At 34.7% G+C, this 115343-nt stretch carries 106 protein-coding genes, 1 tRNA gene and 1 riboswitch (2 of these 108 only partly in view); of the genes, 62 read left to right on the forward strand and 45 right to left on the reverse strand.

What is annotated here, in order from left to right; all coding sequences use genetic code 11:
• Positions 1-684, forward strand: the 3' portion of a protein-coding gene (gene namA, locus ACFOWA_RS12635; protein ID WP_378985661.1) for an NADPH dehydrogenase NamA. Its footprint begins 396 nt before the window's first position; only the last 684 of its 1080 coding nucleotides appear in the window; the start codon falls outside the window, past its left edge; the stop codon is at positions 682-684.
• Positions 685-789: 105 nt separating this feature from the next.
• On the opposite strand, the gene ACFOWA_RS12640 is transcribed toward namA, so the two are convergent.
• Together ACFOWA_RS12640 and ACFOWA_RS12645 are read right to left on the reverse strand one after the other, a co-directional pair.
• Entirely contained in the window at positions 790-3105 is a 2316-nt protein-coding gene (locus ACFOWA_RS12640) for a TonB-dependent receptor (RefSeq protein ID WP_378985663.1), read from the reverse strand.
• Between the two features lie 119 nt (positions 3106-3224).
• Positions 3225-3557 carry a hypothetical protein gene (locus ACFOWA_RS12645; protein WP_378985665.1) on the reverse strand — a complete coding sequence of 111 codons (333 nt, stop codon included), beginning with the start codon at positions 3555-3557 and terminating at the stop codon, positions 3225-3227.
• Between the two features lie 96 nt (positions 3558-3653).
• Between ACFOWA_RS12645 and ACFOWA_RS12650 the strand changes: the two genes are divergently transcribed.
• The 3 genes from ACFOWA_RS12650 (at position 3654) to ACFOWA_RS12660 (ending at position 6324) form a co-directional block, all read left to right on the forward strand.
• Complete coding sequence (locus ACFOWA_RS12650) at positions 3654-4226, forward strand: TlpA family protein disulfide reductase (protein ID WP_378985667.1); 573 nt, start codon at positions 3654-3656, stop codon at positions 4224-4226.
• A gap of 64 nt (positions 4227-4290) precedes the next feature.
• Positions 4291-5349 (forward strand): nucleoid-associated protein, encoded by a 1059-nt coding sequence (locus ACFOWA_RS12655; protein ID WP_378985669.1) that lies wholly within the window; start codon positions 4291-4293, stop codon positions 5347-5349.
• Between the two features lie 408 nt (positions 5350-5757).
• Entirely contained in the window at positions 5758-6324 is a 567-nt protein-coding gene (locus ACFOWA_RS12660; RefSeq protein WP_378985671.1) for a transposase, read from the forward strand.
• A 101-nt stretch (positions 6325-6425) separates the two neighbouring features.
• On the opposite strand, the gene ACFOWA_RS12665 is transcribed toward ACFOWA_RS12660, so the two are convergent.
• The 6 genes from ACFOWA_RS12665 to ACFOWA_RS12690 are packed head-to-tail and all read right to left on the reverse strand — an operon-like array spanning position 6426 to position 12533.
• A complete protein-coding gene (locus tag ACFOWA_RS12665; RefSeq protein WP_378985673.1) occupies positions 6426-7772 on the reverse strand; it encodes a DUF58 domain-containing protein in 1347 nt (448 codons plus the stop codon).
• 41 nt (positions 7773-7813) lie between these two features.
• Positions 7814-8797, reverse strand: coding sequence for an AAA family ATPase (locus ACFOWA_RS12670; protein ID WP_378985674.1), 984 nt, complete (start codon positions 8795-8797; stop codon positions 7814-7816).
• Complete coding sequence (locus ACFOWA_RS12675) at positions 8772-9971, reverse strand: DUF4350 domain-containing protein (RefSeq protein WP_378985676.1); 1200 nt, start codon at positions 9969-9971, stop codon at positions 8772-8774. The genes ACFOWA_RS12670 and ACFOWA_RS12675 overlap by 26 nt, the downstream gene beginning before the upstream one ends.
• A complete protein-coding gene (locus tag ACFOWA_RS12680; protein ID WP_378985678.1) occupies positions 9968-10666 on the reverse strand; it encodes a DUF4129 domain-containing protein in 699 nt (232 codons plus the stop codon). Before ACFOWA_RS12680 ends, ACFOWA_RS12675 begins: the two co-directional genes overlap by 4 nt.
• 28 nt (positions 10667-10694) lie before the next feature.
• Positions 10695-11579, reverse strand: a complete 885-nt coding sequence (locus ACFOWA_RS12685) for a hypothetical protein (RefSeq protein ID WP_378985680.1) — start codon at positions 11577-11579, stop codon at positions 10695-10697.
• Between the two features lie 6 nt (positions 11580-11585).
• A complete protein-coding gene (locus tag ACFOWA_RS12690) occupies positions 11586-12533 on the reverse strand; it encodes a stage II sporulation protein M (protein ID WP_378985682.1) in 948 nt (315 codons plus the stop codon).
• A gap of 151 nt (positions 12534-12684) precedes the next feature.
• On the opposite strand from ACFOWA_RS12690, the gene ACFOWA_RS12695 reads away from it, so the two are divergent.
• Positions 12685-13422 (forward strand): RDD family protein, encoded by a 738-nt coding sequence (locus ACFOWA_RS12695; RefSeq protein ID WP_378985684.1) that lies wholly within the window; start codon positions 12685-12687, stop codon positions 13420-13422.
• 35 nt (positions 13423-13457) lie between these two features.
• On the opposite strand, the gene ACFOWA_RS12700 is transcribed toward ACFOWA_RS12695, so the two are convergent.
• The 4 genes from ACFOWA_RS12700 to ACFOWA_RS12715 form a co-directional block, all read right to left on the reverse strand.
• Complete coding sequence (locus ACFOWA_RS12700) at positions 13458-14183, reverse strand: SGNH/GDSL hydrolase family protein (RefSeq protein WP_378985686.1); 726 nt, start codon at positions 14181-14183, stop codon at positions 13458-13460.
• A 20-nt stretch (positions 14184-14203) separates the two neighbouring features.
• Positions 14204-15277 carry a serine hydrolase gene (locus tag ACFOWA_RS12705; protein WP_378985688.1) on the reverse strand — a complete coding sequence of 358 codons (1074 nt, stop codon included), beginning with the start codon at positions 15275-15277 and terminating at the stop codon, positions 14204-14206.
• Complete coding sequence (gene lipB, locus ACFOWA_RS12710; RefSeq protein ID WP_378986158.1) at positions 15277-15984, reverse strand: lipoyl(octanoyl) transferase LipB; 708 nt, start codon at positions 15982-15984, stop codon at positions 15277-15279. The genes ACFOWA_RS12705 and lipB overlap by 1 nt, the downstream gene beginning before the upstream one ends.
• A gap of 80 nt (positions 15985-16064) precedes the next feature.
• Positions 16065-16727 (reverse strand): 4'-phosphopantetheinyl transferase family protein, encoded by a 663-nt coding sequence (locus ACFOWA_RS12715; RefSeq protein WP_378985690.1) that lies wholly within the window; start codon positions 16725-16727, stop codon positions 16065-16067.
• Positions 16728-16800: 73 nt separating this feature from the next.
• Here ACFOWA_RS12715 and dcd point away from each other — a divergent pair, with 73 nt between their 5' ends.
• The 6 genes from dcd to ACFOWA_RS12745 all read left to right on the forward strand — a co-directional run bounded on the left by dcd (position 16801) and on the right by ACFOWA_RS12745 (position 23854).
• A complete protein-coding gene (gene dcd, locus ACFOWA_RS12720; RefSeq protein WP_378985692.1) occupies positions 16801-17337 on the forward strand; it encodes a dCTP deaminase in 537 nt (178 codons plus the stop codon).
• An 82-nt stretch (positions 17338-17419) separates the two neighbouring features.
• Positions 17420-20110: a carboxypeptidase-like regulatory domain-containing protein gene (locus tag ACFOWA_RS12725; protein ID WP_378985693.1), complete on the forward strand. Its 2691-nt coding sequence runs from the start codon at positions 17420-17422 to the stop codon at positions 20108-20110.
• Between the two features lie 90 nt (positions 20111-20200).
• Entirely contained in the window at positions 20201-20962 is a 762-nt protein-coding gene (locus ACFOWA_RS12730; protein ID WP_378985695.1) for an enoyl-CoA hydratase/isomerase family protein, read from the forward strand.
• An 89-nt stretch (positions 20963-21051) separates the two neighbouring features.
• A complete protein-coding gene (locus ACFOWA_RS12735) occupies positions 21052-21927 on the forward strand; it encodes an SDR family oxidoreductase (protein ID WP_378985696.1) in 876 nt (291 codons plus the stop codon).
• Between the two features lie 128 nt (positions 21928-22055).
• Complete coding sequence (purD, locus tag ACFOWA_RS12740; RefSeq protein WP_378985697.1) at positions 22056-23327, forward strand: phosphoribosylamine--glycine ligase; 1272 nt, start codon at positions 22056-22058, stop codon at positions 23325-23327.
• A 17-nt stretch (positions 23328-23344) separates the two neighbouring features.
• The gene (locus tag ACFOWA_RS12745; protein ID WP_378985699.1) at positions 23345-23854 is read left to right on the forward strand and encodes an SMI1/KNR4 family protein; all 510 of its coding nucleotides are present in this window, start codon (positions 23345-23347) and stop codon (positions 23852-23854) included.
• Positions 23855-23957: 103 nt separating this feature from the next.
• Here ACFOWA_RS12745 and ACFOWA_RS12750 read toward each other — a convergent pair whose 3' ends face one another.
• Together ACFOWA_RS12750 and ACFOWA_RS12755 are read right to left on the reverse strand one after the other, a co-directional pair.
• Positions 23958-25100, reverse strand: a complete 1143-nt coding sequence (locus tag ACFOWA_RS12750) for a redoxin domain-containing protein (protein WP_378985701.1) — start codon at positions 25098-25100, stop codon at positions 23958-23960.
• 66 nt (positions 25101-25166) lie between these two features.
• Entirely contained in the window at positions 25167-26348 is a 1182-nt protein-coding gene (locus ACFOWA_RS12755) for a formimidoylglutamase (protein WP_378985703.1), read from the reverse strand.
• 71 nt (positions 26349-26419) lie between these two features.
• Here ACFOWA_RS12755 and ACFOWA_RS12760 point away from each other — a divergent pair, with 71 nt between their 5' ends.
• Together ACFOWA_RS12760 and ACFOWA_RS12765 are read left to right on the forward strand one after the other, a co-directional pair.
• The gene (locus ACFOWA_RS12760) at positions 26420-27382 is read left to right on the forward strand and encodes an NAD-dependent epimerase/dehydratase family protein (protein WP_378985705.1); all 963 of its coding nucleotides are present in this window, start codon (positions 26420-26422) and stop codon (positions 27380-27382) included.
• Positions 27382-28683 (forward strand): HAD-IB family phosphatase, encoded by a 1302-nt coding sequence (locus ACFOWA_RS12765; protein WP_378985707.1) that lies wholly within the window; start codon positions 27382-27384, stop codon positions 28681-28683. The genes ACFOWA_RS12760 and ACFOWA_RS12765 overlap by 1 nt, the downstream gene beginning before the upstream one ends.
• 85 nt (positions 28684-28768) lie before the next feature.
• On the opposite strand, the gene ACFOWA_RS12770 is transcribed toward ACFOWA_RS12765, so the two are convergent.
• Positions 28769-30058 carry a voltage-gated chloride channel family protein gene (locus ACFOWA_RS12770; RefSeq protein ID WP_378985709.1) on the reverse strand — a complete coding sequence of 430 codons (1290 nt, stop codon included), beginning with the start codon at positions 30056-30058 and terminating at the stop codon, positions 28769-28771.
• A gap of 20 nt (positions 30059-30078) precedes the next feature.
• A riboswitch (Fluoride riboswitch) is annotated at positions 30079-30140 on the reverse strand.
• Between the two features lie 64 nt (positions 30141-30204).
• On the opposite strand from ACFOWA_RS12770, the gene ACFOWA_RS12775 reads away from it, so the two are divergent.
• Both ACFOWA_RS12775 and ACFOWA_RS12780 read left to right on the forward strand, forming a co-directional pair.
• The gene (locus tag ACFOWA_RS12775) at positions 30205-31170 is read left to right on the forward strand and encodes a tryptophan 2,3-dioxygenase family protein (RefSeq protein ID WP_378985711.1); all 966 of its coding nucleotides are present in this window, start codon (positions 30205-30207) and stop codon (positions 31168-31170) included.
• A 130-nt stretch (positions 31171-31300) separates the two neighbouring features.
• Positions 31301-32365: a branched-chain amino acid aminotransferase gene (locus ACFOWA_RS12780; protein ID WP_378985713.1), complete on the forward strand. Its 1065-nt coding sequence runs from the start codon at positions 31301-31303 to the stop codon at positions 32363-32365.
• 94 nt (positions 32366-32459) lie between these two features.
• Here ACFOWA_RS12780 and ACFOWA_RS12785 read toward each other — a convergent pair whose 3' ends face one another.
• The 5 genes from ACFOWA_RS12785 to ACFOWA_RS12805 all read right to left on the reverse strand — a co-directional run bounded on the left by ACFOWA_RS12785 (position 32460) and on the right by ACFOWA_RS12805 (position 37779).
• Positions 32460-32924 (reverse strand): DUF4920 domain-containing protein, encoded by a 465-nt coding sequence (locus tag ACFOWA_RS12785; protein WP_378985715.1) that lies wholly within the window; start codon positions 32922-32924, stop codon positions 32460-32462.
• Positions 32925-33269: 345 nt separating this feature from the next.
• Complete coding sequence (gene radA / locus ACFOWA_RS12790; protein ID WP_378985717.1) at positions 33270-34649, reverse strand: DNA repair protein RadA; 1380 nt, start codon at positions 34647-34649, stop codon at positions 33270-33272.
• Between the two features lie 113 nt (positions 34650-34762).
• A complete protein-coding gene (locus tag ACFOWA_RS12795) occupies positions 34763-36313 on the reverse strand; it encodes an Rne/Rng family ribonuclease (RefSeq protein WP_378985718.1) in 1551 nt (516 codons plus the stop codon).
• Between the two features lie 280 nt (positions 36314-36593).
• Entirely contained in the window at positions 36594-37466 is an 873-nt protein-coding gene (locus ACFOWA_RS12800; RefSeq protein ID WP_378985720.1) for a tetratricopeptide repeat protein, read from the reverse strand.
• Positions 37467-37476: 10 nt separating this feature from the next.
• Positions 37477-37779, reverse strand: coding sequence for an HU family DNA-binding protein (locus ACFOWA_RS12805; protein WP_056093708.1), 303 nt, complete (start codon positions 37777-37779; stop codon positions 37477-37479).
• 168 nt (positions 37780-37947) lie between these two features.
• Here ACFOWA_RS12805 and mutY point away from each other — a divergent pair, with 168 nt between their 5' ends.
• Both mutY and ACFOWA_RS12815 read left to right on the forward strand, forming a co-directional pair.
• A complete protein-coding gene (gene mutY / locus ACFOWA_RS12810) occupies positions 37948-39012 on the forward strand; it encodes an A/G-specific adenine glycosylase (protein ID WP_378985722.1) in 1065 nt (354 codons plus the stop codon).
• Between the two features lie 53 nt (positions 39013-39065).
• Positions 39066-39503 (forward strand): single-stranded DNA-binding protein, encoded by a 438-nt coding sequence (locus ACFOWA_RS12815; RefSeq protein WP_378985724.1) that lies wholly within the window; start codon positions 39066-39068, stop codon positions 39501-39503.
• Between the two features lie 60 nt (positions 39504-39563).
• On the opposite strand, the gene glmS is transcribed toward ACFOWA_RS12815, so the two are convergent.
• From glmS to ACFOWA_RS12830, 3 genes are all read right to left on the reverse strand, one after another.
• Positions 39564-41402 carry a glutamine--fructose-6-phosphate transaminase (isomerizing) gene (glmS, locus tag ACFOWA_RS12820; protein WP_378985726.1) on the reverse strand — a complete coding sequence of 613 codons (1839 nt, stop codon included), beginning with the start codon at positions 41400-41402 and terminating at the stop codon, positions 39564-39566.
• 132 nt (positions 41403-41534) lie between these two features.
• A complete protein-coding gene (locus ACFOWA_RS12825) occupies positions 41535-42971 on the reverse strand; it encodes a DUF4270 domain-containing protein (protein WP_378985728.1) in 1437 nt (478 codons plus the stop codon).
• A 21-nt stretch (positions 42972-42992) separates the two neighbouring features.
• Positions 42993-43817, reverse strand: coding sequence for a glycogen/starch synthase (locus tag ACFOWA_RS12830; protein ID WP_378985730.1), 825 nt, complete (start codon positions 43815-43817; stop codon positions 42993-42995).
• A gap of 149 nt (positions 43818-43966) precedes the next feature.
• Here ACFOWA_RS12830 and panC point away from each other — a divergent pair, with 149 nt between their 5' ends.
• The 4 genes from panC (at position 43967) to ACFOWA_RS12850 (ending at position 47543) form a co-directional block, all read left to right on the forward strand.
• Positions 43967-44812: a pantoate--beta-alanine ligase gene (panC, locus tag ACFOWA_RS12835; RefSeq protein WP_378985732.1), complete on the forward strand. Its 846-nt coding sequence runs from the start codon at positions 43967-43969 to the stop codon at positions 44810-44812.
• 106 nt (positions 44813-44918) lie between these two features.
• On the forward strand, positions 44919-45269 hold the full coding sequence (gene panD / locus ACFOWA_RS12840; RefSeq protein WP_378985734.1) for an aspartate 1-decarboxylase: 351 nt from the start codon (positions 44919-44921) through the stop codon (positions 45267-45269).
• 9 nt (positions 45270-45278) lie between these two features.
• Positions 45279-46265 (forward strand): lysylphosphatidylglycerol synthase transmembrane domain-containing protein, encoded by a 987-nt coding sequence (locus ACFOWA_RS12845; RefSeq protein WP_378985736.1) that lies wholly within the window; start codon positions 45279-45281, stop codon positions 46263-46265.
• 138 nt (positions 46266-46403) lie between these two features.
• On the forward strand, positions 46404-47543 hold the full coding sequence (locus ACFOWA_RS12850; RefSeq protein ID WP_378985738.1) for an acyl-CoA dehydrogenase: 1140 nt from the start codon (positions 46404-46406) through the stop codon (positions 47541-47543).
• 190 nt (positions 47544-47733) lie between these two features.
• Here the strand turns inward: ACFOWA_RS12850 and ACFOWA_RS12855 are convergent, their stop codons facing one another.
• Positions 47734-48078, reverse strand: a complete 345-nt coding sequence (locus ACFOWA_RS12855; protein WP_378985740.1) for a phage holin family protein — start codon at positions 48076-48078, stop codon at positions 47734-47736.
• A 19-nt stretch (positions 48079-48097) separates the two neighbouring features.
• On the opposite strand from ACFOWA_RS12855, the gene ACFOWA_RS12860 reads away from it, so the two are divergent.
• From ACFOWA_RS12860 to ACFOWA_RS12880, 5 genes are all read left to right on the forward strand, one after another.
• Positions 48098-48526 (forward strand): hypothetical protein, encoded by a 429-nt coding sequence (locus tag ACFOWA_RS12860; RefSeq protein WP_378985742.1) that lies wholly within the window; start codon positions 48098-48100, stop codon positions 48524-48526.
• Positions 48527-48647: 121 nt separating this feature from the next.
• Entirely contained in the window at positions 48648-49112 is a 465-nt protein-coding gene (gene rimP, locus ACFOWA_RS12865) for a ribosome assembly cofactor RimP (protein ID WP_378985744.1), read from the forward strand.
• Positions 49113-49175: 63 nt separating this feature from the next.
• Positions 49176-50420 (forward strand): transcription termination factor NusA, encoded by a 1245-nt coding sequence (gene nusA / locus ACFOWA_RS12870; protein ID WP_123207525.1) that lies wholly within the window; start codon positions 49176-49178, stop codon positions 50418-50420.
• A gap of 62 nt (positions 50421-50482) precedes the next feature.
• The gene (infB, locus tag ACFOWA_RS12875) at positions 50483-53560 is read left to right on the forward strand and encodes a translation initiation factor IF-2 (protein ID WP_378985747.1); all 3078 of its coding nucleotides are present in this window, start codon (positions 50483-50485) and stop codon (positions 53558-53560) included.
• A gap of 117 nt (positions 53561-53677) precedes the next feature.
• Positions 53678-54643, forward strand: a complete 966-nt coding sequence (locus ACFOWA_RS12880) for a class I SAM-dependent methyltransferase (protein ID WP_378985749.1) — start codon at positions 53678-53680, stop codon at positions 54641-54643.
• A gap of 1 nt (position 54644) precedes the next feature.
• Here the strand turns inward: ACFOWA_RS12880 and ACFOWA_RS12885 are convergent, their stop codons facing one another.
• Positions 54645-55817 carry an acyltransferase family protein gene (locus ACFOWA_RS12885; RefSeq protein ID WP_378985751.1) on the reverse strand — a complete coding sequence of 391 codons (1173 nt, stop codon included), beginning with the start codon at positions 55815-55817 and terminating at the stop codon, positions 54645-54647.
• A gap of 68 nt (positions 55818-55885) precedes the next feature.
• Here ACFOWA_RS12885 and ACFOWA_RS12890 point away from each other — a divergent pair, with 68 nt between their 5' ends.
• Positions 55886-56764, forward strand: a complete 879-nt coding sequence (locus ACFOWA_RS12890; protein WP_378985753.1) for a glycosyltransferase — start codon at positions 55886-55888, stop codon at positions 56762-56764.
• On the opposite strand, the gene ACFOWA_RS12895 is transcribed toward ACFOWA_RS12890, so the two are convergent.
• The 7 genes from ACFOWA_RS12895 to ACFOWA_RS12925 all read right to left on the reverse strand — a co-directional run bounded on the left by ACFOWA_RS12895 (position 56759) and on the right by ACFOWA_RS12925 (position 64179).
• The gene (locus tag ACFOWA_RS12895; protein ID WP_378985755.1) at positions 56759-57682 is read right to left on the reverse strand and encodes a glycosyltransferase; all 924 of its coding nucleotides are present in this window, start codon (positions 57680-57682) and stop codon (positions 56759-56761) included. The two genes, ACFOWA_RS12890 and ACFOWA_RS12895, sit on opposite strands and share 6 nt — an antisense overlap.
• 14 nt (positions 57683-57696) lie before the next feature.
• Positions 57697-58638, reverse strand: a complete 942-nt coding sequence (locus ACFOWA_RS12900; protein ID WP_378985757.1) for a glycosyltransferase — start codon at positions 58636-58638, stop codon at positions 57697-57699.
• Positions 58639-58651: 13 nt separating this feature from the next.
• Positions 58652-59542 (reverse strand): glycosyltransferase, encoded by an 891-nt coding sequence (locus tag ACFOWA_RS12905; protein WP_378985759.1) that lies wholly within the window; start codon positions 59540-59542, stop codon positions 58652-58654.
• Positions 59542-60342, reverse strand: a complete 801-nt coding sequence (locus ACFOWA_RS12910) for a hypothetical protein (protein WP_378985761.1) — start codon at positions 60340-60342, stop codon at positions 59542-59544. The genes ACFOWA_RS12905 and ACFOWA_RS12910 overlap by 1 nt, the downstream gene beginning before the upstream one ends.
• A gap of 3 nt (positions 60343-60345) precedes the next feature.
• Positions 60346-62181, reverse strand: a complete 1836-nt coding sequence (locus tag ACFOWA_RS12915; protein ID WP_378985763.1) for an ABC transporter ATP-binding protein — start codon at positions 62179-62181, stop codon at positions 60346-60348.
• Positions 62182-62313: 132 nt separating this feature from the next.
• Positions 62314-63300: a glycosyltransferase family 2 protein gene (locus ACFOWA_RS12920; RefSeq protein ID WP_378985765.1), complete on the reverse strand. Its 987-nt coding sequence runs from the start codon at positions 63298-63300 to the stop codon at positions 62314-62316.
• A complete protein-coding gene (locus ACFOWA_RS12925) occupies positions 63301-64179 on the reverse strand; it encodes a glycosyltransferase family 2 protein (protein ID WP_378985767.1) in 879 nt (292 codons plus the stop codon).
• Positions 64180-64250: 71 nt separating this feature from the next.
• Between ACFOWA_RS12925 and meaB the strand changes: the two genes are divergently transcribed.
• Positions 64251-65153 carry a methylmalonyl Co-A mutase-associated GTPase MeaB gene (gene meaB, locus ACFOWA_RS12930; RefSeq protein ID WP_378985769.1) on the forward strand — a complete coding sequence of 301 codons (903 nt, stop codon included), beginning with the start codon at positions 64251-64253 and terminating at the stop codon, positions 65151-65153.
• A gap of 21 nt (positions 65154-65174) precedes the next feature.
• Here meaB and ACFOWA_RS12935 read toward each other — a convergent pair whose 3' ends face one another.
• On the reverse strand, positions 65175-66464 hold the full coding sequence (locus tag ACFOWA_RS12935) for an aminopeptidase P family protein (RefSeq protein ID WP_378985771.1): 1290 nt from the start codon (positions 66462-66464) through the stop codon (positions 65175-65177).
• Between the two features lie 170 nt (positions 66465-66634).
• On the opposite strand from ACFOWA_RS12935, the gene ACFOWA_RS12940 reads away from it, so the two are divergent.
• From ACFOWA_RS12940 to ACFOWA_RS12965, 6 genes are all read left to right on the forward strand, one after another.
• On the forward strand, positions 66635-67999 hold the full coding sequence (locus ACFOWA_RS12940) for an OmpA family protein (RefSeq protein WP_123207511.1): 1365 nt from the start codon (positions 66635-66637) through the stop codon (positions 67997-67999).
• A gap of 99 nt (positions 68000-68098) precedes the next feature.
• Positions 68099-68236, forward strand: coding sequence for a DUF6728 family protein (locus ACFOWA_RS12945; protein ID WP_231729815.1), 138 nt, complete (start codon positions 68099-68101; stop codon positions 68234-68236).
• Positions 68237-68248: 12 nt separating this feature from the next.
• Complete coding sequence (locus ACFOWA_RS12950) at positions 68249-68629, forward strand: RidA family protein (protein WP_378985773.1); 381 nt, start codon at positions 68249-68251, stop codon at positions 68627-68629.
• A gap of 2 nt (positions 68630-68631) precedes the next feature.
• Positions 68632-69534, forward strand: coding sequence for an EamA family transporter (locus ACFOWA_RS12955; protein WP_378985775.1), 903 nt, complete (start codon positions 68632-68634; stop codon positions 69532-69534).
• Between the two features lie 4 nt (positions 69535-69538).
• A complete protein-coding gene (recG, locus tag ACFOWA_RS12960; protein WP_378985777.1) occupies positions 69539-71644 on the forward strand; it encodes an ATP-dependent DNA helicase RecG in 2106 nt (701 codons plus the stop codon).
• Positions 71645-71760: 116 nt separating this feature from the next.
• Complete coding sequence (locus ACFOWA_RS12965; RefSeq protein ID WP_378985779.1) at positions 71761-73053, forward strand: MFS transporter; 1293 nt, start codon at positions 71761-71763, stop codon at positions 73051-73053.
• Positions 73054-74059: 1006 nt separating this feature from the next.
• Here the strand turns inward: ACFOWA_RS12965 and ACFOWA_RS12970 are convergent.
• From ACFOWA_RS12970 to ACFOWA_RS13020, 11 genes are all read right to left on the reverse strand, one after another.
• Positions 74060-74278: a PLD nuclease N-terminal domain-containing protein gene (locus ACFOWA_RS12970; RefSeq protein WP_378985781.1), complete on the reverse strand. Its 219-nt coding sequence runs from the start codon at positions 74276-74278 to the stop codon at positions 74060-74062.
• A gap of 15 nt (positions 74279-74293) precedes the next feature.
• Positions 74294-76048 carry an ABC transporter ATP-binding protein gene (locus ACFOWA_RS12975; RefSeq protein WP_378985783.1) on the reverse strand — a complete coding sequence of 585 codons (1755 nt, stop codon included), beginning with the start codon at positions 76046-76048 and terminating at the stop codon, positions 74294-74296.
• Positions 76049-76152: 104 nt separating this feature from the next.
• Positions 76153-79356: a TonB-dependent receptor gene (locus ACFOWA_RS12980; protein ID WP_378985785.1), complete on the reverse strand. Its 3204-nt coding sequence runs from the start codon at positions 79354-79356 to the stop codon at positions 76153-76155.
• A gap of 220 nt (positions 79357-79576) precedes the next feature.
• A complete protein-coding gene (locus tag ACFOWA_RS12985; RefSeq protein ID WP_378985787.1) occupies positions 79577-80326 on the reverse strand; it encodes a hypothetical protein in 750 nt (249 codons plus the stop codon).
• A 311-nt stretch (positions 80327-80637) separates the two neighbouring features.
• Positions 80638-80955, reverse strand: a complete 318-nt coding sequence (locus tag ACFOWA_RS12990) for a hypothetical protein (protein ID WP_378985789.1) — start codon at positions 80953-80955, stop codon at positions 80638-80640.
• A gap of 118 nt (positions 80956-81073) precedes the next feature.
• Positions 81074-81508, reverse strand: a complete 435-nt coding sequence (locus tag ACFOWA_RS12995) for a hypothetical protein (RefSeq protein WP_378985791.1) — start codon at positions 81506-81508, stop codon at positions 81074-81076.
• Positions 81509-81510: 2 nt separating this feature from the next.
• A complete protein-coding gene (locus ACFOWA_RS13000; RefSeq protein ID WP_378985792.1) occupies positions 81511-82164 on the reverse strand; it encodes a hypothetical protein in 654 nt (217 codons plus the stop codon).
• Positions 82165-82181: 17 nt separating this feature from the next.
• Positions 82182-82883, reverse strand: coding sequence for a hypothetical protein (locus tag ACFOWA_RS13005; protein WP_378985794.1), 702 nt, complete (start codon positions 82881-82883; stop codon positions 82182-82184).
• A 122-nt stretch (positions 82884-83005) separates the two neighbouring features.
• Complete coding sequence (locus ACFOWA_RS13010) at positions 83006-83332, reverse strand: hypothetical protein (RefSeq protein WP_378985795.1); 327 nt, start codon at positions 83330-83332, stop codon at positions 83006-83008.
• Positions 83333-83527: 195 nt separating this feature from the next.
• Positions 83528-84850, reverse strand: coding sequence for an amidohydrolase family protein (locus ACFOWA_RS13015; RefSeq protein WP_378985797.1), 1323 nt, complete (start codon positions 84848-84850; stop codon positions 83528-83530).
• The gene (locus ACFOWA_RS13020) at positions 84840-87869 is read right to left on the reverse strand and encodes an amidohydrolase family protein (protein ID WP_378985798.1); all 3030 of its coding nucleotides are present in this window, start codon (positions 87867-87869) and stop codon (positions 84840-84842) included. Before ACFOWA_RS13020 ends, ACFOWA_RS13015 begins: the two co-directional genes overlap by 11 nt.
• A gap of 114 nt (positions 87870-87983) precedes the next feature.
• On the opposite strand from ACFOWA_RS13020, the gene ACFOWA_RS13025 reads away from it, so the two are divergent.
• From ACFOWA_RS13025 to ACFOWA_RS13065, 9 genes are all read left to right on the forward strand, one after another.
• Positions 87984-88430 (forward strand): cytochrome B, encoded by a 447-nt coding sequence (locus ACFOWA_RS13025; protein WP_378985800.1) that lies wholly within the window; start codon positions 87984-87986, stop codon positions 88428-88430.
• A gap of 325 nt (positions 88431-88755) precedes the next feature.
• Complete coding sequence (locus tag ACFOWA_RS13030; RefSeq protein WP_378985802.1) at positions 88756-90153, forward strand: anthranilate synthase component I family protein; 1398 nt, start codon at positions 88756-88758, stop codon at positions 90151-90153.
• 29 nt (positions 90154-90182) lie between these two features.
• Positions 90183-90764 (forward strand): anthranilate synthase component II, encoded by a 582-nt coding sequence (locus ACFOWA_RS13035; RefSeq protein WP_378985804.1) that lies wholly within the window; start codon positions 90183-90185, stop codon positions 90762-90764.
• A gap of 120 nt (positions 90765-90884) precedes the next feature.
• Positions 90885-91670: an indole-3-glycerol phosphate synthase TrpC gene (trpC, locus tag ACFOWA_RS13040; RefSeq protein ID WP_378985806.1), complete on the forward strand. Its 786-nt coding sequence runs from the start codon at positions 90885-90887 to the stop codon at positions 91668-91670.
• 169 nt (positions 91671-91839) lie between these two features.
• Positions 91840-92244 carry a hypothetical protein gene (locus tag ACFOWA_RS13045; RefSeq protein WP_378985807.1) on the forward strand — a complete coding sequence of 135 codons (405 nt, stop codon included), beginning with the start codon at positions 91840-91842 and terminating at the stop codon, positions 92242-92244.
• Positions 92245-92875: 631 nt separating this feature from the next.
• Positions 92876-94072: a GTPase HflX gene (gene hflX, locus ACFOWA_RS13050; protein WP_378985809.1), complete on the forward strand. Its 1197-nt coding sequence runs from the start codon at positions 92876-92878 to the stop codon at positions 94070-94072.
• A 99-nt stretch (positions 94073-94171) separates the two neighbouring features.
• Positions 94172-94549, forward strand: a complete 378-nt coding sequence (gene rbfA, locus ACFOWA_RS13055) for a 30S ribosome-binding factor RbfA (protein ID WP_378985811.1) — start codon at positions 94172-94174, stop codon at positions 94547-94549.
• A 5-nt stretch (positions 94550-94554) separates the two neighbouring features.
• On the forward strand, positions 94555-95241 hold the full coding sequence (locus ACFOWA_RS13060) for a peptidoglycan DD-metalloendopeptidase family protein (protein WP_378985813.1): 687 nt from the start codon (positions 94555-94557) through the stop codon (positions 95239-95241).
• Between the two features lie 39 nt (positions 95242-95280).
• Entirely contained in the window at positions 95281-95934 is a 654-nt protein-coding gene (locus tag ACFOWA_RS13065) for a TonB family protein (RefSeq protein ID WP_378985815.1), read from the forward strand.
• Positions 95935-96349: 415 nt separating this feature from the next.
• Here ACFOWA_RS13065 and ACFOWA_RS13070 read toward each other — a convergent pair whose 3' ends face one another.
• A complete protein-coding gene (locus ACFOWA_RS13070; RefSeq protein WP_378985817.1) occupies positions 96350-97204 on the reverse strand; it encodes a diacylglycerol/lipid kinase family protein in 855 nt (284 codons plus the stop codon).
• A gap of 62 nt (positions 97205-97266) precedes the next feature.
• Here ACFOWA_RS13070 and ACFOWA_RS13075 point away from each other — a divergent pair, with 62 nt between their 5' ends.
• From ACFOWA_RS13075 to sov, 19 genes are all read left to right on the forward strand, one after another.
• A complete protein-coding gene (locus ACFOWA_RS13075) occupies positions 97267-98241 on the forward strand; it encodes an App1 family protein (RefSeq protein WP_378985819.1) in 975 nt (324 codons plus the stop codon).
• A 62-nt stretch (positions 98242-98303) separates the two neighbouring features.
• Positions 98304-98376: transfer RNA gene (locus tag ACFOWA_RS13080), tRNA-Thr, on the forward strand.
• A gap of 125 nt (positions 98377-98501) precedes the next feature.
• Positions 98502-99662: an amidohydrolase family protein gene (locus tag ACFOWA_RS13085; protein WP_378985821.1), complete on the forward strand. Its 1161-nt coding sequence runs from the start codon at positions 98502-98504 to the stop codon at positions 99660-99662.
• A 54-nt stretch (positions 99663-99716) separates the two neighbouring features.
• A complete protein-coding gene (locus tag ACFOWA_RS13090) occupies positions 99717-99914 on the forward strand; it encodes a DUF2683 family protein (protein WP_378985822.1) in 198 nt (65 codons plus the stop codon).
• Positions 99905-100168, forward strand: a complete 264-nt coding sequence (locus ACFOWA_RS13095) for a Txe/YoeB family addiction module toxin (protein WP_378985824.1) — start codon at positions 99905-99907, stop codon at positions 100166-100168. The genes ACFOWA_RS13090 and ACFOWA_RS13095 overlap by 10 nt, the downstream gene beginning before the upstream one ends.
• A gap of 4 nt (positions 100169-100172) precedes the next feature.
• Positions 100173-101123, forward strand: a complete 951-nt coding sequence (locus tag ACFOWA_RS13100) for an NAD(P)H-dependent flavin oxidoreductase (protein WP_378985826.1) — start codon at positions 100173-100175, stop codon at positions 101121-101123.
• Positions 101124-101135: 12 nt separating this feature from the next.
• The gene (locus ACFOWA_RS13105) at positions 101136-101528 is read left to right on the forward strand and encodes a hypothetical protein (protein ID WP_378985828.1); all 393 of its coding nucleotides are present in this window, start codon (positions 101136-101138) and stop codon (positions 101526-101528) included.
• 31 nt (positions 101529-101559) lie between these two features.
• Complete coding sequence (locus tag ACFOWA_RS13110) at positions 101560-101832, forward strand: acylphosphatase (protein WP_378985830.1); 273 nt, start codon at positions 101560-101562, stop codon at positions 101830-101832.
• Positions 101833-102015: 183 nt separating this feature from the next.
• A complete protein-coding gene (locus ACFOWA_RS13115) occupies positions 102016-103509 on the forward strand; it encodes a lipopolysaccharide biosynthesis protein (protein ID WP_378985831.1) in 1494 nt (497 codons plus the stop codon).
• Positions 103510-103626: 117 nt separating this feature from the next.
• Entirely contained in the window at positions 103627-105321 is a 1695-nt protein-coding gene (locus tag ACFOWA_RS13120; protein ID WP_378985833.1) for a tetratricopeptide repeat protein, read from the forward strand.
• On the forward strand, positions 105299-106090 hold the full coding sequence (locus tag ACFOWA_RS13125) for a DUF4292 domain-containing protein (RefSeq protein ID WP_378985835.1): 792 nt from the start codon (positions 105299-105301) through the stop codon (positions 106088-106090). Before ACFOWA_RS13120 ends, ACFOWA_RS13125 begins: the two co-directional genes overlap by 23 nt.
• 130 nt (positions 106091-106220) lie before the next feature.
• On the forward strand, positions 106221-107525 hold the full coding sequence (locus ACFOWA_RS13130; protein ID WP_378985837.1) for a murein hydrolase activator EnvC family protein: 1305 nt from the start codon (positions 106221-106223) through the stop codon (positions 107523-107525).
• 80 nt (positions 107526-107605) lie between these two features.
• Positions 107606-107959, forward strand: a complete 354-nt coding sequence (locus tag ACFOWA_RS13135) for a Sec-independent protein translocase subunit TatA/TatB (RefSeq protein WP_378985839.1) — start codon at positions 107606-107608, stop codon at positions 107957-107959.
• An 11-nt stretch (positions 107960-107970) separates the two neighbouring features.
• Positions 107971-108171, forward strand: a complete 201-nt coding sequence (locus ACFOWA_RS13140; protein WP_200926302.1) for a Sec-independent protein translocase subunit TatA/TatB — start codon at positions 107971-107973, stop codon at positions 108169-108171.
• A gap of 18 nt (positions 108172-108189) precedes the next feature.
• On the forward strand, positions 108190-109620 hold the full coding sequence (gene gatA / locus ACFOWA_RS13145; protein WP_378985841.1) for an Asp-tRNA(Asn)/Glu-tRNA(Gln) amidotransferase subunit GatA: 1431 nt from the start codon (positions 108190-108192) through the stop codon (positions 109618-109620).
• 161 nt (positions 109621-109781) lie between these two features.
• A complete protein-coding gene (locus tag ACFOWA_RS13150; RefSeq protein WP_378985843.1) occupies positions 109782-111185 on the forward strand; it encodes a lytic transglycosylase domain-containing protein in 1404 nt (467 codons plus the stop codon).
• A 109-nt stretch (positions 111186-111294) separates the two neighbouring features.
• Positions 111295-113628 carry an NADP-dependent malic enzyme gene (locus tag ACFOWA_RS13155; protein ID WP_378985845.1) on the forward strand — a complete coding sequence of 778 codons (2334 nt, stop codon included), beginning with the start codon at positions 111295-111297 and terminating at the stop codon, positions 113626-113628.
• 33 nt (positions 113629-113661) lie between these two features.
• A complete protein-coding gene (gene ruvA, locus ACFOWA_RS13160; RefSeq protein WP_378985847.1) occupies positions 113662-114246 on the forward strand; it encodes a Holliday junction branch migration protein RuvA in 585 nt (194 codons plus the stop codon).
• 12 nt (positions 114247-114258) lie between these two features.
• Positions 114259-115343, forward strand: partial view of a T9SS outer membrane translocon Sov/SprA gene (gene sov / locus ACFOWA_RS13165; RefSeq protein WP_378985849.1) — the start only. It continues 6094 nt past the right edge of the window; 1085 of the gene's 7179 nt are visible here — the first part of the coding sequence; its start codon is at positions 114259-114261; its stop codon lies off the right edge, out of view.

Below are 115343 nucleotides of genomic sequence, written 5' to 3' on the forward strand. Positions count from 1 at the left end.
TCAATACCATTCAAAGCGGGGCAAGTTACTCCTCATGAGTTGAGTATCAAAGAAATCCAGGATATTGTGTTTGCATTTAGGGCTGCAGCAAAAAGAGCTTTAGATGCAGGCTATAAAGTTGTTGAAATTCATGCTGCACATGGCTATCTATTGCATCAGTTTTTTAGTCCTTTAAGTAATAAGCGCACAGATGTTTATGGCGGAAGCTTTGAAAACAGAATTCGCTTTACGATAGATATTGTAGAAGCAGTTCAATCTGTTTGGCCTGAAAATTTGCCTTTGTTTGTCCGCATTTCTGCAACCGATTGGACAGAAGGCGGATGGAATGAAGAGGATTCTGTTCAACTTGCAGCGGTACTGAAAGATAAAGGTGTTGATTTAATTGATGCATCATCGGGAGGAAATGTTCCGGATGCTAAAATCCCAGCTGGACCAAATTATCAAGTTCCTTTTGCCGATAAAATTAGAAATGAAGTTGGCATTTACACAGGCGCCGTTGGTGTAATTGTTGATGCCCATCAGGCAGAAGAAATTTTGCAAAATGATAAAGCCGATTTAATTTTCATTGCTCGGGAATCATTACGTGATGCATATTTTCCTACACACGCCGCACAAATTTTAGGCGATGATGTAGAATGGCCAAATCAATATGTGAGGGCAAAAAGAGAGACATTCAAAAAATAGCATACCGAATTGATTGCGCAAGTAATTAATTCAATATGCTTGTTAATTTAGCCACAGTTTACAGATCAACATTAATCTGAAAACTGTGGCTATTTTTATTATAGATTATTTCACTAAAGTAAAAGGCACATACAATCCAAAAGTTATATTCCTTCCTGTATTGTAAACGCCTAAATTTGGATTTTCATAATCGAAACGTCCTGGTTTAAACCTACTCAAGGCATCGTAATATCTTTGGTTTAACAAGTTATTTGCAGATACCGATAGTTTAACCGGCTGCTTACCTAAATTAAAAGTAGCGCCAATACCTGCATTTAATAAGGTATAACCGCTTGTTGGCGTTTCAAAAACATCATCAACACGGGTTTGCTTAAATGCAGAATTTATTCCTACAGATAAATAAGCATCATTTGTTCCTTTTAGTTTAGGCTCAAAACGCAACTCATTTCTTAAAGTTCCGGCAGGGATAAATGCCAATGGTCTGCCTAAAGTATTATTTTGTGCATGCACATAACCAAAGGTGTTCTCGAAATGAATAAAAGAAACCGGATGGATGGTTAAACTTGCTTCTGCCCCATAAAGGTTTGCATTTACTTGTCCGTAGCGATAAACAGGATATTCATCGCCTTCGGCAGTAATGGTTTCGCCATTGTTAGCTGCATAAATGAAATTATGTACGTAGTTATTGTACACACTTGCACTTGCGCTTACAATTTTACCTTCATATTCTATTGCCGCATCAACTTGGTAACTGCGTTCTGGGCTTAAGTTAGAATTTCCGATTTCGTAGCGGAATGTACCTTCATGTACACCATTCGAACCTAATTCTGCTGGGTTTGGTGCACGAAATGCAGAACCAGCATTTGCTTTAAAATTCCACTCTTCGTTAAACTGATGCGTAAAGCCTAATGCACCACTTACATTAGAAGATTTATTCACAAATGGAGCAAATTGCTCATCACCATCAATTAACAATTGCTCGCCAGTGTTTTTTCTAAAATCGTAGCGGGCACCCAAACTAAAAGTGCTACTTTCCCAATTTTTCTTTGCATAAGCAAAAACACCAACACCATAAGTATCATAAGCTGGAACTAAAAATTCTATGCCTTTATTTTTACTATTACCTGCATCGGCACTAAAACCGAATACGGGTTGCCAGCCATTGGTTTCGTGTATGTAATATTTTAAATCCGCGTTGTATGTTTTAAGGTCGAAAAATAAAGAAGGGTCTGGACCATCTTCTAGCTCCCGGCGTTGATTCTGTTGAAACCCGAAATCGGCTTTTAAATTTCCGTTACCTAGAATAAAGTTATTGTTCAGGGCTATTTTTAAATGTCTAATATCCTGACGAGGATAATCTAAATCTCTACTTTTATAATCCTCAGTTACAAAAGGGCTGCCATCTTCTTTAACAAAATTTCCAGCAGCATCTAAAGTTGGTTCATAAAAACCAATGTTATTGCGGAAACTCGAAACGTTTAAATGTGTATAACCCCAGCTTTTATTTAAACCAACCATTCCGCTTAAATCTGTTTCGTTAAATCCAGAGTTTGGGAAATATCCTATAGGTGTTTTAAATGAATAGGCATTTTTATATGTCCCACGAGCTCTCCAAACAAAACCATTTTTATTACCAGTTAGCATTAGTGAGTTGGCTGATAAACCATTGTTTGTAGAATAATTTGTTATCAATTCTCCTTTAACCTGACCTTCTGGAGCTGTACTTGGCTCTAGTAAATTGATAACACCACCAAGCGCATCAGAACCATACATCAAAGAAGCAGCACCGCGTAAAACCTCTACTCTGTCTGATTTAAATTGGTCGATTTCGATACCGTGCTCATCGCCCCATTGCTGTCCTTGCTGTTTTATTCCATCATCTAAAGTTACAATTCTGTTATATCCCAAACCCCTAATAACAGGTTTTGAAATTGATGGACCAGTGGTTATTTGAGATACACCCGGAATTCGAGTTAATGCATCTATTAAATTAGATGAAGGTTGCAACAATTGATCTTTTCCCAATACAGCAGATGAAGCACTATTCCGCTTACTGGTACTGCTAATTAAACTACCTGTAATTACGACTTCTTTTGTTTCAATCGCGGTAGATTTTAATGCAAATTCTAAAGTTCCTGCAGTAGCGAAATTAACAACTTGTGTTGTTGTTTTGTAGCCAATGTAGTGTACCTCAACAATATAGGTTCCTTTTGATGGTAAATTATTTACTGTAAATTCTCCATCATTATTGGTAACGGCAGTAACTTTTAAATCAGGTATAAATATGGTTGCTCCAGGTAAAGTTTGTTTAGTATCGGCATCAATAACTCTACCTTTTATATCTTTTAATATGTTGGCAAATGTACTTGTACTTAAAAATGTATATAAAATTACAAAGCCTAATAGCTTTAATTCTTTCATGATATTTATATTTTGGATGATGTATGATAGCAAAAACGACATCGCTAAATAGCCATGCGCATTAGTATCTTATTTAATAAATAATTTGGATAAGTGTAGAAACACTTGAGCTGAAAAAATTATGCTACAGGCGGACCACGTAAACTGGTACGCTTTATTTCGGTGTACGAACTTTTAAGAACGGGATCTGCTTGTCCGAATATTTTTACCGAAAGGAAAATTTTATAAAGATGATGGGTATGTACGTAGTTTTTTTCAAAACCAGCATTACAAATTAAGCAGTTATCGGCATGAGCTTGTACATGGCTTAAATGCTTACAATTGGTTTCTTGTTTAACAACCGGAATGGGTTGATGGTAGTGTAATAAATTCCATGGAGTTAAGGCAATAGCAAAAACCATCAGCATTATTGCTGCTAATAACCGGTTTATATGTTGCTTATGCTTTTTCAATGGCTCAAAAGTAGCAATTACTATCCAATTATATATCTTTGAATGGTAACATTGCTTTTATAGTCTGTTCAAATCTATTTAGCAAATATTCTAATTATGAAATTTACTAGAAAAAATATTTTTAATACCCTTTTCGTCATTTTACTCTTAGTAATTGTGTTTATTCCAGATGCTAAAGCATTCCTTTTAAAGGGTTTAATGGAAATTGGTTTTTACTCACCGAAGGTAGAAGAGCAAAATAAGGAGACTGTTAACCTTACCGGTATTAAGTTTAGCAATTTAAAAGGAGATGTAATTGATTTAGGAGATTTGAAAGGTAAGGTAGTTTTTTTAAATTTTTGGGCAACTTGGTGCCCACCATGCAGAGCAGAAATGCCTTCTATAAATAAACTTTATACACAGTTTAAAAACGACCCAAATGTAGTTTTTATCTTTGCAGATGCAGATGGAGATTTGCTTAAATCAAATAAATATATGGCAGATAGGGAATTTGAATTGCCTGTTTATAAAGTAGAAAGTGCGGTGCCTAAACAAATTTTCGAAGATTCTTTGCCCACAACAATAATTTTTGATAAGGAAGGAAGAATCTCTTTCAAGCATGAAGGAATAGCTAATTATGCAAATAAAAAGTTTACTGAGTTTTTAAATAAACTGAAAGCAGCTAGGTAAAATTGCTTTTATTTAAGGGAAAATAGCATCTTTTAAAGTTTAATATTTCATTACTTTTGCCGCTATGATTTCATTTTTCGAGGCTTCGCTAAAGCAGCTTTCTATCCACCACACCGGTAATAAATTGGTAGAAGAATATTATAAACTATCAGATGCTCCTTTAAAAATTGAGGATGAATTGCTTGGTAATTTATTAATGCAGTTCTTTTTAAAACCCTTCGAAAAAGTTAATGAAGTTTATCGTTTCTATCATCCAAATGATAACCTGCAGCTTAATGAAGTGTTTCATTTTGCAACAGAAATTTTTGAGAACAATGAGCTTTTTCATGAAGATTCTCAGCAACTAGCTAAACATTTGTACGATGTTGCCAATCACCCAAAAATTAAATCGGGCGAAATGTACGTTGCTTATTTTCAGAAAGTACAATTAGAAGGTGAGCAATTAGATGCCATTGGTATTTTCAAATCCGAAACGAAAGATACTTATTTAAAGGTTTATCCTGAACAGGATGGTTTTGGAATGAGTTATGAGCAAGATGCAATTAGCATTAATAAGTTAGACAAAGGCTGCTTAATTTTTAATGTTGATAAAACGGAAGGTTACAAGGTTGTTGTTTTTGACCAAGCAAAAAGCAGTAACGATAGTACAGTTTATTGGAAGGATGAATTTTTGAAACTAAAAATCCGCAACGATAGCTATAACCAAACCAATAATGTTTTGGGAGTTTACAAGAATTTTGTAACCCAAAAAATGGATGATGAGTACGAGATAAGCAAAGCGGATAAAATTGATTTGCTAAATCGCTCTATGAAGTATTTTAAAGAGAAGGAAACTTTTGATATTGAGGAATTTGGAAATGAAGTAATTGGAAATGCTGAAGGGATAGAATCTTTTAAAAACTACAAAAAGAATTACGAAGAGGAGTACGAATCGCCAATTGCTGATTCGTTTGAAATTGCAGAATCGGCTGTTAAAAAACAAGCCAGGGCTTACAAAAGCGTGCTAAAGTTGGATAAGAATTTTCATATCTACATCCATGGAAATAAGGATATGATTGAGAAGGGATACGACGATGCTAAATCGATGAATTATTATAAGGTTTATTTTAGAGAGGAAGAATAGAAGGGTTTTGTAACTCGTTTAAAGCTACTTCCTCAGTCTGTGTCTCCACAGACAGAAACAAAAATTTTAGTTATTATGGTCTGTGTGGACACAGACCATGGATTAATTATATTTATGGTTAATTTTTGAGGTTAGGTTAGAAGAGAGAGAATACCGTACTTATTCAATTCTAGCGCCATTTGCTTTTTATAGCAACCCCTCGGTCTGTGTCCCCACAGACCGAAACATTAACGATTTGTTACGATGGTCTGTGGAGACACAGACCATGGATTAGAACAGGTTTGATTTAATTAAATTATCATCTGCTTTTTAGTCTGTGTACTCAAAAATCGAAACACAAACTATCATTTTGAAATTTCCTTCACATCGAAAAAATTGTGAACCAGTAATATTTTCATATTTCTAATTATGACGAATGAAAATATATTTAAGCAGCAGCGTAATTCAAAAATGATTGTGGGTGATGTATATTTTTGGACAAACACCATAAAGGATTGGATTTATGTTTTTGAAAATCCATTATATGTAAATATAGTATTGGATACAATGAAGGAACTTGTAAAACGAGAGAAAGTTATAATCTATTCCTTTGTAATTATGCCAAATCACTTACATCTTATATGGAAAATGACTCAAATGAATGGAAAAGAGATGCCTTATGCTAGTTTTAATAAATTCACTTCTCACAAAATTTTCGAAGATATGAAATCAAAAAGCATGAGTAAATTAATGAGTTTTAAAGTAGATGATCAAGAAAGACAATTTCGTTTGTGGCAAAGAGATCCACTAGCAGTTTTAATGGATTCTAAAGAGAAGGTTGAGCAAAAAATTGATTATATCCATCGAAACCCTTTGCAAGAAAGGTGGAACTTGAGTGATATTCCAGAAAATTATAGTTATTCTTCAGCAAATTTTTACATGACTGGTTTTGATGATTTTGGCTTTTTAGCAGATTATAGAGATGAATTTTGTTGATGTTTCGGTCTGTGAGGACACAGACCAAGGTTTCTACTATTAAGGAATAGTCTTCTAAGTTGTTCGGCTATTGCGATCAAATTAAATTATAGGAAATTCACTTAAATCCGCTGTTGTCCCTTTAACGCCAAATATTGATTAATCACGTTGATGGTTAGCTTTTGTGGGGAGGTAAGAACAGAGAGAATACCATATTTATTTAGTTCGAGTGCCATTTGCTTTTTCTCGTAAATAAACTTTTCGGCAATGGTTTTATGGTAAATACCTTCAACATCTTTAGCAGGTGTGGTACTTAAACTTTTGAGTTCTGTGTTTTCAAAGAAAACCACTAGCAATAAATGGTATTTTGAAATCTTTTTTAAATAAGGCAATTGCCTTTGTAAGGCTGATAAACTCTCGAAATTAGTAAAGAAAACGACCAAACTCCTTTGCTTAATAACCGACCGGATGGTGCTGTATAATGCCTCCATGTTACTTTCGAGGTAACGTGTTTTTTCTTTGTATAAAACCTGCATAATATGGCCAAGTTGAGCAGGTTTCCTTTCGGCCGGAATAATAGAGCCAATCGTTTCTGATAGTGTTATTAAGCCTGCTTTATCCTGTTTTAACATAGCAACTTTTGATAATGCAATGCTTGCATTTATGGCATAATCCAATAAACTCAATCCTTCAAACGGCATTCTCATTACCCGAGATTTATCAATAACACAATACACATTTTGAGAACGTTCATCGGTGTAAGTATTTACCATTAAGCCGCCTTTTCTTGCCGTTGCTTTCCAATTGATAGTTCTGATATCATCACCACCAACGTAATTTTTAATCTGATCAAATTCCGAACTCTGACCAATTTTCCTGATTTTTTTTATTCCGAACTCTGTTAAATTATTTGAAATTGCCATCAGTTCATATTGGCCTAAATTTATAAAAGATGGAAAAACAGGCAACACTTTTGCCCCATCAAAATTATATTTTCTTTTAACCAAACCAATTGGCGAACTGGTGTAAACTCTGATAAATCCGAAATCATATTCACCACGTTTTGTTGGGCGCAAATTATAATGGATAGATTTTATATCGCCTGATTTTAGATGCAATTTAAAATCCTTATCACGAAGCTGAAACTGAAACGGAACTTCATCAATAATACGAAGCTTAACACCAAAGCCATATCGATTTTGTACTTCTATTTGAACTGGATTTTCATCACCATTACTTAATCTTTTTGAGCTTAGCCGATGCGCCTCGATACCTTTATCATTGCGATAAAGCACCACAACATCAACTATCAATAACAAAAACACAACTAATGTTATAATTTCCGGCATTTCTCCAAGCCAATTGAAAAAGAATTTCAAAATAAAAAGCATAACACAACAAGCCAGAGCCGTAAATAAACGGTCTGTTAAAAATAAGTTGCTATAATATTGTTGAAATATCTTTTTCAAGAAGCCTTTTTGAAATTTAAATAATTTGAGAAATGCGGAATTTACCTCGGTATTTCTATTCGTTTAATAATCTGATTTACAACATCAGTAGTAGTTAAGCCTTCCATTTCTTTTTCTGGTGATAACAAAATTCTATGCGCTAAAACCGGAACAGCCACTGTAATAATATCATCTGGTGTTACAAAATCGCGATTTTGAATGGCTGCTAAAGCTTTGGCACTATGCACAATTGCTAAAGAGGCTCGCGGCGATGCGCCTAAATATAGCGATGGATTGTTGCGTGTTTCGTTTACTATTTTTGCAATAAACTCCAGCAACTTTGGCTCTACGAATAAACCACGTATTATGCCTCTTGCTGATTGAATTTGTTGTACGGAAAGTACAGGTTTAACATCTTGCAGTAATGTTTTATTAACCAATGAATGTTGCGCAAGTAAGATTTCAGTTTCTTCTTCTAATGATGGATATTTTACTTCGATTTTAAATAAAAACCTGTCTAGCTGTGCCTCTGGTAAGCGATAAGTTCCTTCCTGCTCAATTGGATTTTGAGTAGCCAAAACCATAAATGGTTCATCCATAATGTAAGTTGTACCATCAATAGTAACCTGGCGCTCTTCCATTACTTCAAACAAAGCCGATTGTGTTTTGGCAGGTGCTCGGTTTATTTCATCAACTAAAATAATATTGCCAAAAATCGGACCTTTTCTAAACTCAAAATCGCCAGTTTTGGTGTTAAAAATTGGTGTTCCTAAAACGTCCGACGGCATTAAATCTGGTGTGAATTGTACCCTCGAAAATTGCGCATCAATGGATTTTGCCAATAATTTTGCACTTAAGGTTTTAGCAACTCCAGGCACTCCTTCTATTAAAATATGTCCATCGGCTAGTAAACCCACTATCAAAAAATCGATAACCTGTTTCTGACCAATAATAATTTTGCCTAGCACATTACGAATTTGAGTTACAGATTCGTTTAATGCACTTAAATCAGTGCGTTGGTTAAATGGTTCCTGTTCCTGCTCCATTGGGTTTGGTGTTTTTGTAAAATTGTTCTATTATATCGTTAAGCAAAATGAGTTGCCCGTCGCTATATTCAGTTAGTGTTGGGGTTTGCATTAAATGCCTGGTAATATTTTTAGCCAGTGCTTCATTTATACCCGTTTTTAGTTGTAACGTTTGAGCAAAGTTGCTATCTATCACATTGGTTTTTATAAAATATCGGCTTCGCAAATGTTCCATTAAATAATTAATTTGCTTTAAGGCAATATCTAAATTGTTTCTTTCGTGGTAATATACGCTCCCTACAACATGCGCATATTCTACTGATGTGTTGGTATAAGGGTCGGCAATTGGTATAATTCTTTGTCGCCTTTTAATATCGTAAAATACAAAAAGCAATAAACTAAAAATGCAGAGGTAGTAAGCATACTTTAATTCTGGATGTTTGAAGAAAACCCTTAAAATATCTGTTTCGCCGGTTTTTATAATGGTAGCATATTCATCAAATATTAAAGTTTCAGCGCCATACAAATAGCTTAAAGATTTGGCTGCATATTCTGCTCCATATTTATCCAATAAGTTAAAATTACTGTAAAAACCTGGGCCTGCCATTAAAAATAGCGAACCTTTACCGTAGTTGTATTTTATAAAGTTTGGTTTATTGTTGGCGTCTATTCCTAAAATAGTGGCTTTATTGGTATCGATTTTACTAAAATAATTACTGCCAATTCCCTTTTCGAAACCATAATTAACTACTGTTTTTAAATTTGGGTTTGTGAAATTTAAAGAGCTTCCATCTTGTGTAAAACTTGTAGCAACCTGTAATTTTAAAGCTTTGTTAGCATAAGCACCTAAATCGTAAGTGGCTATAAATACTTTATTGCCGTCAGTTATAAATTTTTTCAACTTCTCAAAATCTACCTTGCTAATCTCTACTCGCGGAGAAATAAATAGATACGCACTATTTTTTAACTTGTTGTTTTGTACAGTATTGTAAATAGGCAGCGATGATGATTTTATGGTTGTGTTCGGTAACACATCACTTAATCTATTGTATAAAATAAATGTTCCATACGGTATTTTATCTTTTTTAAGGTAAGATGCCGACCAATCTGTTGGTGTTGGTTTATTAAATTGTGCAACCAGATAAATCAAAATTAGTATTATGCCAATGCTTATATAGATTTTGTATCCTTTCATTTAATTTGTGCATTAAAATGATTAAAGGATTGTTTTATTGGCTCAAATTTATGCGCATCTACGGGGAAATCTCCATACCAGATATAATCAAACTGATGGGTTAATAAGCTAAATTCTTGTTTTACTTCTGGCTTAGCAATTTCCATTAAATAATTGTAATTGGTTTTTTCGGGTTGCCAATTAATTATCTCTGCATCACTAAGTTTTTTCAGTGTTCTTAAATATAATAAACGCACTGCCAAGCGAAACTTCCCTTGCTCTATTAGTTGCTGAATTTCCTTTTCGTAATCAATTTCGTGGATGTTTTCATTCAAAATATAGTAAGGCAATGTAATTTCTTTTGATTTTTTAGCAAATATATTTTCAGTTCCAATTACTTTGTAAACGATGTATAAAAGAATGGCTGCACCTAAACCTATAAAAAAATATTTAGAAACCGGGTTGGATGCTGCACCTGTAAAAAGCTGACCAACTTTACTCCAAAACCAAATCCAGAACCTATCCCAAAGCGATAAATCTCTGGTTAAAGCTGCATCATATTTAAATTCATTTTGTTCCGCATAGGCATTTAAAGCATTCTTATTAAATTTTTGCTCAACTATTTTAATGCTATCAATCCTAATTTCTGCTTTAGGTTTTAGTTTTAATTTTTGGGCATAGCTATTTCCAGAAGATGAAAATAATAGAAAAAGCATTAAAAATTTAAGCAGAAATTTTAGCATTTTAATATTCTTCTGGTCTTGTATCTATTGGTTTTTCTGTACTACCAAAATTAGAAATGCGCTCCATTAAACCGGTGCTTTCTTTTTGCTCAACCAAACTAAAATAAGATAATGTTATGGTAATGATTGGTATAATGGTAAACACCTGACAAAGGTATTGAATAACGGTTGTTATCATAGAAAACGATAAAGACATATGTGGTTTATTATGAGAAAATAAACCTATCATGCTAAAAATTGTTGTTGGTAAAACCACAATAGACATACTAGCATAAACAATTATCCAAATGATAAATAAAGTACCGAAGGTTATCCAGAAGTTATCTTTTATGATTTTAAAACTCCTGTTAAAAGCATAACTAAGCGTAGCATTCTCTACCACCATAATCGGGAACACCATTGCTATAAAAGGGAATAACCAAAAACCTGGAACAAGGCAGAATATAAACGCAACAATAAGCATTAAAATTAGCAAGAAAGAACTCCCAAAAACCCTAAAAAAGTAATGTTTAAAATATCCCCATACCTCGTCGGTAGTGGGGGTTTGATTTCCTTTTTGTACATAAACAGCTATATAAGAAAGTATTGCAACGGTTGTGCTTGAGTAGCCGGCAAAAGAAAATATAACGGCTAAATAGTATTCTATCCCATAAAGCGAGCCGAAGCCAAATGCATTTCTTGCCGTATTTCCATCAATGCTATTAATCATACCGATGGTTTTGTATTGCTGCAACAACATGGAAAGCATTGCGCCCAATACAAAAAGACCACTAAAAATGAAATAAGTTTTTACAAGCGGCTTTAAATTCTGACGGATAAAAGTGAAAGTATCGTTTATCAGCTGGCCGAAATCTCTTACTTTTTTAAATTCTATTTTTGAAAGCATAGGTTTTTAGATGATTGTTTTCTTATTAATTTTAGCAGGATAAATAAATACATACCAAATGATAAAGGTTGCAGAAGCCAATAAAATAAAGCTACTTAACCACATTGGCATTTCTGTATGTCGGGTTATAAAACTTTCGAAAAATGCGGCAACGATAAAAATTGGAACCAAGCCTAAAACAATTTTCAATCCGTCTTTTGCACCTTTTAATATGGATGCCTTTCTGGTATAGGTTTTCGGAAATAGCATGCTGTTGCCTAAAACTAAGCCGGCTGCACCTGCCAAAACAATAGCCGAAATTTCTAAGGTTCCGTGTATCCAAATAACCAAAACAGATTGTAAGCCTAAACCTTTACTAAAGAAAAAATATTGGAAAGAGCCAAGCATCACTCCATTTCTGAATAAAGAAACGATAGAGCCAAAAGAGAAAATAATACCTAAAACAAATGTATAAAGCGAAACATAAATGTTATTTGCACCAATTTGAATAAACATTAATACCGGATTGGCTTGCTTATAAACCCCGAATGGGTCGCCTTTTGCAATGTTATCATTTGTCATGTTTACATAACCATCACCCAAAATTAAACGTATAAATGTATCGTCGTATTTTGCAGAAATAGCTCCAATTGAGCAAGAAGCCAGAAAGAATATCAAGGCATAAACTATTTGCTTTTTATGGATAAAAAATAACAGCGGAAGTTCAGTTCTCCAAAAATTAACAAATCGGTGCGATTTTTCTTTCTTGTTTTTGTAAACAGAGCGATGTAATTTTGATGCTAATCCGTTAAGATAAGCTGTGGTTTTAGAGTTCGGATAAAATGTTTTCGAATAAGCTAAATCGTTTGTGATTTCTGTAAAACGATTGGCAAGTTCATCAGGATTTGCCAATTGCATTTCATCATAGCGTTTCCACTTTTCTGTGTTCTGTTTTACAAATAAAGCTTCTCTCATTAATTAACTAAAATGTTGGGTTAAAATAGGTTAATTTTTCAATGGATACAAAAAAATCGGGCGTAAAAGATTTAAATTAATTAAGAGGCAATGGAGAATTTTTTAAAGGGTTACTATCTTCATTGTGAGTAAAAAAAATTATGTTTGAAATATGGAAAGCATCAGAATTAGCACCGCTCAAAATGTTGATATCGAATATGAAGTTGCAGGTTTAGGAGAGCGAATTGCCGCCAGGTTAATTGATTTAGCGGGGTTTTTAGTGCTTTACATTGTTGCAATTATATTAATGATTATAGCTTCCATTAGCCGTTCTGAAGTTTTAGCCATTACCATGTTGGTAATATTCGGCGTAATTTTTCTTTTTTACGATTTGGTTTGCGAGTTAACGATGGATGGCCAAACTTTTGGAAAGAAAATTATGAAAATTAAAGTAATTAGTCTTGATGGCGGACAACCAACCTTTGGGCAATATTTAATGCGATGGATTTTTAGAATTGTAGATTTTGGTTTTATTTTCGGTTGGGGTGTTGTTGCACTTATTAGTGTAGCCGTATCAAAAAACCATCAGCGTGTAGGCGATATGCTTGCTAAAACTACTTTGATTAAAACAGTGCCGAGAACAAGGATTGATAACGTTGCCTTTAGCTTTTCTTTGCCAGAAGATTACCAACCAGTTTTTAAAGAGGTGCTGCATTTAAATGATAGAGATGCAGAGTTGATTTATGAAGTTTTAACTGGATTTTACCAAACCGGAAACCCGGATTTGATTTATGCCATGGCTGCAAAAACCAAAAACCATATCGCGGCAACACTACCCGAAGGCATGAATGAACTGCAATTTTTAGAAACCGTTATGAAAGATTATAAACATTTAACTGCGAACAGTTAGTTTGGTAGAATGCTATTTAATCAAACATGATTAAATTATTTTATTACATCTAAAATTTTCGGCGTTAAGGCATTAACCCACTGATTATACATTTTTCCGCTTGGGTGTAAACCATCACTTGCAATAAGTGATACATCATTTGCAGCCATTTTAGAATCTGGAGTGATGTTGGTAAAACTAACTCCCGCAGCTGTTGTAATTTGTTCTGCAGCTGCGTTAAATGCATCAATTTCTGCTGCTATGGTTTGGGCACTTTTAGAATAATTTTTAGCAAAAGGCGTAACGCCCCAATCTGGAATAGAAACTACAAAAACTCTTGCCTTTCTTCCGCCAGAAAAACCAATTGCCGTTTGTAATAATTCAGAAAATTCTTTCTTATAAGTGCTTAAAGAATATCCGCGATATTGATTATTTACACCTATTAACAAAGTAACAATATCAAATTTTTCTGTAACTTTTGCTTGCGTAATGGCACCCTGAAGTTCGTCGGTAGTCCAGCCTGTTACGGCTATAATTTTAGGATTTTCCACATTACGGTTATTGGCTTTTAATGCAGTTTGCAATTGATATGGGAATGATTCTGATTGCTTAACAGATTCGCCAATGGTATAAGAATCGCCTAATGCCAAATAGGTAAAGTTACCTGTAGGGTTTGTTGTTAAAAATGGATTTACAGGATTTACCGCATCAGGCATATTATTATCTTTAGTACAGCCCGAAGATAAAAAAGAAAGTATTAGAATGCCAGCGAAAAGTTTCATAATCAGATTTACGGATTAAGCTACATTTCGGTTTTAATTAGCTCTTTAACCAAGTGCTCCCGAAATTTAGAATTGGTTATGATACTTGATTCAAATTCACCAAAGTTTTTATTTATTAATAGTTGCTCACTCTGAGAAAGATCATTAAAGAAAAACGCAGAACTTATTTTATTACCTTTTAAATCTGTAAGGTAAAAAGCATCTGTTAAAACAAATGCTGTTGAACCACCTTTTTGCCCCAAATGAAGAAAATTCTTTTTGTTGCTTGCATAGCCCATAGGCCACTCCATAATTTGTTGCAAAACCTGTTGAACCGCTGGTTTAAAATAGCTTTCGCTATTAATTTTATTCATTAATTCAGCATACTCTTTTGTGGTAGAAGATACCAATCTGTCCGACCAAATTTTTTGTATTTCAACCGGAAAATTTTTAAAATTAAATTGCTTGATAAAGTTGCTATCTGTTTTAAGTTTTTGATGGTTTAGTGCACAAAGCTTTCGATATTCAGCATCACTAAGGTTTTTTAATTTACTCACCCAAATACCTTGTTCAATATTATCAGGTTTCAAGCATGTCATTAAAGCACTTGCGGTGAAATAATAGTATGGAGAATGATTTTTAATTTTCAGCTCCTTTAGATTGGCATTTATTTTATCCATGCCTAGCAAATCCTGAAGGTATTCTGTATTTGCATTCGAGCTAAACCTAATCATACCTTTAGCGATTTCTAGCAAGGTTACGCTATCGTTGGCAGTCTTTTTTAATGATTTTAACCAGGCAGGATGTGCACCTCCATCAGTAAAAGGAATGTAATATCGGTTGATTTCTTTTACTGCTATTTTGGTTGTTTGATTTATTTTTTTTGAAGCAACCTGATTGGCAAATTCTATCGCGACAATTGTTTTAGCAGCGCTTGCTAATGGCATTATTTGGTTACCACGATAATTTAGTGTTTCTATACCGTTTTCATTTATCACTATTGATGATTTCTGAGGATTATTTTTGATAAAGTTTACCATATCATCAATATTTTGCGCAAAAGAAAAGGAAGTGCAAAAGCAAAATAGGAAAATAATTACGAGTGCGTTTTTCATTAAATCAATTCCATTTTAAACAAATTGGCAATATGGTTTTTTAATTTTCCCTTCACTTCATCGATATCCAATTTATAACCCAATTCCTTTTCTAATGATGTTACAGCTTTATCATCAATACCACAAGGAACTATGTTTTTGAAATAATCTAAATCTACATTTACATTAAATGCAAAGCCATGCATGGTAACCCAGCGACTGCAGCGAACGCCCATGGCACAAATTTTCCTGGCTTTATCATTATCTGCATCCAGCCAAACGCCTGTGTAGCCAGGATAACGACCAGAGTTTATGCCATAATCTTTTAAAGTGAGGATAACGGCCTCTTCCAAAGTTCGGAGATAGAGGTGGATATCTGTAAAAAAATTGTCCAAATCTAATATCGGGTAGCCCACAATTTGTCCTGGTCCGTGGTAAGTGATATCGCCACCACGATTAATTTTATAGTAGGTTGCATGCTTATCTTTTAAACCTTGTTCATCGAGAAGTAAATTTTCTTGATGCCCGCTTTTTCCTAAAGTATAAACATGTGGATGCTCATTAAAAATAAGATAATTTGGTGTAGGTAAATTTGTGCCGTTATTTCGGTTATCAGTTTTAATGGCTACCGTTTTATTTAACAAATCTTCCTGCTTATCCCAAGCTTGCTGGTAATCAATTAAACCCCAATCAATAAACTGTGTAGGTACCCGAAGTATTGAATCCATTACTGGTAAGCTTGAATTTTCAACGTTGATATTATTGTGCATAATTGATTCTCCAATTCTTTTATTAAGCTGTCTGTCGCCTAAATTTTACCTGTTCCTTCAGGCGCCTGTACATATCCCAACATATAACCATCTTTAGTTTTAAAATAATTTACGGTTAGTTCACGAGTTCCTGTTGGTAGTTCTACCAAAGCGTTTAAGCTTCCTTCATTTTTTAGTTTAAAGGGCTTAATGTGAATATGCTGTTTAAATTCCAATCCCTTTTTTCCGTGCCATTTGTATATGGCTTCTTTTGCACACCAGCAAACATATAATCCTTCTGTATTATCGCCAATTTGCCTTTGTGCAAGTTCAACATCATTCAAAAATTTATGTTTAATGGTTTTTATTTTATGCTTAATCAATTCAATATCAACACCTACCGCATTATCTTTACTCATCATTACGGCAGCATAATCGTAAGAATGACTTAAAGAAATTTTATAATCCGAATTGGGAAGATAGGGTTTTCCATCCTCATCAAACTGGCAATCGATGTATTTTTCGGTATTAAGTAAAGTGCGTAATAAAAGTCTGGTACTTAGCCAGTGCAACATCCTTTTGCCGTTATTGAAAGAAGAAATAATATCCCATTCATGCTGCTTAAGCTGTAAGCCGGCAAGCAATTCAGCTTCTGTTTCTTCAATTTTCCAGATTGCTAAAACCGAATGCTCATCAATATTTTTATTATAAACTACAGGCATTTATAAAATCGAGGTTTTGGATGCAACATTATCTTAAATAAATGATAATTTAGGGCCAAAAATACGCATAAAAATGATATTATCAGATAAAAGGATTCTGGAGGAAATAGAGAAAGGAACAATTATTATAGAGCCTTTTGATAGTAGTTGCTTGGGCACAAACTCTTACGATGTGCACTTGGGTAAATACCTTGCAACATACAAAAACAGGGTTTTAGATGCCAAAAAACATAATGAAATTGAACATTTCGAAATCCCTAAAGATGGTTTTATTCTTCACCCGGGCACATTATATTTGGGCGTAACGGTAGAATATACTGAAACCCATAGCCATGTTCCTTTTTTAGAAGGTAAAAGCAGTACTGGCCGTTTAGGTATCGATATACATGCAACTGCAGGTAAAGGTGATGTAGGTTTTTGCAATACTTGGACATTAGAAATATCTGTTGCACAGCCTGTAAAAATTTATGCCGGCATGCCAATTGGGCAATTAATTTATTTTATGGTTGAAGGAAATATAGAAACCATGTACAATACGAAGGGCAATGCCAAATACAATAATAAAACTACAAAACCGGTAGAAAGTATGATGTGGAAAAACGCTTTCTAACAGAAATAATTCATTTTATCTTCATTATAATATGCCTCGGGTTTCGTACCTTGAGGCATATTTACTTTTCACGCCAAGCCTAATGAAATCCAAAATTATCCTTGCTCTAAGTTTTCTGATTGTTTTTTTAGGTTTTGCTGCCTTTACAATTGATGACGACCCCTTTGCACAATTTATCAAAAAACTAGATGAGTACACCAATAAGTTTCAACAAGAAAAAGTTTACCTCCACTTAGATAAGCCGTATTATGCAATTGGTGATGATATTTGGTTTAAAGCTTACGTATTTAATACCAAAACTCAACTCCCAACAGATATCAGTAAGATTTTATATGTAGAACTTATAAATGAAAAGGATTCGTTAAAAAGGCAAATTAAACTGCCTTTAATGGGCGGTATAACCTGGGGCGATTTTAAGCTAACCGATTCACTAGGCGAAGGAAATTACCGCATTAGGGCTTATACAAACTATATGCGAAATTATGGAACGGATTTCTTTTTCGATAAAACCATAAAAATTGGAAACAGCTGGGCCAATAAGGTTTTTACCGTTACCGATTATAAATTTACCAAAGAGAATAATAGTGATAAAGTTGCTGCAAACATTCATTTTGAGGATAAAGCAGGCGTAGCTTATAAAGAAAATGAAGTTAGCTATGAAGTGCAATTAGATTTTAAGACCGTAGCAAGAGGTAAAACAAAAACAGATTTACAAGGTAATGCTTTAATTAATTTCGAAAGCAACCAATCTATCGCCAATAAAAAAGGAAAAATTCTAGCTACTATAACACTTGATAATAAACAGAAAATTGTAAAGGCGATTCCAATAACATCTACCAGTAATGATGTAGATGTTCAGTTTTTGCCCGAAGGTGGTAACCTGATAGAAGAGTTGCCACAAAAAATTGCTATTAAAGCGATAAATGGTACAGGAAAGGGAGAAGATATCACTGGTAAAATTATTGATGAAACCGGGGCAGAAATTACCAGTATTGCTACAAGCTATTTGGGCATGGGTAACTTCATATTAAATGTTCAGCCAGGTAAAACCTACACTGCAAAAATTAAATTTCAAGATGGTTCTCAAAAAGATTTTAAACTTCCAATAGCACAAAAAAGTGGTTATGCACTTACCATAAATAATTTGGATACGGGCAAAGTATCCGTCAAAATATTAGCTAGCGCTAACCTTACCAATAGCGATGAATTAAAAATTGTTGCACAACAAGGTGGAAATATTTATTATGTTTCTAAAGCAAAGGTTGATAAGCAAGTATTATCTGCCATTATTCCCAGAAGTAAATTACCAACGGGTATCATACAATTTACTTTGTTCTCTGCAAGCAATCAACCCATTGCCGAACGCCTGATTTTCAATAAGAGCAAATTAGATGTGATTGATTTAAAGCTTAATACTGCGGGCATATCGGGCGAAAAAAAGGGAAAATCTGCCTTCACTTTCGATGCATTGGATCAACAGAAACCGGTGATTGGTAGTTTCTCTGCATCGGTAACTAACGCAAGCAAAGTAACACCAGATGAAGATAATGAAAGCAATATTTTTGCTACGCTTTGGCTTACCTCAGATTTGGCAGGTTACATAGAAAAGCCCAATCATTACTTTTTAAATGATGATACCAAAACAGCTCAAGAGTTAGATAACTTGATGTTGACCCAAGGTTGGCGAAGGTTTTTATGGCGAAACGTAATTAATAATGCTGGTCCGGCAATTACATTTCAACCAGAGAAAACAACTTCTATTAGCGGAGTAGTTAAAAAGGGAGGTAAACCTGTTGCAAACGGTAAAGTTATGCTCCTATCAACCAAAGGTGGTTTTTTTGTAATTGATACGGTTACCAACGCAGAAGGTAGATTCAATTTTGATAATTTGGTGTTTAGCGATAGTACAAAGTTTATTGTGCAGGCAAGAACGAAAACAGATAGGAAATTTGTCGAAATAACTGTTGATGCCGTTCCTTACCAAATCGTTACTAAAAATAAAAATAGTGCCGATGTTGATGTAAACGTAAATAACTCTTTAATGAAATACATTAAAGAAAGCGATAATTATTTTAATGAAATGACTCGCCTTGGCTTGTTAGAACGTACTATAAAGCTGGATGAAGTTGTTATAACGGAAAAAAGGGTTGTTGCTAAAAATTCTGCCAACCTAAACGGTGCCGGCAATGCCGATTTTGTTTTAACGGCAAAGGATTTAACCAGTTGCGCACAACTTTCTCAATGTTTAAACGGTCGCTTACCATTCGTAATTTTTAGGGGTGGCATACCTTATTCAACCCGTAGCCCGAATACACCAATGAATATTATACTTGATGGAATGCAGGTTGAGCCAGACTTTCTAGATAATTTAAATCCTAATGATATTGAAACCATTGAAGTTTTAAGAACAATTGCCAATACCGCAATTTACGGAAGCCAAGGTGGTGGGGGCGTATTGATAATAACAACCAAACGTGGTGGAAGCGAGATTTCTTACAATACTTATACACCAGGCGTTGTGGTAGTTAATAAAAAAGGCTTTTCTACTTCGAGAGATTTTTATTCGCCAAAATACGATGCACAAACATCAAGCGCAAAAGCCGATTACCGAAGCACAATTTACTGGAATCCACAGGTTGTAGCCGATAAAGATGGTAAAGCAAAATTTGATTTCTATAATGCTGATGAACCAGGAACTTATAGAGTGGTTTTAGAAGGTGTTAATGCTGAAGGGCATTTGGGAAGAAAGATTTTTACTTATGATGTTAAGTAGGAAAAAATAAATAAATTTGAATTAGTATGCATGCATAATATTTATTATTTTGCTCCATACTAATTAATCAAATTTAGATTACCATTTAATATGAATACTATAAAAGTTAGTGTAAAAGATCGTTTAGCTACCATCACATTAGACAAAGGAAAATCAAATGCCTTAAATCGTGAATTGATAACCGAGTTAGACGATATGCTTAAAAATATCTCTGCAGATGATAATATTGGCGGAGTTATTTTAACAGGAAACGCTCCATTTTTTTCTGCAGGCTTAGATTTGGTAGAGCTTTATGGTTATAACGAAGAAGAAGTAAAATCTTTCTTTCACCTTTTTTTCAGTTTTACTGCAAATATGGTTTCGTTTAAAAAACCAATGGTTGCAGCAATAAGTGGTCATAGTCCGGCAGGGGGTTGTGTAATGGCTCTAGCCTGCGATTATAGAATTATGGCTGAAGGACCATATATAATAGGATTAAACGAAGTTCCGGTTGGTATCATTGTGCCCAACAGTATTTTTCAGTTATATGCCTTTTGGATTGGCAAAGCAGAAGCATCACGAAGTTTACTTACCGGTAAATTATACAAACCAGATGAAGCTTTGAAAGTTGGTTTAATTGATGAACTTGTAAAAGGCGAAAGTTTATTAACAGCTGCTGAAAGAAAAATTAAGAAATTTATGGAGCTGGAAAGTAACACCTGGTCGCAAAGTAAACTTAATATTCGTGAGGATTTAATTGCTGCGGTTACTTCCGATCAATCTGCAACGCTACAAAAAATGCTTCAGCAATGGTGGTCGCCGGCTACACGCCACATTTTAAAAACGATTTTAGAAAGTCTTCAGAGAAAATAATATAAGCTTTAATTCTTCAATTAAAAGCTGCATTTAACCAAATTTATCAATAATCAGTTAATCAAATAACTGAGTAATCCATTTATATTATGTTCGCATTCAATCAACCCATGCTTAGAGATGGCTCTTTAGAAGGCAAAACCATTGTAATAACCGGCGGCGGAACTGGCTTGGGTAAAGCCATGGGGATTTATTTTTTGAAGTTAGGTGCAAACTTGGTTATCACCAGTCGTAAGCAAGATGTTTTGCAAAAAACCGCCGATGAGATGGAGGAGAAAACAGGTGGAAAGGTTTTGGCTGTAGCATGTGATGTTCGAGAAGTTGAACAAGTGGAAAATGTATTGGCAAAAACCATTGAAAAATTTGGACAGGTTGATGCGCTTTTGAATAATGCAGCAGGCAACTTTATCTCTCCAACCGAACGTTTATCTGCAAATGCTTTTTCATCAATAATTGATATTGTATTAAAAGGAACCGTTAATTGTACGCTAACATTTGGCAAGTACTGGATTAAAGAAAAGCAAACCGCAACAGTTCTGAATATTATAACAACTTATGCTTTTACTGGTTCGGCATATGTTGTACCTTCTGCATGCGCTAAAGGTGGTGTTTTAGCATTAACCCGCTCTTTAGCGGTAGAATGGGGTAAATATGGCATTCGCACAAACGCAATAGCTCCAGGCCCTTTTCCAACAAAAGGAGCATGGGAAAGATTATTGCCGGGCGATTTAGCCAAAAAATTTGATTTTAAAAACCGCGTTCCGCTCAAAAGAGTTGGAGAACATCAGGAACTGGCCAATTTAGCTGCATTTTTAATCAGCGATTTCTCTGGTTACATTAATGGAGAAGTAATTACAATTGATGGTGGCGAATGGTTGCAAGGTGCAGGTCAAATGAATGGTTTGGAAGCTATACCAAACGAAATGTGGGATATGCTGGAACAAATGACAAGAAGCGCCAAGTGATGTAAGATGTAAAATGGATGATTACGAAGCGTAAGATTTTACTATCGCTAAGCCATCTTACATATTACCTCTTCCATCGTACGTCTTTTTCCATTTTCCATCTTCTATTTTTAATTATCTTTGCCGATATGAATATCTTACTATTAGGTTCAGGTGGCAGAGAAAGTGCATTTGCCTGGAAATTAAGCCAGTCTTCACATTGTGATAAACTAATTATTGCACCTGGAAATGGTGGTACAGGCACTTACGGTACCAACATCAATATTAACGTCAACGATTTCGATTCCATTAAAAAAATTGTTCTTTCAGAAGGCATTGATATGGTGATTGTTGGTCCGGAAGAACCTTTGGTAAATGGTATTCATGATTTTTTTCTTGCTGATAGTAGCATCGCTCATGTTCCTGTAATCGGACCAAAAAAGGAAGGTGCAATACTAGAAGGCAGTAAAGATTTCTCTAAAAAATTTATGGAACGCCACGGCATTCCAACCGCCTCATCAAAATCTTTTAAACCCGAAACTTTAGATGATGGCTTAGCTTATCTTCAAACGCATCCTTTACCTGTCGTTTTAAAGGCAGATGGTTTGGCAGCCGGAAAGGGTGTTTTAATTTGCACGGAAACTATCGAAGCACAAGAAGAACTAAAATTAATGCTTGGCGGTAAGTTTGGGGCCGCAGGTGCAACCGTAGTTATAGAAGAATTTTTAAGTGGTATAGAACTTTCTGTATTCATTTTAACCGATGCTGAAAACTATGTAACCCTTCCTTCTGCTAAAGATTATAAAAGAATTGGTTTAGGCGATACGGGTTTAAACACGGGTGGTATGGGTTCTATTTCTCCAGTACCTTTTGCCACTCCAGAATTTTTAGCTAAAGTAGAGGAACGGATTATCAAACCAACTGTTGAAGGCTTGAAGAAAGATAAAATTGATTATACTGGTTTTATCTTTTTTGGCTTAATAAAAGTTGGCGAAGAACCTTATGTAATTGAGTACAATGCTCGTATGGGTGACCCTGAAACGGAAAGTGTTGTACCAAGAATTGAAAATGATTTGGTTGAGCTTTTTATGGCAACTGCCAATAAACAATTAAATCAAGTTAATTTGGTTATTTCAGAGCAAACTGCCGCAACGGTTATGATTGTAGCAGGTGGTTATCCTGGCGAATATTTAAAAGGGAAGGCCATTTCAGGCATTGAAAACTTACGTCACTCCAATGCTTTTCATGCTGGTACCTTGTTAGAAAATGATGTGGTTAAAACCAATGGCGGCAGAGTTATTGCTATTACCAGTTTGCAAGATGATATGTTTACCGCGTTACAATCTGCAACAGCCGATGCCGGTAGAATCTATTTCGATGGTAAATATTTTAGAGAAGATATTGGCTTCGATTTAATTTAAATTTTAAGAAAATCAATTTGAAAAAGATACTAAAAAAGATTTCAGAAACGGCCATTCGCCAAGGAGTCTTCACCTTTACCGATGATCAAAAAAAATCTAAATGGTTAGGATACGAACCTGCTACAAAAGATGAAATAAAACAATCTGAAGATAGATTAGGATTAGAACTTCCAGCAGATTATAAGGCTTTTTTATTAATTACTAACGGCTTTGCTTCACCCAACGAACATGTTGAGCCTTCGTTTGCTAAAGTAGACGAAATTGGTTTTTTGAAAGATATCGATCCAAAAATTATCGAAGATTGGCTGGTTCACGATGAATCATTTGATATTGTTGTTCAACTATCGAGAAGTATTTTAGTTGGTGGTATTAACGAAGAACAATATTTTTTACTTATCCCTCCAATAATTGAAAATACAGGTTGGAAATATTGGAAATTTGCAACATGGATACCTGGTGAGGATGACTACGAAGGTTTGGAAAACTATTTTATAAATGTGCTCGATTTTCTAGCTCCAGAAAGTTAAATAAAAAGAATTTATGTGTCTAAAACGAAGCCCCGATTTTTTAAGTCGGGGCTTCGTTTTTATAAGATTATTTGAAGGCATAAGGCCAACCAAAAAGGGTATGCTATTTTGTTTTGCTTCCTAAAAGTTCTTGAAGTTTAGCTTGTAGAGCTTCTTCTCTTAAACCTTTTGCAATGATTTTTCCTGTTGGGTCGATTAGCAAGTTGGCTGGGATAGAGCGAATGCCGTACATCACTGCAACTTCATTATTCCAATATTTTAAATCAGAAACGTGTGTCCAGGTTAATTTATCATCAGCAATGGCTTTTAACCATTCATCTTTCTTTCCAGGCTGATCTAAAGAAACACCTAAAACTGTAAATCCTTTATCTTTAAACTTATTGTACGCTACAACAACATTCGGGTTTTCTGCTCTGCATGGACTGCACCATGAGGCCCAAAAATCTACTAGAACATATTTTCCTTTAAAATCAGATAGTTTTACTGGTTTACCATCCGGGTCATTTTGTGTAAAATCCATTGCCATTACGCCAATAGCAGTTTTTTTACCTGCTTCAAACGTTTTAGCTAAAGTTGTACCTGTTTTAGTTGCTTTTAATTCAGGACTTAAACCAGTATATATAGATTCAACTTGTGCAACAGCATCTGGGTCGCTGGCCAATTGTGCCAACGTTACTAAGCTTACATAAGATTTTGGGTTATTTTTTGCAAAAGCAAGGTAGATTGGAGTCATCTCATCGGCAGCTTTTCCATATCTTTCTCTAATGCCTGCCATAATGGTTTTGTCTTTTTGCTGCTCCGGACTAAGTTTTTCGTATTCAGCATTTATGGCATCTATTTTACTTGTAGCAGGCTTTAAGCTTGCTTTTAACTTTAGGTTATCGTTGTTTGCAGGCGTTCCACTTACCGACATTGACTTAAGTGAATCTACAGAACTAATTAAAATGTTTCCTGGCTCTACAAATAAATTGGCGAAATCCATATTTTTTGTCTTTGCACCTGGAAGGTATGGGTTAATGTTTTTAAATAAATTTCCATTAACAGGATCGGTTACCGTTCCTTTAAATTCAAACTTTCCATTCGCTACAATTGCAGAATCAGTTTTACGTTCGCTGTTTGCTGTATATATGAAATAGATCTTATCGCCAGTTTTTAATGCTTTTGCATCACCTTTTATTGTAAATGGCTTTTGAGCAAATGCTGCAAAAGGCAATAATGCCATTGCAGCTAATAATATTTTCTTCATTGGGGTTGATTATCGTTTTTGTAAATATAAATATTGCATATTTTAAACGCAACTTGTTGTGTAAAATTATGATAGCTTTTGATAAGTGCGCCACCAAAGGTCGGGCATTTCGCCATTTACCGCAGTTTGGTAATCATCGTAACGGCATGGTACCAAGTGATACCTTTCGTTTTTAGATTGCCCAATTGGGTAAGGCACCTGCATCCACCAACGATCTGATTTCTTGCTTTTTACGAAAGTCATTTCTCCAGAACCATCTTTTAAACTGGTTCGGTAAATAATATATTGCGATTTTGGCGTTAACGGAAAATCTTTCTTTCTGGCGTAAAAACCGTCTACAAAATACCAAACCATTTCCGCTAAAAGAAATGCCGTTTGTCCATTGCTATCGTAGGCCGGATTAAATTCGTAAAATCCAATTGATGTTAGTTTATCATTCATTCCGGCATAGCGGGCAATTCTACATGCTTTTTCGCCATCAAAGCCGTTTGGCGTTGTGTTTGCATTTGCTTTAGCATCTGCAGAACGAATGGCACCAATGTCAAAACTTATCATATTCGCATTGCGGATAATTGGCTCAGTTAATGAAATATCTTGCGCAAATTCGCCCAGGCGATGAACATCAAAATACAGTTTATCCATAACACTTAAACTTTCCTGATTTACAAAATAGGTTTGGTAACCGATATTGCTAAAATTGAAAAGGTAATTTGGTTGATGAAGAAAAATTTTATTCAAATAACAATCCGATCGCGTTGCCAAACCTTCACTTCCGTCATCATCAATATCGAATTGATTATCAACAATTACTAAATCTACTTTCTGTTCTAAATCTTCGTATCCCAGATATTGGGCATAAGTTAAATCCTGGCCCCCACCAATTATTACTGGTATTATGTTGCTTTTTATTAGCTCAGAAATAACCATTTTTACAGCGATATAGGTATCTGCCAAGGTTGCACCCGGGCGAATATTGCCTAAATCAACCAAGCGACTTGCAAATGCACCTTCATTTAATTTGTAAAATTTTTCTCTAAAATAGTCGGGAGCCAAGCCACAACCTTCATTATTTATTGCACTTCTGCCATCAAGCACTCCAAATATGGCAATATCGTATTGGTTTTCTTCTAAATCGGGAAAGGATTCTGTATAAAAGTGTGTTTTTAAACCCAGCTGGCTAGTATAAAAACCATCTTTTGGCGTAAACTGCTCAGCATTTAAGGGCGAAAAAAAATCGGTTAATGACATATATTTAAAACTATCGCCTCAAATATCTATTTTTGAATGCGTATTTTCACCTATAGCCCAAAAAAAAATAAATGATACTGGTAACCGGCGGAACTGGATTTTTAGGATCTGAATTGATAAAACAGTTAACCGATAGTGGTTTAGCTGTACGGGCTTTAAAACGAAAAACTTCTATAATTCCATCCTTCATCGAAAATAATTTCTTAATTGATTGGGTTGAAGCAGATATTAATGAGCCAGCAACTTTAGAAGATGCTTTTGTTGGCATAACGAAGGTTTTTCATTGTGCTGCGTTTGTTTCCTTAAATCCAAAAGATAAAAAAAAGCTTTTCCATGTCAATATAGACGGTACATCAAATATCGTTAACTTATGCATTGAAAACGGTTGCAGGCTTGTACATGTAAGTTCAGTTGCGGCCTTAGGGCTTGCAAAAAACGGACAACAAATTACCGAGAAAGATTTTTGGGAGTATGATTCAAAAGTATTCGCCTATGGTTTATCTAAATACGAAAGCGAAATGGAAGTTTGGCGAGGCATCACCGAAGGTTTGGATTCGGTAATTGTTAATCCATCAATAATAATAGGTAAAAATGCAGGCTTTGAAGGGAGCGGTGCAATTTTCAAATTGATTAAAGGAGGATTTCCGTATTATACCAACGGCGCTTCTGGTTTTGTAGATGTTGAAGATGTTGCGAAGGCAATGCTTTTATTGATGGAAAATCCTGTAAGTGGCGAACGATACATCATCTCATCAGATAACTACCATTACAAAGACTTATTCGCTACGATAGCTCAAGGTTTCGGTGTAAAGCCGCCAATAAAGGAAGCAAAACCCTGGATGTTGGGAATAGCCTGGCGAGCTTTGAAGTTTTTGTCTATTTTCTCCAGCGAAGAACCTTCTATTACTAAAGATACGGCGAATAGCAGCTTGTCATTAAGTTACTACAGCAATGAAAAAATAATTAAAGCAACAGGAATTCAATTTAAACCAGTTGCACAAAGCATACAAGAAATTACACAATATTTAAAATAATGCCGAAGCAAAAAGCCTATTACATAATCGATTTTGATAGTACATTTACCCAAGTAGAAGCGCTCGATGAACTTGCCCGAATTTCACTGAAAAAGCATCCAAATAAGGAATCTATATTTCAAAAGATAGAAGAATATACCAATCTGGCAATGGAAGGGAAACTATCGTTTTCTGAAAGTTTGGCTCAACGTGTAAAATTGCTCGATGCAAATGAGGATCATTTAAAGCAACTTATAAAGCATTTAAAAAAGAAAGTTTCAACATCGTTTTGTCGCAACGCAGAATTTTTTAAAAAACATGCAGATGAAGTGCTCATCGTTTCGGGTGGTTTTAAAGAATTTATCACACCAGTCGTTAGTCAATATCACATAAAAAAGGAAAATATTTACGCTAATACTTTTGTAACCACAGGCGATGGAAAAATTATAGATTACGACCATGCCAATCCTTTAAGCGAAGAAGGAGGAAAAGTTAAACTGCTTCAGCACTTAAAATTAGAAGGTGAGTTATTTGGAATCGGAGATGGTTATTCAGATTTCCAACTTCGTGAAAGTGGTATGATAAACAAGTTTTTCGCCTTTACTGAGAATATAGCCCGTGAAAGTATTGTTTCAAAAGCAGACCATGTAACACCAAGCTTTGATGAGTTTTTATATGTAAATGATTTGCCAAGAGCGATATCTTATCCAAAAAACCGCATTTTATGTTTAGTAATTGGTAATGTTGATGAAAAAAGTATTGCTTTATTAAAAAATGATGGATTATCCATTCGCCATAAAAGTTCTTTTGAAGAAAAATATGTTAAAGATGTTGGTATTATACTCTTAGCCGATGGAGAGAAGATAGGAAAAGAGCAATTAAAAAATGCTGTCAAGCTCAAAACAATAGGTTATTTAGGCAATTCTAAGAACAAAATTGATGCAGATATTTGCACAAAAATGGGTATTGTAATTTTTGATGATGTGAAATCTAACCCGCGGAACTTAGATTTTATTCCAAAACGGATGATAGATTTTATGAATACCGGTGCAACTTATTTAAGCAGCAATTACCCAAATTTACAGTTGCCTAAAATCGATAAATCTCACCGATTAATTCACATCCATAAAAATGTGCCAGGCATTATGGCTCAAATCAATACTGTTTTTGCTAAACATAATATTAATATTGTTGGACAGTTTTTAATGACAAACCCCGAAATTGGTTATGCCATTACAGACATTAATACCGAGTATGATAAACAATTATTTAAAGCATTAAAAAAAATTGAGCATACCATAAAGTTTAGAGTGCTTTATTAGATACCAATTATTATCAATTCAAGGCTTTGGCAAGATTTTAATTTGTCAAAGCTGAACTGCGCAATACCTCAATCCACAAACATTCCTAACTTAAAAACTGATGTCTTTTTAGTAGCAAATGTTTAGCACTACCAATAGTTTGTGAACGATAAATTCCAGTATGGCCAGAGAACAGATATGACATAACACAAGCAAGCCCGATGTAAATGCCACACTCTGCTCCAAATAATTCTACACCCATAAAAATACAGGCAAGTGGTGTATTGGCTGCGCCTGAGAAAACTGCAACAAAGCCCATTCCTGCCAGCAAACCAACTGGTAATGGAACAAAAATACTAAGGAAACTGCCTAAAGTTGCTCCGATAAAAAATAGTGGTGTTACTTCGCCTCCTTTAAAGCCCGCGCTTAAAGTTAAAGCAGTTAAAAAAAGCTTAATGGCGAATGTATAATAAGGCTCTTGTTGGTTAAATGATTCGGAAATAACAGGAATTCCTAAGCCAATATAACGTGTTGTGCCGAGTAAAAAAATAATTCCAATTAAAATCAATCCACCAGCAAAAGGACGCAATGGTGGATATTTAATTTTTGAAAAAACCTGTGATAAACCATGGTTTAGAGCCGAAAAACTTCTGGCAGCTAAGCCAAAAATAATTCCAGCACCTAGCGATAGTAAAAGATTAATCATATCCATTTGTGGCACAATTGAAATAGAATAATGAGTATGCCCTACGCCCCATGCTTTACAAGCGTAATCGGCAATTACCGCTGTAATAAGAGATGGTAGAATAGCTGTATACATTACGCTACCTATAACAAAAACTTCTAGTCCGAAAACGGCGCCTGCTAATGGTGTTCCGAAAACTGACGCAAAACCTGCACTAATACCGCAGATTAAAATGATTTTTCGGTCGCGAGGCTTAAGCTTAAACACTTTTGTAAACTGGTCGGCAAATGCTCCCCCAATTTGCACCGCTGTTCCTTCACGCCCGGCAGAGCCACCGAATAAATGTGTAATTATCGTTCCTAAAAAAATAAGCGGAGCCATTATTATTGGAATAATATTCTTTGGGCTTTGAAGTTCCTCAATTAAAAGATTATTTCCTTTTACAACTTCTTTACCCCAATAATGGTAAGCTAAGCCGATAAGCAAACCTGCCAATGGTAAAAAAATAATTATCCACTGGTTTTGTTCGCGGTAATCGGTTACAAAATTTAAAGCGACTAAAAACAATGCAGAAGCAGAACCAACGATTGCGCCAAGTATTGCGGAGAAAAATAACCACTTTAAACTGTTTGCTAATAATAGCCCGAATTCTAGTTTTTGGAAACGATGTAAGTACGAAAGATTACCTTCCGTTAATTTTTTAACAGGCATTAGAAATCAATTTTAAAATAAAAATCGTAGGAGTCATCAGCCTGTTTGGCGGTTTTGGCGGTACCCCATCGCCATCGTTCAAAAGTATAAAATTTACTATTTAACGCAAAATATGTTTATCAATTTTGGAATATTAACTTTGCCTCATGGATTTTACCCCTGAAATAAAAGATAAACTGAACCAATTACAAGAAAAATATACAGCTATGGGGCAAGATATGGCATCTTATTTAGATGGCTTGCTCTATGCCAATTTTCTCACATATTGGGATTACATTCATTTGGATACACTGTTAAGCTTACAAAGCCCAAAAACGCCAATACCTGATGAAGAAATTTTCATCATGTACCATCAAATTACGGAGCTGTACTTCAAATTATGTTTGCATGAATGCAAGCAAATAGCAGAACATGAAAATTTAACAATTGATTTTTTTACAGCTCGTGTAAAAAGAATAAACGCCTACTTTAATGCTCTAACCACTTCTTTTGAAGTAATGGTTGATGGAATGGAGAAGGAGCAGTTTTTAAAATTTAGAATGTCGCTTTTACCAGCAAGTGGTTTTCAATCAGGGCAGTATAGAATGATAGAAATATGCGCTACAGATTTTATTCGCTTAGTTGATAAAACAAAAAGGGTAGAATTGAGCAATGCCACTTTAGAAGAACAGTTTGAAAATATTTATTGGAAATTTGGTGCTACAGAGCTCTCATCTGGCAAGCAAACACTAACCTTAAAACAGTTTATTAAAAAATATTCTTCTCAATTTCTTCAGCTGGCGAAAGATAGAACAACAACAAATTTTTCTGCTTTGTATCAGCAATTTCAAGCTAATGGTTATGATGTTACTTCACTGGCAGAAGAACTTCGCAAGTTAGATTTGTACGTAAATGTAGAATGGCCTCTTGCACATTACAAGTCTGCCGTTCGTTACCTAGAAAAAGATCCTATTGATGTTGCCGCCACCGGTGGAACCAACTGGCAGAAATATCTACCTCCCCGTTTCCAAAAAAGAATCTTTTATCCTTTTTTATGGACGAATGGACAAATGGAAGAATGGGGCAAAGGTTGGGTGCTTAGTGTCCTTAAAACACTAAAGAACAAAGATTAATATCATAAAATGCTATTATGATAGCTCGTTTTTTCGTAATTTGCAAAAATTAAAATGGATAGAATAGAGAATGAAATCTTCATTTTTCGAAGAGACTTGCGCTTTCCAGAAATTATTAAATAATACAATTATGACCGAAACCCTAGATATAAGTATTGCAAAAGCTGAAACTACCCGTTTATCAGTTACAGATTTTTCGCAACTACCTTTTGGTAAAGTTTTTACCGACCATATGTTTACAGCCGACTTTGAAGATGGCGAATGGAAAAATTTACAAATTTTACCATATGGGCCAATTCCAATGAGCCCGGCAATTTCTGCGTTGCATTACGGACAAGCAATTTTTGAAGGTTTAAAAGCTTATCGCCAGCCTGATGGTAAAATAAGTGTATTTCGTGCTGATAAAAACTTCGAGCGTTTTAACAAATCGGCAGCAAGAATGTCTATGCCAACTATCCCTGAAGAAATTTTTATGCAAGGTTTAGCGGCATTAATCCAAATTGATGAAAAATGGGTGCCTTCACAAGAAAACTATGCGTTATATATTCGTCCGGTAATGTTTGCAACCGACCCATATTTGGGTGTAAGGGCATCTGATACATATAAATTTGCATTGCTTACAACACCAACCGGTCCGTATTATAGCAGTGCTTTAAAAGTTAAGATAGAAACTGAATATACAAGAGCTGATGAAGGTGGAGTAGGTTTTGCAAAAACTGCAGGTAATTATGCCCGTTCTTTATATCCTTTTGAACAAGCTAAAATAGAAGGTTTCGATCAGTTAATTTGGACAGATTCGATTAACCATGAGTACATTGAAGAGGCTGGAACAGCAAATTTAATATTTGTAATAGATGGAAAATTGGTAACACCATCAATTCGTAGTACCGTTTTAGATGGCGTAACTCGCGATACTATTATTAAGTTAGCGAAAGATGCCGGTGTAGCAGTTGAAGAGCGTAGAGTATCTGTTCAAGAGATTATTGAAGGAATTGAAAATGGAAGTTTAACAGAGGCTTTTGCAGCCGGTACAGCAGCAACGGTTACGCAAATCGGCGAAATTGGTTATTTGGGTAATACTTACAAACTTACCGATTCATCAACCAGAACTGTTTCTAATGGCATTGCTAAAAAATTAAATGACATTCGCTACGGCTTAACAGTTGATGAATTTGGCTGGAACTGGATTTTATAAATTAATATTGACTGCATAAAAAAATGCCCTAACCGTTGAAAAGGTTAGGGCATTTTTGCTCTAGTCTTTAAGCTTTCTGCTTTAGTATTAATGCTTATTTATCAAGGATAACAACGCCTTTAGCTTCAAAAGCCAGTTCTTTTTTCGGGTCTGTTATTTTTGCAACTTCCTCCGGAGATTTTTTTGCGTCTTCAGCGTAGTGACGCAAAGTTTCAACTGAAATGTTCTGTTTTTTTGCAATACCATCTAAAACCACTTTCTTCCCAACAACATCCATTGGCATAAAAAAGGCGTAATCTTTAAAAGTTACACGCATTGGCTCACCATTTGGCATTTCTAATGTCATCCAGCAACCCTTCTTTTTACAAACCTCAACTACTTTGCCTTCAATTTTCATATCAGCTGTGTCTTTGCCACCCATAGCTGCTTCCATTTTGGCAGCAGGTTTAATATTTCCTGCGGATACTTCATCGCCAAACTTTTGGCCACTTAATTCAGTTTGTGCAAAAGTAAATGTTGCTATTAAGCAAAACCCAATACTAAAAATTATTTTTTTCATAATGTAATATCTAATATGTATTAATTAGTTTCCGTAATTATCTGTTTCAAAAGTATTTAAAATTTTTTGAAAATTGAATAGACAAAAAAAATCCTCGCTAGCTCTCACTAACGAGGAAAATCATCCCTATTGTTATAGATCACATCCCATGATGTACAACACAATGTATTAGACAAATGTTAATCCAAACTTATTGAAGTGGTTCGATAGATTATAATTAATTGTATCACAGTTAATTATAAAAAATAACTTATCGTGCCAAATCTAATTGAGTTGGGTAATTGGGGAAAATATTCACCTTGTTGTGGAAATATGTTGAATCTATTCCCCATTTGTTTTTGCCAATTAGCCGAATATCAGGCCAAAAACTTCTTCAATTTTGCTAACTGCTTTAATCTCCAGGTTATATTTTTCAATATTGATGCCTTTTAAGTTGTATTTAGAAATATATATGGTTTCAAAGCCAAGTTTATCTGCTTCTGCAATCCGTTGCTCAATTCTGTTAACTGCCCTAATTTCACCAGATAACCCAACTTCAGCAGCAAAACAATTTTTTGATGAAACCGCAATATCCTGATGCGAAGAAATTATCGCAATAAGAACTGCCAGGTCGATAGCCGGGTCTTCAACTCTTATTCCACCAGCAATATTTAAAAAGACGTCTTGAGTGCTCAATCTAAAACCACAGCGTTTTTCTAATACCGCTAGTAGCATATTCATTCTTTTGGTATCAAAACCTGTGGCAGATCGCTGCGGTGTGCCATAAGCCGCGGTACTAACCAAAGCCTGAGTTTCTATCAGCATCGGTCTGGCTCCTTCAAGCATTGCAGCGATAGCGATACCACTCAATTCTTCATCACGCTGTGTTAATAATATTTCTGAAGGATTGGAAACTTCTCGTAAACCACTTCCTTGCATTTCATATATGCCTAATTCAGCGGCTGCTCCAAACCTGTTTTTTATTGATCGTAAAATCCGGTAAACGTGGTGCCTGTCGCCTTCAAATTGCAGAACAGTATCAACCATGTGTTCCAATATTTTTGGACCAGCAATGGCGCCGTCTTTGGTAATATGCCCTATTAAAAATACTGGTGTACCTGTTTCTTTTGCAAAACGTAGTAGCTCTGCTGTACACTCGCGTACCTGCGAAACACTTCCAGGTGTAGATTCGATGTGTGCGGAATGAAGTGTTTGAATAGAATCGATAACCAAAATTTCTGGTTCGAGTATTTCAATCTGCTTAAAAATATTTTGAGTTGATGTTTCCGTTAAAATATAACAATCGGCAGATGGAGATTCTGTAATACGTTCTGCCCGCATTTTAATTTGTTGTTCGCTTTCTTCACCAGAAACATAAAGTAGCTTTTTGCCTTTTAAATTTAAAGCCAACTGAAGCATCAAGGTAGATTTGCCAATACCAGGTTCGCCACCAATTAAAATTAACGATCCTTCTACTAAACCACCGCCAAGCACTCGGTCTAATTCTTTATCGCCAGTTAACATTCTACGCTCTGGCGAACTTTGAATATCATTTACCTTGCTGGGTTTACTCAGCTTTCTTGCTGGTGCTGAATCATTTTTCCAGGTAGGTACTGCCGTTGGATTTTTTTCTACGATTTCTTCAACAAATGTATTCCATTGATTACAGGATGGACATTTACCTAACCATTTTGCAGATTCGTGACCGCAACTCTGACAGAAATATGCTGTTTTTGTTTTTGCCAATTTAATTTCGATTTTAGATGCACGAATTTAGATTATACTGGTGGCAAAAACTAAATCATTTTTAAACAAAAAAGCCTGACTTATAAAAATCAGGCTTTCTTGCTATCAAGTGTTTAAAGTTTTATCTCTTCATCTTTTGCTGAAATGAAGTGAAATTCGGTTAAATGATAAGATGGTTGAGTTTTTACTTTAATCCACTGACCATATTTGAAGAACCAACGACGCTGCAAATTAAAAACGCCTTTAGTTATATATGCTGCAATATATGGGTGAACGCAAAGTGTAACACCTTTTTCATTTTGTTCTCTTAAAATGTAGTTCAGGTTATTTTCAATATCATCCATTAAGATAATACTCGCTTTAATTTCACCTGTACCGCCACATGCCGGGCATTTTTCTACCGTAACAATGTTCATTTCCGGACGAACGCGTTGCCTTGTAATTTGTACCAAACCAAATTTACTTGGAGGTAAAATGGTGTGTTTAGCACGATCAAGCAACATCAATTCACGCAAGTAATCGAATAGCATTTTACGGTTCGTTGGTTTGTGCATATCGATAAAGTCGATTACAACAATACCGCCCATATCACGTAAACGCAATTGACGGGCAATTTCTTTAGCCGCCTCTTTGTTTACCTGTAAAGCATTCTCTTCTTGATTTTCTTTACTGGCAGTACGGTTACCGCTATTTACATCAACAACATGTAGCGCTTCTGTATGTTCTACAACAAGATAAGCACCACCTGGTAAGTTTACTGTTTTACCGAAGGCATTTTTAATTTGCTTTTCGATACCGAAATGTTCAAATATTGGTTCTTTATGTTTGTACAGCTTAACAATTTTTTCCATTTCTGGAGAAATATCATGCACATAAGAACGTATATCATCAAACAGTTCAGGTGTACTCACGTACACGTTTGTAAAATCAGGATTCAGAATATCACGTATTAACGTTGATGATCTGTCCATTTCACCCCAAACCCTTTTCGAAGGCTCGGCAGAAGGAAGTTTTTTGATGAAGGTTTCCCATTTAGCAACTAAATCCAATAGATCTTTTTGCAATTCAGCAACACCTCTTCCTTCGGAAACGGTTCTGATAATTACCCCAAAATTTTGAGGCTTAATACTTTCGATAATCTTCTTTAATCGATTACGTTCCGTATTACTTTTTATTTTTTTTGATATGGATATGGTATTGGAGAATGGCACCAGTACCACATACCTGCCGGCAATTGATAGGTCGGAACTTAAACGTGGACCTTTAGTAGAAATTGGTTCTTTAGCAATTTGTACGGGAAGGAGCATGTTTTTACTGAGCACATCAGAAATTTTGCCTGCCTTGTTTATATCGGCTTCGAGCTTTAAATTATCTAATAATGTGCCTGTAACCGAGCCATTACGCTTGATCTTAGTTAGCTTGATTAAAGATTCTACCTGAGGGCCTAAATCAAAATAATGCAGAAACGCATCTTTTTCATAACCAACATCCACAAAAGCAGCATTCAGGCCAGGCATAATTTTTTTTATGCGGCCCAAATAAATATCGCCTACAGCGTAGTTATTATTGATTTGTTCTTTGTGAAGCTCAACAAGTTGTTTGTCTTCAATCAACGCTATGGTAACTCCGGCAGGAGTCGAATTTATAATTAATTCTTTTACCAACAGCTACAGATTTAAGGCTATTCGCCTATTAACAAATGGATAGTAAACAGAAACAGTGATTTGCCTAGATTTAGATACTAAAAAAGTATATAAATATTTTAAACCTCATAGTGTTTTTACTATGAGGTTTAAAAAGCTAAATCAAAATAAGAATCTATTTTTTCTTATGTCTGTTTTTTCTTAAACGTTTTTTACGTTTGTGCGTAGCCATTTTATGTCTTTTTCTTTTTTTACCGCTTGGCATAATTTTTAGTTTTAAATGTTTTTATTAATCCGTTAATTAATTTTTATTCTTTAGTTCAGCCACTTTTTTATCAATAAATGATGCCAAAGTAGGGTCTGCCGCTAATTTTTTACTGTTTAAATAAGCTTCAATAGCTTCTTTATTTTTGTCTAAATTTTCTAAAGCCGTACCTAAATAAAAGTAAGCTTCGGGTGTTGGAGCTGTAGCAATTACCGTATTGAAACGAGGAATTGCTTTATCAAACTGTCCCGATTTAATAGAAAATAAACCGAGATTCATATTTGCTTTAATGTTTTTAGGTTCTTTTGCTACAACTTCGAGCAACATTGCAATACCTTGCATTGGTGCGCCTAAGCCATTAACAATAGTAACACCTAATCCTGTTTTGGCATCTATGTTATCTTTGTCTAAAGCTAATGCCTTTGTAAATGATGTATTTGCTTTCTGCAATAAAGCAGGTTGAGCCAAACTATCTTGTGTACTTTCAAAAGCTTTTAAAAATTTATTACCAGATGCTAACCAAGTTGTTGATGATGGTTTTGCTTCTGCAACAATTTCTAAATAAAGTGCCGATGGAGTTAATTGTTCAACATCATCCCATTTCTGAGCTAACTGTTGTGCCAATTCAACTTTTTCAGCACCTGTTGCATCTTTATACTTGTTTTCTAATGCAGCGATATCGGTTATTAAACTTTTATTTATTGCATTTTTAGCAGCTTCAGATGTGGTTTGAATACTTAAAGCCGAAGAAACTGATGCCGATTCTGATACCTGACCAGGAGCAGCTGTTTTGCCATTTTCTTCAGTAGGTTTTACTAAACCTTTAATATCTCTTGTAAACAGGAAAGCAATAAGCAATAAAATCGCTCCGATAATGATGGTTTGTTTTAATCTGATGCTGCTGTTCACGTGTATAGATTTAAGCTTCTACTTGGATTTTTTTACTGTTGTTTTTAACTTTATCTACGAAAACTTTTGCAGGTTTAAAGCTTGGAACAAAATGCTCAGGGATAATTATTGCAGTGTTTTTAGAGATATTTCTAGCCGTTTTTTGAGCTCTCTTTTTAACAACAAAGCTTCCGAAGCCTCTAACATATACATTCTCGCCGCCAATCATGCTAGTTTTGATAACCTTGAAGAATGCCTCAACTGTTTCCTGCACATCAACCTTCTCAATTCCGGTTTTTGTTGATATTTCTGAAATAATATCTGCCTTAGTCATATTTTATTATTTATTATATATTGTGTATTTAATTATCAGTGTTTTGGGGTTGCAAAAGTATTGCTTTTTAATGAGATAGGGAAATAAAAGATGATTTTTTTATTATGCGCTATATCAGGCTATTGCAAGTTTTTTTTTAAACAAATAAATACATCGTAATTTGCAGCAATGACATTCCAATTCGAACTTATAAACTGGTATCGGGCAAATAAAAGAGATTTACCTTGGCGCCATACCACCGATGCATATACCATCTGGCTATCAGAAATTATTTTGCAGCAAACTCGGGTAGAACAAGGTTTACCATATTTTATCAGTTTTCTAAGCAATTTCCCAACAGTTAATGATTTTGCTAACGCAACTGAAGCTAAAGTGCTTAAACTATGGCAAGGTTTGGGCTATTATTCTCGCGGTAGAAATATGCATGCAACTGCGCAAATTGTTATGAATAACTACAATGGCGTTTTCCCAACACTTCATGATGATTTGATTAAACTAAAAGGTGTAGGCGAGTATACCGCAGCAGCAATATCATCCTTTTCATCTGGCGAAGCCAGAGCGGTAGTTGATGGAAATGTTTTCAGGGTTTTGGCAAGGTTTTACGGTATTGATACGCCGATTAACTCTCCAGAAGGTAAAAGGCAGTTTTTTAAGTTGGCTAATGAGTTACTTTATAAAGAGGATTCGGCTTTATACAATCAGGCAATAATGGAGTTTGGTGCAATACAGTGTAAACCAAAATCGCCTGATTGTGGTAGTTGCCCGCTTAGGATAAACTGCTTTGCTTATAATAATAATGCCGTAAATCAATTGCCTGTAAAACTTGCAAAGGCAGAAAAAAGACACCGGTATTTTAATTATTTTATATGTATTGATGATGATAAAATTCTTGTTAAAGAAAGGCAAACAAGAGATATTTGGCAACATCTTTATGATTTTCCATGCATAGAAACCGAAATGAATTGCACGGTCATGGATGGAGATTTTCATACTGCAATTAAAAATCAATTTGGCGATAATGCTGAAATTACTTTTATCAGCTATAAAAAACACTTATTAACACACCAAATTATCCATGTACAGTTTTTTGGTTTAAAAAATTATATATTTAACTTTAGTAAACAAAAGGAACTTAATTGGGTTCTTTTAAATACATTGGATGAATTACCTCAACCAAACGTGATAAGAAATTTTATTGATGAAAATTTCTTAGCACAAAAAAGGCCTAACTAACCTTAAATGAAGGATTTTTCATCGTTTATAAAACTAACCAAAAAAAATATTTTATGTCTGGGATTAACAAAGTTATTTTAGTTGGGCACTTGGGTAAAGACCCAGAAGTGCGCCACTTAGATGGAGGCGTTACAGTAGCAAGCTTTCCTTTAGCTACATCTGAAACCTATAACAAAGATGGAAAGCGTGTTGAACAAACTGAATGGCATAATATAGTTTTGTGGAGAGGTTTGGCTGAAGTAGCATCGAAATACCTTCAAAAAGGTAAGCTTGTGTATATTGAAGGTAAACTAAGAACCAGATCTTTTGAAGATAAAGAGAAGGTTAAAAAATATGTTACTGAAATTGTGGCTGAAAACTTTACTATGCTAGGCAGAAAAAGTGATTTCGAACCAGGACAATCCATAAATCATGTTCAAAATAACGAATCTAAAATTGAAGATGAATTTACCATACAACCTAATGATGTGAATGGAGATTTGCCATTTTAGATAAATACTACAAACAAAAGAAGCCACGAAATTTCGTGGCTTCTTTTGTTTAAAAAATAATTATTCTACAGTAACTGATTTAGCTAAGTTTCTTGGCTGATCTACATTACAACCCCTCATTACAGCAATATGATATGATAAAAGCTGTAGTGGAATAGTAGCTAATAGCGGTAAAAATGCTTCATCGGCATCAGGTATTTCGATACAATAATCAGCCATTTTCTTTACCTCCGTATCGCCTTTGGTAACAATTGCAATAACTTTTCCTTTACGTGCTTTAACCTCCTGAATATTACTAATTACCTTTTCGTAAGATGAGTTTTGTGTAGCTATAAATACTACAGGCATTTCTTCGTCAATTAAAGCAATAGGACCGTGTTTCATTTCTGCTGCCGGATAACCTTCAGCATGAATGTAAGATATCTCCTTAAGCTTTAAAGCACCCTCAAGGGCAACAGGGAAACCACTACCTCTTCCTAAAAATAAACAATTTCTAGAATCTTTAATTTTCGCAGCAACCTCTTTTATAATATCATTTGATTCTAATGCAATCTGTATCTTATCAGGAATGCTATCTAACTCTGTTAATAAACCAATTAATTTAGATTGTGTTATGGTTCCTTTCTGTTGAGCCATGTAAAAAGCCATCAAAGTTAAAACCGTAACTTGTGCAGTAAAGGCTTTGGTTGATGCAACTCCAATTTCTGGTCCGGCGTGGGTGTAAACACCTGCATGACTTAACCTTGGTATAGATGCACCTGCTACGTTACAAATGCCGAAAATGGTAGCACCTCTTTCTTTAGCCATTTCTATCGCTGCCATAGTATCGGCAGTTTCTCCCGATTGTGAAATGGCAATCACAACATCTTTCTCGGTTATGATTGGATTGCGATACCTAAACTCAGAAGCATATTCTACCTCAACCGGAATGCGGGCATATTCTTCAATTAAGTATTCGCCAACCAAGCCAGCATGCCATGAAGTTCCACAGGCAACAATAATAATGCGGTCGATATTTTTTAGTTTCTCTACAAATTCTTTTATACCACCCAATTGCACTTTACCTTCTTCCGGATAAATACGACCACGCATACAATCTCTAATGGACCTAGGTTGTTCGTAGATTTCTTTCAGCATAAAATGATCGAAACCGCCTTTTTCCAACATTTCCAGCTTTAATTCCAGTTCTTGAATTAAAGGTGATTGAATAACATTATCTAATCGCTTAACCAATAAATCATCTTTAGTAACTAAGGCAATTTCATGGTCGTTAAGGTAAATTACGTTTTTAGTATATTCAATAATTGGTGTTGCATCAGAAGCAATAAAATATTCGCCTTTGCCCACACCAATAACCATCGGACTACCTTTTCGTGCAGCAATAAGTTGATCAGGATTTTCTCTATCCATCACTACGATTGCGTAAGCGCCGGTAACCTCTTTTAATGCCAAACGTACGGCTTCTAGCAAATCAGTTTGCTCAATTTTTTGAATCTCCTCTATTAAATGAATTAGAACTTCGGTATCTGTGTCGCTTTTAAAATCATGGCCGCGAGAAGCAAGTTCTTCTTTTAATGTTGCGTAGTTTTCAATAATTCCATTGTGAATAATGGAAAGTTTATTGTTATTAGATGTATGTGGATGTGAATTACGATCGGATGGAACACCATGCGTAGCCCACCTAGTATGACCCATAGCAATAGTACCTTTTTTATCTTGACTTTCGGCAAATTCTTCAAGTGCTGCAACTTTACCAACTTTTTTATAAATGTTTTGGCCTTCGCTATTTATGATGGCTATCCCAGCACTATCATAACCTCTATATTCTAATCTTTTAAGTCCTTTTAAAACAATTGGCCACGCTTCTCTATAGCCAATATAACCTACTATTCCACACATATATTATTTTTATTTTTACCAAATATAGTAAACAAACGTTTGTTTAAAACTATTGTGAATATTTTACATAAAAAATCGTCATAAAAAAACCCGTTTGTGATGCCAAACGGGTTTACAAATTATGTAGTGATTTTAATTAACTTTTGTATAATAAATATTAAGTTTCAATCGGTTTGTAGTATTACCAAATGAACCTATAACAGCTCTTGCTGCAGATGAACCCGAAGGGCCTAAATCAAACGGCGTGGCTGTTAAATTAGTTGGTGCTAAAAATGTACCGTAATCAACTTTTGCTCCATCAACCAAATCTTGTACATATGCTGTGATGTTAAATATATATCTGTTTTTTAATGAATCATAATACCCACCAAAAACTCCATCAGATTTTGCTCTAGAATCTCCAGCATAAGTAGATCCAGAAGATGTAGTTCCTGGTTGATCATGATCAGGAACATTTACATTCTGTTCGGCAATATCCCATCTATACAACGATAATCTTTGTGCTGGTACAAAAGGATAGGCAAAAGTTCCTGTACTTAAATCAACAACCAGTTCTGCTTTATTAACAATAACTTTTCCGTAAGTAGCTGTAAAGTTTTTAAGATTTGGGAATGATATTTTTGTTTTTACACCGCCCAAAGCCTGTAAATATGTTATACCATATTGTATCGGACTAGCTGTAGAGCCAGGATTATCCAATTGAGTTTTAACAGGTGTGCCAGTGTAATCATGTTTAATGTTTGCAGTTACCACTTGCCCTGTAGATGTATTAATAGGAAAATTGGTTGTAACAGTATCGATAACATTGGTCGTACTTGTGTTCTTATAAACGAGTTGTAAATACGAGTTGGTACTAGCAAAATCAATAAAAGCAATACCTCCTGCACCTGTTGATGAAGTTTTGTTTACTTCAGCATATAGGCCTTTAAAATATTGTGCAAATTTATCGTTTGTAGATGTTCCGGCAGCGGCTAAACTCAAAATTGTGCTTTGAATAAAAGCTTTGTTTAAAGGAATTCTAATTTGAGCTTTAACCGTTTTAAGTGTGTCTCTACCACCCTTAACAATTTCAGTTATTTTAATTGGTGTAGTTGGAAAAATTCTACTATTAAAGTTTCCTAAAAGTGTTGTGCTATGAGGTATAGCATCAGAAGCTTTATATTTTGCGATTGGTGCTGTTAATTGATAAACATCTATACTATATCTCGAAGATGTTGTATCTCCATAAAACTGTGTTCCTAAGTTTAAAACTAAAACTGCAGAATCTAAAACCGGAGAAGTTCCAAAATTATAGCTTAAGCTGGTTGGCCAAACTGTCATCCCAACACTAGCTTCGGTTTTACCAAAAACTGGGTCGGTCATGTAGCCTAGCGGATATTGACTTAGCGTAGAGGTAATAAAATCCGGCTCTTTAATCGTTTGAGAAGTAACTAGCTGATCGTTTACCAAAGTACCTTGTATAGCCGAATTTGGGTCAACATCTAAGCCAACGCCATTTGGGTTTTTACACGATGCAAAAAGAAAAAGACCTATCAACAGGGTTAATAAGTCTTGTTTTGTAAATTTCATATTTAAAATAATAATACCTAATTAAGCAACAGAAACCAATTCTTCATTCGAAATTTCTTCGTAAAATGAGTAGAAGTTTTCGAAATTATCGGTTAAGTTATAAGCTAAAGTTGGCTTATTGGAATCTTTAACAAATTTTAACAGATCTTTATCTAAGTTTTCATCTGCTAAAACTACTGCGTCTGAGTGAGTTATCGCTCCTACATGTAAGCTGTTTACATCTGCCGCTTCGAAAGCTTTTGTATCATCTTCTGTCATGTTAGCCATAACAGCTTTTTTGTAGAAGTTGGGATTTAAACTTTCGGTAAAACCACCTTCGTAAACAGAATACACAACTTTCGAATTTTTAAAAGTAGGGTCGTTTTTATAAGTTGTTTTAATGTAAGCAGGTACTAAAGAACTCATCCAGCCGTGGCAGTGAACAATATCTGGTGCCCAACCTAATTTTTTTACCGTTTCTAATGCGCCTTTACAGAAAAAGATGGTACGTTCGTCGTTGTCATCAAAGAATTTTCCGCTTGCATCAGCAAAAACTTGCTTGCGTTGGAAATACTCTTCATTATCCAGGAAATAAACCTGCATACGTGCAGCTGGAATAGAAGCCACTTTAATAATTAAAGGGTTATCGTTGTCATCAATAATGATGTTCATTCCAGATAAGCGGATTACTTCGTGTAAACGATTTCTTCTCTCGTTAATGTTACCAAATTTTGGCATCAAGATGCGGATTTCGAATCCTTTTTCTTGCATAGCCTGTGGCAATTGGCGAGTAATTTCAGAAATTTTAGTAAGCTCGAGGAAAGGCGACATCTCGTGTGTAACAATCAGCAGCTTCGTTTTTGCCATCTCCATATTCAAAGAAAAAATTAAGTTAATTAAAAGATAATGAGCTGCAAAGATAAGAATAATAATACTATTTATCAATATCGCAACCATTTGTTTGGTTTCGTTTAGATTAATTTACACCTTTACCCCCTCAACTCATATCGTTAAGTTTGGAAGTATTTAAAACCAAAGCAGCGCTTAAAGCCTATTTAGAACCACTAAAAGCAGCGGGTAAAAAAATTGCTCTTGTACCTACAATGGGTGCTTTGCATAACGGTCATATTTCGTTAATTAAATTGGCGCAAGAAAACGCAGATGTTATTGTTTGTAGCATTTTCGTAAATCCGACACAATTTACAGACCCGAAAGACCTCGAAAAATACCCACGACCAATTGAACACGATTTGGCTATGCTAAATACTGCTGGTTGCAGCGCCGTATTTATGCCAAATGTAGAAGAAATGTACCCGGAAGGTGCTGGAGAAAATTGGCACATTAATTTAGGGAATGCTGAATTTTTATTAGAGGGTGCTTTTAGAAAAGGACATTACCAGGGAGTAACTCAGATTGTAAAAAAACTTTTTGATGCAGTAGAACCTGATGTTGCCATGTTTGGTCAGAAAGATTATCAACAGGTTTTGATGATCAAAAATATGCTCGAGCATTTTAAACTGCCGATAAACATCATTACTTGCCCAATAATTAGAGAGGATGATGGCTTAGCCATGAGCAGCAGAAACATTCATTTATCCAAAACAGATAGAAAAAATGCGCTTGTATTAAGTAAATCATTACAGTATGTTGTTGATAATTTTCAATCTTATTCCTTTGATGAACTTGTAAAGCAGGCAAAAGCATTTTATAATGATTTAGAGGGAGTTGAACTCGATTATTTTACAATCGCGAAGGGTGATACATTACAGCCTGCCGAAACTAAAGAAGAGAAATCATTAGTCGCTTTAGTTGCCGCAAAGGTAGGTGCAACCAGGCTGATAGATAATATGATTATTAAATAAATGAACGAATTTTGATTGAGTGAATGATAGAATGTTTTGCCATTCTCTAATTTCGACATTCATTCATTCACTAATTCATTATAAACTTTATTGCTAACTTTGCCGAATGATTATTACGATATTAAAATCTAAAATACACCGTGTTAAAGTAACACAGGCCGAACTTAATTATGTTGGCAGTATTACGATTGATGAAGATTTAATGGATGCAGCCAACATTATAGCTAATGAAAAGGTGCAGATTGTTAATAATAATAATGGTGCCCGTTTTGAAACCTATGTAATAAAAGGAGAACGTGGTACTGGAACCATCTGTTTAAACGGTGCAACTGCTCGTTTGGCGCAACTTGGTGATGTACTAATTATAATGTCTTACGGTGCTTTACCAATCGATGAAGCCAAAAAATACAATCCGGTACTCGTTTTTCCTGATGACAATAATCATTTGCTAAAATAAAACAACTTGATGTTGAACCTTAAATCGGTATTAAAATACCTCTTCCTTTTTTGCATGGGGATTGGCATTTTGTACTTAGCGTTTAAGGACCAAAATTTAGGGCAGATTTGGGCAGAAATTAAGAATGCAAATTTTCTATGGGTTGCGCTTTCAGCAATTTCAGTTTGGATAGCTCATGTTCTTCGTGCGCTTCGTTGGCGTATGTTGTTCCATTCCATTAATTATAATGTCACTTTTTGGAATACTTATCATGCGGTAATAATTGGTTATTTAGCAAATCTGGCACTTCCTCGTTTTGGAGAAATCGGTCGGTGTTCGGTTATGTTAAAATCAGAAAAAGTACCAATGTTTGCTTCCATTGGTACAGTAATAACCGAAAGGTTATTCGATATGTTTATGCTACTTTTATCAGCATTGCTGATGTTGATTTTTCAATACGATTTAGTATCCGATTTTCTATTCAATAGCATTTATGTTAATATAGCAGCCAAAATTCATTCAATAAATTATTTATGGTCTATAGTATTAATTGTATTAATACTCTGCATCATTTTAGCTGCAATATATTTTATACGAAAAGCCTTAAACAAGAAATTTTTGAGGATTTATGTCGGTTTAAAGCAAGGATTTAACTCTTACAGCAACTTACAAAATAAATCGCTTTTTATAACCTATACCTTAGGAATCTGGGTTTTCTATTTCTCATCAATGTATTTAGCATTTTCTGCGATTCAGGCTACTTCCGGTTTAGGTTTAAATGTAGGTTTTACCGCCCTTGTATTTTCAAGTTTTGCTATGGTAGCGCCTGTTCAGGGAGGGCTCGGGGTTTTTCACTGGATGGTTGCCCAAGCATTAGTATTGTATGCAGTTCCCTTTAAAGATGGCTTGGCGTATGCAACCATACTGCATTCATCACAATTCTTGCTTACCATAATATTAGGCTGCTTAAGTTTACTATTAGTTTTTTCTAAAAGGATAAAAACTAATCATATCTAAATCATATTAATAAAGGAATGCGATTAGTAAAGTCGCAAACTCTTTAACACACAAATTAGAAATAAATACTATGCAGCCATAGTATTATCGAACAATATATACTACATTTGATACACTAACCTTTTATATACAAATGTTATGCATTTCGAATTAAGTGAAGAACAGATAATGATTCAGCAAGCTGCCAGAGATTTTGCTAATCAGGAATTAAAGCCCGGCGTAATCGAGCGAGACGAGCATCAAAAATTTCCGGCAGAACAAGTTAAAAAACTAGGTGAACTTGGTTTTTTGGGGATGATGGTTTCTGAAAGATACAATGGCAGTGGCTTAGATGCGATTTCTTACGTATTGGTTATGGAAGAGCTTTCTAAAATTGATGCTTCTGCATCTGTTGTGGTTTCTGTAAATAACTCATTGGTTTGCTACGGTTTAGAAGCTTATGGAAGTGAAGCGCAAAAGGAAAAATACCTTAAGCCTTTGGCTTCTGGAGAAAAGATAGGTGCTTTTTGTTTATCAGAACCCGAAGCAGGATCGGATGCAACATCGCAAAGTACAACTGCAGAAGATATGGGCGATTATTACTTACTTAACGGAACTAAAAACTGGATTACCAATGGAGGTACTGCCTCAACTTATTTAGTTATAGCACAAACCCATCCCGAATTAAGGCACAAGGGCATTAATGCTTTTATTGTTGAAAAAGGTATGGAAGGGTTTACGATTGGTCCGAAAGAAAATAAATTGGGTATTCGTGGTTCTGATACACACTCATTAATGTTTAATGATGTAAAAGTTCCAAAAGAAAATAGAATAGGTGAAGATGGATTTGGTTTCAAGTTTGCAATGAAAACTTTAGAAGGTGGTAGAATTGGTATTGCGGCACAGGCGTTAGGTATTGCTCAAGGTGCTTTCGAATTGGCAACACAATATGCTAAAGCCAGAAAATCTTTCGGGAAACCAATTTCAGAACATCAGGCAATTGCTTTTAAGTTGGCCGATATGGCAACACAAATTGAAGCAGCAAGATTATTAGTTTATAAGGCTGCATGGTTAAAAGACCAAGGTTTACCATATACACAAGCAGGCTCTATGGCCAAATTGTTTGCATCAAAAGTAGCTATGGATGTTACTATAGAAGCAGTTCAAGTTCATGGTGGTTATGGTTTTGTAAAGGAATACCACGTAGAACGTTTAATGCGTGATGCGAAAATTACACAGATTTACGAAGGAACTTCTGAAATACAGAAAATGGTAATTTCGAGAGAGGTTATTAGGTAGTTTTCAGTTCTTGTTTGAAGTTTTCAGTTCCTGGTAAGAAAGTTTGAACTAACCCAACTGTGAAATATTTCTTAAAGATTTTGTTTTCATTACCAATTGTAAATTGAAAACTAAGAACTGTAAACTAAAAAGCAATCAGTTGGTTATTAATTTGCCAACTGATTACTGTAAACTGAGATTGCAAACTGAATTAATCTTTATCGCCTGATATTGCACCAAAAATTGCTTTTATTAAGGCTACAACAATAGCTAAAAATGCTGCTGCTAAAAATCCTGTAGTGTTGAATGATGTCATCATACTATCTACTAATAAAATCATAAGTACAGTAATAATAAACGACATTAAACCTAAAGTAAGGAAATTTACCGGGAATGTTAATAGTCTTAAAATGAATCCAATTGTAGCATTTGCCAGGGCAATTAATACAGCTGCAATAATTGCGCTTCCGAAACCATCTACAGTTACACCCGGAACCAGTTTCGCACCGATAAAAACGGCTAATCCCATCAAAAGGATTTCAATAATTAATCTCATAATTGTTTAATTTAGTAAAATGTTTAAATCTGTTAAATATTTGTTTGTTTTCGTTGTTGCAATAAATATCTGTTCGTGTAATAATACAAACAATAAGCCAATCCTAAAATTTTCTGCTGATAGCACTTCAATTGTAATAAAAAATATTGACCAAGCTAGTCTGTTCGAAATTAAAAAAGTTTACCAGGCCAATCCAGATTCTGTTAATTTTATTTCGGTTCTACTAACACCGGGCGAAACAGATAGTTTGCAGGATGAGATAAATATTTCTGGTAAGACAATTCTAAGGGGCGATTCAATAATTTTTTTACCTGATAAACCATTTCTAAAAGGTAAAAAATATTTAGTTGAAAGTTACATTGCTGTAGAATTTGCCAACGGTAGCAAGTTATTTAAAGGAACCATAAAACACAACTTAGAACCTCAACAACAAATGCTACAAAGATAGTTTTACGTGTAAATTCCTGTATCAGAGTTTGATTATTTCTAAAATTTATGTACATTTGCATCGTAATCGAAGAAAAGAGAAGGGGACAATGTCCCCTTTTTCTATGAAATCAGATTAAAATATGCAGGTAGAAAAGAGAGTTACAGCACTCGTAGAAGAGAAAATTGCAGATAGGCCAGAGCTATTTTTGGTTGAAGTGAAAATGTTGCCGAATAACAAATTAATTATCCATGTTGATGGTGATGAAGGCATAAGTATACAAGATTGTGTTGCCATTAGCAGGCATGTTGGTTTTCATTTGGAAGAAGAAAATACCATTGAGCAAGCTTATAATTTAGAAGTTTCTTCTCCAGGTGTTGGTGAGCCATTAAAACTTATCCGCCAGTATAATAAAAACATTGGCCGTTCTATAAGCATTAAATTTGCGGGCGGACAAAAAAAGGAAGGTAAGCTTTTAGAGGTTACTGATAATAGTATTCTGATTGAAGAATCAGTTAAAGAAAAAGGTAAAAAAGCAACTACAATACAAACAGAGGTGGCTTTTAATGATATATTAGAAACAAGTGTATTAATAAGTTTTAAGTAATACGATTTAGAAGTGAAACGAGATTATCTTGTAACCTAAAAATCTATTTAATCATGGTAAAAAATGAGTACTACAACAATTAATTTAATCGACTCTTTTCAGGAGTTTAAGGATTTCAAAAATATAGATCGCCCAACGGTGATTAGTGTGTTGGAAGAAGTTTTCCGTAGCATGTTGCGTAAAAAATACGGAACAGACGAAAACTGTGATGTTATTGTAAATCCTGATAACGGGGATTTGGAAATCTGGAGAACGAGAAAAGTAATGGAAGACGGATTTTCTGAAGATGATGATTTAGAAATTGAACTTGCTGAGGTTTCTAAATTAGATAACACTTTAGAAGTTGGAGATGATTATATCGAACAAATTACTTTAGAAAGTTTTGGCCGCAGAGCAATTTTAGCTGCTCGCCAAACTTTAGTTTCTAAAGTGTTGGAATTAGAGAAAGACGAAATTTTCAAAAAATATAAAGATAGGGTTGGCGAAGTTGTATCGGGTGAAGTTTACCAGGTATGGAAAAAAGAAACTTTGGTTTTGGATGATGAAGGTAACGAACTTTTAATGCCGAAAACAGAGCAAATTCCTGCAGATTATTTTAAAAAGGGAGATTCTGTTAGAGCAGTAATTTCTAAAGTAGAAATGATTAATGCAAACCCTAAAATTATCATATCTAGAACAGCACCCGAATTTTTACAGCGTTTGTTTGAACAAGAAGTTCCAGAAATTTTCGATGGTTTAATTACCATAAAGAAAATTGTTCGTGAACCAGGAGAACGTGCTAAAGTTGCTGTAGAATCTTACGACGATCGTATTGATCCGGTAGGTGCATGCGTGGGTATGAAAGGATCTCGTATTCATGGTATTGTTCGCGAGTTGAAAAACGAAAATATTGATGTGATTAATTTCACAAATAATACTTCGTTATATATTACACGTGCTTTAAGTCCGGCAAAAATTACTTCTATTAAATTAGATGATGATACTAAACATGCATCGGTTTATTTAAAACCCGATCAGGTATCATTAGCAATAGGCCGTGGTGGACATAACATTAAACTTGCTGGTAAGTTAACCGGTTATGAAATTGATGTTTACCGCGAAGCTGGTGAAGAAACAGATGAAGATGTTGATTTAGAAGAATTCTCAGATGAGATTGATAGCTGGATTATCGACGAATTGAAGGCTATCGGTTGCGATACTGCTAAGAGTGTTTTAGCACTTACGGTAGAAGATTTAGTAAAACGCACCGACCTTGAAGAAGAAACCATTAAAGAAGTGGTTCAAATTTTGAAGTCAGAATTTGAATAAGTGGTGTAATTGCCAAATAAACACTACTTTTGTATTAAAATAAAAACAATAACAGGAGCTAAATGTCAGACGACAAACCAATCATTTTAATTAAAGCTATTAAAGAACTTAATATTGGCATGGGTACGGCCGTAGAGTTTTTAAACAAAAAGGGGTTCTCAGCCGAGAAAAGCCCTATGTTTAAACTTTCGGGCGATATGTATAACGCCTTATTAAAAGAGTATCAGGGAGATAAGATCGTAAGAGAAGAAGCCAAACAAATAGTGATTGGTAAAATACGTCGTGACGAGCCTGAGACCGAAAAGCCAGCTGAAGCACCGAAAAAGAACACCGATTTTGAGAAAAACGAAGAGATTTTAATTAAAAATACTCAATCGTTTGCTCCTCAGGCAGAGAAACCTAAAGTTGAGGTACCTAAAGTAGAAACACCTCCTACTGCAGAGCCTGTGAAGGAAACTAAAACAGAAGATAAAGCCGATGATGGTAGTCTTCCGGGTGTTAAAATTGTAGGTAAGATTGATTTAAACGATCTTAATTCTAAAACAAGACCAGCTAAGAAGGAAGAAACTCCAGAACCTACTTCTAAAGTTGAAGAAGCTCCAAAACCAATTGCCGAACAAGCTAAAGTAGAAGAAAAGCCGATTGAAGTTAAGAAAGAACAACCTGAAGTAAAAGCAGAAGCACCTCAACCAGTTGCAAAAGTTGAAGAAACTCCAAAACCAGTTGTAGAGCAGCCTAAGGCAGAAGCACCGAAAGTGGAAACTATTGCTACTCCAGAAGTTAAACCAGCAACACCAGTTAGTACAGAGCCTGAGGTTATGAAAGCCCGTTCGGTAAAATTAACTGGTCCGAATATTATAGGTAAAATTGTTTTACCAACTACACCTGATAGAAGAAATGGTCCTGTAGCATCATCGAGCGATAGCGAAGCGGCAAAACGCAAACGTAAGCGTAAGAAAACTCCAGGAGCGCCAGGTCAACAAGGTCAGCATGGTGGTGGTCAGGGTCAACCTGGTCAAAATCCAACAACTCAAGGCCAAGGCGGTGCGCCAGGACAACCTCGTACACCTTACCAAGGCAATAGACCTGCAAGTGGAACTCCTTACCAAGGTAACCGACCAGCAGGTGGTGGTGGAACCCCATATCAGGGAAATAGAAATAATAATAACACCAGACCAGGTTTTCAAAATAGAAATGCTACACCTAGCGGACCTAAAGAAGAGCCTACTGAAAAAGAAATTCAAGATCAAATCAAAGCTACACTTGCTCGTTTAAGTGGCGCTGGTAAATCTGGTAAATTTGCTCAACGTGCTAAATTACGTCGTCAGAAACGTGATGATGTTGCATATAACGCAGAAGAAGCAGCGAATGAACTTGAGTCTCAATCAAAAATATTAAAAGTAACAGAATTTGTAACAGCAAACGAACTTGCAAGTATGATGGATGTACCGGTAACCAAAATTATTGGTACTTGTATGAGCCTTGGTATGTTCGTATCAATCAATCAGCGTTTAGATGCTGAAACATTAACAATTGTTGCTGATGAATTCGGTTATGAAATTCAATTCGTTAAACCTGATGAAGATGAGGAAAACGTTATTGAAGAAGAAGATGCAGTTGAAACCTTAATTGAAAGAGCTCCGGTTGTTACAATTATGGGTCACGTAGACCATGGTAAAACCTCATTGCTGGATTATATCCGTAAAGCAAATGTTGTTGCAGGTGAAGCGGGTGGTATTACACAGCACATTGGTGCATACATGGTAACTACGCCAACAGGCAAAAAAGTAACTTTCTTAGATACTCCTGGTCACGAAGCGTTTACAGCAATGCGTGCTCGTGGTGCTAAGGCGGCAGATATTGCAATTATTGTTATTGCTGCGGATGATGCAGTAATGCCTCAAACAAAAGAGGCGATAAACCATGCACAAGCAGCGGGTGTACCATTGGTATTTGCTTTTACCAAAGTAGATAAACCAGGTGCAAATGCAGATAAAGTACGTGAGCAATTATCAGTAATGAATATTTTGGTTGAAGATTGGGGTGGTAAATATCAATCTCAGGAAATATCAAGCAAAAGCGGTTTAAATGTAGATTTACTTTTAGATAAAGTATTATTAGAAGCCGAATTATTAGAACTGAAAGCGAATCCAAATAAAAGAGCTACAGGAACAGTAATTGAATCAGCCTTAGATAAAGGTCGTGGTATTGTAACTACGGTATTGGTTCAGGCTGGTACATTAAGAGTTGGAGACCCAATTTTAGCAGGAAGTTACAGTGGACGTGTAAAAGCGTTAACAAACGAACGTGGTGCTAAGGTAGATTCTGCAGGTCCATCGCAACCAGTACAAGTATTAGGTATGCAAGGCGCACCTACAGCAGGTGATAGATTTAATGCTTTAGAAAGTGAAACTGAAGCACGTGATATTGCAAACAAACGTATGCAGTTACAACGTGAGCAAGGTTTGCGTACTCAGAAACATATCACATTGGATGAGATTGGTCGTCGTTTAGCAATTGGTAACTTCAAAGAACTTAACATTATTGTTAAAGGTGATGTGGATGGTTCTATCGAAGCATTAGCCGATTCATTACTTAAATTATCGACTGAGCAAATCCAAATCAATATTATTAGCAAAGGTGTAGGTCAGATTTCAGAATCTGATGTATTGCTAGCTTCAGCTTCAGATGCGATTATCATTGGTTTCCAGGTTCGTCCATCAACAGGTGCACGTAAACTTGCAGAGGCAGAACAAATTGATATACGCTTATATTCTATCATTTACGATGCAATCAACGAGATTAAATCGGCAATGGAAGGTATGTTAGACCCAGAATTTGAAGAGAAAATTGTGGCTAACGTAGAAATACGCGAAACTTTCAAAATCACTAAAGTTGGTACCATTGCAGGTTGTATGGTATTGGATGGTAAAATTACCCGTAACAGCAAAATCCGTATCGTTAGAGATGGTGTTGTAGTTTACACAGGTGAGTTAGCATCATTAAAACGCTTTAAAGATGATGTTAAAGAAGTGCTTAAAGGCTACGAATGTGGTTTGAATATTCAAAACTTTAACAACATTGAAGTTGGCGATATTGTAGAAGCTTACGAACAAGTAGAAGTTGCAAGGAAGTTGTAATCCAATTTCTTCTTAAATATAGAAGTCGCGGTGAAAATCGCGACTTTTTTGTGTTAAGACTTAGTTACATCTTTTTGTTTATCATTGTATTGACTAATACATTAAATATACTTACTATTGAATATTTTAAATACTCATCTGACGGATGGCAATTTATGTAAAATTTGCAATTCTCCATTTGCTGATAATTATCTCGTTAAAGAAATGATGTTCGGCTTCCGTGATCAATTTACATATAATCAATGTTCTGCATGTAACTGCTTGCAAATAGATAAGTTTCCAGACAATATTGATAAATACTATCCAGCATATTATTATTCATTTAATGCTGATACTGCACCTTTAAAAAGACAACCGTTTTTTAAACGTCTTATTGCTAATATTAGGATTAAAAAATTACTAAATGATAATAGACCTGTTTTAAGATACCTAAAACCTATTAAGCCGAAATTCTCAGATAGGATATTAGAAATAGGTTGCGGTAAAGGTAAACAGATTTGCGATTTGTTTAACTTGGGTTTTGAAAATATAGAAGGTGTAGATAAATTTATTCCCAAAGAAATAGATCATGGTTTTGGTGTGAAAATTTTAAAGAAAGACATTAAGGATCTTACTCCAAATAGTTATGATTTAATTATCATGAATCATGTTTTAGAGCACATGCCTCAACAGCAGGATGTACTAAGAGGTTGCCTGAAATTATTGAGAGACAATGGCTGCTTAATGATTGCCATACCAATCATTGCAGAAGCATTTAATATTTATAAAGAAAATTGGGTTCAGTTAGATGCACCAAGGCATTTCTTTCTTCATACTGTAAAAAGCATGAAAATTTTAGCTGAGCAAACAGGCTTTGAAATAAGAAGCAAGCTCTTTGATTCACTGAGTTTTCAATTTACAGCTAGCGAACTTTATAAACGGGATATCGAGCTTTTTCCGGAAAGCAATGAAAGGTGTGCCTATCCATTTGAGAAATACTTTTCGAAAGAAGAAATAGAAAACTACCAAAAGCAGGCTATTAAACTCAATAGTGAGGAAAATGGTGATACTGCTGTGTTTTATTTATACAAGTCAAATCTGTAAGTTACTGTCCAATAATCCACTTTATTTTATCAAATTTGTTAATTATATACACAATAAAATAACTGGCAAAGTATACAATAAAAAATCTAATATACTGCAATATCACCAGTTCAAACGAGGTTTTTCCTTCTGGACCTATTCCTAAGGGGTTGAAAATTTGTGGTAATATTTGCATGATTATGATAAAATGAATCAGGTGTATACCATATGTACTGCTTCGAGGATTTAACTTTTTAATCCATTTTGGATTACCTAAACGATAAAGGAAAAGAAAGGAAACCAAGGAGTAAACAATATTCGAAACTCTTAAAGTATTATACGGATCGCCTTGTATTTTGGCATTAATTAAATAGTAACTCTCATAGCAAGATATTACCAAAGCAAATATAGAAGCCAGTAACAGGGTATAAATAGAGCGTCTTTTTATCCAATCATTAAATTGTTGGAAATTTTTATGAAGAATAACCCCCAACCATAAGTAAAATACAAATCCTAATATAGCTGTTGTGTGTGTGCTGTAAATCCATTCGTAATATAAATTTACAGAGTAAAAAAGAGAACAAATACCAAAAAATATGCCTAACTGAATCTTATAAAGGTATCTTCTAAAAATCAGTAATATCGCAATACTTCCCAAAAAATTTAAAATAAACCAGAAACTTGTTTTAACAATAATATCGTAAATCTGCTCCCCAAATCCCCAGATTGGTTTTTCAAACATGGGAGACCAGCTACCCTTAAGGTAAACCACAAGTAAGTTGGCGTAGATTAAAACTAAAAAAACTCCTATCCAAAAAAGCCAGGGTTTAAAGGTTCCATCAAAACGCTTTTTTAAATATTGTAATGAGGTTGTAGTGCGAATTTTATCGCCTATCAGAAAGCCTGCAAGTATATAAAATAAAATAGTTCCGAATTTAAAAACCTGCATCGTAAACAACTGAATCGATTGTTCGTAAACGTCTTTGAAAAATTTGGGTTCAGGCCACATGTAAGTGTGCTCTAAAACAATTGTTATAATAGCTATGAATCGAAGCGAATCAACAAAATCGTAGTTAAGTTTTTCTTTTTTTATAGGTGATAACATAATAATTCTGCAATAATAAGAACTATCGGTTGATTTTACTCCCTTTAATATCCATAACGTAGCTTTTTTAACATTAATTATCTCCAGCATCAATATCGATTCATTATTTTCGCTTAAAAATAATACACCGCCCTAGCTGATTTTTAATAAAAATATTAATGATATCAATCATAATCGCATCAACAAAAAATATTTTATTAAAAAATATATCTAAAAATATTGAGGATACTATTGGAGTCGATTTTGAAATTATTAGTTTCGACAACGCTAGAGGAGAAAGAGGTCTTTGTGAATTGTACAATAAAGGTTCTAGAATGGCTAAGTATGATATTCTTTGTTTTATGCATGAGGATATTAGTATTAAAACTTACAATTGGGGTAGTATTGTGTGTAAGTCATTTAAGCAAAATGAAAAACTTGGATTGATTGGAATTGCTGGAAGCATTTACAAAGCCATTGCACCATCTGGTTGGCACAGCAACTCAGAAAACACAGAACGAACCAATATTATACAAACATTTAAATTTTCTGACAAAACAGAGATGCATCATACTCGAAATCCACTCAATGAGAAATATACTCGGGTGGCCTGCATTGATGGTGTATGGTTTTCTACATTGAAGAAAGTTGTAACTGAAAATCCATTTGATGAGCAAAACTTTAAAGGATTTCATGCCTATGATATTGATTTTTCGCTACAGGTTGGGCAGCACTATGATATTAATGTTCGTTACGATATTTTATTGCAGCATTTTTCTGAAGGTAATTTTGATAAATCCTGGATGTTGGAAGTTATGAAGCTTCACAGCAAGTGGAACAAATACTTACCCATTCAAACAATGAATTTTGATAAAAGGACTAGGATACAAATTGAAAAACGAACTTTTAAAGACTTTATAGATAAATCTTTGGCAAATAAAATTCCTGCAATAAAAGTGGTTCAGTTATTATGGAATAAAGATGGGATTAGACGCTTTGATTTTAAATTATTCCTTAAACTGAATAGATACCTAGTAGGAAAAACTTTAAGGCTATAGCAAGCTTTTATTGGATAAGCTTAGTTTTCTGGCGAAGTTTATTTTGCTGATCAAGCTTTTTCTTTTTCTGTTCGCGATGTAAAAAAGTTCATCGTAATAAGAAACTATAAATATAAACGCCCTCCATCTACCTTTACCCATCAGCAAGGTTTTAAAAATCGAAAATGCTTTACTAATTAACATTGGTTGCTTATTATAGTCAAACTTAGCAATTTTCTCAAGCCAATCTAAATCAATTTTAACACGTTTTCCTTTGTTTTTTAGTGTTGGTTTAAGGCTAAGATTATCCGTAATGCTATCCGTATGTTGTCTATAATTAACTAACACTTTATTAATAAATTTAATTGAACCAACATTAACTGCTACATAAGCCAACCACCAATCATGAAAAAAACGTTTATCAAATGGTAATAAATATTTTATTAAATCGCTTTTAAACATTGATGCGTGCCCCGAAATACAATTGAACAATAAGAAAGGTAGTGGATTATTGCCTTGGTACATGTGGTATCTTTCTGCCATTGTAGGCATAGTTATTTTAGCTCCATCGTTATCAATAAAATCAGAATCGTGATATATCAATTCATTGTTCCCAATTTCATCAACTAAGATTTCTATTTTATTTAGGTTCCAAATATCGTCTTGGTCGCATAAGCATATGTACTTTCCTGAGCATTGCATAATGGCTTTTTCGAAATTCTTAGTGTACCCTAAGTTTTGCTCATTAACAGATAAAAATATTCGATTATCAATGTATGATCTGCAAATTTCTACGGTATCATCAATAGATTTATCATCAATTATTATGATTTCGGTATTTTTATAAGTTTGGTTAATAACACTTTCCAGCTGTGATTTTATAAATTTGGCACCATTATAAGTACATATAGCAACTGAAACTTTTGGGTTCTTCAACATAATTTTTGTTTAATTTAACTTTTACACTCTTTAAAAATTAATACCATGGTACTCATAAAGGATTTGTGATATAAACTGAAAAGTTGTTTATGATGAAAAGTTAAAAAAAAGAATAAGGAGAAGGCAAAGCTTGAATTGGACTTGTTAGCTAATAGCTCAATCAGCTTATCAATAAACTTTAAGTCTTTTGCATTATGTCTATTAAAAAGTTTTAGTGTTTTTAAATGATTAATCCTTAGGTTTTTTAACTTCAGTTTTTCTGAATTTTTATGCTCATGCTCAACTTCTAATCTTTGGTTGTCTTTTGCATGCTCGGTATATGTTAGTGAAAAGTTATGCTGTCTATAATTAACCAAAATATTTGATAAGTACTGGATTCTTCCAACAATAGAAGCAACGTAAGCTAACCAGTGGTCGTGTGGAATGGTTGAATAAAACGGTAAAATGTGATCTTTTAATTTATTTCTAAACATCACCGAATGGCCTGCAATACAATTGTTTAACAGCAAATTCCTACTTTCGCTATTATCCAAGTATCCAATTGTATTTGAAAGCGATCTATTTAATGGTTTACCTTCATAATCAACCAGGGCTGAATCATGATAAATCAAGATTGAATCAGAATTAATGGACTTTTGCAATGTACTTAGTTTTTTCAAATGCCATACATCATCCTGATCACTTAATGCAATAAAATCGCCCATGCATAAAGATATTGCAAGCTCAAAATTTTTAATATATCCTAAGTTTTTTTCGTTTTGATATAATTTTATACAAGAGTATTCAGATTCATACTTTTTTAAAATTTCGAAAGTTCCATCAATAGAATTATCATCGATTATAACAATTTCTTTGTTTTGATAATCCTGGTTAACCAAACTTTGTAATTGTTCATGTAAATGATTTTTACCATTATATGTACAAACGGCAATACTTATTAAAGGCAAATTTAACATGTATTAAAATTAGTTATTTCGATTTGCTTTCTCTCAATATCAAGTTACAGATACTAAATAAAGAACGTTTTCTTACATAAAACAACGAATTGAAATTAAGCAACAATGTTTTAAAAAGCTTAGAAGAGAAATGGTTCCTATCCAGTTCCTTGTAACCATCTAAAAGCAACTGAATAAAATTTTTAAGATTATTAGGCGTTTCCTGATGATTGTAGAAAAGTTTCAAATGCGCTATTCTCGTAGTTTTAGCATCTGTTTTATCTTTCCCTGTAGAACTTTCTTCATGTTTTCTATGAAGCACAAGTTTATCGATGATAAAGGTTATTTTGCTTCTGCAAGCGGCGGTGTAAGCCAACCACCAATCATAGTAAAAATGAGTTGGAAAACCAGCTGTTAACGTTAAAAGTTCTTTTTTTATTAAGCAGGTGTGGCCAGAAACACAATTGTAATAAAGCAGGTTTTTTGCACAGTTTCCTTTCACAAAACGATGGTGAGAAAGCGTGCTTTTATTTGTTGGCTCGCCGAGGTTATTGATGTAGGCTGAATCATGATAAATCAAGAGATTATCACCAATGTTTTCCATCAAGCGTGTAATCTTATTTTCTACCCAAACGTCATCCTGATCTGCAATTGCAATATATTCAGCAGAACATAAATCTAATGCTTTCCTAAAATTATTGTTAAAACCGATATTTGTTTCGTTTAAAACAAGCTTAATGTTTTGATTTTTATCTGAAAATGATTTAAGAATATTTACGGTGTTATCATTCGATTTATCATCTATGATAACAATTTCAAGGTTTGAATAATCCTGATTCAGAATTGAAACCAATTGCTCAGCAATATACTTTTCTCCATTGAAAGTACATAATGCAATAGAAACAAGTGGTTTATTATTGCCCATTATTGTCTTCGCTTTTTAATGCCATTAAACATTCTAACAAAAAATAAGAAAAGGCCATTTCCTGATAATTTACCTAATAAACTTCCTGATAAATGAAATACTGTTGAATTAGTTTGAATCCATCTGGTTCTAAAAAAACGACTATATTTTTTAATTAAATCTTTTCTAACCCTAAAAAATTCGTCGTCGCGGTTTCCGCGACTTTTATGAGTTAAATTAAAAGGTATAACATAAGAGGAATAACCATTTAATTCTGCCTGCAAAACCAAATCAGTTCCGTATAAATGAAAGCCTTTAAGATTATTAGATACTTTAAGATTTGCCGTATTTTTAATTAATAAAAAATTCTCATCCAAGCCGGTAACTTTTAAAGGAAACTTACCTTTATTCATGAAAGTTCCATCAGGATAAGAAATATAATAAACGATATGATTTGGACCAGCAGCACCTGCGTTTCCACAAACGCCCCAATTTGGGTCAAAATCATCAAGTTGGTTTAGGCAAGTTCTTAAATTATTAATATCATCTTTATTTATTATTATATCTTGATGGCAGATGATAACGTATTTTCCTTTGGCAATTTTTAAGAATTGATTTATAGCACTAAATGCATCGAACTCGTTTTTTTTAGTATTATCTGCAAACAAAAATTCGCAAAGTAAATTAGAAAATCCCTTATCCAAAAAGGCCTGGAGCATTTCATTATATTCCTCTTTACGGGTAACAAGAGTACATATCGAAAATTCTAAAGTATGTTCAGGAGCATTAATCGGTTTGGCGATGTTTAAAATGCTACTCATACACTAATCATTAAATGCTTGCATATCTATTAAACGTTTATAAAGGCCATTTCGCGACATTAATTGCTGGTGGCTTCCTGTTTCTGTAACTTCACCTTTATCAATAACAATAATTTTATCAGCGTGTTGAATAGTGCTTAGTCGGTGTGCAATAACAATGGAAGTTCTGTTTTTCATTAAGTTGTTCAAAGCATCCTGAACGAGTTTCTCAGATTCTGTATCTAAAGCTGAGGTAGCTTCATCTAAAAGCATAATTGGAGGATTTGCCAATACTGCTCTTGCTATGCAAACCCTTTGTTTTTGTCCGCCAGAAAGTTTGTTACCTCTATCTCCCACAAAAGTTTGATATCCGCTTTCAGTATTTAAAATAAAATCGTGGGCGTTGGCAATTTTAGCTGCTGCAATAACTTGTTCTTCTGTAGCATCTGGTTTGGCAAAAGCAATGTTATTAAAAATACTATCGTTAAATAAGAAAGATTCTTGGTTAACAGTACCCATTTGGCCTCTAATACTTTCAACAGTTAAATCCTTATAATCAAAGCCATCAATTTTAATTGAACCAGTTTTTGGATCATGAAACCTTGGTATTAAGTCCATCAAAGTGCTTTTTCCTCCACCCGATGGGCCAACTAAAGCTACGGTTTCACCTTTGTTTATTTCAAGATTAATGCTTTTTAAAACTTGCTTATCGCCATAACTAAAGCCAACATTTTCAAAAACAATAGAATCGTTGAATGTCTCTAGGTTTTGTGCATTTGTTTTATTTACCAGTTCAGGCTTGGTGTCTATTAATTCTAATACCCTCTCTCCGGCAGCAATTCCAGAGTGAATGCCACTAAATGAATCTGTTAAGGCTTTTGCAGGTCGCATAACCTGAGAAAATATGGCTATATACGCAATAAAATCAGAAGCAGCAAGAGCAGTTTCATCGTTGTGTAAGATAAGCGTTCCGCCATACCAAACAATAATAGCAATCATTAAAACACCCAAAAATTCAGATACAGGAGAGCCTAATTGCTGCCTCCTAACCATTTTTCTAGTTAAGTTAGAATAAAAAATATTTTCATTATTGAATTTATCCTTTACTCGTTCTGTCGCATTAAATGCTTTGATAATTTTAATTCCACTTAAAGATTCATCTAAGAATCCTATCATTTTTGCAAAGGATTCGTGCGATTCTTTGGCTTGTTGTTTTAAGCGCTTAACTATTTTACTGATGATAAAAGCCGAAATTGGGATTACTAAAAGGGAGAATAGTGTAAGCTTTGCAGAAATATTAAAAAGTAAAATTATATATACAATTAAGGTTACTGGCTCCTTAAAAACTACTTGAAGGGTATTAGTTACGGTAAATTGAACCACTTGAACATCTGAAGCTACCTTAGAAATAATATCACCTTTACGTTCATTATTAAAAAAGCCTACATGCAAATTCATTACATTGTCGAATACCCTTTTTCTGAAATTGAGCAGCGTATGAACCCTTAAATCTTCCATATATCGCTGAGAAAAATATCTGAAAAGATTAGACAGTAATACGGAAACCACAATGATTACACACACATATAATAAGGTTGTTTCTATAGAATTAATTGAAATGGATTCATTAACTAATTCTCTTAATTTACCTAAAAGAGAGAATGATTCAGCAGCTTTGTTCGTCAAGCTATCACTCTTATCCACACTTTTATTAGCATTTAGTAAAGTTTCGAACAATGGAGAAAGCAATGCAAGATTAAATGTTCCAAACAGAATTGATAACAAAGTTGCAATAACATAAGGGATTGCAAATTTTTCTATGGGTTTGGCAAAAGATAATAACCGAAAATAAATCTTCATTTTTATTAAAATGGAATATGTACAATGGATGATGAACTACGTACACCTCCCAAAAAAAAATCTGAATAAACTCAGCAAATGTAACGGTTTTGAAATAAACCATTGGGGTATGTAATAGTAGGTCTGTTAAATTTACAATCGTTTTATTTTTTTTCCTGAAATAGATTGATTTATTATTTCCATCACCTCTGTTATTCCTATTGATGAATTGTTCTTCATCTTTAAATTAGTGAGCTTATCTCGGCTATTATTAATTAATGTAAACGATGCTAAATATTGTTTATAGGCATCTATTATCCAAAATTTCCCTGTTAAAACTTTAGGTATTATCTCGGCAAATAATAAATGAAGAGGTAATAAAGTTAAACGCAATCCTTGTAATTGTATGCGTTGTAAGAAAAATCTGTTTCTATAGTATATCTTCTTTATAAAATCTGATTTTATTTGCGTTTTGGTACTGCCACTAACGTGATGATAGCAAACCGATTGATGTTCATAATAACATTTCCAACCTACTTGCCAGGCCCGTAAACTTAAATCAAAATCTTCTGATGAAAAGGGAGAAAATATCTCATCAAAACCACCTAGCTCTTTCAGTTTTTTTGCATCAACTAAGGCATTAGCTCCAGATAGATATGCGGTGTAAACGGCATCATCAGTCTGGTTTTCGCTGTAATAAAATTTATTTGCTTTAATTCTGCACCCGCTGTAGTAAAGCAAACGGGCGGCATCCTCTATTTTCTTTTCATCAATACTCATTATTCTAGCCATTACACCAAAAGTGTCAGGCTTGGTAAAATATTTCCATTGATGTTCAAAATAATCAGGTGTAAGCTTAACATCCGAATTTAAGAGTAGAATTAATTCATATTGTGCTTCTCGAATACCTTGATTGCAGGTAAATGAAAATCCTTGGTTTTTATCATTAATTAATAGCTTAACATTGCTGTAGTGTGCTTTAATGTAAGCAATACTATCATCTTTAGAACCATCATCAATTACAATAACTTCAAATAGTGTGTTTGCATTTTTAGCCGCAATAAAAACTGAAGGAAGGTATTTTTCCAGCAGATGTTTGCCATTATAATTCGGTATTATGATTGAAACACTTTTTAGCATCTACTTTACGATTTTATAATTGCGGTATTCGAACAAACGCAAGCCGGTAAAATCTTCTATTTTTTGAAGCATCAATCTACGAAAATTCATTTTTGGTGTTTGCTTTGTTAAATCATCTTCAAATTTCCAGTTTGCAGCATCAATTCTTTTTTGCAAAACTTTTGGATGAGTGCCAGTAAAATGAATCAATCTATCGGCATTTCGCATATCAAACGCTTTTTGTACCGGATAATTTTGTTCAATCCAATCTTCGGTTTGATAGTATTTATTAAAGTTACGCACTTTACCTTGTAAACCTGCTGGTGGTTTTACCCAACCATAATGATATACGTAAGCATCAATAAGTTTAACGTTAAGTTTCTTGTCATTAGTTCGAAAACCTTGAGCATCTTTATAAGAATGTATGCCCGGTGTATTCCTCAAAATCCTAACTTCTCTTCTATACCACCGTCTTGATTCTGCCACATAATCATAAGAACCATAAAAATGTTTGTACTTTAAAAGCAAAGCCTCAACTTTTTTATTGTTAAGTTCTGCTTCCATTTCCATTTTTATTATAGGTAAATAATCTTCGTGAATGGCTTCATCGCCTTGAATATAAATTAACCAATCTGCATCTCTTGAAACTTCAGCCAATGCTTTATCGGTTTCAGCTGCAAATACACGCCCGCCTTCTTTTAAAGTTTCATCCCAAATGGTATCAATTGTTCTAATTTTTTCGGGGTTAATACTTTTTACCAATTCAGAAGTTTCATCAGTAGAATCACCTAACGCAACTATAAATTCATCGCAAAGCGGCAAAACCGAAAGTATTGCTTCTTTAATAGGGTAATCATTTGCAACGGCATTTCTTATAAAGGTAAATCCGGTAACTTTCATTTAAAATTCTTGCGGATTTGACTTATATCCGGGTTATAATTTTGTTTATTTGTACAAATATAGTTTTATTGATGAATACCCATCTAACTCTTTTAAACGAAATTAAGCAAGGAAATTATAAGACTTTAGCCAGGGTTTTAACTTTGGTAGAGAATGATATTGCACCGGCAAACTTACTTTTAAAAGATTTAGATAGCATGAAAAATGTGCCAGTGATTGGTATTACAGGACCACCGGGTGCTGGGAAAAGTACCTTGGTTAATGCTATAACCAATCAGTTTACCAATGATGGTAAGCGTGTTGCAATTTTAGCTATCGATCCTACATCACCTTTTAATTTTGGATCGTTACTGGGCGATAGAATTAGAATGGCTGCACAATTTAATAATCCAAACGTTTTTATACGCTCGCTTGCTACACGCGGCGCTTTGGGTGGTATTTCTGCCAAAACCATCGAAATGGTTGATGTATTAAAAGCATCTAACTTCGATTTAATTTTAGTAGAAACAGTTGGTGTTGGTCAATCAGAAGTAGAGATTGCTGGTTTGGCCGATAAAACTATTGTTGTTTTAGTCCCCGAATCTGGTGATGAAATTCAAAACATAAAATCAGGCTTAATGGAAATTGCCGATTGTTTTGTAATTAATAAGGCTGATAGGGATGGTGCGGCAACTTTTGCCAACAACCTTAAAAAAATCGTTCATCAAGGGGCTAAAGTTATTCCGATTTTAAAAACCGTAGCCGATAAAAACGAAGGCATAAACGATTTGTGTGACTGGATTATAAAACCTGCAGAAGGAAATCAAAATGCAACTAAAGAATTTTTATTTGCTGAAAAAGCATGGAAACTTATTCAGTACAGTAAAATGAAACCTATTGATAAACATAGGCTTCGTGATAGTATTCACGAAGCGATGAAAAAAGATGATTTTAACATCTACCGTTTTTCTGAGGCGTTTGAAAAAAGCAGTTAAAACTATTTAACTTATAATCTTTTAGCTGTTCATTAGATCTTCAATTTCTTCTGCTTCTAAAGGAATGTCAGCCATTAAATCTATGTTTCCTGTTGATGTAATTAAAATATTATTCTCTAAGCGAATGCCCAAACCTTCTTCTGGTATGTAAATTCCAGGTTCTACTGTTAAAATGTTTCCTTCAGCAAATGGAGTATATCGCCCGGCAAAATCATGTACATCAATACCTAAATGATGCGATGTACCATGCATAAAATATTTTTTATAAGCTGGCCACGCTGGGTTCTGGCTTTTAACATCAGTGTTTGATAACAATCCAAGATTTATCAATTGTTCTGTCATAATCTCTCCAACAGCCTCATGATATGTGCTTAATACAGTTCCAGAAACAATTAACTTCGTCGCTTCTTTCATTACATGTAAAACAGCATTGTAAACATCTTTTTGCCTTTGGGTAAATTTTCCATTTACAGGAATAGAGCGACTCATATCAGCATTGTAGTTTGCATATTCAGCACCAAAATCGAACAGAATCACATCGCCGTCTTTACATACTTGGTTGTTATCATTGTAGTGCAAAATATTTGCATTGTGTCCTGACGCTATAATTGGCGTGTATGCATGCCCAGTTGAACCATTTCGAATAAATTCATGTATAATTTCGGCCTCAATTTCATATTCTTTTACGCCAGGTTTGGTAAACTTTAAAACCCTTAAAAATGCATCTCGAGTTAAACTACAAGCCTTTTTTGTCAATTCAACTTCTATCTCCGATTTAGTAGATCTTAATTCTCGCATTATTGGTGCAGAACGCTCATAATGGTGTAACGGATATTTGGAGCGCATTTCCTCTATAAAACGAATATCACGGTATGGTACCGAGTGCGCATACCTATCATTTTCGTTCGTATTTAGGTAAATATTATCTGCATAGTTTACAATACTGTGCAAAATATTATCAAAATCCTCTAACCAATAAATTGCTTCAATTCCTGATGTAGCCTTTGCCTGTTCCTTTGTATATTTATAACCTTCCCAAACTTTTATATGATCATTTGTCTGTCTTAAAAACAGGACTTGTCTGTACATTGGGTTAGGACAATCAGGATATAATAGCAAAATTGTCTGTTCTTGGTCGATTCCTGATAAATAAAATAAATCTGGATTTTGCTTAAAGATATAGTTTTGGTCGCCACTACGTGGGAATTCATCACTTGATTGAAATATAGCTAAAGAGTTGTTCTTAAGCTTTTTAACAAAGTTTTTTCTATTTAAAATAAATAAATCCTGATTGATTCGTGGGTATTTCATAACTAATATGGTGTAAAATGGGTAGTGGCCAAATGTAAGAAAATGATTAAATGTAAAGAAGTTTGGAACGGAGTTTGTATAAAAGTTTGAAATTTTAATATTTTGTTTAATTTTGCAGTTACTAAAAAATTAATCAATTAATTGTTTAACCCTTAAAAAGAAAAAAGATTATGAATTATTCTACTTTAAAGAAAAGTGTTGCACTTTCTTTAGTGGCATTAACAGGAGTAGCTTCTCTTGCTGTCGCTCAGGAAACTCCTGCAACTACTTCTTCTACCAAAGTTTTTGGTGGAAGAGGACAGTACAGAACTTGGTCTATCGGCGTTAACGGTGGTGTTTTAGCACCAGTTGTTGCTATCGGTGGTTCAAATGACTTCAACAAATGGGATGTTAATTTAGGTTACGGTTTAAATATCCGTAAACAATTAGGTCATTCATTTGCTTTAGAATTAAATGGTGTACGTGGTAAAGTATCAGGTTCTAATGATGCTACTACAGGCCCAATCGCTCCTGGAAGCGCAACTGCTAGAGAATTCGAAACTGAATTACAATATGCTGTAGATTTACGTGGTGTTGTTAATGTTGGTTCTATCGATTTCTTACGTCGTGAGAATTCAGTAGGTTTCTTCGTTACAGCTGGTGCTGGTTACATGGCTTATGCTCCAAAAGTAACTTACACTAACGGTAATGTTGTTGATTGGAAAGGTAGAGCTACTGGTCCAGTTGGAGATCCACATGAGGCTAAAGATTATGTAAAAGCTATGTATATCCCAGTAGGTGTTGGTGTTAAATTCAAAGTATCTGAGCGTGTTAACTTTAACTTAGGTTACACTATGAACTTTGTTGATGCTGATAACTTAGATGGTATTTATGCTCAAGGAACTACTAAAGATAAATTCTCTTACGGTTATGCTGGTTTAGAATTCTCTTTAGGTTCATCTGCTAAACCAAGCTTAGAGTGGTCTAACCCATTAGCTACAATGTACGATGATTTAAAAGATCCAACTTTACGTCAAGAAGTTGAAGCTTTGAAAAACCGTGTTTCTGCTGTTGAAAAATCTGTTGAAGATTTGAAAAAAGATACTGATGGTGACGGTGTTGCTGACCAATTCGACAAATGCCCAGGAACTCCTGCAGGTACTGCTGTTGATGGTTCAGGATGTCCACTTCCAAAAATGACTGCGCCAGTTGATAGTGCTTCAAATGTAACTGGTTTCGAAAAAATCAACTTTGATTTTAACTCATCAGTATTAAAAACTGAATCTTATCCAACTTTAGATAAATTATCTTCAGTGTTACGTGAAAACGGTGGTAAAGTAACTGTAAACGGTTACGCTTCAAGCGAAGGTACTGCTGCATATAACATGAAATTATCTAAAGACAGAGCAAATTCTGTTAAAACTTACTTAGTAAACTCTGGTGTTAACGCTAGTCAAGTTGCTACTAAAGGTAATGGCGAAGCTAATCCAATTGCTTCTAACGATACTGAAGAAGGTCGTATCCAAAACCGTCGTGTTGAAACTGCTAGAAACTAGTATTTCAATATAAAGTTTATAAAAAAGTCCCGATGCAAATCGGGACTTTTTTTATGCCTTTTAATTTTCTGTATAAAGGTTTTTACCTAAGTTTGTATTATGTACTTCTTCAGGAAAAAAGATCCGAACAGGCCAAATAACATAAATTTAAAAATAATGCATTTTATAAATGCATTGGCTATTTCTGTATTTCTTGCTGGCATAATCTACAAGCTCATTCAATGGCTTGCTAAATAATTGCAATACTTTATGAAAAAAATAATTACAACCAGTAATGCACCTGCACCAATAGGTCCATATAGTCAGGCTGTGCAAGCTGGCAATTTTCTATTTGTATCTGGTCAGGTAGCCATCAACCCAGAAAGTGGAGAATTAAACATCAATAATATTGATGATGAAACGCACCAGGTTATGCGAAATCTTAAAGCAGTTTTATTAGAAGCTGGTTTGACGTTCGATAATGTGGTAAAATCTACAATTTTTTTAACTGACATGGGTACCTTTGCACAGGTTAATGAAATTTATGGTCAGTATTTTACTGCCGATTTCCCTGCTCGTGAAACTGTACAGGTTTCTGTATTGCCAAAAAATGTTAATGTAGAAATTTCTGTTATCGCCATAGTTGAATAATTTTGGCGGCAAGCAAAAGCAAATATTTTCTTGCTGGCATTATTCCATACATCATCTGGGGCACGATGTCTATTCCGCTACGGGATATAAAAAACTTTCCACCTCAAGAAATTTTATACTATAGGATATTCGTTTCTATCATAATGGTGTGGACAACTATCCTTATATTTAGAAAAGCAGCACTTAAGAATGATATAAGCTATGTTAAATCGCTTAATTCAAAAGGAAAAAGAAAACTTTTATTGCTAACTATTTTTTCGGCATTATTAATAACTGGCAACTGGTTTACATACATTTATGCGGTAAACAGCGTAAGCCTCAAAGCTGCGGCATTTGCTTACATGGTTTGCCCGCTGCTTACTGCATTATGTGGTTTTCTTATCCTAAAAGAACGGCTTACTAAAACTAAAGTCATCGCCATAGTAGTTGCGTTTATTAGTATCATTTTATTAGCAACAGGTTCTTTACATGAAGTTATTTGGGCAGTTGTTATTGCTTCTTTTTATGCATTATATGTAATCGTGCTTAAGGTTATCCAAAATGTAGATAAATTCAATTTTCTTGGTGTTCAGTTAATTTTGTCAGGATTAATTATGCTGCCAATGTATTTGTTTAGCGGTAATGCTTTTCCAACGGAAACTTTTTTTTGGTGGCATATTTTTTTAATTGCTATTGTTTTTACCATCGTTCCCTTATTTCTAAATTCTTATGCGCTTGTTGGTATGCCATCATCTGCATTGGGAATTTTAATATATCTTAATCCGATAGTTGCTTTTGCAGTTGCATTTTTCTATTTTAAAGAGAAAATTGATATCCATCAGTTATTTGCCTACTTGCTTTTACTGTTATCGATTATTATTTTTAATTTGCAATTGCTCAAAAGTGTTTTAAACAAGAAACAGTAAAACATTGTATAACTCGATATTAAATACCCCTGTTGAGTTTATAAAAGGCATTGGTCCAAATCGAGCTGATGTTTTAAAAAAAGATCTTGGTCTGTACACCTATCAGGATGTTTTATCTCATTATCCTTTCCGATACATCGACAGAACCAAATATTTTAAAATCAATGAGATAAATCTCGATTCGCAATACATCCAGATTGTTGGAAGAGTAATTAGCAAAAAGGTTGTTGGTGAGAAAAGAACAAAGCGAATTGTGGCCGTTTTTAAAGATGATACTGGGATAATGGAACTGGTTTGGTTCCAGAGCTTGAAATGGGTTGAAGATAATATCACAGTTGGCGTAGCTTATGTAGCATTTGGCAAACCAACCTTATTTAATGGAACGTTTAGCATTTCTCATCCAGAAATGGAGCTTTATCAAAATAAATCAGCAGGCAGAGGAAACCTAACATTGCAGCCTGTTTATAATTCTACCGAGAAGCTTAAAAAATTCACTTTAGATTCGAAGGGTTTACAAAGAATAATTGCCGGATTATTGGATCAATTAATTCCGCAGGTAGAAGAAAATTTACCTTCCTATATTTTGAATAAATATCAGCTTTGCGATAAAAGAACGGCTTTATTAAATATTCATTTTCCAAAAAATCAACATGATTTAAATGCAGCAGAGCGGCGATTGAAATTCGAAGAATTGTTTTTCATTCAGTTACAATTGCTACACAATAAGCAACTCCGTCAATTAAAGTTTAAAGGTGTAAAGTTTGATAAGGTAGGCGATAAGGTTAACCGTTTTTACAATGAATTTTTACCCTTTGAATTAACAAACGCCCAAAAACGGGTTGTTAAAGAAATTCGAATTGACACACAACGTGGTGTACAAATGAATAGATTGGTACAAGGTGATGTAGGCAGCGGAAAAACAGCCGTGGCATTAATGAGTATGCTTTTGGCAAATGATAACGGCTATCAGGCTTGTATGATGGCACCAACAGAAATACTTGCCCGGCAACATTATGCTTCTATAACCGAATTGGTAACTGATGATTTGGTAAAAGTTGCCATACTTACCGGAAGCACAAAAAAAAGAGATCGAACAATTTTACACGAGCAATTAGAATCTGGTGAGATTGATATTTTAATAGGAACGCATGCTTTAATTGAAGATAAAGTACAATTCAAAAACTTAGGCTTGGTTGTAATAGATGAGCAACATCGTTTTGGTGTTGAACAGCGGGCGAAACTATGGCGTAAAAATATAATTCCACCGCATATTTTGGTTATGACCGCCACTCCAATACCACGAACATTGGCTATGACGCTTTATGGTGATTTGGATGTTTCTGTTATCGACGAATTGCCTGCTGGTAGGAAGCCGATTGAAACCAAGCATCTTTTTGAAGGACAAAGATTGAGGATGTTCGGTTTTATGAAGCAGGAAATTGCAAAAGGACGGCAGGTTTATATTGTTTATCCGCTAATAAAGGAAAGTGAAAAGTTAGATTTGCTACACCTCGAGGCAGGGGTTGAACAGTTAAGTTATCAATTTCCAAGACCAGATTATCAAATTAGCATCGTGCATGGACAAATGCCAAATGCTGATAAACAATTCGAAATGCAGCAGTTTATTGATGGTAAAAGTCAGATAATGGTCGCAACAACGGTAATTGAAGTTGGTGTAAATGTGCCCAATGCATCGGTGATGGTTATCGAAAATGCCGAACGATTTGGTCTTTCGCAATTACACCAGTTACGTGGAAGGGTTGGGCGTGGGTCTGATTATTCCTTTTGTATTTTAATGAGTGGTAATAAACTAAGCAAAGAAGGAAAAGTTCGTTTGGAAACGATGGTTAGAACCAATAATGGTTTCGAAATATCCGAAATCGATTTGCAACTTCGCGGTCCTGGAGATATTACCGGAACACAACAAAGTGGTGTGCTGGATTTAAAACTGGCTGATTTAGCCAAAGATCAGATTATTTTATCAGAAGCTAGAAATACTGTTATCGAACTTTTTGAAACTGATCCACAACTAGAAAAACCTGAACATGCTGGTCTTAAAGCACATTTGCAAAAGTTAGAACGCGGTATATCGTTTGATAAAATTTCTTAATTAAGGCTTTTGAGCATGAAAAATAATTCGCCGATAAATCATACAAACCTATAATTTTATATTCTATTGCAATATTTGTTTTTCAAAGCTTAGTTTTGCGTTGTAAACTTACCTCATTGGCAGATTCCACCGATTCTAAATCCATTTTAACTAAGCCCGATCCATACGCAGCATTGCGTTATAAAGAATTTAGGTCTTATCTTGGCATGCGTTTTTTCTTTACTTTTGCTTATCAAATGCAAGCTGTTGTACTTGGTATTTATATATATCATTTAACAAAAGACCCACTTGCACTTGGCTTAATTGGCCTTTGCGAAGCGATTCCAGCTATTACGATTGCCCTTTATGGTGGTTATATTGCAGATAAAAGCGAAAAGAGAGGCTTGTTATTAAAAATATTCTCGGGTGTATTTCTTTGTTCGCTAATTATGCTTGCGGTAACTACCACGTACATGCATCGTTATGTACCAACTAGTTACATTGTTCCAATTATGTACTCAATGGTTTTCGGCATAGGTTTAGCAAGAGGTTTTTTCGGTCCGGCGACTTTCTCGCTTATGGCGCAAATTTTACCTAAAGATTTGTATCCTAATGCAAGCACCTGGAGTAGTTCTAGTTGGCAAATGGCTTCCATTTTGGGTCCGGCCGCAGGAGGATTAATCTATGGTTTCTTTGGGATTACCGTAACCTACGTTGTTATCATCACATTTATTTTCATCGCATTAATTTGTATATTCTTTTTAAATGCTCATCCACCATCTTTTATACCCAAAGAAGGAATTGTGAAGAGTTTAACTGAAGGAATTCAGTTTGTCTTTAAAACAAAAATGATGGTTTGGGCAATGAGTTTGGATTTATTCTCGGTATTTTTTGGCGGAGCTGTGGCCTTGCTTCCGGTTTTTGCGAACGATATTTTAAAGGTTGGTCCGGAGGGTTTGGGCTTTATGCGAGCTGCAGCTTCTGCAGGTTCTGTAATTACCATGCTTGCCATGACCAGGTTTTCACCAATGAATAAGCCTTGGAGAAATTTGCTAATTGCGGTAACAGGTTTTGGTTTAAGTATAATTTGTTATGGCCTATCCAAAAGTTTTTATCTAACGCTATTTTTCCTCTTTTTAGAAGGCTCTTTTGATAGCGTGAGCGTGATCATCCGCTCAACCATTATGCAATTGCTTACGCCTGATGAAATGCGAGGAAGGGTATCTGCAGTAAATAGTATGTTCATCGGCTCCTCAAATGAAATTGGTGCATTCGAATCGGGATTAACGGCAAAGCTGATGCGCACCGTTCCTGCTGTAGTATTTGGTGGAAGCATGACGATTGGAATTGCTTTTATCACATGGATTAAAACAAAATCACTTACTAAATTAAGTTTGCAGGATATAAACGAGCAAACAAATAAGATTTAGTTAATTAACTAAAAATAGTTTTTTTACCGACATGGTAGTTCTGTTTAAATTATTTGAAAAGCAGTTACAGTAGTCAGATTAATGTAAATCCTGCCTTCCCTACAATCTTTTTGGGTAATTCCTGTAATAAAGATGATTGTTAGTGCAGCAAAAAGTATTTTCGTACAGTCAGGTTTAATTAACCCAGTACAGCACACTTATTTACGTTAGCTATATAAAACGTTAAAAAGGACGAATTACCTTGCAAACTAAACCCGGTAGTACGGAAAGCCACTATTTTTCATAGTGCTTGGAGGAATAACGGGGCAGAAACAGACCGAAGTATTCCTGTCATTGCTTTCCAAGTTTTAAAAGGCCATTCTTTAAAGCAAAAAAAATTAAATGATAATGATGGATGTGTTAGAACAACAAAAAGTATTTTCTTACAGTCAGGTTAATTAACATAGGGCAGCATAATTATTTACGTTTGTCCTTCAAAAGCATTAAAAAAGCGAAGTATCTTGCAAACTAAACCCGGTAGTACGGAAAGCTACTATTTTTCACAGTGCTTGGAGGAATAACGGGGCAGAAACAGACCGAAGTATTCCTGTCATTGCTTTCCAAATCTTTAAATAAAAAAAAATTAATAATTACGATGAATTGAAAAGCAGTGTTTTTATCGAAATGGTAGTTCTATTCAAATTATTAAAAAAGCAGTCACTGCAGTCAGATTAATGCACATCCTGCTTTCCCTACAATCTTTTTGGGTTAATTTCTGCAATAAAATTGATTGTTAGAACAACAAAAAGTATTTTCGTACAGTCAGGTTTAATTAATATAGGGCAGTATAATTATTTACGTTTGCCCTTCAAAAGCATTAAAAAGACGAAATACCTTGCAAACTAAACCCGGTAGTACGGAAAGCCCCTATTTTTCATAGTGCTTGGAGGAATACCGGGCAGAAACAGACCGAAGTATTTCTGGCATTGCTTTCCAAATCATTAATGCAATTTTCAAGGCAAAAAAATTAAAAACTTTTATTCTTCCCCCAAAGCAGATAAACCAATGAACCTATAAATGGTGCCAATAAAATGATTACAAACCAAATTATTTTTATTGGAAACGCCATTTTTGCATTTTTGGATATGTGATATAGTGCAATTAATATCAAGGCTAACCAAAGTATGGCTGCGATGATTATGATAATTGCGATTTGATTGCTGCTTTCTACCTGTGCTAATGCCATTGCGATGAAGATTTATTAAGCTTCAACAATTCTTTCGCCGATTTGTTGGCGCCACATGGCCTGGTACAAACCATTTTGAGCAATTAAATCTTCATGGTTACCTTTTTCGATGATATGACCTTTTTCTAAAACATAAATTACATCGGCATGCTTAATGGTTGATAAACGGTGGGCAATTAATATGGTGATGTGATCAGTCAAATCAGAAACCGATCTGATCGTTTTGGTAATTTCCTCCTCGGTAATCGAATCTAGGGATGATGTAGCTTCATCAAAAACTAAAATATCTGGCTGGCGTAACAAAGCCCGGGCAATTGAAAGGCGTTGCTTTTCTCCTCCTGAAACCTTAACTCCACCTTCACCTATTAACGAATCTAAACCTTTATCTGCTCTTGCTAATAAAGTTTGGCAAGCCGCCTGATTCAATACCTTGTAGCATTCCTCATCGGTTGCAGTAGGATTGACAAATAGTAAATTCTCTCTAATCGTTCCTGAAAATAGTTGCGTATCTTGAGTTACAAAGCCTATTTTTTCGCGTAATGCATCTAAATCAATATCGTTACTTGTTGTACCGTTGTATAAAATTTCTCCTTCTCTTGCAGGATATAAACCAACTAGAAGCTTCACTAAAGTAGATTTCCCAGAACCTGATGGACCAACAAAGGCAATGGTTTGCCCATTATGTGTATCGAATGAAATGTTTTCTAACGCATTTCTATTGGCTGTTAAATGTTTAAAGCTTACCGATTTAAAACTCAACTCTTTAATTTTTTTAATCGATATTGGGTTGGCAGGTTTTTTATCAACAGGTGTGCTTAAAATCTTTTTAAAATTACCTAATGATACTTCTGCTTCTCGCCAGGCTAAAATTACATTGCCCAATTCTTGCAGCGGACCAAATAAGAAAAACGAATAAAACAAAAAGGAGAAGTATTGTCCGGGAGAAATCGTATTATCAAAAATTAGTAGTAATAGCACCACAATCATCGAGCTTCTTACAAGATTTACGGTTGTGCCCTGAACAAAGCTCATGCTTCGAACATATTTTACTTTTTTAAGCTCTAAACCTAAAATTTTGTAAGTGGTTTTGTTCAGTCGTTCAATTTCCTGATCGGCCAAACCCAAACTCTTTACTAATTCGATATTTCTTAAAGATTCAGTTGTTGAACCCGCAAGCGCAGTTGTTTCGCCAACGATAGAGCGTTGTATTGTTTTAATTTTTCTACTTAGGAACCAGCTTACAAAGCTGATAATTGGAATTGCAGCGAAATAAACTAACGTTACTTTATAGCTGATGGAAACGGAGTAGACAATTACGAATACCATCCCGATTAAGCTTACAAAAAGTACACTAATAAACGAGGTGATGAACTTTTCAGAATCTAATCTAACTTTTTGTAAGATACCTAAGGTTTCGCCACTTCGTTGGTCTTCAAAAACCTGATAAGGTAATTTCAACGAATGCTGCAAACCATCAGCATACATTTTGGCGCCAACTTTTTGTACAATAACGCTGGTAAAATAATCCTGAAAGTTTTTTGCAATACGCGAAATCATTGCAGCACCAATGGCTAAACCAATAAAACCTAAAGCGCCCCAGATGTATGTGCTTTTGCTTGTGAATGATGCTCGTTTGTTAATGTATAAATCTAAAATCCTACCGGTAAAGTAAGGATCCATTAAAGAAAAGCCAATATTTACACCTGCAAGCAATAACGCCAAGGCCACAATCCACTTGTGGTTTTTCAGGTAGTCTAATAATAATCCCATTAAGTTTTGTTGTTTGTAAATGCAAACATAAAAAAAGGGAACGGATAAAAATCCATTCCCCTTTTTTATGACTTTTTAGAAAGATACAGATGTAACTTTCGATGTTAAAAACCGTATCTCAAACCAATTTGTGCCTGCCAAGGATTACCTGATGGAATTACGATACCTGCATTATTTACACGGTAATTAAATGATCTTGTAGTTGCGTTGTAATTCGGAACTGCAGGAATTTCTGGTGTAGTTGGTGTTGCAGCAATTAAAGGTGTGCCATTTAATGCGTACAAAGCCTGACTTCCTAAAGTTTCATTTACACCCCATTTTTTATTTAGTAAGTTACCTAAGTTGAAAACATCTCCGGAAACTTCAATTGTATGGGTTTTATAAATCTTAAACTTTTTGCTTATTCTTAAATCAACAATACCAAAGAAATCATTTATACCACCATTACGCTCCGCAATCTGACCTGCGTACTTTGTGATATAATTTTTTAAACTTTGACTTGCAGCTGGATTATTTAATAAAGTTTGTAAACCAGTACGTATATTTTGTGGTACGCTTGTGTTGTTAGGGTCAAAAATGAAAGCTAAATCATTAGTAGCAACAAAATCACCATTATTATTTACACCTGATAATAAGCTGTAACGTGTGCCGCCAATTCCAGAGTAACGAACACCAATTGTAACGCCGTAAAATGTTGGTAAAGTTCCATAAACAACAACTTTACTTCTGAAATGATTATCAGAATAGCTCATTTTACTTAAATCTCTTGGGTCATCTTTAACAGGTAATGATAAAGTTGCTGTATTGGCTACGTTACCATTATAAGATGTGTTATCTTTCGAATCATTGTATGTATAACTTGCTGAGATTTCTCCATCCTTGAAATAATTCCAAGTTGCATCTAATACAACAGCAAATTGATTTACTCTACCCTTGCTGTTTAATTCTAACACACGACCGAAAGCATTATTTAAACGACCTGTTTTCCAATCTGCCGCACCGTTGGCAGGTATTACAGGAACAAATACACCTCTGTTGGCTTCGTTTGGTAAAGTGAAGTAGGGGTTTGCCGCCATATTTCTATCAACATACATATAATTGTTACGGCCTAACGTAACATAGCCGGTAATACCAACTTTAAATTTATCGGTAAGTAATTTACTATATGATAGATTCGCTTTGTAAACCACCGGCACCTTAGCATCTTCTGCGTATGTATTAATTGTAGGAACTTGTTGAGCTGTTAGAGTTGGCGTGGCAACCGTTCCATTTCTATAACCAATAAAGTTAGGTGTTGGTACATCCCCTGCAAAAGCATCAACGGTAGCGAAATGTTTACCATCGAAGGTTAGGTTATTGATGGTCATATAATTATTTATATCTGAACCGAAAATACCAGCTCCAAAACGAACAAAGTCTGTTCTGTTTTCATTGATATCCCAGTTAAATTGAATTCTTGGCTGAACCAAAAACTGTTTCAATTCATTATCCGTTCTAACACCAATAGCATTAAATAAGGCTTGGTTTAAAGGCGATTTTGGATAGATACTATAATCTACACGTAAACCTCCAACGAAATCTAAGCCTTTAGCCAATTTAGTTTGCATTTGGCCATAAGCTGCTACATTCCAAATTCCAGCTTTAACGGTTGGGTCTGCAACAAGCGGAACTTCACGATAGAATCTATTTGGAACCAAGTTATTAAAGTTTTGCAATGATGAAGCCGTTGTAGAATTGGTATATTCGAAACGACCATTTACCTCGCTACCATAAAGTGATTTTGCATTGGTGTACATTACATCAACACCAAATGTGTATTTAACCTTGTCCGTATTATAGTAAAAGTTATCTACCAATTGGAAAACATTATTTGTAAAACCCTCTTGGCCAAAGCGGTGACCACCAATTTGAATAGCAGTATTTGCAGCAGAGCCGTCAGATAAAGTAGATTGCACGTTACCAACAATTGCTCTTGGAATTGCAAACGAAAGTTGGTCGTTTTGTGTACTCGCCTGATACGTATATAAATGCTGAACTTTTAATTCGTTAGTTACTTTGCTATTAATTGTCGAACGTAATGTAGCCAATAAGCTGTTGTCAACATTCTTATCATTGCCATAACTCTCATAAAAGTTAATTGCTGTATTGTCTGCTAAACCCAATGGATTTCTATCGTTTGTATAGTTATCACGAATGGTTAACAAATTTCTGTCGTTAATTTGCCAGTCTAAACGAGCAAACGCTGCATCAGAACCACGTTTTTTATCAAACGAACCGTATTGCTCTGTATTTGCAACACCATATTTTGTTTGTGCAATTGCTAAGAAATTAGCTAATGTAGAATTGGTTATTCTAAATCTAGCTTCATCAGCAGGACCATTAATATCAGCAATGATTAACGGGCGGGAATCCTTTTGATGATCTAAACCTACAAAATAATGTAATTTATCTTTAATGATAGGTCCGCCTAATGTAAATCCATATTGATAAGTTGAGAATTCGTTATCACGTTTAATACCTCTGATGTCATAAGGACTGGCTAACCAATCTGCACGACCATAAACGAAAGCACTTCCACTGATTTCATTCGTGCCTGATTTTGTTACGGCAGTAACGGTACCACCACCTGCTCTACCTAATGTTACATCGTACTGATTTGTAACCACTTTAAATTCTCTCACTGCCTCAATTGAAATTGAATAAGGTGCACCACTTCTGCTGGTTGTACTACCCGCAGATGTTGGATTCTTAGCATTCATACCATCAATAGTATAATTTGTAGAAGAACCCAATTGACCAGATATACCGCCGCCACGACTTAATGGTGATAAATCCATCAAATTTGAGAAGTTACGACCATTTACCGGTAATTGATTCATTGTTTTGGCAGAGATTTCGGTTGAAGCACCAAAGTTTTGAACTTTGTTTCTTAAACCTGATGCCACTACTTGTACAGCTTCTAAATTTTGTGAAGCTTCTTGCATCGAAATTGTAACTTTTACCACATCGCCAAGGTTTAGCATATAACCACTTCTGGTTTGGTCACCAAAGCCAATAAATAGTGCTTTGATTGAATAAGGTCCGCCTAAAGGAAGTTCTTTAAAGGTATATTCACCTTGTGCATTGGTTGATGTTCTGGTTGTAAAACCAGTAGAATTGTTTCTTACTTGAACGGAAGCGCCGGGAATTGGCTTCTTTTGCTCATCGGTTACGATACCTGAAATGGATGCTTGTGTAGTTTGGGCTTTTAGGGAACTTGAAACACAAAAACACAGCATTAATACTGCGAATAGTAAATTTTTGACCATAATTAGTTTCTGATTGTTTATGGTGCAAAGTTGTTTCTACAATATTAACTAAAGGTCGATTTTAGATTAAGAAATGGTTGTGAAATTGTTGGTTTTGTGGATTAATGTTAAGTTTAAAATTCTTGAATGAATATATAAAAATCTCCATCGAAACTAATTGATGTAGGTTTATAAGTATTTCTATCAAATAAAATAATCTTTCCAAGCCATGTAAATAATACTATTTGGGTAAGCTGTAGGTAACTTTTCCGTTTTGATCAAGAAAGTTTAATTTAGCTACTCCATTAGAATCTACCAGAAGTTTTAACCTAGGTTTCCCCATACGATCGGCTAATATTACCATTGCCGTTTTCTCCTCATCCTTTCCTACAAAAACACGTTGGGCATAAGCTTTTTGTCCTTTTTTTGGCTCAATCAGTTTCTTTAACAATGCTTCTTTTTCGCTTCCATCAGGTAGTGTTTGCGCTTTTTTATAAGCTGCCCGCCATTGCCAAAATGGAGGAGAAGTTTGCCAATCGTCAATGTGCAGACCAGTACTTTGCTCACCGTTACTATCTGCATATTGGAGGTAAAGGACCTGGTTCTGATTGTATTGGTCGAAAGATAAATGACCTGTAGCAGAATATTTACCTGTTGAGTCTTTGCCACCCATAAAGACGAGTCCGCCATTTTCAGTGCCTTCATCATTAAAGAAAATAAGACCAGGACGTGTACCACCGGGAATTGGTGGCGTAAAGCCTTTTCCATAGGCCAATACTTCGGGTGAGCGGTTTTTATTGGAAATGACCATTCTCAATGCCCCATTTTTTTCAACTATGTTTATTCTTTCTGCTGATATTTCCTCAAAATGTCGCATTCCAGATTGTTTGAATGCAAATAATCCAGTTGCTATAAAGAAGATTGTTAAAATACCGGCATACCATTTAAGTAATGATAACTCCTTCTGCATCTTAGCGATTTGTTTTTCCATTGTTTTTTTTGATTGAAATTTATAAAAATGAAGAGTGAGAAGTAAGTTAAAGAAGATACTAAATAGTTCTTTGGATAAGCTTTTGGTTTTTAAATTTATAAAATAAAAACCTCCATCAAAACTAATCGATGAAGGTTTTTTTAAATTAGAAAAATCAAATCTATTTTTTCTCAGCGGTATATTTATCGCTGAATTTTTTATCCAATTGTTTGTGCAAATTATTTAAATGCGAAACTAGTGTGCCAGCCCAAGTTTGCCTATTGTTATTATTCAGTAAAATATAGGCAAACCATTATATGCTACATGCTAAGTTACCTCGAAGGTAAAATATCATCGGTTTCTTGTACGATTCGTAATGTTTCTTTTTTGTCTTTTGATTTAAGCAATTCAAACTCATATTTCACCTTGGCATTTATACAAATTATACCAATATCTGTTTTATTTTTGCTACATGTTATTTTATCAATCATAAAATATAATTTTCCTGTTTGTACAAGATTGCGAATGTCTTTAAGATTGTTCTCTTCAAAAGACACAGGGGTATCTTTCCATAATAAATGCATGTTCTCTGTAGTTTCATTACTATTTATTATTATAATATTTTTATTTTTTTTATCGTATGTACTCAAATAGTTTAAGCATTTTTGGATAACGTCTTTTTTATCACATTCAATTTTTGATTCTTTTAATGTGCAAGATGAAATTATCAAGATTAAAAGTAGAGTAATAATTCTCCTTTGTCTAATTCTAAAAATCAACTTGGCCAACTTCTGTAATTTTATAAATAGAATCAGTGCTGTTTTTCTGAAAATAGAAAATATAGTTTGCTTGTATTTCCAAAAATAATATCTGCACCTCTGCTCGTGTATTTGAGTAAGAAATTTTATTTATTAATAATTTTCTTTTTTTAGAATCTACTAGGTTTTTGTATGTATTAGATTCAGAATTTGTTAAAGATTCTTTTTCAAACTTAACTAAGTTTTTCTTCCATCTTAAATCTATTGAGTCCTTAATAATATCGTTATATAATAAAACGACTTGAGAGCTGTCCATATATTTTAAATCTGGCATTTTGCTTAGAGAATCTATGCATTGTTGCAAAATTAAAGATTTATTAAAAGAAGGTTCTTCCCTTTTACATGCAGCAAAAAGCATAATAGAGATTATTAAAAAAATCTTCATATTTAATTAAGTTTAAAATTATAATTAGTAATATCACCAGCAGTATCTTTGTCAACTCTGATGCCAAATGACATATCTTCGAATTTCCAACCATACTCTTTATCATTATAAGGATTCATATTATTCCAATTCCTACCGTAATGAACAGTCTCGTGAAAAATTGTTATTGCTAAAAGAAAAGCTAACCCTTGAACTTTCTTTTCTACTGTTGGATCCAGTCTCAAAAGTCCATCTTCAAGCTGCTCGACTATCGCTTTATTAATGGATATCTTATCTTCCTTTATGAAATTACCGTTTGAATCTTTTAAAAATCTATCATTTGTACCATTATAATTTGGGTTTCTTAAGTATCTGTAATATTCTGCATCAGCTTTTCCTGTAGAATAAACAATTAAATCATCAGTAACAACAAGTTTCGATCCTCTTCCTGGAGTTGCTAAATCTAAAACTTGTTCTCTTGTATATCCTGTATAATTCACAATTCCGTTAATAACTTTTGGATTAGCTAATAAATAAGGTTTTAATTGATTAACAACTTTTGCAAACCTTGGATATTGAAGTTTAGTGAGATCATCAAGCTTATACATATTCAAAGATTCAGGTGTGTTAAGATAAACATTTTTAAAATCTTCAAAACTATTAGGATTCTCTTTCAAATATGCGATTGTCCATTTTACAAAATCGATTTTATCATTACTTGATTATAGAGATTTTCAGCATCATATTTTCTTAATTCTTCTGCTACGGCTACATTTTGCAACAAAAAGTATTTTTCCCCATCATTTAAATCATATGCCGATACCAGGTAATCTACTAAAAATCTATGCACGTCTACACTAGGTCCTCCAGGGTAATTCCCATAATCGGAAAAAGTATCAATAGGTTGTTGGTTGTAGCCTGGCGTATAATCTGCGTAAACAGGTCCGCCTGCAGATATATAGTAACCCACATCTCCGCCCGAGCCACCACCACTCGAAAATATTGAGCTTAAGTCAATATCCAAACGCCATTCCGAATCAAAGGAATCGTTGTATGTGTCATAAGCCCAATCGTTGTGGGTTAATAAACCAAACCAACTGCCGATTTGGCCAATAAGCTCTCCAAGCTTATCAACTAACCAGCCAAAAAAGCCATTTACCTCTTTATCTTTTAAGCCATTTAAAGATTCCAGTTTATTATTTTTAACAACACTGTTGATGTTGTTGTCTACCTTTGTTACCACACCTACTTTAAATACCTGTTTGGATATGATAGCACTTTTATCCAGTTCCTGTACAAAAATAGTATCCCCGGTTAAGTTCCATTCAAATAATTTGCCGGTCCAGATGCCATCTTGACCAAATTCTTTGCCTGGATCTTTTGGTACAAAATTCAATAAATACGAACTTAACTTACTATCTTTTCCTTTCTGTATGAAAAAAACCTCAGGTGGGTGTGCGGTGTAAAAATGACTATTTTCAGTGTTGGTGCTCGAAGTTGCTACACCTGTCGTTACATTTAAGAGACCGTTGCTGGCCTGAATGTTATCTTTAATGTTGCATTCAGACTTTTTAAAGCAATGGGGTCAGCATTTAATGTAGGTACACGCACCACGTTTTGCCCATCTATAGTGGTCTGGCGGGCTTTGCTCCAGTCAAGTGAAATGTATTTTGCTACAGGGTTGGTTGCGTACCATTGGTTAAATACTTCTTCAGCAATAAGTTGTTTATTTTCCTGATGGTTAAGGTTTAAATTGTCTTTACAACAAGATTGCGTTAAAAAAAGGCACATTAAAATCAGGCAAGCCATAGCTTTGCCTTTGGAGAGCATTAATTTTTTCATCATGTAATGACTAGTTTTGGTTTATTTAGATATAAAGATTGTTTTAATTTAAAATATTTTTTTTGCTTATACAAGTTATGATATGAATAGCACATTTCACTACATGAACCACATATTTCGCCACATAAAATTTTTTATAAAATAAAAACCTCCATCAAAACTAATCGATGAAGGTTTTTTAAATTAGAAAAATCGAATCTATTTTTTCTCAGCGGTATATTTATCGCTAAATTTTTTATCCAATTGTTTGTGCAAGTTATCCAGGTTAATATCTCTTCCCTGAATAAAAGCCTGTTCAACTTTATTGGTTCTCATGTCTAAAGCGTCACCAGCAGAAACAAAGAAAGTAGCATCTTTCCCGGTTTCGATACTGCCAGTTGTTTTATCAATACCCATTGCTTTTGCAGCATTTAGAGTGATTGTTGATAACGCTTTTTCTTTATCCAAACCCCAAGCGGTAACCGTACCCGCCATAAACGGCAGGTTGCGTTGTTGCCAGTAACCATCAATGCTCAGTACCACATTTAAGCCTGCGTTTGCTAAAACAGCAGCGTTTTTGTATGGCATATTTACATCATCATCGTTATTGTTTGGTAAAGCATGAGGTTGTTTAACCACAACAGAAATGTTATTGTCTTTTAGGAAATCGATAACTAAATATGCCTCATCAGCCCCAGTAATTACCGGCGTAATGCCGAATTTTTTGGCAAAGTTTACAGCAGCAACAATGTCTTTCTGACTTTCAGCAGCAATAAATAATTTTTCTGCACCAGAAAAAACTTTTTTCATGGCATCAAAACGATTGTTAATTACTTCAGGTTTGCCCATTTCTGAATACGCTTTGGCTTCTGCAAAAAATGAATTTAGTTGACTAATTGCAGCTTGTGTGCGTTCATTTAGTAATTCTGGTGATGTAGCCGGACCTCTACCAAAACCGCCAAATCCTCCTCTAAAACGTGGTGTAACCGGCCAGGTCATGTGCATGGCGTCATCTGTTTTTACAGCAGCATCTTCCCAATTCCAGGCATCCAATTGAACAACTGAAGAACTTCCTGAAACTGTTCCGCCTTGAGGTGTTGGCTGCGCCATTAAAATACCGTTGCTTCTTAAAGTAGCCGGAACTTTCGAATCGGTATTATACGCAACAATAGAACGAATGTGTGAATTGTAATCACCAATTTCCTGATAATCTAAAGTAGCTTTTATCGATTCTGTTTCTATTAATCCCAAGTTTGTTGTCGCTGCAATTAGTCCTGGGTAAATGTGTTTTCCAGAAGCATTAATGTTCATAACATCGCCCTGTGGCACTTGTCCGCCTGCGGTAACCGAAATAATTTTTCCATTACCAAAAAGGATTGTGCCATTTTCGATAACCGTTCCATTGCCTACATGTACAGTTGCACCAGTTATTGCAATGGTTTTGGTTTGTTTTTTTGCAGGCGATATGTTGGCTTGAGCAAAGCACATCAGGCTTGATGCCGATAAAGCCAAACTCAGTAAATACTTTATGTTAGTTTGCATGTTCTTTCTCATTTAATTCTGCTGAATATTCTTCTAAAGTTTCGCAATTGTAAAGGCGTGGTGCATTACCAAACGGACGTTGTGTACGAACGCCGCTGCTCTTGCTTTCCAACATCTTTTGAATTAAACGAGCTTTTTCTGCTTGTTGTGTTTTAATAGTTACGGCATCTTTTTCCATATCCCAATAGGCAATACCATCAACAAAAGTTTTTTCTGCTTTTGCATAGATAGAAAGCGGTGCTGCCGACCAGATGACCACATCAGCATCTTTTCCTGGTTTTAAACTACCTACTTTGTCATCAATATGAAGCATGCGGGCAGGATTTAAAGTCACAAATTTTAATGCGTCTTCTTCCGGAACGCCACCATAAAGAATGGCTTTTCCAGCTTCCTGATTCAAATGACGAGCCATCTCAGCATCATCAGAGTTGAAAGCAGTTGTTACGCCAACGTTATGCATAATTTTTCCGTTAAAAGGAATGGCTTCTGCAACCTCGTTTTTGTAAGCCCACCAATCTGAAAAGGTAGAACCTGCAATACCATGAGCTTTCATTTTATCGGCTACTTTATAACCTTCTAAAATGTGTGTAAAGGTGTTAATTTTGAAGCCTAAACTATCTGCAACGTGGATTAACATATTAATTTCACTTTGTACGTAAGAGTGACAAGTAATGAAGCGTTTGTTGTTTAAGATTTCTACGATTGCATCTAATTCTAAATCTCTGCGAACGCTGTTACCCTTTACTTTCATCGCTTTTTCGTATTCTTTAGCGCGGGTAAATTCATCAACAAAAGTTTGCTCAACACCCATACGTGTTACCGGGAAACGGGCGCCAGTACCAAAATTACTTTGCTTAACGTTTTCGCCTAGTGCAAACTTGATAAAACCATCAGAGCCTGCAAACTTCAATTCTTCTGGTGCTTTACCCCAACGCAACTTTATCAATTGCGATTGTCCGCCGATTGGATTTGCCGAACCGTGTAAAATTTGAGATGTGGTTACTCCTCCAGCCAACTGTCGATAAATGTTTACGTCTTCTGAGTTGATAATATCTGCAATGCGAACTTCTGCAGAAACAGATTGTGCACCTTCGTTAATACCACCACTGCCAGCAATGTGCGAGTGCTCATCTATGATACCTGCAGTTACGTGTTTGCCTGTTCCATCAATTACTTTTGCGCTTCCTGCTGATAAATTCTTGCCAACAGCTTTAATCTTTCCGTTTTCTAAAAGAACATCTGCATTTTGTAAAACACCTTCTTTTTCGTTTGTCCAAACGGTAGCATTTTTAATTAATACGCTTTCTTGTTTTGGCAATTCTGCATTTCCAAAAGCACCAAATGGATAAAGCAAAGTACCTACCGCTAGTGTTGGTTTTGGTTCATCGCGTTTAGGCATTTCTTTCGCCGCATCTTTATATGTTGCAGTAAACTTGCCAAAAGTTCCATCAGGTAATGCTGCTTCACCTTTAAAAGTTAAAGGACTAGCAGAGGTTAAGTAACCACTCAAGCGAACATCACCTTTAGGGTTTTTCTTCAAGTTAAAGTTGATGCTTACCCAATCGCCATTTCTGGTAAAAGTTGCCGTTGTTTTAACACTATCAACTCCGCTTCTTTCGATAGCTGCTGTTGAGCCACCAGTAGTTCCGGTAATTTTTAATAACAAGCCACCGCTAATTCCATCAACGTTTAAGTTGTAATTTCCACGAACATCTGATACATCCATTTTATTAACGATGTAACGTTTACCTTGCACCCAGTTTTCGAAAATGATGTTTTCTTTTTTGAATAAATTATCTGATGAGATTAAAAAGTTAGCCACTTTGCCTTTTTCCAAACTACCAACTTTGTCGCTAATACCTAAAAGTGAAGCCGGAATTTCTGTAATCGATGATAGGGCTTGTTTTTCAGTTAAACCATTTTCAATCGCAGTGCGGATATTCCCCCAAAAATCTCTGGTATTATCTAAACCAAAAGCTGTTAAAGCAAATTTAATTCCTGCTTTTTCTAAAGCAGCAGGATTTGTTGGAGCCATTTCCCAAGCTTTCATTTGCGTTAAAGTTATGTTCCTAGCTTCCGCCGGGTCTTCAACATCGTAAGCTTTAGGAAAAACCAAAGGAATAATTAAACTTGCTCCAGTAGCTTTAACTTCTTTAATTCTTTGATATTCATCACCAGTAGATTTAATGATGTATTGTTTTCCAAATTCTTTACCGATTTTATCAGCACGAAGTACATTTGCCCAGCCATCAACCTCGAAAATTTGAGGCATGGTTTGCTGTTTACCAAACTCTTCTAACGAAATGTTATACTCTTCTTTCTGTTTGCCATACCATTGCGAATCGTAATATGTTTGGCGCAACAATGCAATTGATCCCATTAATGATGTTGGATAATCGTTCGATGATGACCCTTTGTTAAAAGAATAGTTCGCTGCGGTTTGGTCTTTTAGGAAGACGTTATTATCAGAACCTTCATTAAGTGTAACAGCTGCAGAAACACCACGAGCAATACCATCGCGACTTACAGAATTTACGCTTCCGAAACCGGCTTTACGTAATTCATCAGCTTTTTTACTATCAACTGTAAAAATTGATTTAACTTGAGTTTCTGGTCTGATGGATTCATTCCAACCGTAAGCACCTTTTTTAGTTGATACAAAAATGGATTGACGCTGACCGCCGCCTGCAAAACCACGACCCTGAACAGTTACCTCAGGAATTCCGTAGCTTGTAAAAGCATCAATAAGCGAAGGATAAACAAATTTTCCTTTTAAATCTACAATTACATAACCTTTTGGTACAGCCAAACCCGAGCCAACAGCTTGAATGGTAGAACCTTTGATTAATAATGTTGCGTTTGATAGTGTTTGATTGGCATTAACTACAATAGTTGCATTAGTGAAGGCAAACATACCTGGTCTGGTGTCGTAAGAACCGTTAACCGGATATGTAGTTTGTTGTGCAAACAGAATTGTAGAGGAAAATACCAGCACAAAGGCAAGTAAAATTTTCTTCATAATATGTTTAGGGGGTTTATTTTGTTTAAAACTAATATAAATTAATGTTGAAGTTGCTTGTTAACCTATTTTTTACAATAAATCGTTACTTTTGACGAACAAAATATCATAACCATGTATCAAATTTTAAAAAGTGCTCACTCTGGATGGCGCTATATTGTTCTAATTCTATTAGTAGTAGCTGTAGTTAAAGCAATATCAGGTTGGTTAGGCAATAAAACTTACACTGAAGGCGATAGAAAGCTAAATGTGTTTACTTTAATAAGTGCTCACATTCAGTTGCTAATTGGTTTAGCACTTTACTTTATTGGTGATTGGTACAAAGTAGATAGCAGTAACGCAGTTGGCCGTTATTGGAAAATGGAACACATCAGCATGATGATTATTGCCATTATTTTGATTACTATCGGAAATTCCAAATCAAAAAAATTGGTAGATGCTGTTGCCAAACACCGTACCATTTCTATATTTTTTGGTTTGGCGTTGATTTTAATCATCGTAACCATTTTATTAATGGTTAAAGATGTGCCGGGTAGAAGTTTTTTCGGAATGACTAAATAGATATAATAAAAAGTATTTTTATAAATATTTCCATTTTTCAAAATTCTTTATATTTTTGTCGCACATGATTAATAATATACATACATGGCTTTGGCAAAGTAATTCAAAACAGAATTGCGCCGGCTGCGTATGAGGAAAATATTTTTATCAACCTAAAACTTAAAAGAACCATTAAAGCCCGGCGTAGAACCACACGTCGGGCTTTTTATTTATTAATAATTTCGTCATTGCGAGGCAAGAAATAATCTTAAAGTAAAAGAAATTTTTTAAATGCCAACCAAGAAGGATTGCTTCGTTTCTCGCAATGACGACAACAGAGAAAGAAATGTTTAAAATAACCACAACATACAAAAAATTACTTGCCGATACCACAACACCAGTAAGCATTTATTTACGTTTACGCGATGTTTATCCGAACAGTATTTTGTTAGAAAGTTCTGATTACCACAGTCGAGAAAATTCGATGAGTTTTGTTTGTGCAGACCCGGTTGCAGGAATAATTTTAAAAGGCAGCAGATTAGAAAGTTATTTTCCAGATGGTTCGGTTGAAATAACAGATGCTGAAAATTTAACGGAACAAATATCTACGTTTAAAGATAAATTTATAGAAACAGAAATACCGGAAATAAAATTTATTACCAGCGGTTTATTTGGTTATTTTACGTGGAATGCTGTTCAGCATTTTGAAGATATCAAATTCGTTTCTGAAACTCCCGAAGGTGAAGAAATTCCTGAAATGCAATATCATTTGTACCGATACATAATTGCAATTGATCATTTCAAAAACGAAATTACGCTGTTCAGAAATTCATTTGATGGAGATGACGAAGTTGGACTAGAGAAAATGGAATACTTAATTCAGAATAAAAATTATCCTGAATATAAATTTCAAACCAAAGGAGATGAATCATCTAATTTAACTGACGAAGGTTTTATTCAGTTGGTAGAGAAACTTCAAAAGCATATTTATCGTGGCGATGTTTTTCAAATTGTTCCATCAAGAGCTTTTAAACAGGCTTTTACAGGTGATGAGTTTAATGTTTATCGCTGTTTGCGTTCTATAAATCCATCACCATATTTGTTTTATTTTGATTACGGAAACTTTAAATTGTTTGGTTCATCGCCCGAAGCCCAGATTACGATAAAAAACAATACCGCAAATATTTTCCCAATTGCAGGTACATTTAAGCGCAGTGGAAATGATATTGAAGATGCAGAACAAGCTAAAAAGTTAGAGCAAGACCCAAAAGAAAGTGCCGAACACGTTATGCTTGTTGATTTGGCTCGAAACGATTTGAGCAGACATTGCAATCGGGTAGAAGTTAAATCGTTTAAAGAAGTTCAATATTATTCGCACTTAATTCACTTGGTAAGTAAGGTTAGCGGCCATTTACAGGATGATGTTAGTGCCTTTAAAGTTGTGGCAGACACCTATCCGGCTGGTACATTAAGCGGTGCGCCTAAATATAAGGCCATGCAGCTTATTGATGAAAATGAAAAGCTTGGCCGAAATTTTTATGCTGGAGCAATAGGTTTTATGGGCTTTAACGAAGATTTTAATCATGCCATAATGATTAGAACTTTTATGAGTAAAAACAACGAATTGCATTATCGTGCTGGTGCTGGAATTGTAGCTGATTCAGTGCCTGAAACTGAAATGCAGGAAGTAAATAATAAGATTGCTGCTTTGCGCAAGGCGATAGAAATGGCAGAAGGTATTTAAGATTTTAAATTTACGAATTACGATTTATAATGAGTGATAATAAGAAAACGGTTTTAGTAATCGATAACTACGATAGTTTCACCTATAACCTGGTTCATTTAATTAACGAAGTTGGTTACGAAGCTGAGGTTTGGCGTAATGATAAATTTGATCTTGCTGATGTTGAGCAATACGATAAAATTTTACTTTCTCCAGGACCAGGAATTCCTGAAGAAGCTGGTTTGTTGCTTGATGTTATTAAAACTTATGCACCAACAAAAAGTATTTTTGGCGTGTGTTTAGGTCAGCAGGCTATTGCTGAGGTTTTTGGTGGCACACTTCTAAACCTGGGCAGGCCAATGCATGGCATTGCTACACCTATAACCGTTGTAGATGGAGATGAATCGTTATTTTGGGAGTGCCCGCAAACGATTAATGTTGGCAGATACCACAGTTGGGTGGTTAGCAAAGAAAATTTCCCAGCGTGTTTGAAAATTACTGCCAGAGACCATAAAAATGAAATTATGGCTTTAAGGCACGAAACACTTGATGTGAGGGGCGTTCAGTTTCACCCGGAAAGTGTGCTTACAGAATATGGTAAACAAATGATGGAAAACTGGTTGACATCTTAAAAAAACTCGTTATTGCGAGCATATCTGTCATTGCTAGGCACGAAGCAATCCATTTTTGTAGGAAGTATTGCTTCGTACCATGATCTGATATCCTCGCAATAAAGACTTAAAGAAAAGTAAATGAATATTTTAGATAAGATCGTATTACGCAAACAACAAGAGGTAGCCGATGCAAAAGCATTAGTTTCTGTTAAGGATTTGGAGCAATCCATTCATTTTAGAAGAACACCTTATTCTTTTAAAGAATTTTTGCTGGATAAAGACAGAACCGGAATTATCGCCGAATTTAAACGTCGTTCTCCTTCAAAAGGATTAATTAATGGGACTGCCGACGTAGCTGAAGTTACCAAAGCCTACAATCATGCAGGAGCTTCTGCACTTTCTGTTTTAACTGATTTAGATTTTTTTGGAGGACAAAGAGAAGATATTTTAGCGGCTAGGGTAGCGAATAATATACCAATATTGAGAAAAGATTTCATGATTGATGAATACCAGATTTTAGAAGCAAAAGCCTGGGGAGCCGATATAATTCTTTTAATTGCTTCAATTTTATCACCAAAAGAAATTGTGGATATGGGGAAACTTGGGAAAAGTCTGGGATTAAATGTGTTATTAGAAGTCCACAATCTGGAAGAGTTGGAAAGAAGCATTTGCCCGCATTTAGATGCTATTGGTGTGAACAATAGAAACCTTGCAGATTTTACTGTTAACATTCAGACATCGTATGATTTGGTTGATAAAATTCCGAATGAATTTATGAAAGTTTCGGAAAGTGCAATTAGTAATTCAACAACAATAAAACAGCTCCGATTAGCAGGATTCGATGGTTTTTTAATAGGTGAAAACTTTATGAAAACGGATAATCCGGGAATAGCAATTAAAGAATTCGTATCAGAAATAGATTAGATTATAGAATGTTTTTTTAGCGCTACTCATCTTCAAACTGTTATAAAAAGCTATAAACCATCTGCTTACAGGTAGTTTAAAAGTACCCCCGAAATTAGTGTTTTGTTTTTTAATAAATCTTTTGGCACAGTTATTCTATGTGTCGTAAGAAATTAAAAGCCAAAAATCTATGAAAACTATCTCAAAATTTTTTTCAATTTCCTTAATTGCTATTTTATTTTTAACCGTTACTTCTTGCGGTAAAAAAAGTGATGACCCAACACCGGCAGATAACTACCCAAGAAAAGTTTCGGTAGAGTACAAAGTAACTTCTCCTTCTGGGCTTACATCTTTATATAGCATCGTTAGAAGAAATGCAACGGGAGCAACTGAATTATTTAGTAATCAAGCACTTCCATATTCTTATAAATTTGATATGACGGTTAAACAGTATGATGCTTTATTAATTAGTGGAACCTCTTACACAGGCGGTACGATTGATTGTGAGATTTTTGTTGACGGTAAGAGTGTTGATAAAAAATCTGGTAGTGGAAATACTTTAACTGATATTACTTCAACTTATGTATTTCAATAACTAATACTATAATTAGTTTAAAGCTTAAGCCATCTTTATCATCGGGATGGCTTTTTATTTAACCTCGCCTTTCCTCGCTGTTCGAAATGTTAAGTATAGCGTATGTCGAACTTAAGATAAAGTGGATTGGTAATCTACATAAATAATTGTCCTGGCCGGATGGGCTTTTTTCTTCTGATAACTAAAGAAACAAAATTGCCGGCTGAGAATTTTTCTATGGAAGTTGGGGTATGGAATAGACAGTGGATTCCGAAAAATTTTTTAGGCCGGATTTAAGTAGAACGGGTAGGGGGTTGCTAAGGCTTAGCCAAATGGTTGTTTCAATTTTTAAATATCGCTGCCCTATCGGTTGGTATCTTACCGGCCGGAAGCACTAACTAAATATGAAATTTTAGCAACAAGTTTCGAATAACAGCAGTTTCCAAAGTTTAATAAGCCCGATTGTAGTGAAAAGTTTTTGTTGTGCCCTTGTACGGATTCAAAATGAAATCGCACAAAAACTTGTAACAGAAAGCGGGACTGTATTTGCCACAAGCTTCATGCTTTAACTTTCGAAAAAACATTTATTACTATTGCATGGTTTGTAAATGGAATTACACATTTGCAAATTGTGTATATTTGTACATATTACATGGGAAAACAGAAATTATATGATACTGCTATTCAGCAGGAGCGAGCCATTTTGGTAGGTGTAATTACACCTGGCGAAAAGGAGGAGCAAACAAAGGAATATTTAGATGAGTTGGCTTTTTTAGTTGAAACAGCTGGCGGAATGGTTGAAAGAAACTTCACCCAAAAAATGTTGAAGCCAGAACGTGCTACATTTGTTGGTACAGGAAAACTGGAAGAAATTAAAGCTTTCGTTAAATCAGAAGAAATTGATACCGTAATTTTTGATGATGAATTATCACCATCTCAATTGCGTAATATTGAGCGTGAAATTGGAGTTAAAATATTAGATAGAAGTAATTTAATTCTCGATATTTTCGCCAATCGGGCACAAACTGCACAAGCAAAAACACAAGTAGAACTAGCGCAATTACAATATTTATTGCCACGCTTAACAGGTATGTGGACGCACTTAGAGCGCCAAAAAGGTGGTATTGGTATGCGTGGTCCTGGTGAAACGCAGATTGAAAGTGATAGGCGAATTATTTTAACCAAAATTTCGTTATTAAAAGAGCGACTGCGTTTAATTGATAAACAAAACGAAACACAGCGTAAAAATCGCGGTCAGTTAATACGGGTTGCTTTGGTTGGCTATACAAACGTTGGCAAATCTACCATTATGAACATGCTTTCGAAATCGGAAGTGTTTGCAGAGAACAAACTTTTTGCAACTTTAGATACCACCGTGAGAAAAGTTGTAATAGAGAATTTGCCATTTTTACTTTCGGATACCGTTGGATTTATACGTAAGCTGCCTCACCATTTGGTAGAGTGTTTTAAATCTACTTTGGATGAAGTTCGCGAAGCTGATATTTTGATCCATGTTGTAGATGTTTCTCACCCGAATTTTGAAGATCAGATTCATATCGTTAACGAAACTTTGAAAGATATTGGTGCTGCAGATAAAGACACAATTTTAGTTTTTAATAAAATTGATGCCTATGTTGCGCCTGAAGAGGATGATTTAGTAGCTTTTGAAAATGGTAAAATGAACCTTGCCGATTTTAAGAAAAGTTGGATGAGCCACGGTAAATCGCCTGTTTTATTTATATCAGCAACTGAAAAAGAAAATATAGAGGAGTTTAAAAAACTATTGTACGATAAGATAAAAGCTGCACACACAGCGAGATATCCTTATGATAGTAATTTGTTGTATTAAAATTAATTAACGTCATCGCGAGGTGTGAAGGAATCTTTGCAGAGCGATATAAGATTGTTAAATTGTTTCAAACCTAAATAGGTTTATAAAAAAAACATCATGGAAAGTAAACGTCAGCAGAAATTTGCAGGAGTAATACAGGAAGAATTAGCACAAATTTTTCAACGTGAGGGAGGCTCATTTTTGCCAAACACATTGGTAACGATAACTCGTGTTCGGGTATCGCCTGATTTGTCTGTAGCGAAAGTTTATTTGAGCTTTTTTAATACCAATAATACATCACTTTCAATTAATACTGTAAACGCCCATACTGGTGAAATCAGATATAAACTTGGTTCTAGAATTCGTCATCAGGCCAGAGTTGTGCCAGAACTTACATTTTTTGTGGATGATACCAATGAGTATGTAGAAAAAATGGATAATCTTTTCGATAAGATAGCTAAAGAACCCAGACAAAAAGACGAGGAAAGCGAATAGTTTGCATGAAGACATTTGAAAATGTTATTCGGAATAATGCTTCACTATTGGGAAATGTCATCGATTTTAATAAAAATTTTGATAAGCTTTTACCGCTTGATTTTACAAAGCGGAATACTGAACTTACAGATAAAATTCTGGGAAATACGGTTCTCTTTTCTACTTGGATAGATGAAAAACTGAATGATGTAGAAGCACGTTATGGCATTGGAGGTTATGATGAACACAGAACAATCTACTCCAGAAGTTCTCATTTTAATACGATTGAAGAACCAAGGAGATTGCATCTGGGTGTAGATGTTTGGGGACCAGCAACAACACCTATTTATAATTTTTATGATGCTGTTGTACACAGCTTTGCCAACAATAATAACTTTGGCGATTATGGCGCAACTATTATTTTATCTTATGAAATAGATGGTTTAAAATTTAATGTGCTTTACGGCCATTTAAGTTTGGCATATCTTGATGATTTACACGAAGGTAAATTTATCGCAGCAGGTAAAAAATTTGCTGAGCTTGGTGTGATGGAAGAAAATGGTTATTGGCCACCACACTTACATTTTCAGGTTATTAATGATATGGAAGGTTTTAAAGGCGATTATCCTGGTGTATGTAAATTTAGCGAAAGGGAAAAATATTTAGCCAATTGTCCTGATCCAAACTTAATCCTTAAATATTCGTTCTATTAATCTACATGCGCTTTCAGCATATTTCTGTAAATTAGAATAATGATGAAATTTATAATCTTAGGTTTGATGTTTTGCACCCATTTTGCAATGGCACAAGTGCAATTTAAAAGCGGACCATCGGGTTTCGCCTCATTTCTAAAAAGCAATACAATTTACCCTCAATTTTCTAAGCAGAACTGTATTCAAGGTACGGTTAACATCAGCTTTAAATTGGATTTGGCTGGTAATGTTTATTCATCAAAAATTTCAAAAGGTATCATTTCGGATTTAGATAACGAAGCGTTGCGGTTGGTGCGCATGAGTAGCGGGAAGTGGCAGGTTCCAACAGGATACGATACAACAATGGCTGTTATTGTTCCGGTAAATTTTAGGCTTTCAGGTTATAATTGCGAAGGTAAAACAACATCACAAATCAAGTCTTCCATTGTTGCTTACGAAGCTGAAGAAGGATTAACAAATGCCGTAATTAACTTCTATAAAAATCAAAGTCAGGCAAAACCAGAGCAAGAAGCTCGAATACTGGCAATAAAATCTCAGTTGGGTATTGATGATGAATATCTTGATGGATTAATAAACAAGGCCCTTAAAAAAATAAAACAAGGCGATAAACAAGGAGCTTGTGAAGATTTTAATCTGGTTAAAAATTTGGGAAGTAATAAAGCAGAAGATTATCTTGCAAAATATTGTAAGTAATGCGTTTAACAACTAAAATTTTTGCCTTGCTGGATGTGGTCAGCATTTGTCTTCTGGCTTATCCATTTTGGAATATTATTACACATCTCAATGAAATTCCAGACCAAACTTTATCTCAAATCAGGGTTATATTAACGTTACCAATGTTTATTTTGCTATTTGTTTCGGCAATAGGTTTGTTTCTTTTTAAAAGGGCTGGATTTATTGCTTACTACATTCAGTTCCCATTTCGCTTAATAGTTTGGGTTTTCTCGGTAGGCTTTATAACACTTTTACCCGAAATTTTAAATTTAAATCAAAACTGGTTCGATATACTATTTAAAATCTGTTTTATAGCAGAATTTTTTAGGTTGTACTTTACAATTCAAATCCATCGCCGGGAATTAAGGCATTAATTTCGAATTAATTATTCTAACTAGTAAATCACATTAATCGCATCAGGTAAAATCTTTGCTTCAATAGAATTTACTTTGCCAATGTATTCGCCATCAACCTGAAAATGGACTTTATGTTTAGAAACAATTTTAACCTCATTAGTTTGAAAAACCTCAATCTTTTTAGGATTGAAAGGTAATTTAGTAACCCAAATCTTAAGGATTTCTAAATAAGAATAGTCTTTTACCAATATAATTTCGAATAATTTATCATCCAGTTTTCCATCAGGATTTATCTTTAAACCCGAACCATACATCGTTGCATTTGCTATAGCAACCATTGCAGCTGCTGATTTTATGGTTTCACCTTTTAATTTTAATTCTACATTTACTCTTTTATGGTTCCATAATGCATGCCAGGTAGCTTTTGCATAACCCCACATACCACGCTCGGGCAGTGCATCAAATTTATTTACCAAATAAGCGTTAAAACCTAAATCGGATAAGTGAATGCATATTTCATCATTAATTTTAACAGCGTGAATTTTTTTAGGCGTACCAATTTCGAGGAAGTTTAGGGCTTCATTAATATCAGCAGGTATGCCCAATTCTTTCGCCATACCATTTGCAGAACCGGCCGGGATGATGCCAATCGGTGTTTCTGTATTCAGCAAACATTCGGCAACCAGCTTTAAGGTACCATCGCCACCAACAGCAATAACCTTATCTGCTTTGGTATCGTCAATTTTATTTTTTATTTTATCTATAGAACAATCGTCTGGCAATTCGAAAAGTTCTGCATCGATATTTTTACCAGCAAAATGATTAGAAATAACTTCTTTAAGATTTAATTTGTGACTACCCGAACCTGGGTTAATGATAAAAAGTAATTTCATATTAGAACAACCTCTTTAGGTTATCTTCAAACAACTTATTACAAACTCTGTTTTAATTATATATGAATAAATCTGTAAGCGTAAAAGTATATCATGGATATGGACATACTCATAATTTAGTTGTTTATGGTCATGTTTTTAAACGTAGGGCGAAAACGAAGCAGGTTTATAGCAACAATCTTTTCGTAAATATTATTCATTTATTAAAGCTTTTTGTGCTAAAACCTTATCCGTTTATAACGGTGCGACTTAAATTCTTAGCACAAACCATTGAAAATAAAACCGAGGCAGATGGTTTCTTTAAATTTGAATGGAAGGCAGAAAATGATGTTGATGCAGGTTGGCATCATGTAACAGTCGAAGCAATTGATGAGCAAGGAAACGTTTTAAATTCGGGCGAAGGAAAGATTTATGTTCCACACATCACACAATATGCTTTTATATCTGATGTTGATGATACCGTTATGGTATCTCACTCGGCTACTGTTGGAAGGCGTTTGCGTGAGCTGTTTATCAAAAATCCGCATACCAGAAAAACATTTCCTGATGCTGCAAATCATTATCAATTGTTGGCAATTTCAAATACCGAGGTTAATCAGCCAAATCCATTTTTTTATGTAAGTAGCAGTGAGTGGAATTTGTACGATTACCTTCTGGAAACTTTTAAATATAATAAGTTGCCTGATGGAGCTTTTCTTTTAAATACCTTAAAACGCTGGAAGGATTTAATTAAAACCGGAAAAACCGGTCACGAAGGAAAATTACTAAGGGTGATGAGGATTTTGGATGCTTTCCCAAACCAGAAGTTTGTTTTTTTTGGAGATAATTCGCAACAAGACCCTCATATTTATTCGATGATTGCAGAAAAATATCCTGCAAATATTAAGGCTGTTTACATTAGGAACATTCGCCCAGAAAGGGAACCTGAAACCATGGGTTTATTGCAAAAGATTGAGGTTCAAAACGTTCACACTTGTCTTTATAAAAACAGCGATGAAGCAATTCTACATTCAAAATCTATCGGATTAATTCATTAAATTTTTTCTGTTTTACATTTTATTTAAAGAAAAGTTTTTTCTATAATTGCAGCCCGATAAAAGCCTCCTTAGCTCAGCTGGTAGAGCAACTGACTTGTAATCAGTAGGTCATTGGTTCGATTCCGATAGGAGGCTCTTTTCAATTATAGTTGTGAGGATTTGAGTGTAAAATATCTACCACAATCTTATAATTCCCTTCAAAAGCTAACAGCTTTAATTAGAATTTGTTAATCACACATCTAAAACTGTAAATTCGTTTCATGTCAACATATTTTTCAGCCGATTGGATTTTTCCTGTTTCTAGTCCGCCAATAAAAAATGGAATCGTAGAAGTTAATTCAGAAGGTGAAATCGTTGCGATTCTGCAAGAGAAGTATGCAAATCATATTGATATTAAAAAGCTTAAAGGTGCAATTGTTCCAGGATTTATAAACACACATTGCCATTTAGAACTATCACATTTATTAGGTAAAATCCCCGAACGTACTGGTTTGGTAGATTTTGTTAAACACATCATTACTGGTAGGCAGGCAGATAAAGATGAAATTAAATCGGCTATGCAAATGGCTAATAAACAAATGTATAATAATGGTATAGTTGCTGTTGGAGATATCTCGAATCAAATTTCATCAAAGGAAATTAAACAAATCAGCCAAATATTTTACCATACTTTTGTAGAAGCGATGGGCTTTAATCCACAAAGAGCTGAAGCTGTAATGGATTATGCAATTGGAATTAAGAATGAATTTTTTCCATTGTCAGCTTCTGTTGTTCCGCATGCTCCGTATTCTGTTTCTTCAGAACTTTTTAAACTAATTAACGAAGAAGCGGAGAGCGATAATGCCTTTCTTAGCATTCATAATCAGGAAACAGTAGAAGAAAATGCCTTTTTTGTTGATAAAACTGGCCGGTTTTTAGAGTTATATAAGTTTCTTGGTTTAGATATTGCCTTTTTCGAGCCAAGTGGAAAATCATCATTACAAACTTGGTTGCCCAAGATGGTAAACCAAAAATTATTGTTAGTACATAATACGGTTTCTAATAAAGAAGATATTGAGTTTGCAACACAAAATCATCATAACTTGTATTGGTGCTTTTGTCCGAATGCCAACCTGTACATTGAAAATTCATTACCAGATGTAAATTTATGGATGGAAAAACAATTGAAAATAACCATAGGGACAGATAGTTTAGCAAGTAACAAGCAACTTAATATTTTAGCTGAGATGAAAACTTTACAAAAGCATAAAAATATCGGTTTCGAAAACTTATTACAATGGGCAACGATTAATGGAGCAGAATTTTTAGGTTTAGATAAGCAATTCGGAACGATTGAAGTGGGTAAAACACCTGGTTTAAATTTGATTTCATTATCAGAAGATTTGATGATTGAAAGTGACGTTATAGTAAAATTAGTTTGATGATTTATGATGGTAACATTTGTTCAATAATAAGTTTTATGTATTTTTGAGTATATGGGAACATTAATCGTACATCCTGAAAATAAAGAGCAACTTTCTGCGCTTAAAGCTTTTATGAAAGCCTTCAATATTACATTTGAAGAAAACAAGCAGCCATATAATGCTGATTTTAATAATAAAATGAAAATTAGTAAACAGCAAGCAAAAGATGGTAAAACCGTTAAGCTTAGTTTGGATGAGATATGGAAATAGAGTTTACACTTGTTGCATTACAAGATTTAAACTATTTTAAAAAATCTGGAAATAAATCGATCTTAAATAAAATTCGAATCTTATTAGAAGATATCCAACAAAACCCCTTTACAGGAATTGGTAAACCAGAAGCTCTTAAATACGAACATTCAGGAAATTGGTCGAGAAGAATTAATCAAGAGCACCGTTTAATTTATGAAGTTCAATCTGAAATTATAGTTGTTTATTCTCTGCGAGGGCACTATAAAAAATAATAAGATGCTGAACCCAATCTGTAAACTTTTTAACATCAAATATCCAATTATCCAAGCCGGTATGGTTTGGTGTAGCGGCTGGAAATTGGCATCTGCAGTTTCTAATGCGGGTGGTTTAGGCATTATTGGTGCAGGTTCTATGTATCCAGAAGTGTTGCGTTTGCATATTCAAAAATGTAAACTGGCAACCAATAAACCTTTTGGAGTTAATATTCCATTATTATATCCAAATGTTCAGGAAATAATTAATATAGTAATTCAAGAAGAAGTAAAAATTATATTTACTTCGGCTGGTAACCCAGCTATTTGGACAAGCATTTTGAAAGATAAAGGCATTACAGTTGCTCATGTAATTGCGAATACAAAGTTTGCTTTGAAGGCACAAGAAGCCGGTGTTGATGCCATTGTTGCTGAGGGTTTTGAAGCTGGCGGGCATAACGGAAGAGAAGAAACCACAACGATGTGCCTAATCCCAATGATTAAGGAAGCAACTAATATTCCACTCATTGCTGCGGGAGGAATTGCAAGTGGCAAATCTATGTTGGCAGCCATGGCATTAGGTGCCGATGCCGTTCAAGTTGGTTCGGCCTTTGCCATAGCTGAAGAATCATCGGCGCATCCTGCATTTAAAAATAAAATTCTGCAATCAACAGAAGGAGATACAAAATTGGCCATGAAGAAGCTGGTTCCAGTCCGTTTGCTTAAAAATGAATTTGCTGATGCCGTTGCAACCGCAGAAGCAGAAGGCGCAGATCGAATTCAATTATCAGAATTGCTTGGTAAGGCAAGAGCAAAACTAGGTATGTTTGAGGGCGATATGGAGAATGGAGAACTCGAAATCGGACAAGTCTCAGCCATGCTGAAAGAAATTAAACCAGCAAAACAGATTTTAGATAAAATTTTTGAGGAATTTCTTTTGGAGAAAACACGAATCTCTAATTTTAATTTCTTTTAAAATTTATAATATATGAATACAAAATATCTAATGATGTCTAGCAGTATCTTTTTAGGTTTAGTAGGAGTTACATGCGCTTTTGCTCCTGATGAAATTTTAAAATATGTAGGTCTTGCGGATATTGAATTATTAGCAATTATGATTGAAATGCTTGGTGCGCTTTTTCTAGGTTTTGCCATTTTAAACTGGACGGCAAAATCAAATCTAATTGGAGGAATTTACAGCAAGCCAGTTTCACTCGGAAACTTTGTGCATTTTATTGTTGGTGCTATAACACTCGCAAAATACTTTTTAAAACACCTTGAATCTACTTTTGTTCTAATGCCATTAACAATTTATACAATATTTGCTATTGCTTTTGGTTTAGTTTCTTTTGGACGACACGAGTTTAAAAAGCAATTCTAACATTAACCAAAAAAACTAACTTTGTCTAATTATGAAACATCTCGATATTACTATTACCGGAAAAGTTCAGGGTGTAGGCTTTAGAGAAACCACCAAAATTATTGCCAATCAAATGATGGTTCAAGGGTATGTAAAAAACGAAAAAGATGGCTCTGTTTTTATTGAGGCAGAAGGCGACGATATTTTTCTGGAAGAATTTGTAAATTGGTGTAATGAAGGACCAGATCGCTCTCGTGTAGAAAATGTTACCGTAAAAGAAGGTGAAGTAAAAAACTATCGTAATTTTGAAGTATTAAGAAAATGAGAAGATTTACAGTTATAGATTTACGAATTACGTTTTACTTATTTTGGCAGACTTAGAAAATTTAAAAAAGAGAAGTTAATTTTAAGAATCACGATAATTCATATATTCCCAAAATAATAACTGATTTAAATTTTAGTGGACTTTAAACAATCTAAAATCTAAAATCCCAAATCTAAAATCAAATTGTCTGTATATAAAAAGTTTCTTGGGCAAACAATGGTTTATGGTATTAGTACCATAGTTTCTCGCTTACTAAATTTTATTCTTACCCCAATATTTACACGTACTTATGCGGCTGCAGTTTATGGTATTTTTACCAAAATGTATAGCTGGGCATCACTTATCAATGCTGTCTTAGCATTCGGGATGGAAACCACATTTTTCAGGTACCTAAATAAACATGAGGATAAAAAACAGCAGGTTTACAACAATTCTTTCTTTGTAATTGCTTTTATTTCTATCCTATTCTTAATAACAGGATTGATATTTACGGATCCAATAACAAAATATTTGCTGAATAATAACATGTCGCAATTTCAAGACCAGCGACGATACGTACAATATTTTTTATGGCTTTTGTTTTCTGACGCAATCTGCATCATTCCATTTGCAAAGTTAAGAGCCGATGGAAAACCATTTCGCTACAGTCTTTTAAAGTTTATAAACGTTTTAACTTATGTAAGTATTTGTCTTTTCTTTATTTACGGTATCCCGGCAATAATTAGAAATGATTGGGCTGGAGCACAGTTTTTTAAAGATTTTTTCAGGGCTAAATGGATTGGTTATGTGTTCATCGCAAACTTAATTGCTAGTGCCATTACCTTCCTTTTACTAATTCCCGAATTTTTAAAATTGCAGCTTAAGTTTGATAAAGCATTATTTATGAACATGCTATCTTACAGTTGGCCTGTTTTAGTCGCAAATTTATCTTTCATCATAAATGAAAATCTTGATAAAATTCTTTTAGATAAGTACTCTACTGAAGTGCAAGTTGGTATTTATGGCGCAGTTTGTAAGATTGCAATTTTTATGAGCATATTCAATACCGCATTCAGACTTGGTGCCGAACCTTTCTTTTTTAGTCATGCTAAAAATGTTAATGCCAAAAAAACTTATGCAACCATTCTTCAATATTTTGTAATTGCTTTGGCTGTTTTATTTGTTGCTTTAATAGCCAACATCGAAATTTTAAAATATTTTATCAGTAGAGACGAGGCACATAGGGCAGAATATTGGGTAGGTTTACCCGCAGTTCCTTATTTACTTTTAGGTTATGTTTTCTTAGGGATATATATGAATTTATCTGTTTGGTATCGTCTTTCCGATCAAACCCGATTTGGTTTATACATCTCCCTTGCTGGTGCATTTATCACAATCTTTTTTAATATTTTATTAATACCAAAATTCGGTTACATGGGTTCGGCTTGGGTATCTATGGCTGCTTATGGTACAATGACTGTAATTTCCTATATCCTCGGACAGAAATATTACCCTGTGCCATACAATTTGAAAAGAATTTTAGTTTATCTAATCGTTTCAACAATTATTGTATTCTCTTCATTTTTTCTTTTCGACAGAAATATTTACATTGGAAATGGAATGTTGATTATTTTTATTGCTGCAATTGCATATTTCGAAAAAGGCGATTTGATGAAAATGCTTAAAAGAAATGATTGATTGAGAGAATGATTGTATGAGAGAATACATAAAATTCATTCATTCAAAATTAATAGTCTTATTACTTAAAATCACTCATTCAAAACTCATTCATTCAATCCTTTAATACTCAATTCTATGATTAAACGATGCGTTTTTCTTTTTTTGATTGTTGTAGGTTATAAAGCAATTGCTCAGGTTATTCCTATGCCAAATGGCAACCGTGATAGCAATATGGTAAAACAGCTGTTCTTTGCTGGTTTAAAAGAAAAAATGTCTGATAATTATGCTGTTGCTTCATCAAATTTTTCAAAAGTTGTAAGTGCAGATCCGGCAAATCATGCCGCATATTTCGAACTGGCAAATGCTAATCTAAGGATGGATAAGTTAGCAGAAGCCGAGCAAAACATTAAACAAGCTGTTAAATTAAAACCCGATAACAAATGGTACTTACGCCTGCAAGCTGAAGTTTATAAACGCAATAACAGAATTCCTGAACTGGTTGAAGTTTTTACAGAGCTAATTAGATTAGATGCAGATAATGAAGCTTATTATTTTGATAAGGCTAATGCACAGTTTATTTTAAATCAGCCCGATGAGGCAAGGAAAACTTATGATTCCATCGAACAGAAGTTTGGCGAATCAAGAGAATTAACAAATGCAAAAAGGCGATTTCAGCAAAATAATAATCCAAGTGATAGTGATATTGTAAAGTTGCTCGAAGGAAATCAAGCCGATTTAAAAAACTATTTATATGCTGCCGGATTGCTATTGCAGAAAGGAAACGATGCCGAAGCCTTAAAAGTTTTGTTGAAGGCAAAAGGCATTGAACCAAACAATTTTGAAGTGAATTTAGGCTTGGCAGATATTTATCGGAAACAAAAGAATGATGAATTGGCTTTTGCTTCCTTAAGATTAGCATTTGAAAGCCCGGAGATGCCAATTGATGAAAAGGTGAAAATTATTGCCACACTATTTTCTAAAATGCAACAGCCCGTTATAGCAAAAAATGTAACAGAATTAAGCAAAGTTTTGGCTGAAAAAAATCCTACAGATGCAAAGGTTTTGGCACTTTATGGGGATGTGTTGTACCAGCAAAATAAATTAAATGATGCTTTAAATCAATATCAGGCAGCTTTAAAAATTAATGAGCAAGTTTATGTAGTTTGGGAACAAGTTATAAACATTCAAACCTTACTTGGGCATTATGCCGAAGCCATCAAATTTGGCGATGAAGCCCTAACAATTTATCCAAATCAGGCTGGCTTGTATTACTACATGGCTTATGCATTGTTTAAAACAGGAAAGTACGATTCAGCTTTAAATAACTTAAAAACTGTGTTGCAATTAGATGTTGATAATAAGGCTTTACAGGCACAGGTTTATGCTTTGCAAGGCGATATTTTCATCAACCAAAATAATTTTCCTTTAGCAAAGGCAGCGTTTGAAAAGGCAATAGCTTTAGAGCCAGATAATTATCTTATCATGAACAATTATGCTTATTACTTGGCACTTAGAAACGATGATTTAGATAAGGCGGCTCAGTATGCGGAAAAGGCGGCTCAGGCAATGCCCGAAAATTCATCGGTTACAGATACTTATGCCTTTATATTATTTAAGCAGCAAAAATACACTTTGGCACAAACTTGGATAGAAAAGGCTTTGCAAAACAATAGCAGTAAGAATGGTGTTTATTTGGAGCGATATGGAGATATTCTTTACATGAAAGGTGATAAAGATGCTGCATTACTGCAATGGAAAAAGGCGCAACAAGCTGGTAACGTTTCAGAAGTACTAACTAAAAAAATCAATGAAAAGAAATATTTTAAATAGCCTGTTTATTCTGGGTGCATTAAGTTTATCAACTTCATGCAAATCTAAGAAAGAAGTTGTTACAGCTCCACCTGTCAAAACGGAAACCAAAATCGATAATTCAAAAGCTGAAGCACTAAACCTTTTAAATAGCAAACAATTAAAATTTAACACCCTTTCTTTAAAAGCAAAAGCTTCGCTCGATATTTCTGGAGATGCAAATGATGTAACCATGAACTTTCGAATGAAAGACAAGGAAACCATTTGGGTTAGCATTACTGCTTTGGGCGGAATGGCAGAAGTTGCCAGAGCTTTGATAACACCAGATAGCATTAAAATTCAAAACAAGCTTAAAAGCGAATACTTAAAAAAGCCATTTAGTTACATCTATAACTTTACAAACAAGCAAGTTAATTTTAATACGTTACAAGCCATTTTAACAGGTAATGCAATGGGTGAGTTTTTAACAGACAAATCGGATGTTAGACAAGAAAATGGAGTTTATGCAGTGTCTGGTTCAAAAGAAAATTTAGATTATAAATTGCTTTTCAATACACTATTTAAAGTGGCAGAAACCAATCTGAATGATGCTAAAAGTGGTCAGGCTTTAAAAGTTGCCTACACCGATTATCAAAAATTAAACGAATCATTGTTTCCTGGAGCTTTAAAAATAAATACCCTTTCGGGAGCTAAAAAGATAAATATCGATTTACAATATGTTAAAATTGATGGCAATGTTCCCGTCGATTTTCCGTTTACTGTTCCAAAGCGATATACTTTAGTGAAATAGCATTTACATTTTTGTTTGGCAAAGCTATTTTCATGAAGAACAAGTGAAGATATTTCTGTAACGACAAATACCCATTTAAGTATATCAATTTTAATATAGTTTACTGTAAAATTTTTATACTTTTGGCTTAATGAAGCTATACAAACTCTTATATATTTTGTTTTTTAGTGTGTTTGCCATCTCGGTTTCGGCGCAAACGGCAAATGAACTTAGAAGGAAAAAGGAAGCAATAGAGCGTGATATTGAACAACTTCAAAAAAGCCTTAGCAAAACTGCAAGTGGTAAAAAACTTACTTTGCAGCAAATTAATGTAATAAATACACAAATTCGTTTACGTCAAGATAAAATCGGAGCAATTAATTCCGAAATAAAAAATCTTGATAATCAAATCTCTCAAAACACAAATACCGTACATACTTTACAAGGTCAGTTAGGTGATCTTAAAAAGGAATATGCAGGCATGATTCGTTTCGCACAGCGAAACCGAAATTCTTATGATAAAATGATGTTCATTTTTGCTGCAAAGGATTTTAATCAGGCTTATAAAAGAATTAAGTATTTGCAGCAGTTTAGTCAATACCGTAAAAAACAAGCTGGTTATATAGAAAATACACAGCAAGATTTGAATGGAAAAATTAGAGTTCTGGATAGAACCTTGAAAGAGAAAAGCGACTTATTAAAAGAGCAAGAACGTGAGAGAGAGCGTTTAGGTAAAGATAAAAGTCAGCAATCGGCAGTTTTAAACACTCTAAGTAAACAAGAGAGAACCTTTAAGCAAGATATTGCCTCAAAGAAAAAACAACAAGCACAAATTGATAGAGCAATTAGAGCAGCTATACAACGAGCTATTGATGAAGCTAGAAGAAAGGCCGCTGAAGAAGCTCGTATTGCTGCTGCAAAACGAGCAGCAGAAGAAAAAGCTGCCGCTGAAAAGGCAAGATTAGAAAATAGGCCTGCTCCGGTAGCAACAAAGGCTGCAGCTGTAAAGACTAAAACAACTAGTGAAGCCCTTACTGCAACGCCTGAAACTGCAAGATTATCTGACGGCTTTGAAAATAATCGGGGAAAATTACCTTGGCCAGTAGCAACTGGGCAAATCACTGAACGTTTTGGTTTGCATAAAGTTGACCAGGCATCATACACAAATAATGGTGTAGATATCACAACTTCTGCAGGTACTTCAGTAAGAGCTGTTTTTGCAGGCAAAGTAATTAAGGTAGATTATATACAAGGTAGAGCTGTTATAATTATTATGCATGGTGATTACTTTACAATTTATCAAAATTTGAGGGATGTTAAAGTTTCAGTCGGAAGTTCTGTAGAGATAAAGCAAGTTTTAGGATCTGTTGCAACTACTGGTGATGATGCTATTCTTAAGTTCCAAATTTGGAGAGGAAACGTTATACAGAATCCAGAAGCTTGGATTAGTAAATAAAGTGAAGACAGTTTATAAATGTTATATTTGTATAAAATAGATTAGTGATGTATCAAGGCACGTTATTAGAATTTTTAAACATGGGTGGGTCAGAGATCATACTCATTTTAGTGGTAGTTCTATTGTTATTCGGTGGTAAAAAATTACCAGAATTGGCAAGAGGATTGGGTAAAGGTATTAGAGAATTTAAAGATGCTTCTGATGGTGTTAAACGAGAAATACACAGAAACATTAATGCTATGGATTTGGATAAAGAAGATGCAGACCAAACAGTAGCAAGCAATAATGAGCGTCATCATCCAACGGAATCTCCTGTTGTAGATCCAAATGCACCAGTAGTTACGGCCGATGAACACACAGAAACCGCTAATGTTCCCTATCCACAAAGCACTCCCATCGACGATAAAATAGTAACTGACAGTCAAAAAGTTTAAACAAAAAAGTTATGTTAAATACAACAATAGCAGCAATGCTTGGAACACCAGAAATTATCATTATTGCAGTAGTAGTATTGTTATTATTTGGTGGTAAAAAAATTCCTGAACTTATGCGTGGTTTAGGCAAAGGTGTAAAAGAATTTAAAGATGGTAAAGATGGTGTTGATGGAGAACAAGTTGATCCATCGAACCGTGATAAAACCATTTAATAATAATAGTTTTAAGTTTTGAAGAAATACAGTTCTCTAAAGGGGATACAAACGCTCATTTCGCAAAAGCAACTAACACTACCCGATTTATTGGCTTATTATTTTAAGCAAATTGAAGATAATAAACACCTCAATGCATTTAATGAGGTGTTTTTTTATTCGGCAGAAGTTCAGGCGAAAGCAGTACAGCAAAAAATAGAAAATGGTACCGCAGGTAAACTTGCTGGTATGGTTATCGGTATAAAAGATAACATTTGCTATAAAGATCACATTGTAACGGCATCCTCAAAAATGCTCGATGGATTTGTTTCTCCTTATTCATCAACCGTTGTAGAAAGATTATTACAGGAAGATGCAATAATCATTGGCCGCTTAAATTGCGATGAATTTGCAATGGGTGGTTCTAACGAAACATCATATTTCGGAGCGGTAAAAAATGCGGCAAATCCTGATTTGGTTCCGGGTGGTTCTTCGGGCGGTTCGGCTGTTGCTGTACAGGCAGATATGTGTTTGTCAGCATTGGGTACCGATACAGGTGGCTCAGTTCGTCAACCAGCAGCTTTTTGTGGGCAAATTGGTTTAAAGCCTACTTACGGAAGGATTTCAAGATATGGCGTTATTGCTTATGCTTCCTCCTTCGATCAAGTTGGTCCGATAACTTCATCTGTAGAAGATGCAGCGCTGCTATTACAAGTTTTAGCTGGTGCTGATGAATATGATTCTACGGTTTCTTCAAAAGACGTTCCAGATTATTCTGGTAATCTCTACAACACATCTACAAAGAAAATTGCAGTTTTAAAAGAAACCATTGAAAGCGAAGCGCTAGATCCGGAAATAAAATCAGCAATTTTAAAATCAATTGAAGATTTAAAGAATAAAGGGCACGAGGTTGAATATGTTTCATTCAATTTACTTGATTATATGGTCCCAGCTTATTACATTTTAACAACCGCCGAAGCATCTTCAAATCTTTCGCGTTATGATGGTGTACATTATGGTCATCGTAATTTGGAATCAAAATCGTTGACAGAATTGTATAAGCATTCTCGGGCTGAGGGTTTTGGAGAAGAAGTAAAACGCAGAATTCTTTTAGGAACATTTGTTTTAAGTGCAGGCTATTATGATGCATATTATCAAAAAGCACAGCAGGTGCGTAGGTTAATTAGAGAAAAAATAGAAGTCTTATTTCATGATTATGATTTGATTTTATCGCCTGTGGCACCAACTACGCCGTTTAAAATTGGCGATAATATGCAAGATCCATTAGTGATGTACATGGCAGATATTTTTACTGTTTTACCATCTTTAAGTGGCAATCCGGCAATAGCTTTACCACTTGGCAATAATTCGGTGGGTTTGCCGTTAAGTATTCAGTTTATTGCCAGGCATTTTGAGGAAGAGCAGTTACTAGCTTTCTCTCAAGAATTTTTGGCTTACGAACGATCATAACAAATATAGCGCAACCTTTAGAGGAGTTTAAGGTTGCCAATTAAAATTTTGCAATTTTGTCTCTATTTTTCTCATTCGCTTAGGTTTGTTTTTGTAAACAAATCTAAATTAAAAATGGCTTGCGAGTAGCAGAATCTGGTGATGAATTAACCAAATGGCCCATGATTAAAAAATTACTTTTTACGTCAGTTTGTGCTTTAACCGGATTATTTTCCACCTCATTTGCGCAACAAATTCTAAAAGCCGATAGCCTTTATAAAGTTTCTAATAATATCTTCGTTAACAACGATACCGTAACTGTTCCGCTTGCTACAGAAAATCCATTATTACTGAGTCAAAATTACATTTACAAACTTCGATTAGATTCCATAGCCAAATCTGTCCCTTTGCCACATAACGAATACGTTCAGCAATACATCGATATTTATTCGAAACGTAAAGATATGTTTGGTAAAATGATGGGCTTATCAAATTATTACTTTCCAATTTTTGATAAAGCATTAAAGGATTATAACATTCCGCAGGAGATTAAATATCTAACCATTGTAGAATCCCAGATGAATCCTCATGCAGTATCGCGTGTTGGTGCAACTGGTATTTGGCAGTTTATGTTTGGTACGGGCAAAGCTTATGGCTTAAAGATGGATAACTTTGTAGATGAACGTAAAGATCCGGTTCAGGCTAGTTATGCCGCTGCGGCTTACTTTCGTGATGCATTTGAAGAACTGGGCGATTGGTTACTTGCTATTGCAGCCTACAATTGCGGCAAAGGAAATGTTACCAGAGCAATTGATAAAGCAGGATCTAGAGATTTTTGGCTTATCAGACCATATTTACCAAAGGAAACAAGAAATTATGTGCCAGCATTTATTGCTGCGGTTTATGTAATGAACTATTCTAACAAACACCAAATTACGGAACAAGCCTGCAACCTATTTTTAAAAACAGATACCATGCAGGTAAATCATTTTGTTAGCTTATCTGCCCTGGCCAAAGTTTTAAATGTAGAAGATGAATCGCTTTTTGCTTTAAATCCATCATACAAGAAAAAAATAGTTAATGGAACTGCCGATTTACCAAAAAGATTGGTGCTTCCTAAAATGAAAGGTGCTGATTTAGCCGGATTATATGATGTGCTTAATAATGAAGACCTGGATAACAAAATGCAGGTAATCCAAGCAAATACGGATGATGTTCGTGAGTTGCGAAAAAGAAAACCTTCAGCTATAGTTGCTTCTTCAGTTGTTTACCACAAGGTATCTTCAGGTCAGAATTTGAATGCAGTTGCCAATAAATATGGTATAGAGGTACAAGATTTAAAAGTTTGGAATAATTTAAAAACCAAAACTATAGTACCAGGACAAAAGCTGAAAATTTACACCAATAAGCGCACTGTTTACAAAGCTCCGGCTTCTTATTTAAGCTACAAAGTTAAACGTGGCGATACACTTTCTGAAATTGCCGAAAAATTTGATGGTGCTACCGTTCAAAATATTAAAAGAGATAACAGATTAGCAAGAGCTGGTTTGCAGGTTGGTATGGTTTTGAAAATTAGTAAGGGGTAAATCAATTCTGAATTTACTTTACGCCCACCCACTTTATTCATTTTCTTATTTATTTCAACCCACCATAAAAGAATTGTACCTTTGTGCCGTCACTATTTAGTTACAATTAATGAGTAATAAAAACAGAAAGCAAGATGCGCTTGATTACCACTCGCAAGGGCGGCCGGGAAAGATACAAGTAGTTCCAACAAAACCAACAAATTCTCAACGCGATTTAACCCTGGCTTACTCGCCTGGCGTTGCTGAGCCTTGTTTAAGAATAGCTGAAAATAAAGAAGATGTTTATAAATATACTGCAAAAGGGAATCTTGTTGCAGTAATTAGTAATGGTACAGCGGTTTTAGGCCTGGGCGATATTGGTCCGGAAGCGGGTAAACCGGTAATGGAAGGTAAAGGTTTGCTTTTTAAAATCTTTGCTGATATTGATGTATTCGATTTAGAATTAGACACCAAAAATGTTGATGATTTCGTTAAAATCGTTAAAGCTTTAGAGCCAACATTTGGTGGTGTTAATTTAGAAGATATTAAAGCACCCGAGTGTTTCGAAATTGAGCGCAGGTTGAAGCAGGAAATGAATATTCCTGTGATGCACGACGACCAGCACGGAACAGCAATCATTTCTGGCGCAGCATTATTAAATGCATGCGAAATCCAAAAAAAGAAAATAGATAAAATTAAGGTTGTGGTAAGTGGAGCAGGTGCTGCCGCAGTTTCATGTTCTAAAATGTATTTATCGCTTGGTGTAAAGCGTGAAAATCTGGTTATGTTCGACATCAACGGACTAATTGATATTCACCGTGCCGATTTGGATGAAATGCGAATGAGTTTTGCCACTTTTAGAACAGACATAAAAACCATCGGCGATGCCATGAAAGGTGCTGATGTTTTTATCGGTTTATCTGCAGGTAATGTTATTCAGCCGGAAATGTTGGTTGGCATGGCCAAAAACCCGATTGTGTTTGCAATGGCAAATCCAAATCCGGAAATTGAATACGAACTGGCCATAAAAACCCGTAAGGATTTAATTATGGCTACTGGTCGCTCCGATTATCCTAACCAGGTGAATAATGTTTTAGGTTTCCCTTACATTTTTCGTGGTGCTTTGGATGTTAGAGCAACAAGCATAAATGAAGCGATGAAAATTGCTGCAGTTAAAGCAATTGCCGAATTAGCAAAAAAATCTGTTCCTGAAGCTGTAAATCTTGCTTACAATGCCCGTAATTTAAAATTTGGTAGAGATTATATCATTCCGAAACCAGTAGATTTTAGGTTAATTACCGAAGTTTCAATCGCTGTGGCAAAAGCGGCTATAGAAAGTGGTGTTGCCCGTAAAATTATAACTGATTGGGATGCTTATAGTGAAGAACTGAGAAAACGTTTAGGTTTGGACGATGCAATTATGCGTTCTGTAACCAATAAAGCTAAATCAGATCCAAAACGTGTAGTTTTTGCCGAAGCAGATAATTACAAGATTTTAAAAGCTGCACAAATTGTTAGAGATGAAAAAATAGCAATTCCTATCCTTTTAGGTAATAAAGAAAAAATACAAGATATTATTGATTCTCATGCATTGGAATTAGAAGGTGTTCAAATTATCGACCAAATGCTCGAACCTGAGAAAACCAAGCAATATGCGCTTTCACTTTATCAAAAACGTCAGCGTAAAGGAATTTCAGAGCGAGATGCAGTAAAACTACTTCGCGATCGTAATTATTTTGGTGCATCAATGGTAGAATTTGGCGAAGCCGATGCGATGATTTCTGGTTTAACTAAAGATTATGGAACAACCATTAAACCTGCTTTACATGTAATTGGTGCAGACCCGGAAGTTAAAAGGGTTGCAGGAATGTATATGATGATGACTAAAAAGGGTCCAGTGTTTTTTGGGGATACAACGGTTAATGTAGATCCATCGGCAGAAGAGCTGGTTGATATCACCTTACTGGTTGCAAAATCCGTTAAACAATTCAATATCAAACCTAGAGTAGCAATACTTTCATATTCTAACTTTGGTTCTAACGATGGTATTGTACCTGAAAAGGTACGTAAAGCCGTGAAAATTCTTCATAAGCAGCACCCTGAAGTGGTGGTTGATGGAGAAATGCAAGGAAACTTTGCAATGAACAATGAACTGTTAAAAGACAATTTTCCTTTTAGCACTTTAGCAAACGCACCAGCAAATACTTTAATTTTTCCTAATTTAGAATCTGGTAATATTGCTTACAAATTGTTGCAAGAACTAGGAGGTGCAGAAGCTGTCGGGCCAATTTTGTTAGGCCTTAACAAACCCGTTCACATTGTTCAATTGGGTAGTTCTGTACGTGAAATTGTAAACATGGTAACTATTGCTGTCGTAGATGTTCAAGCTAAGGAAGAGTTAGCAGCCGCACAAAAAAAGGGACTATTTGGAAAATCGTCAAATAAAAATAAGTCGATTTTATAAATTCAAAATCGTAAATCTAAAATCATAAATTAAATGTACGCCTATATCGATGGTAAATTAACACACAAAAACCCAGCTTATGTGGTGGTGGAGGCCGGAGGTGTAGGTTACCATATAAATATTTCTTTAAATACGTACAGTAGCCTTGCCGATGCTGAAAGGTGTAAATTATATACCTGGCTTCACGTTAAAGAGGATGCACATACTCTATACGGTTTTGCAGATGAAGGCGAACGCCGTTTATTTTTGCATTTAATTTCTGTATCAGGTATCGGGCCAAATACAGGAAGAATGATATTATCATCAATAACTCCTGTAGAAATTCAAACAGCCATAGTTCAGGCAGATTATCCTTTAATTCAACGGATAAAAGGGCTTGGTGCTAAAACAGCACAACGTTTGGTTTTAGAGTTACAAGATAAATTAAAAAAGGAAGGTGTAGATTCATTAATTTCTATGCCGCAACACAATACTGTTAAAGATGAAGCGTTATCTGCATTGGTAATGCTCGGATTCGCCAAACAAACATCAGAAAAAACTATCGATCAGATTTTAAAGGGTACAGAGGGAACGCTTTCGGTAGAACAACTAATTAAACAAGCTTTGAAAAACTTATAGATCTAACCGCCTTTGAAGAGAATATTTACCCTACTAATTCTCATCCCACTTTTATTTATTGCTAAAAACGCCTCATCCCAGGTTGTTACAGGCAAGGCGGATACTGCTTTGCTTAAAAATAACTTTAGCTTACGCGAAAAACAGTTGCTTGGCTTAAGTCCAACAACTAATCCATTTTATCCTTTGCCTAATGGTATTAAAAGGGTGGTGGAATATGATGCAAAAAATAAGCGCTATATTGTTAAAGATTTAGTTGGCGATAAATACGTTACCAATACACAATATTTAACCGTTGATGAATATCAAAGGTTGGTTAATAGCGAAATAAAAAGAAATAACTGGCGTAGCATTTCAAATGCAGAGGTAAGTGATTTCCGAAATACAGGCATAATTCCGCAAATACAAGTTAACAGCCGGGCGTTTGAAAAGATTTTTGGTGGAACAGTTATCGATATTCAACCTCGGGGTGAAGCAGAACTTACATTTCTAGGTCGGATAAATAAGAATGAAAATCCGTTGTTTAATGAGCGCCAACGGGTACAAACCAATTTCGATTTTAACCAACGAATTCAAATGGATTTGGTTGGAAATATCGGAACAAAACTTAAAATCAAAAGCAATTACAATACGGAAGCACAGTTCGATTTTGAGAATCAAATCAAACTAGATTATACCGGCGGACCAGATGATATCATCAAAAAAATTGAGGCTGGAAATGTTAGTTTACCCTTAAATACCAGTTTAATTACAGGTACCCAAGCGCTTTTTGGTTTGAAAACTCAATTACAGTTTGGCAAATTAAACGTAACGAGTGTTTACACACAGCAAAAATCTCAATCTCGTGAAATTAAAATTACTAACGGAGCCCAATCTAACGAGTTTCGTTTAAGCGCTGATAATTATGAAGGAAATCGACATTATTTCTTGGCGCAATATTTTAGACATAATTACAACAAAAATCTTGCTAACGCTCCGATAATTACTTCTCCAATTCAAATTACTAAAATTGAGGTTTGGATTACAAATAAATCTGGAAGCACAACTGATTCAAGAGATGTTTTGGGATTTCTGGATCTGGGAGAAAATATTCCATACAA

The organism is Pedobacter lithocola (assembly GCF_042650845.1).
Lineage (GTDB): Bacteria > Bacteroidota > Bacteroidia > Sphingobacteriales > Sphingobacteriaceae > Pedobacter > Pedobacter lithocola.

Coding starts and splice junctions, on each gene's coding strand:
- ACFOWA_RS12685 (WP_378985680.1), bottom strand. CDS start 11,579: ATGCTTTCAAAAATAGAATTTAAAAAAGTAAGAGATTTCGGCCAGCTG.
- ACFOWA_RS12760 (WP_378985705.1), top strand. CDS start 26,420: ATGATACTGGTAACCGGCGGAACTGGATTTTTAGGATCTGAATTGATA.
- ACFOWA_RS12825 (WP_378985728.1), bottom strand. CDS start 42,971: ATGAAATTTACAAAACAAGACTTATTAACCCTGTTGATAGGTCTTTTT.
- ACFOWA_RS12690 (WP_378985682.1), bottom strand. CDS start 12,533: ATGAGAGAAGCTTTATTTGTAAAACAGAACACAGAAAAGTGGAAACGC.
- ACFOWA_RS13045 (WP_378985807.1), top strand. CDS start 91,840: ATGAAAACTATCTCAAAATTTTTTTCAATTTCCTTAATTGCTATTTTA.
- ACFOWA_RS12695 (WP_378985684.1), top strand. CDS start 12,685: ATGGAAAGCATCAGAATTAGCACCGCTCAAAATGTTGATATCGAATAT.
- ACFOWA_RS12780 (WP_378985713.1), top strand. CDS start 31,301: ATGACCGAAACCCTAGATATAAGTATTGCAAAAGCTGAAACTACCCGT.
- dcd (WP_378985692.1), top strand. CDS start 16,801: ATGATATTATCAGATAAAAGGATTCTGGAGGAAATAGAGAAAGGAACA.
- ACFOWA_RS12815 (WP_378985724.1), top strand. CDS start 39,066: ATGTCTGGGATTAACAAAGTTATTTTAGTTGGGCACTTGGGTAAAGAC.
- ACFOWA_RS13025 (WP_378985800.1), top strand. CDS start 87,984: ATGTATCAAATTTTAAAAAGTGCTCACTCTGGATGGCGCTATATTGTT.
- ACFOWA_RS12935 (WP_378985771.1), bottom strand. CDS start 66,464: ATGAAATACCCACGAATCAATCAGGATTTATTTATTTTAAATAGAAAA.
- purD (WP_378985697.1), top strand. CDS start 22,056: ATGAATATCTTACTATTAGGTTCAGGTGGCAGAGAAAGTGCATTTGCC.
- rbfA (WP_378985811.1), top strand. CDS start 94,172: ATGGAAAGTAAACGTCAGCAGAAATTTGCAGGAGTAATACAGGAAGAA.
- ACFOWA_RS12860 (WP_378985742.1), top strand. CDS start 48,098: ATGTTTAAATCTGTTAAATATTTGTTTGTTTTCGTTGTTGCAATAAAT.
- mutY (WP_378985722.1), top strand. CDS start 37,948: ATGACATTCCAATTCGAACTTATAAACTGGTATCGGGCAAATAAAAGA.
- ACFOWA_RS12700 (WP_378985686.1), bottom strand. CDS start 14,183: ATGAAACTTTTCGCTGGCATTCTAATACTTTCTTTTTTATCTTCGGGC.
- ACFOWA_RS13010 (WP_378985795.1), bottom strand. CDS start 83,332: ATGATGAAAAAATTAATGCTCTCCAAAGGCAAAGCTATGGCTTGCCTG.
- ACFOWA_RS12950 (WP_378985773.1), top strand. CDS start 68,249: ATGAAAAAAATAATTACAACCAGTAATGCACCTGCACCAATAGGTCCA.
- ACFOWA_RS12900 (WP_378985757.1), bottom strand. CDS start 58,638: ATGTTAAATTTGCCTTTAATAAGTATTGCCGTTTGTACATATAATGGT.
- meaB (WP_378985769.1), top strand. CDS start 64,251: ATGAATACCCATCTAACTCTTTTAAACGAAATTAAGCAAGGAAATTAT.
- ACFOWA_RS12920 (WP_378985765.1), bottom strand. CDS start 63,300: ATGCTAAAAAGTGTTTCAATCATAATACCGAATTATAATGGCAAACAT.
- panD (WP_378985734.1), top strand. CDS start 44,919: ATGATTATTACGATATTAAAATCTAAAATACACCGTGTTAAAGTAACA.
- ACFOWA_RS12715 (WP_378985690.1), bottom strand. CDS start 16,727: ATGCCTGTAGTTTATAATAAAAATATTGATGAGCATTCGGTTTTAGCA.
- ACFOWA_RS13015 (WP_378985797.1), bottom strand. CDS start 84,850: ATGCAAACTAACATAAAGTATTTACTGAGTTTGGCTTTATCGGCATCA.
- ACFOWA_RS12730 (WP_378985695.1), top strand. CDS start 20,201: ATGAATACTATAAAAGTTAGTGTAAAAGATCGTTTAGCTACCATCACA.
- ACFOWA_RS12705 (WP_378985688.1), bottom strand. CDS start 15,277: ATGAAAAACGCACTCGTAATTATTTTCCTATTTTGCTTTTGCACTTCC.
- ACFOWA_RS12910 (WP_378985761.1), bottom strand. CDS start 60,342: ATGAGTAGCATTTTAAACATCGCCAAACCGATTAATGCTCCTGAACAT.
- lipB (WP_378986158.1), bottom strand. CDS start 15,984: ATGGATTCAATACTTCGGGTACCTACACAGTTTATTGATTGGGGTTTA.
- hflX (WP_378985809.1), top strand. CDS start 92,876: ATGGGAAAACAGAAATTATATGATACTGCTATTCAGCAGGAGCGAGCC.
- ACFOWA_RS12980 (WP_378985785.1), bottom strand. CDS start 79,356: ATGGTCAAAAATTTACTATTCGCAGTATTAATGCTGTGTTTTTGTGTT.
- ACFOWA_RS12985 (WP_378985787.1), bottom strand. CDS start 80,326: ATGGAAAAACAAATCGCTAAGATGCAGAAGGAGTTATCATTACTTAAA.
- infB (WP_378985747.1), top strand. CDS start 50,483: ATGTCAGACGACAAACCAATCATTTTAATTAAAGCTATTAAAGAACTT.
- rimP (WP_378985744.1), top strand. CDS start 48,648: ATGCAGGTAGAAAAGAGAGTTACAGCACTCGTAGAAGAGAAAATTGCA.
- ACFOWA_RS12945 (WP_231729815.1), top strand. CDS start 68,099: ATGTACTTCTTCAGGAAAAAAGATCCGAACAGGCCAAATAACATAAAT.
- ACFOWA_RS12845 (WP_378985736.1), top strand. CDS start 45,279: ATGTTGAACCTTAAATCGGTATTAAAATACCTCTTCCTTTTTTGCATG.
- ACFOWA_RS12640 (WP_378985663.1), bottom strand. CDS start 3,105: ATGAAAGAATTAAAGCTATTAGGCTTTGTAATTTTATATACATTTTTA.
- ACFOWA_RS13035 (WP_378985804.1), top strand. CDS start 90,183: ATGAGTGATAATAAGAAAACGGTTTTAGTAATCGATAACTACGATAGT.
- nusA (WP_123207525.1), top strand. CDS start 49,176: ATGAGTACTACAACAATTAATTTAATCGACTCTTTTCAGGAGTTTAAG.
- ACFOWA_RS12850 (WP_378985738.1), top strand. CDS start 46,404: ATGCATTTCGAATTAAGTGAAGAACAGATAATGATTCAGCAAGCTGCC.
- ACFOWA_RS13110 (WP_378985830.1), top strand. CDS start 101,560: ATGAAACATCTCGATATTACTATTACCGGAAAAGTTCAGGGTGTAGGC.
- ACFOWA_RS12670 (WP_378985674.1), bottom strand. CDS start 8,797: ATGGAGCAGGAACAGGAACCATTTAACCAACGCACTGATTTAAGTGCA.
- ACFOWA_RS12775 (WP_378985711.1), top strand. CDS start 30,205: ATGGATTTTACCCCTGAAATAAAAGATAAACTGAACCAATTACAAGAA.
- ACFOWA_RS13100 (WP_378985826.1), top strand. CDS start 100,173: ATGCTGAACCCAATCTGTAAACTTTTTAACATCAAATATCCAATTATC.
- ACFOWA_RS13135 (WP_378985839.1), top strand. CDS start 107,606: ATGGGTGGGTCAGAGATCATACTCATTTTAGTGGTAGTTCTATTGTTA.
- trpC (WP_378985806.1), top strand. CDS start 90,885: ATGAATATTTTAGATAAGATCGTATTACGCAAACAACAAGAGGTAGCC.
- ACFOWA_RS12750 (WP_378985701.1), bottom strand. CDS start 25,100: ATGAAGAAAATATTATTAGCTGCAATGGCATTATTGCCTTTTGCAGCA.
- ACFOWA_RS12925 (WP_378985767.1), bottom strand. CDS start 64,179: ATGAAAGTTACCGGATTTACCTTTATAAGAAATGCCGTTGCAAATGAT.
- ACFOWA_RS12995 (WP_378985791.1), bottom strand. CDS start 81,508: ATGAAGATTTTTTTAATAATCTCTATTATGCTTTTTGCTGCATGTAAA.
- ACFOWA_RS13105 (WP_378985828.1), top strand. CDS start 101,136: ATGAATACAAAATATCTAATGATGTCTAGCAGTATCTTTTTAGGTTTA.
- ACFOWA_RS13130 (WP_378985837.1), top strand. CDS start 106,221: ATGAAGCTATACAAACTCTTATATATTTTGTTTTTTAGTGTGTTTGCC.
- ACFOWA_RS12830 (WP_378985730.1), bottom strand. CDS start 43,817: ATGGCAAAAACGAAGCTGCTGATTGTTACACACGAGATGTCGCCTTTC.
- ACFOWA_RS13090 (WP_378985822.1), top strand. CDS start 99,717: ATGGGAACATTAATCGTACATCCTGAAAATAAAGAGCAACTTTCTGCG.
- ACFOWA_RS12895 (WP_378985755.1), bottom strand. CDS start 57,682: ATGTTGAAGAACCCAAAAGTTTCAGTTGCTATATGTACTTATAATGGT.
- ruvA (WP_378985847.1), top strand. CDS start 113,662: ATGTACGCCTATATCGATGGTAAATTAACACACAAAAACCCAGCTTAT.
- ACFOWA_RS13140 (WP_200926302.1), top strand. CDS start 107,971: ATGTTAAATACAACAATAGCAGCAATGCTTGGAACACCAGAAATTATC.
- ACFOWA_RS13085 (WP_378985821.1), top strand. CDS start 98,502: ATGTCAACATATTTTTCAGCCGATTGGATTTTTCCTGTTTCTAGTCCG.
- ACFOWA_RS12890 (WP_378985753.1), top strand. CDS start 55,886: ATGATATCAATCATAATCGCATCAACAAAAAATATTTTATTAAAAAAT.
- ACFOWA_RS12680 (WP_378985678.1), bottom strand. CDS start 10,666: ATGCTTTTTCTATTATTTTCATCTTCTGGAAATAGCTATGCCCAAAAA.
- ACFOWA_RS13095 (WP_378985824.1), top strand. CDS start 99,905: ATGGAAATAGAGTTTACACTTGTTGCATTACAAGATTTAAACTATTTT.
- ACFOWA_RS12765 (WP_378985707.1), top strand. CDS start 27,382: ATGCCGAAGCAAAAAGCCTATTACATAATCGATTTTGATAGTACATTT.
- ACFOWA_RS13060 (WP_378985813.1), top strand. CDS start 94,555: ATGAAGACATTTGAAAATGTTATTCGGAATAATGCTTCACTATTGGGA.
- ACFOWA_RS12975 (WP_378985783.1), bottom strand. CDS start 76,048: ATGGGATTATTATTAGACTACCTGAAAAACCACAAGTGGATTGTGGCC.
- ACFOWA_RS12805 (WP_056093708.1), bottom strand. CDS start 37,779: ATGACTAAGGCAGATATTATTTCAGAAATATCAACAAAAACCGGAATT.
- ACFOWA_RS13150 (WP_378985843.1), top strand. CDS start 109,782: ATGATTAAAAAATTACTTTTTACGTCAGTTTGTGCTTTAACCGGATTA.
- ACFOWA_RS12855 (WP_378985740.1), bottom strand. CDS start 48,078: ATGAGATTAATTATTGAAATCCTTTTGATGGGATTAGCCGTTTTTATC.
- ACFOWA_RS12915 (WP_378985763.1), bottom strand. CDS start 62,181: ATGAAGATTTATTTTCGGTTATTATCTTTTGCCAAACCCATAGAAAAA.
- glmS (WP_378985726.1), bottom strand. CDS start 41,402: ATGTGTGGAATAGTAGGTTATATTGGCTATAGAGAAGCGTGGCCAATT.
- ACFOWA_RS12650 (WP_378985667.1), top strand. CDS start 3,654: ATGAAATTTACTAGAAAAAATATTTTTAATACCCTTTTCGTCATTTTA.
- ACFOWA_RS12785 (WP_378985715.1), bottom strand. CDS start 32,924: ATGAAAAAAATAATTTTTAGTATTGGGTTTTGCTTAATAGCAACATTT.
- ACFOWA_RS12970 (WP_378985781.1), bottom strand. CDS start 74,278: ATGGCATTAGCACAGGTAGAAAGCAGCAATCAAATCGCAATTATCATA.
- ACFOWA_RS13125 (WP_378985835.1), top strand. CDS start 105,299: ATGAAAAGAAATATTTTAAATAGCCTGTTTATTCTGGGTGCATTAAGT.
- ACFOWA_RS13020 (WP_378985798.1), bottom strand. CDS start 87,869: ATGAAGAAAATTTTACTTGCCTTTGTGCTGGTATTTTCCTCTACAATT.
- ACFOWA_RS12655 (WP_378985669.1), top strand. CDS start 4,291: ATGATTTCATTTTTCGAGGCTTCGCTAAAGCAGCTTTCTATCCACCAC.
- ACFOWA_RS12735 (WP_378985696.1), top strand. CDS start 21,052: ATGTTCGCATTCAATCAACCCATGCTTAGAGATGGCTCTTTAGAAGGC.
- ACFOWA_RS12725 (WP_378985693.1), top strand. CDS start 17,420: ATGAAATCCAAAATTATCCTTGCTCTAAGTTTTCTGATTGTTTTTTTA.
- ACFOWA_RS12905 (WP_378985759.1), bottom strand. CDS start 59,542: ATGGGCAATAATAAACCACTTGTTTCTATTGCATTATGTACTTTCAAT.
- ACFOWA_RS13075 (WP_378985819.1), top strand. CDS start 97,267: ATGAATAAATCTGTAAGCGTAAAAGTATATCATGGATATGGACATACT.
- ACFOWA_RS13065 (WP_378985815.1), top strand. CDS start 95,281: ATGATGAAATTTATAATCTTAGGTTTGATGTTTTGCACCCATTTTGCA.
- ACFOWA_RS12755 (WP_378985703.1), bottom strand. CDS start 26,348: ATGTCATTAACCGATTTTTTTTCGCCCTTAAATGCTGAGCAGTTTACG.
- ACFOWA_RS12770 (WP_378985709.1), bottom strand. CDS start 30,058: ATGCCTGTTAAAAAATTAACGGAAGGTAATCTTTCGTACTTACATCGT.
- ACFOWA_RS13155 (WP_378985845.1), top strand. CDS start 111,295: ATGAGTAATAAAAACAGAAAGCAAGATGCGCTTGATTACCACTCGCAA.
- ACFOWA_RS12675 (WP_378985676.1), bottom strand. CDS start 9,971: ATGAAAGGATACAAAATCTATATAAGCATTGGCATAATACTAATTTTG.
- ACFOWA_RS13120 (WP_378985833.1), top strand. CDS start 103,627: ATGATTAAACGATGCGTTTTTCTTTTTTTGATTGTTGTAGGTTATAAA.
- ACFOWA_RS12885 (WP_378985751.1), bottom strand. CDS start 55,817: ATGCTGGAGATAATTAATGTTAAAAAAGCTACGTTATGGATATTAAAG.
- ACFOWA_RS13030 (WP_378985802.1), top strand. CDS start 88,756: ATGTTTAAAATAACCACAACATACAAAAAATTACTTGCCGATACCACA.
- ACFOWA_RS12940 (WP_123207511.1), top strand. CDS start 66,635: ATGAATTATTCTACTTTAAAGAAAAGTGTTGCACTTTCTTTAGTGGCA.
- ACFOWA_RS13070 (WP_378985817.1), bottom strand. CDS start 97,204: ATGAAATTACTTTTTATCATTAACCCAGGTTCGGGTAGTCACAAATTA.
- ACFOWA_RS12660 (WP_378985671.1), top strand. CDS start 5,758: ATGACGAATGAAAATATATTTAAGCAGCAGCGTAATTCAAAAATGATT.